The organism is Natronococcus jeotgali DSM 18795 (genome assembly GCF_000337695.1).
GTDB classification, from domain to species: Archaea; Halobacteriota; Halobacteria; order Halobacteriales; family Natrialbaceae; genus Natronococcus; species Natronococcus jeotgali.
This window is the reverse complement of record NZ_AOIA01000114.1, coordinates 1-110,398: the sequence shown is the minus strand read 5'-3', so window position 1 is coordinate 110,398 and position 110,398 is coordinate 1. Positions and strand designations below refer to the sequence as shown.

The window sequence follows — 110,398 nt, the reverse complement described above, 5'->3', positions numbered from 1 at the left end:
GATCGCCTCGACCTCGAGGGCGGCCCCCTTCGGCACCTCGCCGACCTCGAGGGCGCTCCGGGCCGGGGGCTCCTCGTCGAAGAACTCGCCGTAGGCCTCGTTGAATTCCTCGAAGTCGTCGATGTCGTTCAGGAAGATCGTCATCTTGAGGACGTCCGCCATCGAGGCGTCCTCGGCCTCGAGGATCGCTTCGACGTTCTCGAGACACCGCCTGGTCTGGTCGGCGACGGACGCGTCGTCGAGCAGTTCCCCGTCGGCGGTCATCGGGAGCTGTCCCGCCGTAAAGAGGACGTCTCCGTCGGTCGTCGCCTGGCTGTACGCCCCGACGGCTTCGGGCGCGTCGTCCGTGTGGATCGTGCGTTTCACACCCCCGTATAGCGCCGGGGATCTCTTAAAACTCGGTTCCGGGCCGCCGACCAAAGCTACAAGCCGCGGGGCTGGTTCCATCGGGTATGGAACACGAGAGCGTTTCCCATTCCGTCGCGGAGCGAGCGCTCGCGCGGCTCCCGTCGGGATCCGAGGTCTCGGTAACCGTCCACCGCTACGAGGGCGGAGCGGGGCCGACGGCGTACCTCCAGGCCGCACAGCACGGGATCGAGCTCAACGGCGCCGCGGCGCTGCGCCGACTCCACGACTCCCTGCTCGAGGCCGAACTCGCGGGGACCGTGGTCGCCGTCCCGGTGGTCAACAGCCTCGCGTTCGACCACGACTCCTACGTGACCCCGCAGGCGGTCGACGCGGTCAACCCGAACTTCAACAGGGTGTGGCCCGGCGACGGGGACGGCACCCTCCAGGAACGGGCGGTCGCCAGCCTCTGGGAGCTGATCGCGACCGCCGACGTCGTCGTCGACCTCCACAGCGGCACCGCCGACATGCTCGAGCACGTCCGGTTTCAGGGCGGCGAGCGCGACTCGCGCCGGCTCGCGTCGGTGTTCGGCGCCGACTACCTCATGACCGATCCCGGGCCGGAGCGCCCCCTCGAGGAGTATACGGGAACGCTCCGGGCGGCCGCGCGGCTGGCCGGGACGACGGCGATCGTCCCCGAACTCTCGAACAGCCGCCAGGTCGATCTCGAGGCGGCCCGGCGGGGCGCCGACGGGATCCGGAACGTGTTGGGCGAGCTCGGGATGCTCCGCGCGGAGCCGCCCGATCCCCCCTCGCAGACGGTGCTGTACGACGACGGGGGACGCGTCGGGGCCGACCGCTCGGGGCTGTTCGAACCCGCGCCCGGCGTGGCCGTCGGCGACCGCGTCGCCGAGGGGGACGAACTGGGAACGGTGTACTCGCCCGACACCTTCGAGCGCCGCCAGTCGGTCGCCGCGACCGCTTCGGGCGTGATCTACTCGCTGACCCGCGAATCCGCGGTCACCGCCGGCGAGAAGCTGGCCGGGATCGCCGGCCTCGAGTGAGGACGACGTCCTCGGTGGGAATCGTTACGTAGGCGAGCGTACGTAACGCGAATACTTCCATCAAGCAAGCGAGATGTTGATACCGCCGGGGTGCATACACAGCGTGTTTCGGTCACGACGCTCACCCGAGGACGCTGACGGAGACACATCGTGCCCTCAGGGTGATATCGTCGCCACTGCACCGAGTAGCCGTTGATCAATCTGGCTTTTCACTGTCATCCATCAGGGACGAAACGATGAGTCGTTTGATCCCACGACGAAGGAGCCTACTGGCTGCAGGTTGAGAGATATCCAGATTAGCGGCGACTTCGCTGAGAGTTGCGTTCAGTGGGTCTTCAAAATACCCTGTGTCGAGTGCGACGAGGAGTGCCTCTCGTTGGCTAGCGGTCAATCCTGCGTCCGTATTCCCTAAAATAGCGTACTCCTCATGTGTTCAATGAACGAGTCGATCTGTCGGGCGATGACAAATACACTCAATTCTGAGTTCATCCCACGACTTCAGTTGTGGGCTTTCTCCTTGAACCACTGTAATCCGCTGAGTCCATCACAACTTGTCTTCGGAGAAACGACTCTCAATCGTCTATATCATCCCTGGCGTGAATTTTGGCCTGTTCACGGGCGCTGGGATTGACCGACTCTTTGAACGGAACTTTCGCCAGCGTCGCATATACGGGTTTGCCAGGCACCTCAGCGTACTCGTCCGGGAGGTGGACTGCAAACTCCACATCGAGGTCCGCGTCGTATATCGAGTCGTCGAGCGGAACGTCGGTCGCAGCCTGCAGTTTCGCCGCTGGAACGAATCCGAGGCCGATATTGGTCTCGAGGTCCGGATTCCACCCCGCCGACGTCAGGTAGCCACATTCATCGCCCGTCTCCGGGTCCGAGATGAGCCAGTAGTCCGAGGGCCATTCCAGAATCGGTTCGCCTGCCATTTTCAGACCGACCAGTTTGTGAGTGAACGGAAACGCACCGTTTTCGATGGCGTCCTTCTGACGCTCCAGTTCGGCTTTGCCGACGTAGTCCACGTCCTTGTCGTCGGGGACCTGATAGCCGAGGTTGACCTGGAACGGCGACGTCTCGTAGTCCATGTCCTGCCCCAACGACAGGATTCCGGCAGCGATACGTCGACGACCGTTTACTGGCGTCGCGGCACCGCCGTGGTCTTTGACCGTTTCGAGGACTGGATTCCACACTGCCTCGGCGTTCTTCGTCGCTTCACGGACGTATATTTCGAACCCTGCCTCTCCGGAGAAGCCCGTCTGGCTCACCAGCACCGGGACGTCGTTGATAGTCGCTTCCATCAGTCCGTAGTACGGAACGTCTTCGACCGCATCACCGATGAGCGACTCCATCACATCGGGCGATTTCGGCCCCTGAATCTGCATCGGCGAGACGTCGATCTCGTCGATGTCGACCTCGAAGTCATTGCCGACTGTGACCCCTTGCAACCACTGCAGCAGGTCGGAGTCAGCGATGGAGAACCAGAACTCGTCGTCGTCAGGCCGCAACAGGACAAAGTCATTGAGGATACCGCCGTCCTGGTTGCAGCAGATGGCGTACTTGCCACGCATCGTCTCGATGTCGGTCGCCTCTCGCGTAATGACGAAGTTGACGAACGCCTCGGCATCGGGTCCCGCGACACGAATCTGGCGCTCGACCGCGACGTCCCATAGCGCTACGTGGTTGACCAGCAGCTCGTACTCGGCTTCCGCACCTCCGTCATCGGGGTCGATGTACGCGCGGGGGTGATACATGTGGTTGTAAACCGTCGCCTGATGACACCCCTCCTCGACGGAGAGATGCCAGAACGGTGACTTCCGAACCCGGGTAGAGGTCACGAGGTCAACGTCTGCGTCACCTGTTTGACGAAGATTTCTGGGAACAGTACGATCCGATTGGTCGACATTGGGGTGGTTCGGGTGGTGGTTTCTCGACATTGGTAATCTATTCCGGTGATTCGACGGTATGGTTGGATAGCGACGCCCAGAGACGCCCGATGCGACTGGTATCGAACGGCGGGGTAACTCCCGTAGGGAGGTAGAATTTTGGTTCAGTGTCGGTGCCTCGGTCATCGGCATGGTATCTCTGTGTCATACAAGTGAATACTCGGCCATCGTCATGGTATCCTGTACCACGCAAGTGAATAACGGCCTGTAACTGCATTGCCCTCTCTCTTAATCGAATAATGCATTTATATCGGGTCTGGAATATTTCATGCATTCGCGAGCGATTCACCGCCGGACCGGGGTGAAACCCCGCGACGGCGGCCTTTTTTCATCGAAGTTTTTGCCAGGGGTTGAGGCTGACGCCGAAGGCATCAACCGATGTCCCCGGTAAAAAAGTTCGCTGAGGCGGAGAGAGCGTGGTGCTAGCTACCGTTGACCCGGTAGCTACCGTCAGTCTTCGTTGGCCTCGGCTTCCTTACGCGCGCCGAGCTTGGCCTGTTCGCGGGCGCTGGGGTTGACCGACTCCGTGAACGGCACCTCGGCGACGGTCGCGAACACCGGCTCGCCGGGCTCCTCGGCGTACTCGTCGGGCAGGTGCACCCGGAACTCCAGATCCAGCTCCTCGTCGTAAATCCGATCGTCGAGCGGCGTATCGGTCGCCTCCTCGAGGGTCTCGGCCGGGACGAAGCCCAGGCCGATGTTGGTCTCGAGGTCGGGGTTGTACCACGGCGACGTGAGGTAGCCACACGTCTCCTCGGTGTCGGGATCCGAGACGAGCCAGAAATCGGGCGCGTAGTCCCGGACGGGCTCCCCGGCGAACTTCAGCCCGATCAGCTTGTACGCGAAGGGGTACTCGCCGTTTTCGATCTGCTCCCGCTGGCGCTCGAGGGCCTCCTTGCCGACGTAGTCGCCGTCCTTGTCGTCGGGCACCTGGTAGCCGAGGTTGACCTGGAACGGCGACGTCTCGTGGTCCATGTCCTGGCCCCACGAGAGGATGCCCGCGGCGATCCGTCGGTGGTGGCCGGGGGCGATCTGGCGACCGCCGTGATCTTTGACCGTCTCGAGGACGGGATCCCAGACGGCCTCGGCGTTCTCGGTCGCGTCCCGGACGTAGATCTCGAATCCCTTCTCGCCGGAGAAGCCCGTCTGGCTCACCAGCACGTCGCAGCCGTCGATCTCGGCCTCCATCAGCCCGTAGTAGGGGATGTCGCTGACCGCCTCGCCGACGACGTCGATCATCACGTCCTCGGAGCGGGGACCCTGGATCTGCATCGGCGCGACGTCGATCTCGTCGATCTCGACGTCGAAGTCCCTCCCCACGTTGACTCCCTGGAGCCACTGCATCAGCGTCGAATCGGAGATCGAGAACCAGAACTCGTCCTCCGCGAGCCGAAGGAGGACGGGGTCGTTCAGGATCCCGCCGTCCTCGTTACAGAGGATGGCGTACTTCCCGCGCATCGGTTCGATCTCGGTCGCGTCCCGCGTGATGACGTAGTCCGTCAGCGCCTCGGCGTCGGGGCCTTTCACGCGGATCTGTCGCTCGACTGCGACGTCCCAGAGGGTGACGGCCTCGGTCAGCGCCTCGTACTCGGCCATTGCGCCGCCGTCCTCGGGTTCGACGAGCCCTCGCGGGTGATAGAGCCTATTGTACACCGTCGCGCGCCAGGCGCCCTCCTCGTTGAACGACTTGTGAAAGAACGGGGACTTCCGAACCCGCGTCGAGACCAGCATCTCGATGCCCGGGTCGCCGGTCTGTCTGAGGTTCCGCGGAACCGTCCGGTCGGGCTGCTCGAGCTCCGGTTGTTTGTTACTATCTACCATGAAAGAGGTGACGGTACACACCTCAATAAAAGATCCTGTTCATAACTCCCCCCGTTTATCCGCGGTCGATCTCGAGTTCCGCTCGCCTCGAACGCGGATCGTCGGACGCCGCCGCGAGCGTCGTGCCGAGAGGAAAGACACTTCCGCGGACGACGCCTCCCGACGGACGTGAGCGCCGACGCTACCCGCCGCGTCGAGGTCTACCCCGGTCGGGAGGTCGTCGTCGAGTTCGACCCCGAGCTGACCTTCGAGTGCGTCGAGGACTGCACCTGGTGCTGTCAGCACGGGGTCTTGCTGTACGACGACGACCTGCTCGAGCTCGCCCGGCGGGCGAACCTCGCCGAGACGACGACGGACTTCCGCGGCGAGAAGTTCGTCACTCGCGAGCGGAAAGACCGCGACGAGCACGTCGCCGACGACGGCTGCGCCTGTGCCTTTCTTCGCGAGGACGGTCTGTGTTCGCTCCACCTCGAGGAGGACTGGAAGCCGACCCGGTGTTCGGTGTTTCCCCTCGGCGTCTGGCGGGAGGACGGCGACCTCCACGTCGACATCCGCGATTCCGCCCACGACCACTGCGAGGGGCTGAACGTCAGCGATCGGGTCGTGATCGACAACCTCGACGCCTTCCTCCCCGAACTGCTGTGGGAGCTCGAGAATCCCGACTCCGAACGGGAACTATGAGACGGAGTGCCACGATACCAGTTCTCGCCAATCATTTAAACGTGTGGCCGCCGTAGGTAACCTGTGACAGAAAACTCCGGGCGACGGAACCTCCGTATGCCCAACAGCGATGAAGTATTCGCCGTCGTGACCGAACACCTCGGGGGCAACCACGTTCAGCTCCAGTGTGCGGACGGCGAAGAACGGCTCGGCCGCATCCCGGGACGGATGAAGTACCGGACCTGGATCGAGCAAGACGACGTCGTCGTCGCCGAGCCCTGGGACTGGCAGGACGAGAAGGCCACGATCGAGTGGCGCTACACCAGTCAGGACGCCGACCAGCTCCGCCGCGAAGGTCACATCGACTGAGTTTTACTGCGGGTTTCTCGACGCCGACCGCCGAGCGGCCGCCAGTTCGTTTCTAGGCTCGCCTGTGCAACGAAATCCGTTGGAACGGTCGGCGGGAAACGGAACGCCGTGGTCGCCCGAGACGGGAGCGCGAGCGACGTTCGACGAGCACAGCGAGCACGCCGACGACGGTCGGGAGTAGCTCACCGCGTCGCTCGCTTCCACTCCCGGAGACCGAGGACGGCGCCGTCGAGCTCGTCGGCCGGGGCGTCGGTCGCCGCCCAGACGAACATCGGCGCGATCTCGTCGGGATCCCGGCCCCCCGCACCCGAGAGTCGGGTCGCGACCCGCCCCGGATCGAGACAGCCCACGACGTACTCCGTGTCGGCCGCGAACCCGCGCGCGACGGCCTCGGCGGTCGCCTTCGAGATCGCGTACGAGCCGTAGCCGGGCTTCCCGTTCCGCGCGACCGCCCCCGTCGGGACGAGGACGCGGGCCCCGTCGTTGAGGTGGGGACGCGCCTCCCGGATCGTCGCGAACACGCCTCGCCCGTTGGTCCGCCAGTGGTCGTCGAACGCCGAGTACGACTCCCGATCGGTCGGCGTCTCCCCCGGGTCGCCGTGGTAGACCCCGGCCGCGGCGACGACGCAGTCGATCCCGCCGTTCGATCCCGCCCGCGAGGCCGTCTCGAGGAGGCGCTCGACGTCTAACTCGTCGCGGACGTCCGTTCGAACGCCCGCGGCCGTCGCGCCCGCGTCCTCGAGAGCCGCGACCGTCTCCTCGACCGCGTCGCCGTCTCGAGCGCCGACGACCACCGTCGCACCCGCGTTCGCGAACGCCGCGGCGACGGCGCGGCCGATCCCGCGGGTTCCGCCGGTTACGACCGCCGTCTGTCCGTCCATACGGTACGTACGGGCGACGCCTACAGAAATTCGTCGAAAGCGGAGGCGGGCGCTACCCGAACAGGCGCTTGAGGAGCGGTCGATCGCTCGGCCGCTCGGCGAGGATCACCGAGCAGTCGACCTCGTTGATCACGTCGAAGTGGAGCGAGCCGGTGACGAGCCGGGAGAGCAGTCCCCGCTCGGTCGCGCCGAGTAACAACAGCGTGCTCTCTCGGGACTCCCGACAGATCGCTTGCTCGACGTCGCCGGAGTCGTCGACGACGAGTTCGGCGTCCTGGAGGCCGTGATCCGCGGCCCAGTCCGAGAGGAACTGCTCGCCGGCCTGGCGCTCGTCGGGGTCGTCGACGACGTGAAGCAGCGTCACCTCGGCGTCGACCGTCGACTGGAAGGTCTGGGCGATCTCCGCGCTCAGATCGGAGTCCGGGCCGCCGGCCGTCGGCAGCAGGATCCGCGACGGATCGAAACCGCGATCCCGAAGGACGACGAAGTCGCAGGGAAGCTGCCGAGTCAGTTCGCTGAGCGGCCGTTCGGCCCGCGCGGCGCCCCAGAGTTCGTTGACGCCCCAGCCGATCACGACGAGGTCGCTCTGTTTGCTCTCGGCCAGGTTGAATATCTCCTCGAACGAACGGTGGGTGACGATCGTCGAGTACTCGAACTCGACGTCGTACTCGTCGGCGTCGGGACTGATATTCCGGAGCAACGCTTCGGACTCCGAGACGATCTGGTCGCGCTGTCTCGCGCTGGCGGACTGGCCGGGCGTCTGAACGACGTGGACGACCTGAACGATCGCCGACTCGTGGTGCTCGGTCAGCTGTGCCGCGAGGTCGATGAGCTGAGACTCCGTGCGGGGGTTCGCGATCGGGACGACGACCCGGTAGGCGTCCTCCCGTTCGGCCGCCTCTATCCGCTCGGCCGTGTCGATCAGGGGGACGTACGAGCGACCGACGAAGCCGCCGAACAGCCACTCCCTGATCGAGAGTCGTCGCTTGATCCCCTCGAAGCGGGCGGATTCGAGACGCTTCTCGCTGGTCTGGAAGTAGTTGACGACGGTGACCAGCAGGATGCCGCCGATGGTGTTGCCGAGCAACACCGGGAGGACGAACTGGGTCAGGCCGACGAAAAAGGAGAGGTCGCCGGCGAAAACCGCGTAGGACATCTCGGTGAAGGAGGTGACGACGTGGAAGAGGTTGCCGATCGGAATCGCCAGGAACGCGAGGTAGACGACGGCGAGCCTCGAGATCGTGTCCCGAGAGGCGAAGGTGACCCAGACGACGCCGGCGACGATCAGTCCGGCGAAGGCGGCCTTGAAGAACAGGTCGGACCAGGCCGTCTCGACCCCGTGGGTCCCGAGGTACATCGCCGCGTCGGCCGCGTCCTCGGAGAAGACGCCGCCCCACGCCAGCACCGCCGCACCGATGGTGGCGCCGACGAAGTTCCCGATGAGGACGATCGTCCAGTGGCGAAACAGCGCCGGCACGCTCGCGAGCCGTTCGAGGGTGAGCGCGACCGGGGGCAGCGTGTTCTCGGTGTAGAGCTGGTAGCCGCCGATGATGATGTAGATAAATCCCAGCGGGTACAGCAGGGCGCTCAGAACGGGGTGGCCGTCGGTCGAGCCGTACATCGAGGCGTACAGCAGGAACGTGATCGTGATCGCGAACCCGGCCGCGATCCCGCTGAACAGCAGCTCGCGGCTGCCGGAGGTGACCTCCTCGTCGGCGGCCGCGACGATCCGCTGAAAGACCTCGTCCGCGGAGAAGCGATCGCGGACGACCGACCCGACCGCCGGCGCCCCGCTCGCCGAGCGCTCGAAGGCGCCCCGGACGGCGTCCTGCTGTCGTTCCCGATTCCGGCGCTCCTCGAGCTCTTCGGCGGGCCCGCGGGCTCGCGGCGACTCGCCCGGCGGGGTCGAGTCGCCGTCCGCCTCCGGATCGGGAGCGGACGTGTGCTCGTGTTCGGACGTATCCATTACTAGGTGGAATCTCGCAGACGAACTAAGACGTTGGTATTTCGGCTCGACGGGTTCGGAGCGTACATTCATCACCCTGCTTCCGCTACGATTCGAGTATGCACTCCCTGAACGGAACGTCCGTCGCCGTGATCGGTGCCGGCGTCGGCGGGCTCTCGACGGCCTGTTACCTCGCCGACGCGGGTGCGGACGTGCGCGTGATCGAGAAGAACGAACAGCTCGGCGGCCGAGCGAGCCGCCTCGAGCGCGACAGGTTCCGGTTCGACATGGGCCCCTCGTGGTACCTGATGCCCGACGTCTTCGAGCGGTTTTTCGGCCACTTCGATCGAACGCCGACCGACTACTACGGGCTGACCCACCTCGACCCCCACTACCGAATCTTCTTCAAAGACGGGGACGAGGTCGACGTCACGCCCGACCTCGAGCGCACCAAGCGGGTCTTCGAGTCCTACGAGGACGGCGCCGGCGAGGCCCTCGAGCGCTACCTCGAGAAATCGCGGGAAAACTACGAGGTGGGGATGGAACACTTCGTCTACGAGGACCGCTCCCGCCTGCGGGACTACCTCGACCTCGACGTCGCGCGACAGGCCCGGGGACTCTCGCTGCTGGGCTCGATGCAGGACCACGTCGAGAACTACTTCGACCACCCCAAGCTCCAGCAGATCATGCAGTACACGCTGGTCTTTCTGGGAGGGTCGCCGAAGAACACCCCCGCCCTCTACAATCTGATGAGCCACGTCGATTTCAACCTCGGCGTCTGGTACCCCGAGGACGGGCTCGGCGGCGTCATCGACGGGATCGCCGAGCTGGGTCGGGAGCTAGGCGTCGAGTACGAGACGAACCGCCCCGCGACCGAGATCAAGGGCCGGGAGGGGGCCTTCCTCGTCGAGACGCCGACGGGACCGCTGCGGCCGGATCTGGTCGTCAGCAACGCCGACTACCCCCACACCGACCAGGAGCTGCTACCGGCCGAACGGCAGGGGTACGACGCCGACTACTGGGAGTCCCGAACGTACGCCCCCTCCGCGTTCCTGCTGTACCTGGGCGTCGAGGGCGACGTCGACGAACTGGCCCACCACACCCTCGTCCTCCCGACCGACTGGGAGGAGCACTTCGGGCAGATCTTCGAGGACCCTGCCTGGCCCGACGATCCCGCCTACTACTGCTGTGTGCCCTCCGAGACCGACGACGACGTCGCCCCCGATGGCCACAGCACCCTGTTCGTGCTCGTCCCCATCGCGCCCGGCCTCGAGGACACGCCCGAGCAACGCGAGCGCTATCGGGAGGTGATCCTCGACGACCTGGCCGACCACACCGGGACGGAGCTGCGGGACCGGATCGTCCTCGAGGAACGGTTCTGTATCGAGGACTTCGCCGACCGGTACAACAGCTACGACGGGACGGCGCTGGGCCTGGCCCACACGCTCCGCCAGACCGCGCTGTTCCGACCGCCCCACCGTGCCAAGCGGGTCGACGGGCTCTACATGACCGGCGGGGACACGACGCCGGGGATCGGCGTTCCGATGTGTCTGATAAGCGGCGAACTGACCGCCGAGAAAGTCTTCGAGGATCACGGGTGAGCCGGATGGCGGACGCCGACGGAGGGCCGGCCCAGCGATGACCGACGACTCGGACTCCGTCGCATCGAGCCAGTCAGCGAGCGACCGCGCCGTCGACGGGCTGTCGTACCTGCTCGTCCTCTCGCGGCCCCGGTTCTGGCTCTACCTGGCCGGGCCTGTACTCGTCGGGGTCGCCTACGGGGCGTCGACGATCGGGGAGCTGTTCGAGCCCGCCGCGGCCGCCCTGTTCGCGTACTTCCTGGTGCCGGCGAACGTCTTCCTCTACGGCGTCAACGACATTTTCGACCGCGACATCGACGCGGCGAACCCCAAGAAGGACGACCGCGAGGCGCGCTATCGGGGCCAGCGAACGGTCCCGCCCGCGGTCGCGCTGACGGGCGGGCTCGGCCTCGCGCTGTTCCCGTTCGTCCCGCGAGCGGCCTGGCCCTGGATCGCGGGCTTTCTCGTCCTCGGCGCGGCCTACAGCGCCCCGCCGGTGCGGTTCAAGACGACCCCGTTGCTGGACTCGGTCTCGAACGGGCTGTACATCATGCCGGGAGCAGCGGCCTACGCTGCGGTCGCCGGCTCGCAGCCGCCCGCCCTCGCCGTCGTCGGCGGCTGGCTGTGGGCGATGGGAATGCACACCTTCTCGGCGATCCCCGACATCGAACCCGACCGGGAGACGGGGATCCGGACGACGGCGACGGCCCTCGGCGAAGACCGCACCTACGCCTACTGCGGCGCGTGCTGGCTCGCGAGCGCGGTCGCCTTCGGCGCGCTCGATCCCCGCCTCGGCGCGGCGATGGCGGTCTACCCGCTGGGGGTCGTCGCGATCGCGACCTCGAGCGTGGCCGTCGATCGGGCCTACTGGTGGTTCCCGGCGATCAACACGGTCGTCGGCGCGGCGCTGACGATGGGCGGACTGTGGGTGATCCTGTATGGCTAACGACGGAGGTGTCCGAACGTGGACGGCGTGACGACGGATCGAACCGAGGAGCGGACCCGTGCCGCCCTCCAGCGACGGCTCGAGGACGTCGTCCGCGAGAACCGGTTTACGATCGCGGTGGTGTTTCCCGCGATCGGCGCGCTCACGCTGCTGGCCAGCGCCGAGGGGCTGTTGCCCGAGCCGCTGTCGTACAACCCGCTGTTGATCCTCTTCGGAACGGCGGTGATGCGCTCGCCGCTGGTCGTCGGCCTCCTGCCGCGGATCGACCGACGGGCAGCCGCCTGTCTCGCCGTTCTGACCGCGTACACGTACGCGATCGAGACCGTCGGCGTGCGGACCGACTGGCCCTACGGCGCCTTCGAGTACACGATCCAGCTCGGGCCGATGCTGCTCGGCGAGGTTCCCGTCGCGCTGCCGCTGTTTTTCATCCCGCTGGTGCTCAACGCCTACCTGCTGACGCTGCTGGTGCTCGGGGAGCGGGCCGACGCCGCGCTCGTCCGGCTGCCCGCGGCGGTCGCCGCCGTCGTGGCGATCGACCTCGTGCTCGACCCCGCGGCCGTCGCGATCGGCTTTTGGGCGTTCGAGTCGGGCGCCTACTACGGCGTCCCCGTCTCGAACTACGTCGGCTGGGCGATCTCCGGCGTCGTCGCCGTCGTCCTCGTCGATCTCGCCTTCGACCGGGCGGCGCTGCTCGAGCGCGTCCGCACCTGCGTGTTCGTCCTCGACGACCTGGTCAGCTTCGTCCTGCTGTGGGGGACGGTCAACCTCCTCTACGGCAACTGGATCGCCGCGGGGGTCGCCGGACTGTTCTGTCTGGGGCTGTTCCGGACCGACCGGTACGACCTCGAGATGGTGAAAACGGCGCTCCCGGGCGGGAGCTAATCGGATCGGCGCGAGAACGCGAGTCGATTTTCGGCGCGGCTCAGACGAAGAGTCCGCTGATCGCGGGCCCGAACTGGAGCAACAGGACGATCGCCAGGACCGTCAGGGTAAGCCAGGCGGCCAACCCGGTCGCAGCGAGGCGGGCGTTCTCTCGGTCGAACTCGAGTGGGTCGTGTTGGACGCTCATACCTCGTCGTTCGAGGCCTCGGACAACGAACTCACAGCCTCGATATCGGGGGCGTTTAAGGTATCGGCAGCTGGTAATACGGGTTCGTTGTTCAGAGTAGGGCATGAACCTCGCGTTCAGTACAGGTAAAAGACTGTACAGAGAAAATTGCTGTCACTCAGATAATCACATAATGTATTTCATCGAGTAGATGGTTCAGTAGCACATGCCTGAGGGAGAGAGTGAAAGAACAATGGCTCAGTGTACCTCTTGTGGGTCGGCCTATGCTGCCAAAATATGGTCGGATAGGACGATAAAACCTATTGGAACAAAAGATTGTTGTCAGTGTGGTTCAGCAGATTTTCAAGTTATCGAAGATTCGGTTGACATCGGTTCACAAGCTAAGACCACTGATTGACGACTATTACTGCTCAGTTCGCACACGTAGTTACCAGACAATCCGGCTGATTTCCGGGAGGCGCTGAATAATGAAACCGTACTGCTATCGCGTCGGAACGCCGTCGCCGTGTTCCGGACCGCGCCGATCCGGCTCGAGGGAGGGGACCGCCGACACCCTGTCGAAGACCGCCTCGGGATCGCGGTTCCAGTGCCAGTGCCAGCGGGTCTTCGCGAGGCATTTGAGTTTCCGTACCGTCGACAGCGACGGCTCCGCCGAGAGGACGTCGTACTCCCGGTTGCGGATCACCGTGTGGTGTTCGGCGTACAGCACCGCCGCGAGCAACACCGGCAGCTGGCAGTCCTCGGGCAGGTAGCGGATGCCGGCGACGCCCTCCCGGTAGAGCGTCTCGGTCCGCCGGAGTTCCTCGGCCATCGCGTCGCGGAACGACTCGGAGTACTCGAGGCGCTCGATCTGACGCTCCGGAACGTCGTGGGCTCGAAGCGTCTCCAGCGGGAGGTAGATCCGATCGCGCTCGAGGACGTCCTCGCGGACGTCCCGCAGGAAGTTCGTCATCTGGAACGCCTCGCCGAGCTTGATGGCGTGGGGGAGGGCGGTTTCGGGGTCGTCGGGCTCCATGATCGCGGTCATCATCACGCCGACGGAGGCCGCGGAGCCGCGCATGTACCCCTCGAGGTCCGCGTAGGTTTCGTAGCGGTCGGTGTCGACGTCGGACTCCATCGCGTCGAGGAAGGTCTCGATCTCCGCGTCCTCGATCCCGTAGCGGTCACAGAGCTCGCGAAACGCCTCGAGCACCGGGTCCTCGGGCTCGGCGCGGCCGAGCGCCTGCCGGCGAAGCGACTCGAGTTCGGCGCGCTGCTCGGCCGGCGGAACGTCGGCCGCGTCGTCGACGATCTCGTCCGCGATGCGGAAGAACGCGTACAGGACGTGGGTCGCGTTGCGAACGCGTTTCGGAAGGAACCGCGTCGCGAGATAGAACGTCTTCCCGGTTCGCTTCTGAATCGCCTTGCCCGCGTCGATGTGTTCCTGTTGCATTTGCGACTCCAGCCGTCCGACAGTCGCCCGACCGGGGGCGCCGCCCGACGGCGATCGGGAATAGCTCATACGACAGATACATATAAAACTACTAGCCCTCACAGAGATGAATTCGTTACCGAATTCCGACAAGAGGGGCCGAAAGTGGACGGTGCTGCCGACTCGAGCGGGCTACGTCTCGTAGCTCTCCGCGAGCAGTTCGTCGGCGAGCATCGGGATGAACGCCCCGATGTCGGTGACCATCCCGATCGCCTGGGCGCTGCCCCGGTCCAGTAGCTGGGTGACGGTCGCGGGGTTGATGTCGACGCAGACGGTCTTCGTGGTCGAGGGGAGGCAGTTGCCGACGGCCACGGAGTGAAGCAGCGTCGAGAGCATGAGCACGAGGTCGGCCTCCTGGGCCTGCTCGCGGATCGCGTTCTGGGCCTCGATCGAGTCGGTGATCGTGTCGGGCAGCGGGCCGTCGTCGCGGATCGACCCCGCGAGCACGAAGGGGACGTCGTTAGTGACGCACTCGTACATCACGCCCTCGTCGACGACGCCCTCCGCGACCGCTTCCTCGATTCCGCCCAGACGGGCGATCTCGCTGATCGTGTAGATGTGGTGTTTGTGGCCCTTCCGGGGGTGTTCGAGGCTCTCCGTGTCGACGCCCAGCGAGGTGCCGTACAGGTCCCGCTCGAGGTCGTGGACGGCGAAGCCGTTGCCCGCGCTGACCGCGTCGACGTAGCCCGCCCGGACGAGGGCCGCCAGCGCGTCCCGCCCGCCCGAGTGGACGATCGCCGGGCCACAGACCGCGAGGACGGTGCCATCGTTCTCGTTGACCTCGCGCATCTCGTCGGCGATCTCCTCGATCAGCGACGCCGAGGGCCGCTCGCTCGAGACCCCGCCCTGCATGAACCCGAACGAGCCGCCCCCGCCGTTGCGCGGGCGTTCGGGCGGATCGACCCGGATCCCGGTCTCGCCGGTGACGACCAGGTCGCCCTCCTCGATCGCGTTGAGCACCTTCGTCCGGACCCGGACCTCGTCGCCGCGGTCGACGACGAGCGCGCAGTCCATCTCGACGTCCTCGACGTCGTGCCACTCGCCGTCGACGCGGACGGCCGTCGGGTGGTTCGTCGTCGAGTAGAAATCGACCGGGACGATCCCGTCCCCCGGCGCCGCCTCGAGGGTCGCGTCCCGGGGATCGGCCACGGTCGCCCCCTGCTGGTTGAGTTCGTGGAGGATCGCCCGTAGCTCCTCCTCGGTGTCGGCCATCACCCGCAGCCGGCAGTAGGTCTCGGCGTGTTTGTGTCGGCCGACCTCGAACTCCTCGACCTCGAACTCCCCGCCCATGTCCATCACGGCGCCGAAACAGGCGCCCATCGTCCCCGAGTCGATGATGTGTCCCTCGAGCTCCACGGTTCGCGCGACTGTCATTGTCCCCTCGTTGGCGAGCGGGGACCGTCAATCTGTGCGTCTCGACTCGCGGATGCGGACGGATCGTCCCGGAATCAAGCTATATAGGCCTCCAGGACGTACGGTACCGTATGGCATCCACACTCGGCCAGTCGCGGTGTCGACGCTGCGGGTTCGAGGCGCCGGGCGGCGACGACGCCTGGGTTCGACTCGAGGTTCCGAAGCTCGGTCGGATGACCCAGTGCCCGGACTGTGGCAGCACCGACGTCATGACCCACCGGTAGGGGAGACAGACTCTTGCCCGTCAGGATCCTATCGGGTTCCATGAGCAACGAACCCGACGTGCCGACCGACGACCAGGAGTGGCGCGAGGAACTCACCGACGAGCAGTACCGCATCCTCCGGGAGGCCGGCACCGAGGCGCCGTTCAGCGGCGAGTACGTCGACCACAAGGACGACGGCAGCTACGCCTGCGTCGGCTGCGGGACCACCCTGTTCGACTCCGAGACGAAGTTCGACTCCGGCTGCGGCTGGCCGAGCTTCTCGGACGTCGACGACGACCGCGTCGAGACCCGCCTCGACACCAGCCACGGGATGCGCCGCACCGAGGTCCTGTGTGCGAACTGCGGTGGTCACCTCGGGCACGTCTTCGACGACGGCCCCGAGCCGACGGGGAAACGGTACTGCATCAACTCGGCGGTGCTCGAGTTCGACGGCGAGTAACCCGATCGGCCCGCTTCGGGGCTCGGCCGACGCCGCGACGCGAATGCAGGCACTATCCTTTTCGAACGCACGCGCCCACCTCCGTCCATGTCGAGCGAACGCCCGACCGCCGAGGAGCTGCGACAGGGACTGACCGTCGAGATCGTACAGGAGGATCAGGACGTTCACTCCGAGGACACCGAGCCGCTGCTCGGCGAGGTCGGCACCGTCTACGAGGACACCCCCGACGGGCCCCGCGTCGAGCTGAAAAACGGCGTCGTCGGCCACGTCCAGTCGGTCGTCCACGACGAGTAACTCTCGACGCTATTTTACCCCGGGCCGCTCGAGTGCGTCTCGAGTAGTCGATGAGAGGATCACGCTGGCTCGAGGTCGGCCGTCGCGTCGTCGCCGTCGCCAGGGAACGACAGATCAGCGTCAAGTCGGCGGGACTGGCCTACCACGCGTTCAACACGCTGATTCCGCTCGTTATTCTCGTGCTCGTCGGCGCGGCGCTCGTCGACGCCCTCGAGCCGATCCTCACGGGGGTCGCCGAGACGTTCGGCCTCGGGAGCGTGCTGGCCGACGCGGCGATCGAGGAGATCGCGGGGGGACGCGGCGATCGGCGCCGAGCGGCGCTGCTCGCGCTCGCGATCCTGTTGTGGAGCGCGGCCCGTTCGTTTCAGGCGATAAACAGCGCGTTTACCGGGATTTACGGCTCCCGAGATCGCCAGTCGTACGTGGGAAGCGTCGCGACCGTGACCCTCGTGACCGCGCTCAACGCGTCGCTCGCGACGGTCACGATCGCGCTGGGGGTCGTGCTCGTCGGGGTCGTCGGGATCAGCCTCCCGATCCAAGCGGGCGGACTGCTCGCGGCGGTCGGGAGTGCGGTCGGGCTCCTCGTCGCGCTCCCGTTGGTCTTTCTCCCGATGTACTACCTCTTCCCCCAGACCGACGTCTCGGTGCGGGAGGTGGTTCCGGGAACGGCGTTCGCCGCCCTCGCCTGGGCGGCGCTGGCGGTCGGCTTCCGGCTCTACGTCGCGAGTTCGGAGAGCGTCGCGCTGTTCGGGATCGCCGGCGCCGTCCTGTTGATCCTGAGCTGGGTCTACCTGGGCGCGCTCTGCCTGCTGCTCGGGGCCGTCCTCAACGCGGTGCTGGCCGACCGCGTCGCCGCCGACGAGGAGTGGCTCCCGCCGGCGGAGCTCGAGGTCACCGACGACTGATCCCCTTCTCGACCGACAGCGTCCCGCGCTCGCGGCGGTCGCCGACGGCGACCGTCCACCCGTGGTCGCCCGGGCCGAACCGGTCGCTCGCGTAGCTCGCGTAGGCGTCGACTTCCTCGCCGGGCGCCAGTTCCAGGGGCTCGAGTTCGTCGACCAGGCAGGCGATCTCGAGGACGATCGGCGCTGACGCCGTTCCGTCGCCGTAGTTCCGGACGGTGAGCAGGAACTCGACGCGCCCGTCCGTCGCCGAGACCGAGCTCGGCGCCGAGACGGACAGCTCGAGGGCGGACGCGGCGGTATCGTCTCCGCCGGTTTCGTCGTCAGCCTCGTCAGTTCGCTCTCCGTCGGCCGCCCCTTCGACGTCCGCGACGCTACCGCTCGAGTCCGCGTCGACTCCCTCGCCGGGGCCGACGGCGCCGACCACGCCGCCGATCGACGCGAGCCCGGCCGCGATCACGCCCCGTCGATACGGCTCTATCATACACAGCACATCTCAACTACTGTACATCAGTATCAAGGTAATACAGACAATTACGACTGATAGAACAATTCACAGGGGTTCGGTACTGGACTGCTACTCGGTTTCGGCACGCCGAACCGGATGAAACGTCGTAAAACGGACAAAACGCCGCGAAACGAGCGACCCGTTCCGAACCGCTGTTGCGCTATCGGTCGGTGCCGCGCACCGCCCCGTAGATCGCCCGCGCTCGCCGCTCGCCGACCCCCTCGAGCGCCTCGAGGTCGGCGACGCTGGCCTCGAGCAGGTCGGCCATCGAGGGGTAGGCGTCGTACAGCGTCGCCGCGAGTTCGGGTCCGATCCCCTCGATGCAGCCGTACATCCGCTTGGTGGTCGGTTCGTTGCGGCTCGGCACCGAGCCGACGGGAAGCGCGCGACTCGACGGGCCCTCGGTGTGTTTTCGCCCGAGCCGGACCGCGAAGTCGACGAGCCGTCGGCGGTCGGTACACGGGATCACCGGGACGCCATAACGGGCCGTGATCGAGGCCATCGAGCCCCGGATCGCCGTCGGATCGACGCTCGTCCGCAGCGACTCGAACGCCGAGACGTCCCCCTCGAGGAGGACGTAGGCGTGGTCGTAGCGCTCGGCCAGACGCTCGAGCTGATCGTACAGATCCGTCCCCGAACGGCTCATGACGCCGTTGACGTAGTCTCGCGGGGTCTTTCGCTCGAGGCCGACCGGGCCGACGACGAGATCGCCCGCGGGAAGGCGTTCGACGGCGGTCTCGGCGACGTCGGCGTGGCCGCGAACGGCCTCGACGACGACGGCGGGCTCCCGGTCGTCGACGGTAACCGCGACGCGCATGGACGCCCGTACGGGCTCGGTCCGTGAACGATTGTCGGTTCGCCGCGCGGTCGATCGATACGTTCTCACGGGACGGGAATGAAGGGACGGCGAATGGATTCCGCACGGATCCGCGACGATCGCCGACTGCTCGTCGTCGAGGCCGAGGCCGCGAGCCGGCTCGCGGCCGCCGTCCGCGACCTCGAGTCGGCCGAGAGTCGCGCTGTCGCGAGCGTCGACGCCGCGCTCGAGGCGCTCTCGGAGACCGGGATCGACTGCGTCGTCGCCGCCCGGGAGCTCGAGAACGGAACCGGACTCGAGCTGCTCGAGCGAATCCGGGAGGAGGAGCCGGCGTTACCGGTCGTCCTCGCTCCCGAGACGGGCGACGAGCTCCTCGCGAGCGACGCGGTCGCCGCGGGGGTCACCGAGTACCTCCCCCACGAGCGGCTAGCCGGGCTCGCGGACGCGGTCGACCGCGCGATCGCGTCGGAGGCGGCCGGGCGAGCCGACCGGGAGCGAGCCCGGCAGTTCGAGTCGATCTTCGCGGACCCGGACGCCTACTCGTGGGTCCTCGCGCCCGACGGGCGGATCCGACGAACCAACCAGGTCGCGTGCGAGGCCCTCGAGGCGACCGCGGGTGCGCTCGAGGGACGCTCGTTCTCGAGGCTTTCTTGGTGGGACGGAGCCGACGCCGATCCGATCCGCGAGGCGGTCGACCGGGCCGCGGCGGGAACGATCGCCCACCGGGAGCTCGAGGTCGTCATCGACCCGGAGCGGGACTCGGAACCGCGAACGCTCGACGTGACGGTCCGGCCCGTCCGGGACGAGGACGGCGCCGTCGTCGCGCTGCTGGCCCGCGCGGTCGACGTCACCGAGCGGGTCCGCCTCGAGACCGAGCTCCGCGAGTCCGAGCAGCTCCACCGGGTGACGCTCAACAACATGACCGACACCGTCCTCATCACCGACGACGAGGGCGCGTTCACCTACGTCTGTCCGAACGTCCACTTCATCTTCGGCTACACCGACGACGAGATCCGCGAGATGGGGACGATCGACGAACTGCTGGGGCCGGAGCTGTTCGATCGCGAGGAGCTCGCCGCCGAGGGCGTGCTGACCAACATCGAGCGCACCGCCACCGACAAGGCGGGGCGGGAACACACCCTGCTGGTCAACGTCCGCGAGGTGTCGATCCAGGGCGGGACCGTCCTCTACAGCTGTCGGGACGTCACCGCGCGCAAGCGCCGCGAGGAGGCGCTGACGGCGCTGCACGGCACCGCCCGCGAGCTGCTCTACGCCGAGACCGACCGCGAGATCGCCGACCGCATCGTCGCGGACGCCACCGACGTCCTCGGCCTCGAGGCCAGCGCGGCGCTGCGGTTCGACACCGACGAGAACGTGTTACGGCCCGTCGCGTCCTCGCCCGGGATGGATCGGATACACGGCCCGCTCCCGGCCAGGCGCGCCAACGACGACACGATCTCCGGGCAGGTCTTCCTCGCGGGCGAACCCCGCTTTTTCGCCGACGTCCGCGAGTCGCCGACGCTGTCGGACCCGACCACGGCGGTGCGGACCGCCGGGTTCGTGCCGCTTGGCGACCACGGCGTCTTCCTCGTCGGCTCGCCCGAGGTCGACGCCGTCGACGAGGTGACCAGGGAGGTGACCGAGTTGCTCGCGGCGACCGCCGAGGCCGCGCTCGATCGGGTCGAGCGCGAGCGGCGCCTGCGCGACCGCGACCGCGAGCTCAAGCGCCGGAACCGCCAACTCACGCGCCTCAACCGGATGAACGAGATCATCCGCGAGATCGACGCCGCCCTGGTTCGGGCCGAAACCCGCGAGGAGATCGAGCGTGCAGTCTGCGAGCGACTCACCGCGGCCGAGCGGTTCGCGTTCGCCTGGATCGGCACCGTCGACGCTGCCGGCGACGCCCTCGAGTCGGCCGCCCACGACGGCAGCGCGCGGGGGCGGGAGTACCTCGACAGCGTCTCGCTGTCGCTGGCCGAGGCGACCGAGCCCGCGGCGCGGACGGCGGCGACCCGCGAGGTAACGGTCGTTTCGAACGTCGTCGACGACCTCCGCGACGAGCCCTGGCGGCGAGCCGCGCTCTCGCGGGACTACCAGTCGGCGATCGCGGTCCCGCTGTCCTACGACGAGTTCGCCTACGGCGTGCTGGCGGTCTACGCCGACCGACCGGACGCCTTCGACGACACCACCCGCGCGGTGCTGGCGGAGCTGGGCGAGACGATCGCCTCCGCGATCGCCGCCGTCGAGCGCAAGCGGGCGCTGCTGTCGGACTCGCGGACCCGCCTCGAGTTCGACGTCGCCGACGAGGAGTTCGCCTTCGCGCGGCTCGCCCGCCGTCTCGACTGCGTGCTGTCGTTCGACGGCGGCGTCCGCCAACACGAGGGGACGGTGGCGGTGTTCGTCACCGTCGACGGCGCTCCCGCGGCCGCCGTCGCGGCCGCCGCAGCCGAACTCGTCGCGGTCGAGAACGCTCGGCTCATCGGCGACGAGGACGGGTCGACGGTGCTGCTCGAGTTCTCGCGACCGTTCCTGGCGCCGCGGCTCGCGGATCACGGGATGACCCTGCGCCGACTCGAGGCCACCCCCGAGACCACCCGCTTGGTCGTCGACGTTCCCAGCAGCGTCGACCCCGCCGCGGGCACCGACGTCGTCGAGAGCGCCTTCGCGGACGTCGAGCTCCGCTCGAAGCGACGCGTCGAGCGGACGGCGCCGCGGGACCTGCGGGCCGACCTGCTCGAGCGACTGACCGACCGCCAGCTCGAGGTCGTCCAGATGGCCTACTACGGGGGCTACTTCGAGTCGCCCCGCGAGCGCTCCGGCGAGGAGATCGCCGACGCGCTGGGGATCTCGCCCGCGGCGTTCTACCGCCACGTGCGACGCGTCCAGCGGACCCTCTTCTCGGTGATTCTCGAGGAGATCGGACTCCCGTCGGCGTCCGGGGTTGAATAGTGAACCCCCGTTCGAGGGCGGGGCTAGTTATCTGACGGACACGTTGAACCTAGTATCCCTATTATTGTTCATACACGGCGACAGCTTCCCCGAACCGCTCGTCGTCCCCACCATGAAAGACGTCAAACTCGACCCGAGCGAGGAATCGACATACGAGTGTTTCGACTGCGGGACCGTCGTCGTCAGCGCGACGGCGCCCGGCAGCTGTCCCAACTGCGGCGCGGACATGCGAAACCGCTCCACGCCGCTCGAGTAACTCCGCCCGCGACCGAAGTCGCGACCTTCCCTCGTTGCGGGTAACCCCGGCCGAATCCGTCCGCGCCGGTGGCTACTCTTCGCGGCCCTCGAGGTACGCGACCGCTTCCTCGTCGGCGACCTGCCCGAACTCCCGGTAGAACTGTCCGACCGCCCGGAAGGTCTCGGGGGCGAGCAGCGCGATCACCGCGTCGGCCTCCGACTCGAGGGCGGCGACGGCGTCGGGCGCGCCGACCGGCACCGCGAGGACGACCCGTTCGGCGCCGGCCTCGCGGACCTGCCGGAGGCAGGCGGTCGCGGTCGCCCCGGTCGCGACGCCGTCGTCGACGACGACGACCCGTTTTCCCGCGAGGTCGGGCACGGCGTCGCCCGATCGGTACCGGTCGGCCTTCTCGCGGGCGTTCTCGCTCTCCCGTCGACGGACGTCCTCGAGGTACGACTCCGAGACGCCCAGCCGATCGACGAGGTCGTCGTTCAGCCAGACGCTGCCGTCGCTCGCGACGGCGCCGATCGCCAGTTCGGGGTTCGACGGCGCACCCAGCTTTCGGGCCACGACGACGTCCAGGTCGGCCTCGAGCGCGTCCGCGACGGGCCGGGCCACCGGTAACGCGCCGCGGGGGATCCCGAGGACCACGTCGGCGTCGATCCCCCGATCCGCGAGTTCGGCTGCGAGTCGATCGCCCGCGTCGGTTCGGTTCGCGAACATGGGCGTCGTACGACGCCCACCTACTACGTTGTTACCGCCGCGCCGACCGGAGAGCGCTTGCCGAACGGCTACCCCGACCGCCGGCGAAGCGGTACGTATGGGACGACTCCAGCGAACGCTCTCGAACGTCAGCGAGGAGTCCGGGACCGACAGCGGCCGCGTCGGCGTCGTCGGCGGGGGCGTCGAGTACCCGAACCAGCCCGCGCTCGTCGGGCGGGCCGCGCTCCGAACCGGGTCCGACCACGTCCGGGCCGTCGTCACCGAGGAGATCTACGAGATCGTCGCGGGCCACGACCCGAACCTGCTCGCCAGCAAGTACGAGGGCGAGCGTTTCGACGCGGTCGCCGTCGAGCGCGCCGTCGAGGTCGCCGAGTGGGCCGACGCGATGGTGATCGGTCCGGGACTCGCCGACGCCGAACCCGGCGCGATCCGCGAGGCGGTCGATCGGTTCGAGGTCCCGACCGTCGTCGACGCCATCGCGATCGAGCCCTCGATCGAGGCCGACCTCTCGAGAGCGGTGCTGACGCCGAACGAGGCGGAGGAGGAGCGGATCTACCGGGAGTACGACTCGCTTGGCGAGTTCACGGACGAGACCGACGCGGTGATCACGCTCACCGGCGGCACCGACGAGATCGTCGCCAGGGGCGATCGAATGGAAAACGACACCGGAACGTCGGCGCTGACCGTCGCCGGAACGGGCGACACGCTGGCGGGGATCACCGCCTCGCTGCTGGGCCAGGGGATGGACCGCGAGGACGCCGCCGAACTCGCCGCGTGGATCCTCGGCAAGAGCGGCGAACTCGCGACCGCGAAGATGGGACCCGGGGTCCTCGCGACCGACGTCATCGACGAGATCCCGGCCACCATCCGCTGACCGATTCGCCCCGGAAGCAGCTTTTTGTCGCCCCGCGTTCGACTCGAAGGCGTATGCTCGACTCGAGCCCGCAACGGGAACTCGGGGGGGTCGACCACCCGTTCGTCGCGGCCGTCTACGATACCGTCGTTCCGGATCGGCTGCTGTTCGGGACCCACCGGGAGTACCTGACCGCGGACCTCTCGGGTCGCGTGCTCGACGTCGGGGCCGGGACGGGGGCGAACTTCCCGTACGTCGCCGACGGAAGCGACGGCATCGACTACCGCGCGATCGAGCCCGATCCCCACATGCGCCGCCAGGCGGACGAGAAGGCCCGCGAGGTCGGCTGCGAAGTCTCCCTGCGGGACGCGCAGGCGGAGTCGCTGCCGTACGCCGACGACAGCGTCGACGTCGTCATCTCGAGTCTGGTCTTCTGTACCATCGCCGACCCCGACCGCGCCCTCGAGGAGGTCGCCCGCGTGTTGAAACCGGGCGGCGAGTTGCGCTTCCTCGAGCACGTCCGCGCCGACGGCTGGCGGGCGACGGGCCAGGAGCTGTTGAACCCCCTCTGGAGCCGCGCCGCGGGCGGCTGCCAGCTCACTCGAGACACCGTCGAGCGGTTCGTCTGTCACGACGCCTTCGCCGTCGAGGAGATCGAGCGCACCGCGGTCGGGATCTTTCCCGCGACGCCGATCGTCCGCGGGCGGCTCCGACGGCGTCGCGACGGGAGCCGCGGCTGAGGCCGGGCCAGCTTTATTGGGACGGAACCCCCCGGTCAAGCTATGTTCGACGACAGGCTGCGGATGACGCCGGGGCCCACCGAGGTACCCGAGTCCGTCCGACAGGCGATGGGGGAGCCGACGCCGAACCCGGACCTCGAGCCCGAGTTCTTCGAGTTCTACCGCGGGCTGACCGACAAGCTCGAGCGGATCTACCGGGCCGGCGACGGGACGGACGGCGACAGGGACGTCGTGGTCCTCGGCGGGGAGGGGATCCTCGGGCTCGAGGCCGCGGTCGCCTCGCTGGTCGGCCCCGGGGATCGGGTGCTCTGTCTCTCGAACGGGATCTACGGCGACGGGTTCACCGACTTCGTCGAGAACTACGGCGGCGAGGCGGTCGTCAGCGAGGTTCCCTGGCGGGAACCGCTCGACGGCAACGTCGTCGCGGACGTTCTCGACAGGCGCGGCGAGTTCGACGTCGCGACGATGGTCCACTGCGAGACGCCGACCGGGTCGCTGAACGATCTCGAGGGGATCCTCGACGTTCTCAGGGATCACGACGTGCTCTCGATCGTCGACGCGGTGTCCTCGCTGGGCGGGACCCCGGTGCCGACCGGGAAGATCGACGTCTGTCTCGGCGCGAGCCAGAAGTGTCTCAGCGCGCCGCCGGGGCTGGCTACCTGCGCCGTCAGCGACCGCGCCTGGAAGCGCATGGATGCGGTCGACAACCCCTCGCTGTACGCCGACCTCGGCCCCTGGCGGACGGCCGCCGACGAGGAGTGGTTCCCCTACACGCACCTCTCGTCGAACCTCTACGGACTCGACGCCGCCGTCGACCTGCTGCTCGAGGAGGGTCTCGAGGACGTCTTCGCGCGCCACGAGGCGGCCGCGAGGCGGTGTCGCGAGCGCGCCGCGGAGCTGGGCCTCGAGCCGTACCCGACCGACGAGGCCGCCTGCTCGCCGACCGTCACCGCCCTCGCAGTCGAGGGACGGGCGACCGAGCTCCAGCGGGCGGTCCTCGAAGAACAGGACGTCCTGCTGGCGACGGGGCTGGGCGAGCTTGAGGACGACATCCTTCGGGTCGGCCACATGGGGCACAACGCTCGGGTCGACCGCGTCGACCGGGCGATGGACGCCCTCGAGGCGGTGCTGTCCTGACGGCGGTCCCGGGTTCGAGGCCACCCGGAGCCTGCAGGTGGAACCGTTTCTTGTGCGTCGACGCTACACCGACGCATGGACGAACCCGACAGGGAGCCAACCGAGAAGACGACCGACGACAGGCGAGAAGCCGAGCGGGAGACGAAGTGGATGGCCCGCAACTGGATCGGCATCGCCGTCGTGTCGATCCTCGCCTTGCTCGTGCTCGTCGTCGGGATGATGCAGGCGACGGGACTGGTCGACGTCCTCGCGCCGATCGCCGACTCCGGAACCGGACAGTGGGCCGCCTTCGGCGTGCTCGCGCTCGCCGTGCTCGCGCTGGCCGGCTGGAGTTGGCGCGCGATCGTGAGCTGACGTCCCCGCTCGAGCCCCCTCGCTTCGCCGTGCCGTGCCGTAACACGCCGACGGCGGACAGAAACCCGTTTAGGCGTCGGCGCACCAGACAGCCCAATGAGTTATCGGATCGGACTGGTCGGCAAACCCTCCGTCGGCAAGTCCAGCTTTTTCAACGCGGCGACGATGAACGACGTCCCCGAGGGGGCCTACCCGTTCACGACCATCGACCCCAGCGTCGGCGAGGCGTACGTCCGCGTCGACTGCGCCGCCCCGGAGTTCGACGAGGAGTGTACGCCGTCGGTCGGCTACTGCGACGACGGGACGCGGTTCGTCCCGACGAAACTCGTCGACGTCGCCGGGCTGATCCCCGGCGCCCACGAGGGCGCGGGGCTTGGCAACCAGTTCCTGACCGACCTCAACGAGACCGACGTGCTCGTCCACGTCGTCGACTTCTCCGGCGAGACCGACCTCGAGGGCGAACCCACCGAGGGCCACGATCCCCGAAAGGACATCGACTTCCTCGAGACGGAACTCGACCAGTGGTACCTCGGGATCTTAGAGAAGGGGATCAACAGGTACGAGTCCGGATATACGACCGAGGACGACGCCGTCGAGGAAGAGCTCGCCGAACAGATGAGCGCGTTCAAGACGAACGAGGACGAGATCAAGCGGCTGATCCGCAGGGTCGGTATCGGCTTCGAGCCCGCCGAGTGGGACGCCGACGACAGGCTCGCGCTCGCCCGCGAGATCCGCACCGAGACCAAGCCGATGCTGATCGCGGCGAACAAGATGGACACGCCGGAAGCGCAAGCGAACTACGCGGAGATCACCAGCGACCCCGACTACGACCACCTGACGATCGTCCCCTGCAGCGCCCACGCCGAGAAGGCGCTCAAATCCGCGGACAAAGCCGGCGTCGTCGACTACCGGCCCGGCGACGACGACTTCACCATCACGGGCGACGTCTCGAGCGAACAGGAGCAGGGCCTCGAGGAGATCCGCGAGTTCCTCGAGCGCTACGGCGCGACGGGCGTCCAGGCCGCCCTCGAGTCGGCGCTGTTCGACGTCCTCGGAGTCGTCCCCGTCTTCCCGGGCGGCGCGAACGGCCTCGGCAACGAGCGCGGTGAGGTCCTGCCCGACTGCTATCTGATCCCGCCCGAGTCGACCGCCGAGGACTTCGCCTACAGCCTCCACTCCGACATCGGCGACGGCTTCCTCCACGCCATCGACTGTCGGTCGAACCGCCAGCTGGCCAAGTCCTACGAGGTCGAGGCCAGGGACGTCCTCGAGGTTATCACGACGAACTGACGGGAACGACTAGCGACGGCCCCAGGCGATCCGATCGCCGACCGAGCCGATCCGCTCGGCGATCCCCGAGAGCCAGGCGCCCGGCGAGAGTCGCCTGAGTTCGCGTTCGTCGACCTCGATTCGGCCCTCGCCGTACGGATCGCGCTCGGCCCGCTCCCCGTCGTCGCGGTCGGCGTTCGCCGCCTCGACGGCGACCGAGACTCCGCAGCGACCGCAGGACTCCCGTTCCGTGGCCATACGCGGTACACGTCCCCGAACGACTAAAGCGTACCCGCCGACGCGTGCCGACGAGTTTTTGGCCCCGCCGTGGCATCTCCACCCATGGACGTCGATAGCCCGCCGGAGTCCGACCGCGGGGAGCCGTCGGGCGACGGTCCCGCGAACGTCCCCGACTGGGACGACGAGTACGTCGATCGGGTGAGCGATCGGCTCATGCACAACTACGACCTCGAGAAGGCGTACCGGGTCGACGGCGAGCGCTTCTCGCTGTACGGTCGGATGGAACTGCACAGCCAGAAGCACTTCCTCCACCCCTCGATCTCGATCGGCGAGCACGGCTCGACCGAGCACCTGTTCGTGCGACGGGTCGACCGCGTCGACGAGCGGACGCTCGACCGGTTCGTCGAGCTGGGCGAGCGCCTGGCCGACGAGTGGATCGACACCGACGAGGACCACTTCTCGACGGATTTTACGTTCGTCGCCGTCGCGCCCACGATCCCCGGTTCGATCCGCGAGCGCGTCGCCGGCTTCGACGGCCGAACCCTCCTGAAGTACGGCTACAACGGCCACTACGAGATCAACCTGATCGTCGTCGCGCCCGACGAGGAGGAGTTGGTCGCCAGCGAGAACGCCGACGTCGGGGCCGCCTTCCGACTCTGGGAGCCGATCGAGCGCGAGGAGCCGGGCCTGCTCGACCTGCTCGCGAGACGGCTCCAGCTGTAGGCGAGACGCGAACCCGTCGGTTTCGTCTAGATGCCCGACTCGGACGCGTCTCGAGCCCGTCTCGGACTGGTGGCGAAAAGGCGTCGTCGCCGCGGTCGAAACCGCGAGTTCCGGCCGCGATCAGTCGTCGTCGGAACCGACGTCGGTCGTGAGTCCGTCGCCCGTTCTCCGGGCCGTCGTCATGTTGTCGTAGCCGATCTTGAACAGCGAGAGCGCCAGTCCGATCAGGACGGCGATGATGACCAGCTGGACGACCGCCGAGGCCTGACCGAGCAGCCCGGTCTCGGCGTCAGCGGTGATTCCGAGCAGTCGACCGCCGAGGATCTGGTAGAGCCCGGTCCAGAGGAGGCCGATCGTCGTGATAAAGCCCATCAGCGCCATCGGTCCGCCGGTCGAGATCAGCTGTTTGGACTGGTCCCAGTTCGCCAGCCAGATGGTGCCCGTAAGCAGCGCCAGCGACGCCAGCAGCTGGTTCGCACCGCCGAACAGCGTCCAGAGGTCCTCCCACCGACCGCTGGCCAGCAGGAAGAACGCGACGACGGCGATGACCGACGTGTTAACGTAGCGGTTCGCCGCGTACGACTCGACCTGCGTCTCCGGCGTGCCGACGATCTCCTCGAGCATGTACCGACCCAGTCGGACGGCCGTGTCCATGCTCGTCAGCAGGAAGCTCGCGAGCACGAGCGCCATGAAGGGCGCGGCGTACTCGAAGGGGATCCCGAGGGCGGTGAGGATCGCCCCGCCGCCGGTCGCGAAGTTCGGCAGCGCGAGCCCGATACCGCCCGTGGCCGCCGGGATGGCGACGACCGTCACCGCACAGAGCGCGACCGCGGCCAGCAGCCCCTCCGCGAGCATGCCGCCGTAGCCGATCAGCTTGGCGTCGGTTTCCTTGTTCAGCTGCTTGGCCGTCGTTCCCGAGGACACCAGCGAGTGGAAGCCGCTGATGGTCCCGCAGGCGATGGTCAGGAACAACAGCGGGAACAGCGGCATGAGCGGGAGGTCACCCGCGAGGGGACCGCTCGCTCCGAAGAAGCCGTACCAGGCCCCGGTCGTCATATCGAAGCTCAGTTGCGCGCCGGTTTCGGGGTGGACCGCGTCGGTACCCATTCCGGTGACGAACGTGCCGACGATAACCGCGAGCAGACTCCCGCCGACTCCGGTGTACAGGAGGAACGACGAGAGGTAGTCACGCGGCTGCAACAGCATCCAGACGGGGAGGATACTGGCTGCGGCGCCGTAGACGAGCATCACCAGCACCCACGCGCCGATGTTCGCGCTCTCGAGCAGTTCCGGGAAGAACAGCGCCGAGTCGAACAGCACGATCGTTCCGGCGGGATAGTCGCCGGGGACGATCGCGAGCGGGTACTGGATGCCGACCCAGACCGAGGCGAACACGCCCGCGACGAAGACGACCGTTCCGACCGAGAACGGGAGCCCGAGTTGGTAGAGCCAGACTCCGAAGACGAACGCGAGCGTGACGTACAGCAGGCTCGCGGTCGCCGCCGACGGGTACGCGTTCAACACGACCCCGATGACCAGCGCGAACACCGCGACGACGAGGATCGTCAGCAAGAACGCGAACCACAGCAGCATGTTCTTCCCGCGCTCGCCGACGTACTCGCCGATGATGTACCCGATCGACTTCCCCTCGTGTCGCAGGCTGCTCGACAGCGAGACGAAGTCGTGAACCGCACCCAGCAGCGGGTTGCCGATCGCGACCCACAGCACCGCCGGAACCCACCCCCAGACCAGCGCGGCGGTGATCGGTCCGACGACGGGCGCGCCGCCCGCAATACTCGAGTAGTGATGCCCCAACAGCACCGGCTTCTTCGCCGGCACGTACTCCTGTCCGTCTTGATACTTGTGCGCCGGCGTCTCCCGACTGTCGTCGAGCCCCACGAACTGCGACAGGTACCGCCCGTACCCGACGTACGCGACGGTAAACGTCGCCAGCACCAGCGCCACGATCCAGATTACACCTACCATGATATCCTCTCTCGAGCGGGTGGTCGTACGGAGCGACTATAAATATAATTCATTGCGTTCAGAGAGCACGGATCGTAGACAAATTTCGGCGCGGTTATTGAGGATTTTTGCCGTAGATGGTGTGGAATCCGACACGTGGACACCGAACCCCCCTCAACCCGGCCCCGGCGAGCCGCGGACCGCCTTTAGTCGGTCCGCGCGCGCCCGCCCGCCCCCGACTCGAGTTCGAGGGCGCTCGCGACGTCCTCGAGCAGGCTCCCCCGGACCTCCTCGACGCGGGTCTCGATGGTCGCCGACACGGGCGCGTCGAGTTCGCGTTCGATGCGCTCGAGGCGCTCGTGCTCGGTCGCCACCCGCTGGCGCAGATAGCGGGCACCCCGTCCCTCCTCGTCGGGGTCGGGCCCGGGCGTCAGTCGGTTGACCACCAGTCCGCGGACCGGCAGCTCCGCCTCGGCGAGGGTCTCGAGCGAGCGCTCGGTCTCCCGGATCGAGAGCTCGTCGGGGTTCATCACCAGGTAGAACGCGGCGTTCTCGCGCAGCGTTTCACCCGCGAACTCGAAGCGTTCCTTGCGCTCGCGCAGGCGGGCGAGGATCGGATCGCCGTCCATCACGCGGCGGGGCTCGCGGTTGCCGATCGCGGCCTTCTCGTAGCGATCGATGCTGCGCTCGCGTTTGTCCACCAGCCGCGCGATCCAGCCCTCGAGTAGCTCCGGCAGCGCGAGCAGCCGTAGCGTCGACCCCGTCGGCGAGGTGTCGAAGACCACGCGGTCGTAGGGTTCGGCCGACCGCATCACGTCGACAAAGCGATCGAACAGCGCGGCCTCGTAGGCGCCGGGGGTCTGGTGGGCCATCTCGAGTTGCACGTCGACCTCGTTGACCATCGCGGCCGACAGCTGGGCGTTCAGCTGGCGTTTCAGCCCCTGGAGGTGGTCCTGGACCTCCGCTTCGGGGTCGATCTCGAGCGCCGAGAGCCCGTCGTACCCCTCGACCGGGCGGGGCTCGTCGCCGAACTCCTGGTCGAAGACGTCGGCCGTGCTGTGGGCCGGGTCCGTCGAGACGACCAGCGTCTCGAGCCCGTCCTCGACGCAGTTCAGGGCGTACGCGCTCGAGACGGTCGTCTTGCCGACCCCGCCTTTCCCGCCGAAGAAGACGAACTCGGTCATCAGAAGTGGTACTGGTGGCCCTTCCGTTCGACCACCGACCCCCGGTCCCACAGGCGTCGCTGCCAGGCCTCGTACTCGTCCTCGAGGTAGGGCAGCAACTCGGCCGTGTAGTACGACACCGGGCTCGGGATCCCGAAGGCGTCGGGGAAACACGCCAGCATGAACGCGTCCTCGAGGTCCTCGGCCTCGGCCTCGATCTTCTCGTAGGCCGGGTGGCTGATCATCCCGTGGTAGAGCCCCCGGAGCCACTCCTCGAGAGTTTCCCGAAACCGCTCGATCCGCTCGGCGAGTGTCATTATCGATGACCCTCGGCGCTCGAGCCTAAAAGGTGTCGTGCTCCCGTCCTCGAGCCGACGCACCTTAGTCGTCGAGTTCCAACACACCCATATGTCCGCGATTCCCGTCACCGTCCTCTCGGGCGGGCTCGGCGCCGGCAAGACGACGCTGCTCAACCACCTGCTTCGCACCGCCGGCGACCGCGAGCTCGCGGTCCTGGTCAACGACATGGGGCAGGTCAACGTCGACGCCGAGCTCGTCGCCGAGGGGTCGGATCTCGACGCCGGCGGCGTCGCCGAGCTCTCGAACGGCTGCATCTGCTGTGAGCTGCAGGACGACCTCGAGACGGCGGTCGTCCGCCTGGCCCGCGAGCGGGAGTTCGACCACCTGCTCGTCGAGTCCTCGGGAATCTCCGAGCCCGAACCCGTCGCCCGGCTCTTTACGACCAGCTCGCGGGTCGCGGCCCGTTACGACCTCGACGCGCTGGTGACGGTGCTCGACACCCGACGCTTCCTCGACGCCTTCGCGGGCGAGGACGTCCCCGAACGGCGCACCGACCCCGACGAGGCCGACCGCCCGCTCTCGGACCTGTTGATCGAACAGCTCGAGGTCGCGAACCTCGTCCTCCTCAACAAGGTCGATCTCTGCGAGCCCGACGAGCTCGAGGAGGCCGAGGCGCTGGTTCGGGCGCTCCGTCCCGACGCCGAGGTGCGCAGAACGGAGTTCAGCGCGATCGATCCCGACGAACTCCTCGGGATCGACCTGTTCGATCCCGGCCAGCTCGGGGAAGGCGCGGGGTGGCAGCGCGCGCTCGAGGGCGTCGAGGGCGAGAGCGAGACGTCCGAAACCGACGACCGCGACCGTAGTCACGACGGCCACGGCGACCACGACCACCGCCACCCCGACGAGGTCTACGGCGTCGACTCGATCACCGTCCGGGAACGGCGCCCGGTCCACCCCGAGCGATTCGCCGCGTTCCTCCGGGAGCTGCCCGACGACGTCGTCCGCTCGAAGGGCGTCGCGTGGCTCCCCGGGCGGGACGCGAAGGTCGATATCTCCCAGGCCGGCCCCTCCGTTCGGGCGACGAGCGAGGGACCCTGGATCGCCGCGCTCCCCGACGTACAGCGCGACCTCTACCGGTCGAACCGCCCCGACCTCGCGTGGCACGACGAGCACGGCGACCGCCGGACCGAACTCGTGTTCATCGGGACCGACCTCGAGGACGAACCGCTGCGCTCGCGGCTTCGGGACTGTCTGGTCACCGACGACGAGTGGGAGCGGGCGGAAGCGCTCGAGGATCCCTTCCCCGGCGAGGACGACGAGGCCGTCGTTCTTCGCGGACCGTAGCACACGTCAGCCTTCGCCTCGAGGAGTCTGGAACGCGTCGGCCATCGCCTCGAGCGCCCGCTCGAGCTCGCCCTTTCGCTTCCAGGCGGCGATCCGGTCGCCGAAGGGCAGCGGGGCCGCGAGCGAGACCGACGACCGGAACCGGACCTCGGTGCCGTCCTCGCGCTCGTCGAACTCGAGCCACGTCTCCATGTACTCGAACGGTCCCTGCTCGCCCTCCTGGGTGTAGTACAGTGCATCCTCGCGGTACTCGAACCGGAGCGGGAGCGACATACCGGGCCCGCTGGCGACGACGACCGTCGCGTCGCCGTCCTCGCGGACGTCCGCGACGGTGAAACTCCCCTCGGCCTCGACGATCGCCGGCGGATCGAACCGCGAGGAGAGCTCGACCGCCGTCGCGTCGATCCGTCGAGAGACCGTGACTTCCCGCATACCCCGTCGTTCGTCGGCAACGGCATAAGTGTCGGCCCCGGCGGCCGACGGAAACGGCTAAGTGAGCCACGTTCCCGTACTCCGGTATGGCCGACCCCGACGCCGACCGGGACGGGTTCCGCGAGGGCCTCGAGTCCTCCGGCGGAGACCCGCGCGTGCTGCTCGTTCTCAACGCGGTGCTGTCGCTGCTGTTCGGCTGGACGATCGTCGCGGGCGCGGCGGTCGTCGGCCTGGTCGAGGTCGGGCCCGCGACCGTTCTCGCGGTCGCGGCCGGACTGTTCGTGCTCGCGCTCGTGATGACGCGGCCGTAGCCGGCTCGAGGCGGGACGGGATCGAGCCGACAGGTACTCACGGTCCCGGCTACACTGTGGTGACAACGAATGCGGAACGCGCTCGCGTCCTACCGGCCGACGAAGCCCGAACTGGCCGTCTTCGTCTCGGGAATCACCAGCATGGGGCTCGAGATCCTCGCAGTGCGGATCGTCGCGCCGCAGTTCGGCAGCCACATCTACACCGTCGGCGGCATCCTGACGGTCCTGCTCGCCGCGTTGAGCCTCGGCTACTGGCAGGGCGGCAAGCGGGCGGCGCGGGCGACCGTCCGGGAGATGGTCTGGCTCATGCTCGCGACTGCGGTGTACGTCGCAGTGGTGGTCTACGCCGACGAGTTGCTGTTGTCGTACACGTCGACGCTCGCGCTCCCGCCCAGGTACGCCTCGCTGCCGGCCGTCGTCATCCTCTTCGGGCCGCCGACGTACCTGCTGGGGTTCATCAGCCCCTACGCGGCCGAGCTCTCCCGGAAGCGCGGGGTCGGCGAGGCCTCCGGACACGTCTACGCGCTCGGGACGATCGGGAGCATCCTCGGTTCGGGCGCGACGACGTTCGTGCTCATCCCCGCTCTGAGCATCGCCCAGATCGGGGTGGCGTTCGGACTGATACTGGTCGCGACGGCGGTCGCGCTCACGCTGCCGTCGCCACCCCGCAGGCCGACCGTCGCCAGCGTCGCCGTCGTCGCGTTGCTCGTCGTCGCCGCCAGCGGGACCCCCGCCGCGCTCGACCACCGCGGCGACGTCGTCTACGAGACCGAGACCGCCGTCCAGCAGCTCGAGGTGGTCGACGACGGCGACGTCCGGACGATGTACCTCGACGGCGCCCGCCACAGCGCGACGGACCTCGAGGACCCCGATCGCCACGTCTTCGCCTACACGGAGTACTTCCACCTGCCGATGCTGATGGCCGACGATCCCGACGAGGTCGAGGACGTCCTCTTCATCGGCGGGGGCGGGTACACCGGCCCGCAGGACTTCCAGCGCCACTACGACGTCGACGTCGACGTCGTCGAGATCGACCCCGAGGTCACCGCAGCGGCCGAGGCGTACTTCGGGCTCGAGCACGGCGAGCACATGACCAGCCACGCCGAGGACGGTCGGCAGTTCCTGCAAAACGCCGACGAGGAGTACGACGTGATCGTCCTCGACGCCTACAAGAAGGATCAGGTGCCGTTTCACCTGACCACCGAGGAGTTCATGCAGTTGGCCGCGGATCGGCTGAGCGACGACGGCGTGTTGCTCGCGAACGTCATCGCGGCGCCCGAGGGCTCGGGCTCGGAGTTCTACCGCGCCGAGCACGCGACCGCCGAGCAGGTGTTTCCGCAGGTCTACGGCTTCCGGACCTCGGACTCCGACGCCGTCCAGAACGTCCAGCTCGTCGCGACGAAAGACGACGAACGGCTCACTCGCGAGGAGCTCGAGCGGCGCACCGACGAGCGCGACCTCGGGGTCAACCTGAGCGACGAGCTCCGGAATCGGATGGACGACCCCGAGACCGACGACGTCCCCGTCCTGCGCGACGACCGGGCGCCGGTCGACACCCTGCTGGATCCGATGTTCGGCCAGCGCTACGTCATCGAGGAGACCGAGGACTCGGAGCCGACGGCGGCGAATCCGGCGATCGTCGCGAGAGCGGGGTAGACGTCGACCCCGGGAACGCGGTGGAAGAACGATAGGGCTCGAGCCCGTCGGTCCGCTATGGACGCCGAAACGACGGAGGTCGAGTTCCTCGTCATCGGTTCGGGATCCGGACTGGACGTGGCCAACGCCGCCGCCAACCGGGGCCAGTCGGTCGCGGTCGTCGAGAAGGGGCCGCTCGGTGGCACGTGCCTCAACCGCGGCTGCATCCCCTCGAAGCAGCTGTTGTACCGCGCCGAGGTGATGGAGACCGTCGAGCGCGCCGACGAGTTCGGCATCCGCGCCGACGTGACCGACGTCGACTTCGCCGGTATCGTCCGCGAGGTCACCGAGGACGTCTCGGAGAGCGCCGACTCGATCCGCAACGGGCTCGGCGCCTCCGACCAGCACGCGCTGCTCGAGGGGGAGGGTCGGTTCGTCGACGATCGCACGGTCGAGGTCGTCGACGGCCCCGACGCGGGCAGGCGCGTGCGGGCCGACACGGTCCTGATCGCGGCCGGAACGCGGCCCTGGATCCCGCCGATCGACGGCATCGAGGACGTCGACTACCTCACCAGCACGGAGGCGCTGCAGCTCGAGACGCCGCCCGAGCGCCTGGTCGTCGTCGGCGGGGGCTACATCGCGGCCGAGCTCGCCCACTTCTTCGGCACCTTCGGGAGCGACGTCTCGATCGTCGGCCGTCGTCGGCACCTGCTGCCGGACGCCGACGGGGAGATCGCGGCCGCGTTCACCGAGCGCTACGCCGACCGGTTCGACGTCTACGCGGGGTACGAAGCCGTCGCCGCGTCGCAAGCCGACGGCGAGGTGACCGTCGAGGCCCGACCGTACCCCCCGGCGCGGGACGACGCGTCCGATCGCGAACCCGTCTCCGTCACCGGCGACGCCCTGCTCGTCGCCGCGGGTCGGCGACCGAACACGGACCTGCTGAACCTCGAGGCGACGGGCGTCGAGACCGACGACGCGGAGTTCGTCGAGACCGACGAGTACCTGCGGACGACCGCGGACGGAATCTGGGCGCTCGGCGACGTCGTCGGCGAGTACCTGCTGAAACACAACGCGAACCACGAGGCTCGGACCGTCGCCCGGAACCTGTTCGGCGACGAACTCGAGCCCGTCGACTACACGGCGATGCCGTTCGCCGTGTTCGGCTCGCCGGAAGTGGCCGGCGTCGGCGCTCGGGAGGGCGAACTCCGGGACGCCGGGCGGGAGTACGCGACGCGAACGTACCGGTACGAGGACACCGCCCGCGGGAAGGCGATGAAGGTCGAGGGGTTCGTCAAGGTGCTGATCGAACCCGACGGGACGATCCTCGGCTGTCACGTCGTCGGCCCGGAGGCGTCGAACCTGATCGAGGAGGTCGTCGTCGCGATGAAAGCGGGCACCGGGACGGTGTGGGACATCCGCGAGTCGGTCCACGTCCATCCCGCGCTCTCGGAGGTCGTCGACCGGGCGTTCGCCGGGCAGTTCACCCACCGCGGCGGAGGGGACGACGACGGTCAGCATCACCACCACGGCCACCACGAGCACGATCACGACCGCGACTGACCGGTCGAGACGCCGGGGCGTCGCCCCTCGAGTGCCACAAACGATATACGGACCGTTCCCGTTGACGTGACCGATGGCGACGAACTCGGAGACGGCGTCGCGACGGGCGAAGCTCGGACTGGCCGGACTGGCGAGTCTCTGCTGTCTCGGCCCCGGAGCGACCGCGGTCTCAGGCGGCGCCCTCGCGTACGGGCTGGCCGCCGGCGGCGCCCAGCTGCTCGTCACCGCGCTCGCGCTCGGCGGTATCGGACTCGTCGTTCGGCGTCGGAACTGTTCGACCTGTAGCGACTAGCGGTTCTGTCGCGCAAGCTCGAGGCCCCTCGAGCGGCGCGATCGACTCGGCGACTCGGAGGTCGGCGACGCCCGCGTCCGCAGCGTCGAGGGACGACTGGATGTGATGCTCGTCGTGGGCGAACGAGAGGCGGTGACGTCTGTAGGGGGTTCGACGCGGAAGGATCGCCCGCGCATCCCCGCCGCGAACGCACGGGAGCGCTCCATCTCGAGGACGTCCGCCTCGGTTCGCGCCTCGCCGCGTTCCGAACGACACGCTACCGTCCCAGCACGGTCGAGTTCACTCGCACACGAGGACGTCGTTTTCGATCGGTTCGACGGCGCCGATCCGACCGTCCGGATCCACTTCGACGAGATCCCGAACGGCGACGATCGGCCCGTCGTACTCCCGTGCGATCAGTTCCATCTCCCGCTCGATCTCCGTCTCGTCGGTCTGACTGAGGTGGGAGAGCACGAGCGTCCTGACGTCGGCGGCGCTCGCGGTCGCGCCGATCTCCGCCGCGTAGGCGTGCAGATCCGTCTTTGGCTCGTCGGGATCGACGTGGGCGTCCACGACGCGGTTGTGGACGAGCACGTCCGTCCCGTCCGCGAGCCGCCGGAGGTTGTCGGTCACCAGGGACGTGTCGCCGCTGAACGTGATCGACCGTCCTCGACAGGTGAATCGGTAGGCGAGCGCCGGAATCGCCCCGTGTGTCTGGGGGATCGCCTCGACGGTGACGTCCTCGTCGCGCACGCAGGCGATCCCGTCGTCCTCGCCGACCGTCGCGTCGATCTCGGTCGGTTCGAGTTCCAGCTTGCCGTCGGTGTAGCGCTCGACGAACGGCTCGAGGTAGTTGTACGCGCCCGTTTCGGGATCGAACAGCCGCGAGAGGAAGGCCGCGGTGCCGGGGACGTCGTCGGTTCCGGTCGGACCGTAGACCGGGAGGGGGCGGTCGCGACCCCGCTGGTAGGCGGCCTTGACGACCGCCGGGAGAGCCGCGGTGTGGTCGATGTGGAGGTGTCCGAGGAAGACCCCGTCGAGGGCGGTGAGATCGACGCCGGCCTCGCCGAGTCGCGCCCCGACGCCGCCGCCGGCGTCGAGCAGGAACGTCGGCTCGCCGTCGACGTGAACGACGTGGCCGGCGTTCGCGCGGCCGTTCTCGAACGAGGACGCCCCGGAGCCGAGGACGGTGACCGAAATCCCGTCCGATCGACCCCGTTCCCACGAGGTCGAACGTTCCGCGGTCGACGACTCCGTTCCGCTCGCTACTCCCGCGATCGCGCCGGTTCCGGACGCGAGCCCGGTCAGTTTCACGACCGTTCGGCGTTCTAGGTTCATCGGTTCGACGTCCGACCCGCCGTTCAATAAAAACCCGAGCCGATACTCCGAATCAGAACCCGAACACGTCTCGGTTTACCGATCCCGTCATCCGTCCGCTCCCGGCGCGATTGCACACCGCTCGGGGTGTCCCGCCCGTCCCAGAAAGAACACCAGGAGGACGAGCCCGCCGAGCTGTAGCAACGTCCCGTCGTAGGGCAGCAGCGTCAGCGCGCCAGCGAATCCCAGAAAGCCGAGTAGCCCGGCGCCACAGCTCGCACAGCCCGACGCGAGGAGACCGGGAAGCACGCCGGAGAGGTCGGTCAGGCTCGAGAGTCCGACCAAGCGGAGCTGCGCGGCGGCGTTGACGACCGCGATACCCGTCAACAGGGCGTAGAGGACGATGATCGCGATCCCCGAGAGGCCGTCGGTCCGGTAGATCGTCTCGGTCAGCGAGACGAGGACGTAGTCGAACCAGTGGAACCCGTCGACGAGCATCTGAACTGTAAACTCCGGCATCGTGCTGACGACGAGCAGAATGTACGTGGCGAACCCGACGAGGACCAGCTCGGCAGTTCCCCGCCAGCTCTCGAAGGGGTAGGTCATCGATTCGGTGAGATTTCGGGCGAAGCCGGCGACACGGCTGCGCGGGCTCACCGTTCGTTCACCCCGTTTCCGGCTCGGGCGGCCGTGGAGACACACCCCGGGACCGACGATCGAATCTCGCTCGAGTGCACGGACGAACCGAGGGGCGCCGTCGGCAAATCACCGACCCCGTTTTGCAGGCTCAGCAAATCGGCGGATCCGTTACGGCCCGGCGGTTCGAACGTCGGCCGTACCGAATGAGCCTCGATCAGCCGTCCCGTCGCGCCCTGCTGGCCGGTACCGTCGTCGCCGCCGGCGGCGGAGCCTATTATCTCGCGCGCGACGACGGAAGCGACGACGACCACGACCGTTCGTTGACTCTCCACGCGAGCGACGAGACGACGTCGTTCGGCATCGACCTGACCGGAAAACCGATCGTCGGGTCGCCGGACGCGGCGCTGGATATCTACTACTGGACCGACTTCCAGTGCCCGTTCTGCGAAGAGTTCGAACGGAAGACGCTTCCCGAACTCGTCAGGAACCACGTCGAACCCGGGCGGGTTCGAATCGTCTTTATCCCGCTGCCGTACTTCGGCTCGGATTCGATGACCGCCACGGTCGCCTCGCGGTGTGCGTGGGCACAGGTCTGCGACGACGACTCGTCGGCCTACTGGAACTGGCACGCAGCCATCTTCGACGAACAGGGCGAGAAGGAGTCAGGGTGGGCCGACGCCGACGCGCTCCTCGAGTACACGCGCTCGGTCGATTCCGTCGACGCGGACGACCTCGAGACCTGCCTCGAGGAGCGAGGCGACGAGTTCGAGTCCTCGATCGAGGACGACGCCGAGCAGGCTCGCTCGTTCGGAATCTCGGGGACGCCGACGTTCGCCGTCTTCGATCCCGAGGCCGAGAGAGCCGGAACGCTCGTCGGAGCCCAGCCGCCCGAGCGCTTCGACGAAGCCATCGAGCGAATCCAATCGACGGACGGATGACAGTCCCTTGCGCCTAGGTCCCGTCTCGTATCGACCCCGATCTCCCGCATCCAAAAGACCTTGTACTACTGGTTCGAATTCGTGACTGAATGGAACGGAGACAGGTACTCGCCGGAGCGGGAACGGTCGGACTCGCGAGTCTCGCGGGCTGTCTCGGGACCGTCGGGCTCGACAGCCACGAGGCCACGCCCGCCGGGATCGATCCAGCGGTCCGCGAGGAGGCCGGCTACGAACGAACCGCCGTCGACGAGCTCCGCCTCGAGGAGACGGTCAGCGCCTGGATCGTCTCCGAGGAGGTCGTCCTGATCAATGCGCTCACCGAGTACGAGAAGACGGTCGACATGGGACTGCTCGGCGAGCACAAGGGCGCGGAGTTCGCCGTGCTCTCGAGCCCGCAGGTCGGGGTGCTCGGCCGGGAGTTCAACCCGCTCGCCGAGCGGTCGACGAGCGGGCTCGTCGACCTCGTCGCGAGCGTCCACGGCGGGCTCGGCGACGTCGAACACGAGGCCGACGAGGAGCTGACCGCCCTCGGGCAGTCGGCGACCGTGTCGACGTTCGCCGGGGAGGCGACCTTCGGCGGGCGAACCGTCGACGTCGACGTCCTGGTCAGCGAGACGGTCGACGCCGGCGACGACCTGGTCGCGACGCTGGGGGTCTATCCGACCGCCTTCGAGGACGAGGGTGCGAACGTCCGTTCGCTCATGGAGGGCGTCCGCGAGGAGCTGCCCGACTGACTCAGCGCCCGGCGCCCGTCGGGGCGTCCGGCAGCTCGTACGTCTCGCTGTCGATCCCCAGCTCCTCGAGGGCCGCCTCGAGGTGGCGCTCCTCGGCGAAGTCGGCACCGTCCTCGACGCGCAGGCGCTGGGCGGTCGCCAGCACCTCGCCGCGGCGGTCGTCCGGGATATCGAACTTGTCGGTCGCGAGCTCGATCGTCAGTCCGTTGTGATCGCGGGTGTACAGCGAGTGGAAGATACCCCGATCGAACTCGTTGTAGCCCCGACCCGCGTCCTCGAGGGCCTCCCTGGTCTCGACGAACCGCTCGGGTTCGACCGAGAAGGAGAGGTGGTGGACCGAGCCGACCTGGTGGCGAAGCGGCTGTTCGCTGGACTGTCGGTCGTCGTTCACGAAGAAGGTGAGGATCCGCCCGTCGCCCGTATCGAAGAAGAGGTGCGTCGACTCCGGATCGTCGAGATTGGGCTGTCTGAGCACCAGCGGCATCCCCAGCAGGTCGCGGTAGAACTCGATCGTGTCGTCCTCGTTGCTGCCGATAAGGGTGATGTGGTCCGTGCCGGCGAGCTGGATCGGGCTGTCGGGTCGGTCGGCCGTGATCTCGGGATCGTCCGTCATCACCGTCGGATAGGGGCTCCGTGACGTAAACGGTTCCCACGCTCGGGGCGACGATCCGACCGACGAGCGATCGAACGATCCGAGGTCGCCGTCTCCGGGGCCCGAACGATTATCAGCGGAGTCGGGAACGTATACACTATGCAAACGGCAGTCATCGTCGACGCGGTACGGACGCCGTTCGGTAAGCGAGGCGGGTCGTTCCGAGACACCCACCCCCAGGACCTCGCGGCCGCGCCCCTCGAGGCCCTCGAGGAGCGCAACGGGTTCGACCCGGAGACGATCGAGGACGTGATCTACGGCTGCGTCACCCCAGTCGACGAGCAGGGGCTCAATATCGGTCGCATCGCGCCGATGGTCGCGGGCTGGGGCGACGGCGTGCCGGGCGTCCAGCTCAACCGGATGTGCGGCTCGGGCCAGCAGGCGGTCAACTTCGCAGCGACGAACGTGATGGCGGGCCAGCACGACGTGCTGGTCGCCGGGGGCGTCGAGCACATGACCCGCGTTCCGCTGGGCTCGGACGGCGTCGACGGCGTCGACGGGGAGAGCGCCGTCACCGACACGTACTTCGAGCACTTCGAGGAGCTGACCCACCAGGGCGAGGGCGCCGAGCGCATCGCCGAGAACTACGGGTTCGCGCGCGAGGAACTCGACGAGCTCGCGGTCGACTCCCAGCGGCGCTGGGGCGAGGCCTGGGACGAGGGACGGTACGACGACCAGGTCGTCCCCGTCGAGACCGAACTCGAGGGAGAGGAACGCGAGTCGCAGCGCGACTCGAACGGTCGAGCGGGGAGCGAAGCGACCCGCGAGACGGTCGTCGTCGACCGGGACGAACACCCCCGCCCCGAGACCGACCGCGAGACCCTTTCCGAGCTGCCGCTGTCCTTCCGCGAGGAGGGCGAGGGCGTCCACCACCCCGGTAACGCCTCGGGGATCGTCGACGGCGCCTCGGCGCTGCTGATCGCGAGCGAGGAGGAAGCCGCGGCCCGCGGCTGGGAGCCGATGGCCCGGATTCGACAAACGGAGGTCGTCGGCGTCGACCCCGTAACGATGCTCACGGGTCCGATCCCGGCGACCGAACGGATCCTCGAGCAGTCCGAGTACGAACTCGCAGACGTCGACCTGTTCGAGGTCAACGAGGCCTTCGCCGCGGTCGTCGCCGCCTGGCTCGAGGAGACGGGCGCCCCCTGGGAGCGAACCAACGTCAACGGCGGTGCGATCGCCCACGGCCACCCGCTGGGGGCGACGGGTGCGGCCCTGGTGACGAAGCTGGTCCACGAACTCGAGCGGACCGGGCAGGACGTCGGGCTCTCGACGATGTGTATCGGGTTCGGCCAGGGGATCGCGACGATCGTCGAGCGGGCGTAGCGCGAGCCCGGGGCAACGACCGCGCTCGAAGGTACTGTAAAGTATCGCTACCGAGACGCCTCCGGTATGCGACTCGACGGCGTTCGAATCCTCGATCTCTCGAGGCTGTTGCCCGGCCCGTACGCGACCCAGCTGCTGGCGGATTCGGGAGCGGAGGTAGTGAAAGTCGAAGACGCCGGCGCGGGCGACTACGCCCGGTCGATGGAGCCGCTCACGGATCGCGGGACCGGCGCGATCTTCGAGATGGTCAATCGGGGCAAGCGAAGCGTGGCGATCGACCTCAAAAGCGAGGACGGGCGAGCGGCGTTCTACCGGCTCGTCGCCGAGAGCGACGTCGTCCTCGAGAGCTTCCGTCCGGGCGTCGTCGAGCGACTGGGCGTCGACTACGAGACGCTGTCCGAGCACAACGCGGAGCTGATCTACTGCTCGCTCACGGGGTACGGCCAGAACGGTCCCTGGGCCGATCGGGCGGGCCACGACCTCAACTACGTCGCGATCGCGGGTCTGCTCGACATGACCAGGGAGTCCCCCGACGCGACGCCCCAGGTCCCCGGCTACCCGATCGGCGACATGGCCGGCGGGCTCTTCGCGGCGTTCGCGATCGTCGAAGCCGTCCTCGCGCGGGAGCTGGGCAACGCGGACGGCGAGTATATCGACGTCGCGCTGGCCGACGTCGTCGCCTCCTTCTCGCAGGCGGTCGCCTACCAGGCGCTCACCGGGGACCCCGCCGAGCCCAGACCGGGCGAGACGCCGCTGACGGGCGGGCTGCCGTGGTACGACAGCTACGAGACCGCCGACGGGAACTGGGTGACCCTGGCCGCCCTCGAGCCGAAGTTCTGGCGGGCGTTCTGCGAGGCCGTCGGTCGAGAGGATCTGGTCGCGGAGCACGGCTCGGACGACCCCGACGTGCGAGCGGCCCTGCGGGCCGAGCTCGAGGAGCTGTTCTGCCAGCGAACGCGCGACGAGTGGGAGGCGGCGCTGGCGGACGTCGACGGCGCCGTCACCGGAGTCTACGCGCCCGCGGAGTTAGACGAGCATCCGCAGTTTCGGGCCCGCGATCTCGTCGAGCGTCACGGGGACGCACCGCCGAGGATCGGGTTTCCGGCCCGTCACCGCGAGACGCCGACGGAAACGAGCGAGGCCGTCCCCGAACAGGGCGAACACACGCGGCGGTACCTCGCCGAGGTCGGCTACGACGAGGCGGCGATCGACCGTTTGCTCGAGTCGGGTGCCGTCCGCTGACCGCGCTGTCGGTACCTACTCGAACAGCTCCCCGTGTCGGTTCGCCAGATCCGTGTACGCCCCCGAGGAGAACTCCTCGAAGATCGCCTCGGGGTCGATCCCGGTCTCCGCCAGCGGCGTGACCTCGGCGGGGACGCCGCGGACGAACGACTCCGGCGGGATCGCGTACTCGTCGGGCACGACGGTCCCGGCGGCGACGATGCTGCCGGCCCCGACCGTCGCGCCGGTGTTGAGCGTGGCGTTGAACCCGACCAGCGCGCCCGTCTCGACGACCGCCTCGTTGAGGACGGCGCCGTGTCCGACCATCACCCGGTCCTCGAGGGTCGCCGCGTGCAGCGTGGCGTTGTCGCCGACGTGGGTCCCCCGTCCGACTCGAACGGGACCGACGTCGCCCCGCAGGACGACTCCGGGCCAGACGCTCGCCTCGGCCGCGACCGCGACGTCGCCGACGAGGACGGCGTCCCCGCTCACGCGGGCCTCGGCGTCGATCGACGGGCTGGCGCCCTCGAACTCGTAGGTTCGGCTGTCGACCATACCGAGAGGATCCACGACGGGGCGTATAACCGTTCGTCAGGCGATCCGTGACGGTCACCGCTCCCGACGGATCCACTCGCGGCCGACGGTATTTCCGGCTCCGACCCCTGGCTTCGGGTATGCTCGTCCTCGGTGACGCCCACGCTTCGGATCCGGATCGACGGGAGACGCTTCTCGAGCACTACCGACGGCTCGAGCCCGACGCCGTCCTCCAGGTCGGCGACCTCGAGCGCTACGAGCTGCCGGCGCCGACGTGGTTTATCGCGGGCAACAACGAGGACTTCGAGACGATCGAGGCCCTGCGGGAGGGGAAGACGGCGGGAACCCGGAACGTCCACCTCCTGGCGAGTTCGGCGGCGACCGTCGAGGGTGTCCGTGTGGCGGGGCTGTCGGGCAACTACGCGCCGACGAAGTACGACCTGCCACGGTCCGAGCTCTCCGGGCAACGGCGCCGACACTTCACTCACGAGGACGTCGAGCGGGCGGCCGAGCTCTCGGACGTCGACGTCCTGCTCGTCCACGAGGCGCCGACGGGACTGCTGTCGTACGGCTACGACCCCGGCTGCGAGCGCGTCGACGAGCTGCTCGAGGCGCTCTCGCCGGAACTCTGTCTGGTCGGCCACCACCACCGCCACCGCGAGGCCGAGCTCGAGGGGACCCGCGTCGTGAGCCTCGCACCGGTCTGGGAGCGCTACTACGAACTCGAGCCCGAGACGCTGGCGCTCGAGAGCCACGGGATCGACGCGGGCGAGTGAGGTCGAAGCGCCGTCACCGTCGAGGCGCGACGCGCTGGCGCACGAAGTTCCGGATCCGCGCAGTGTACGTCTCCGGTCGGTGGAGGTTGCAGATGTGGCCGACGCCCTCGAGCACCTCGATGCGTGCGTCCTGGGCGGCGGCCGCGTGGGCGCGCTCGCCCCGGCGCATGATCTTGTCGTTCTCGCCGTTGATGATCAGCGTCGGTCCCGGGTACGTCGAGAGCTTCTCCCGGAAGTCCACGCCCGCGACGTCCGGTCCCGCGTCGCCGAACTGCTTCGGGTAAAAGCCCGCCTCGATGATCGCCCGCTCGACGTCCGGTTCCAGATCGCGGTTGCGGACCCACCGCGTCGCCAGCCGTTCGACGGCGCGTTTCCCGACGTCGGGACGGGTGAGCAGGCGGGTGAGCGCGCCGTTGGCCCGCGTCGCCAGCTCCATGCCGCGGACGGGGTTCGCGCTGGATCCCGTGAGCACGAGTCCGTCGACCGCCTCCGGGTGGCGGGAGGCGTACTCGGTCGCCACGTAGCCCCCCAGCGAGAGCCCGACCAGCACCGCGCTGCCGTCGGTCGTGGTCTCGATCGTCTCCGCGAGGCGGTCGATCGCCGGCTCCATCCGGAAGCTCTCGTCGGCGTAGACCCCGTGACCCGGGAGGTCGAACGCGGCGACCCGAAACTCGTCGGCCAGCGCCCGCCGCTGGGGAAGCCACATCGTCCGGGTGAACATCGCGCCGTGGACGAACACGATCGCCTGTGCGTCCGCGGGTCCGTCGACGTCGACACCATCTCGTTCGCGGCTGTCACCGAATAGCGGCATCGGCGACGGTACGACGAGAAGCGACTTAGTTCGCGGCCCGGCAGCGGCTCCCGAACGTCGTCCCTGCGACCGATCGTCCCGAAGACTCGACCGATACGCCCGGAGACCCAGAGATCGGCCGTCGGACCGGCGCGCCGAACCCGGAGCGACGACCACCCGCGCGCCGAGGTCGACGCGGCAGCCGCATCCCTCTTCCATTCGTAAATCCTGGCATGCTATACAGAACCGGATACGGTCCGGTGACCGACGAAACGATCGAACGGGAGCACCGCTCGCGAACGGCCGTCGCGTCGCTCCCGGCGACGCGGCGTCGGTCGCCGTCAGGACGTCTCAGGGTCGTCCGGATCGACCGCCGCGTCCGTTCGGCGCGGCTCGTTCTCGTTCGTGATCTCGGCGTCGGCCCGAGGTCTCGTCCGGATCGCTGTCGGCGACCGCGGACGGCTCCGCGTCGACGCCGCGGCGCTGCGAGTCGACGTCCTCGAGGGTCTCGGCGGCGTCCCCGGTCGACGTCTCCCGACCGGGATCGTCGGCAGCCGACGACTCGAACCCGAGCGAGCGACCGTCCTCGAGGACGAGCCGTCCGTGCGCTCGCGGACGGCCGCCGGTTCGAGCGACCGCGTCTCGTCGGCGCCGGTGGCCATGGTGGTCGCCGACGAGCCTACCGTCGGCGGTTTCGACGCGAGTCGTCCTCCGCGAACGGCGATATGCGCCGACGGTATCGCGGTCGAGAAAAGTGCGTGGTACCTACGACGGTCGGTTTTCGTGGGACGGCTCGAGCGGATTCGGCGTCGGCTCTTACTCGGTCGCGGCCGTGGCGCCGTCGGTCCCGGACGCCGCCCCGCCCGTGGGACGGACGAACTCGCGCTCGAGGTGGATCCGGTTGGCGCTGATCTCGTCGACGTCGCCCTCCTCGAGGACGAAGGCGTCGCCGACCTCCGCGCGGCCGAGTCGAACCAGGAGCTGGTCCAGCGCGTCCGGGCGCGGTTCGACGCGGGCTCGATCGCCGCCGACCTCGGCGACGGTGCCGATAACCTTGCCGTCGGCGCGCTCGACGAGCTTCCCCAGTTCGTCGTCGGTGAACGTCCCCTCCGTGACGCTGCCGGCGCCTCCGGCGAGGGCGTCGTCGGAGGCGGCGCCGTCGGCTGACTCCGCGCCCGCCGTTCCGGACGGGGCGGTCGGCTCCTCGGCCTCGGCGGTGTCGTCCCGGGACGCGGCCGCCCGGTCGTCCTGGGGAGCGGCCGTGGCCGTCCGGTCCTCGCGGGTATCGGAGGCGGTCGCTCGGCCGTCCGCGGGAGCCACCGCGGCGACGCCGTCAGTTCCGAGCCGGTCGCTCCACGTCGAGGAGACGACGGGCGCGACGGCGAAAAACACCATGGCGAGCATGAACAACGCCAGCATGGCGGTCGCGACGATCGTGACGCCGTACGTGGGATCGAACGGGACGATACTCGCTGCGATGCCACCGGTAGTGACGAGACTCATTGACGTTAGTCCGGGTATTTCGTTCCGGCTCCTATGAGGATTTCTCTTCGCGGTCGGGACGATCACTCGATCGGGAACCGAAGGATCGCGCCGATCCCGTCGAAGGCGTCGGCAAAGCGGTCGCCGTTCGGAAAGTCGTCGGGGACGAGCAGCGTCTCGCCGCCCTGCTCTTCGGCGCGTTCGCCAAGCTCCTGGACGGTCGTCCCCTCGAGGGTCGTCGAGAGCAACAGCGTGTCGACGGCCTCGTACTCGAGGGCGTCGTCGACGTCGCTTTCTCCGTAGGCGACCTCGTCGGAGCCGACCTCGGCGAGGAACTCGTCGAGCGCGTCCCGGACCGCCTCGCGGTCGCGCTCCTCGATCGCCTCCTGGCCCCTCTCGGCGAGCTGCTCGAGGCCCTGTGCGGTGGCGTACTCGACGGCGAACTCGCCGGCGATGAGGTCCTCGAGCTCGTGGTCGAGGTCGGCCTCCTCCCGAAACCGTTCGACGGTCACCGTGGTGCCGCCGAGTAGCAGGCCGTCGATCCCGTCGTCCTCGAGGAACGTGACGGCGGCTCGGTCGGCGACGTCGTCGAAGAACTCGCGTTTCTGACGCTCGCGGTCGCGCTCGAAGCGCTCTGCCGACTGGCCGCCCGCGCTGGATTTGTCAGGGACGTCGCTGTCGAAGACGTCGATCTCCTCGACGCCCTCGTCGTCGAGTCGGCCAAGCGCCGCGCCGCCTCGCTCGACGACGAGCAGCCCGTAGGTCGCCGAGGGCTCGGTGACGGCCTCGAGCGGGGAGAGGTCGAACTCGTTGCCGTGCTCGTAGATCGACTCCTCGATCGCGACGGGGAGGTCGTCGAACGTCGCGGTCACGAGGTCGCCGTCGGGGACGCCGGCGTAGACGGCGAGTCCGTTTTCGGGCACCGCCTCGTAGTCGGTTAGTCGATCCCTGACCGCCTCGAGGGCGTCGACCAGCGGCTGTGAGAGCGACTGCTCGTCGAGCTGGGTCGCCTCGGCGTAGTCGGCCTCGACGGGCTGGCGGGCCTCGCCGATCGATTCGTCCGGGGGAACCGCCAGGGAGACCAGAACGTCGCGATCGGTAGCGGCGTTCGAGAGTCGATCGAGTCGTTCGTGGAGGTCGTAGTTCGAGAGTGACATAGGTACGACAGTCGATCCGGAGCGTCGCGGCGCGTCGGCCCCGAATCGGAACTACCCCGCCCTACGCGGGGCGGGCGATTAGGAATCGGGCCGGCGCTCTCAAGCACGCCCGCTCAGTCGGACCGGGAGGGACGGGAATCGCTTCGCACCGACGGTCGATCGGCCGATTCCGCGGCGTTCGACCGCGATCGTTCGAAGGGAAGCCACGCGCGTAGCCGCGGGCGGACGGCGATCGATTCGCTGCCGAGTACCGCAAAGCCCGCGAAGATCGTCAGGAAGCCGACGATCGCGAGCGGGGCGATCCGTTCGCCGAGGATCGCCCACCCGCCAAGCGTCGAGACGACGGGGACGACGTAGAATACCAGGTTCGCCTCGATCGCGCCCGTCTCGTCGAGCAGGGCGAAGTACGCGAGGTAGGCGAACACGCCGGCGAAGACGCTGACGTACCCGAGCGCGGCGACCGCGCCGGGAGCCCAGGTGATCGCGGACGCCGACTCGCCGGAAGCCAGCGACAGCGTGTGGGACAACCCCGCGGCGAGGGGCAGTCCCCAGGCGATCCGGACCGGACTCGAGAGGGTCGCGTCGACCCGCCGGATGAGGACGGCCCCGAGGGCGGCGCTCGAGGCGCCGGCGAACAGGATCGCGTACCCGAGGGCGTCGCCCCCGACCAGCAACTCGGGATCCGGACCGACGACGAGCGCGACGCCGACCAGACCCAGTCCCAGCCCGGTCGCGCCACGCCTCGAGATGCGCTCGCTCGAGAGCAAGACGGCGGCGAACACCGGCGTCAGGATGGGGTTGAGGCTGAAGACGATCGCGCCGACGGCGCTGGTCGCGTACTGCTGGCCGACGAACAGCAGCGAGTTCGCCAGCCCGATCACCAGCCCCCCGGTCGCGAGGACGCCGATGACGTCGCCGGCGGTCGTCGGAGTCAGCTCCGCCCGCGAGAACCGCACCGTTGCGTACGCGACCATGACGACGGCCGCGACGTCGAACCGCAGCGCCACGAACAGCAGGGGCGGGAAGTACTCGAGGCCGGCCTTCGCGGCGACGAACGTGCCGCCGAAGAAGAGGCTCGCGAGCGCGAACAGCGCGACCGTTCGTCGATCGGTCACCGATCGAACACCTCGGTCGGTTCGTCCGTAGAGAGTTGAAATTCCGGAAGCATCGTCGTACTACTCTGTAGGAGTCGTGGGGATATAATTTCGTTCGTAAAAAATTTCATAGTAAGAAAGGTGCGGCAGGGGCGACCGAGTTTCGTACCACGAAACTGTTTCACGGTACGAAAGCGATTTCCGACGGGACCGACGAGACGGAGTATGGAATCGGCACTCGAGGAGATCGAGTTCCTCGCGCTCTCGGAGAACCGGGTCGATGCGCTGGCGTTGCTCGCCGAGGGGCGGCGCACCCGCGGCGAGCTGGCCGAGGCGACGGGCGCCTCGCAGGCGACGCTCGGGCGCATCCTCCGGGACTTCGAGGAACGGTCCTGGATCGGACGCGACGGGGACGCTTACGCGGCGACCGCGACGGGCCGACTCGTCGCGGCGGGGGTGACCGATCTCCGGGAGATCCTCGAGGCGGAGCTGCGGCTCCGGGAGGTCGTCGACTACCTTCCAACCCAGGCGATGGACGTCGACCTGCGGCGGCTGGCCGACGCGACGATCACCCAACCCACCCAGATGCGGCCGAACGCACCGCTGTCGCGCCTGCTCGAGTTGCTGCGCGAGGGCGAGGACGTTCGGACGTTCTCCCACGCGTTCAACGAGCAGACGCTGACCGTCGTCGAGAACCGGACGGCCGCGGGCGAACAGCGGTTCGAAGGGGTCTTCTCCCGGCGCGCGATCGACGCCCTCGCCGGCGAGTCGGCGCTTCGCGATCGATTGCGATCGCTCGTCGCGTCCGATCGGGCCGAGCTCAGGGTCCGAGACGAGGGCGTTCCGATCGCGGTCATGATCGTCGACGACGTCGTGTGCCTGCTGCTTCGAGACGACAGCGGCGTGCTCAGGGCGGCGATCGACACCGACGACCCGGCCGTGCGCTCGTGGGCACGGGACACCTACGAGGACTACTGGCAGGCGGCCGACCCGCTCGAGGCCGACGCGTTCGACTCCGAGTCCGATAGTACCAACTGAAACTGTTTGCACACCGATCGCACAGTAGTCGTGCGATCGGGTGCGCACTGACTTTCAGTGGCTACTATAGCCGTCGCCAGCGGGGCCCGCGGAACCGATCGCCTCAGTCGACTCCGTCGTCCTTCCACTCGCCGGCCTTCTCGTCCTCCCGGAACTCGCCTTTCGCCTTGCGCTCGCGGGGCCACAGCGTGATCGCGACGACTGCGGCGTAGAACGCGCCGACGACCGCGAGGACGACGGCGCCGGACAGGGCGCCGACGCTCGCGGCCTCGAGGGGCGATTCGCTCGCGGCGAACGCGGTAATCCGGAAGAGCCAGGCGAGCAACAGGACGACCAGCAGCGCGAAGTAGATGCGCCGAAGGCGGTTCGCCACCGCCTCGCCGAGCGTGATCTTCATCGTCGGCGTTCGGTAGTCCTCGCCCAGCTCGGTCCGCCAGTTCCGTCGCTCGACCGATCCCGACGGATCGATCGCTTCCGCGAGCAGGTTCTCCTGGATCAACCGCACGCGCGATCGGTAGACGTCGTAGTCGCGGTACCGTCGGGACTCGATCAACAGGAACAGTCCGACGGCCAGCACGCCGACGAGGACGATGTAGTGTGGGTTGTCCGGACTCGAGAACGCCCACGTGAGGATGGCCGCCATCACCGTTACCGCCCAGGAGGTCGTCTGGTCGAGCCGTCCGCGCCAGGTCGTCTCCCGGTCGAGCTCGCCCCGGTAGGTGTCGCCGAGGATCGACGTCATATCGGTCACGTCGCCTTCGATCTCCGCGCCGATGTCCGGGGACGACCCCTCCGTGCGTTCGCTCATGGTACGCGGTATCGTTCGACGCCGAGGACGAAGTAGTTCGCTCCGCTTCGCGGACTCCCGAGGACTCAGTCGTCGCTCGGACCGGGTCGGGTGACGGACTCGAGCGCCGCCTCGTCGAACAGCGGACTCTGCTCGCCGGGGACGGCGGTGTTGAGCGCGAGCGCGGAGAGCGCCGTCAGGATGACGGGTTCGCCGAAGAACGTCCGCGCGGCCGGGGGAAGGCCCCGGATCGCCTCCGGCGTCGTCGCGATGCCGAGCCCGAGTCCGAGCGAGACGGCGACGATCACCATGTTCCGGCGATCGAGCTCGGTGTGCAGGACGATCAGCCGAACCCCGCTGGCGGCGACCATCCCGACCATCAGCAGCACCGCGCCGCCGAAGACGGCGCTCGGAATCGTCGTGACGACGGCGCCGATCTTCGGGCTCAGTCCCAGCAGGGCGAGGATACCCCCGCTGACGGCGACGACGTGGCGGCTCATCACGCCCGTGAAGCTGACGATCCCGACGTTCTGGGAGAACGTCGTGACCGGAAAGACCGCGAAGATCGAGCCCAGCGAGCTCACGACCCCGTCGGTGAGGAGGGCGCCGCGGACCTCCTCCCCGTCAGGTGAGCGACCCTCGACGGCCGTCATGCCGGACATGTCGCCGACGGTCTCCATCGCCGAGACCAGAAAGAGGAAGGCGAAGGTGACGATCGCGATCGGCTCGAACTCGAAGCCGTACCGGGTCGGCGAGGGGACGGCGATCCAGGACGCCTCGGCGATCGGCGAGAAGTCGACCATCCCGAGGGGGACGGCGACGGCGTAGCCGGCGACGATCGCCGCGAGAATCGAGAGCAAGCGGGCGACGCCGCGGGTAAAGAGGTTGAGTACGACCGCGATCGCGAGCACGAGCGCGGCCAGCCCGACGTTGTGCGCGGCGCCGAAATCGGCGGCGCCAGCACCGCCCGCGGCGTACTCCATGCCCGTCGGGATCAGGTAGAGGCCGATGACGACGACGACCAGGCCGGTAACGAGCGGCGGGAAGAAGGGTTTGACGCGGTCGAACTGCCAGCCGATGGCGCCCTCGACGGCGAACCCGCTGACGAGGACGGCGCCGAAGACCGCGGCCAGCCCGAACTCGGCGCCGACCGTGGTGATCGCCCCGACGAACGTGAAGCTGGTCCCCATCACGAGCGGGAGCTTCGCGCCGACGGGACCGATCGTGTACGCCTGGATCACCGTCGCCAGCCCCGAAAAGAGCAGGATCATCTGGACGATGTAGGCCGTATCCCCCGGTGCGAGTCCGACGCCGTCGGCGACGATGTACGCCACCGCGGTCGCCGGGACGATCATCACCGCGACGTGCTGGAGCCCGAGCAGGACCGACTTCGGCCACGGCGGTCGGTCGTCGAGGCCGTACTCGAGGTCCATCTCTCCGTCCCGTTCGGTCGACATCTGTGGCCGCCAGGTTGCGAACCGCCGTACAAAAGCGTTCGCAATGACGATCATCTCTTGCCTATTACAGCCGCTATCTATCCACTATCGTGGACAGAATCGGAGATCGCGCCCGCGTCGATCGACTCCGGCACGTCGTGGACGATCACCTCGCCGTCCTCGACGGTGATGTCGAGGAGGCTGGTCGCCTCGTAGGGCGTCTCGTCGAGCGCGGAGTCTCCGACCTTGCGCATCACGACGACGACGTCGACGATCTCGGCGCCGATCTCGTCGAGGGATTCACAGATCGCGGCCAGGGTCCCGCCCGTCGAGAGCATGTCGTCGAGGACCACCACGCGGTCGCCCTCCTCGACGTCGTTGATGTACATTTCCGACTCGGAGTAGCCCGTCTCCTGGTGGAGCGACACCTCCCCCTCGAGCCCGTAGGGGCGCTTGCGGATCACCACGAGCGGGATGTCGGTCTGTAAGGAGACCGCGGTCGCGAGGTGGATCCCCATCGCCTCGGGGGCGACGATCGTGTCGACCTCGAGGTCGGCGGTTCGCATCACCTCGACGACCACCTCCCGCAACAGCGCGGGCTCGAGCTGGGGGACGCCGTTGCTGATCGGGTGGACGAGGTACTCGTAGCCGTCCTTGTCGATGATCGGTGCGTCGTCGAGCGAGGCGAGCAGACGCTCCATGGCGTGGGTTCGACCAATCCGAGTAAAAGCGGTTCGTTCTCCGCGGGCGACTCAGTCGTCCGCGCGACGCCGCGCGCCCAGGTCGTCGGCCGCCACCAGCGCGTCGCGGACCTCCTCGACGCTCGCGTCGAAGGCGTTGTGGATCGTCTCGCCCTCGTCGACGGTCGCCCGCGCGACCCGCTCGAGGTCGTCCTCGGAGGGATCGTCGACGCCGACCTCCTCGAGCGTGACGGGCAGTCCGAGCGCGATCGAAAACTCGATCACGTCGTCGACGAACGCGTCGTCCCGTCCCTCGAGGACGAGCTGGGCGATCGTTCCGACGTTGACCTTCTCGCCGTGGGTCGCGCCGTGGGCGGCCTCGAGCTGCGTGAGCCCGTTGTGGATCGAGTGGGCGGCGGCGATCCCGCCGTTTTCGAACCCCAGTCCGCTCAGGAGCGTGTTCGCCTCGGTCACCGCCTCGACGCTCTCGGTGACGGTCCCCTGCTCGACGGCTCGGACCGCCGAGCGGCCGTGCTCCCGCAGGAGGTCGTAACAGAGTCTCGAGAGCGAGTGGGCGGCGCGAGTCGGCCCCTCGCCGAAGAAGTTCTCCCCGTCGGCGCGGCGAACCGCGTCGGCCTCGAACCAGGTCGCCATCGCGTCGGCGATCCCCGATCTGAAAAACCGCGCGGGGGCTCCCGCGACGATCGCGGTGTCGACCAACACCAGGTCGGGATGGGCCTCGTAGAACCAGTAGCGCTCGAACTCGCCCTCGTCCGAGTAGATCACCGACAGCGCCGACGTCGGGGCATCCGTCGAGGCGATCGTCGGCAGCGAGACCATCGCCCCGCCCGCGTTCTCCCGGACGGCCTTGGCCGTGTCGAGGGCCTTCCCGCCGCCCGCGCCGACGATCGCGTCCGCACCGGTCTCGCGTGCGATTCCAGTGAGGCGATCGATCTCGGCCTCCGAGGCCTCGCCGTTGAACTCCTCGAGGGTCGGCTCGACGTCGGCGTCCCGAAGACTCGCCTCGGCCCGGTCGCCGACGATCTCGAGGACGTCCGCGTCGGCGAGCACCAGCGCCGACTCCGCGACGGGCTCGAGCCGATCGCCGAGCTGGTCGAGCGCGTCGCGGCCCTGTACGTACGCTGCCGGTGATTTGAACGATCGAATCATGCGAATACCTCCCACCACACAGGGACAAATAGGCGTTTCCTCGGAAACCGACAGGTCCGGAATGGACGATCGGGGAACCACTGTTAGGCCTGCCCGTTAGGTGCGTCGTCGGTCTAGTCGCTGTAATGACCAAGGTTTCCGTAGTCGGCGGCGGGATCGGCGGGCTCACCGCAGCGCAGGAACTCGCCGAGCGGGGGTTCGACGTGGCCGTCTACGAGGCCAACGATCGGTTCGGCGGGAAGGCCCGTTCGATGCCGATCGACGGCGACCCGGACGGGCTACAGGGCGAACACGGGTTTCGCTTCTTCCCGGCGTTCTACCGCCACGTGATCGACACGATGGAGCGGATCCCCGACGGAACGGGCAGCGTCGCCGACAACCTCGTCGAGACCGAGGCGACGCTGATCGCGAGTACGCACCGTCCGGATCGGGTCGCGGAGACGCGGAGTCCGGACTCGCTGCGGGGCTGGCTCGAGGCGCTCCGGCCGGCGTTCGCCGAGGACCTGCCGCCCGGGGACGTCCGGTTCCTGCTCGAGCGGCTGGCGTACCTGCTGACGGCCTGCGAGGAGCGCCGCGAGGAGGAGCTCGACGACGTCTCCTGGTGGGAGTTCATCGACGCCGAGAACCGCTCGCAGGAGTTCCAGGATCGGCTCGCCTTCGCCACGCAGTCGCTGGTCGCGCTCCGGCCGGAGGTCGGCAGCGCCCGGACGATCGGGACGATCTACCTGCAGCTGCTGCTCGGCCAGCTCGACCCGACCAGGCCGACCGAACGGATCCTGAACGGGCCGACCAACGAGGTCTGGATCGATCCCTGGGTCGCGTCCCTCGAGGATCTCGGCGTCGAGCTCCACCCCGAGACGCCGGCCCGCGGACTCGCGTTCGACGGGCGGCGAATCGCGGGCCTCGAGCTGACCGACGGGCGTCGAGCGAGTGCCGACGAGTACGTCCTCGCGGTACCCGTCGAGGTGGCCCCGGAGTTCGTTACGCCGGGGATGGCCCGCGTTGCGCCCGAACTCGGACGGATCGAGCGCCTCGAGACGGCCTGGATGAACGGCATCCAGTTCTATCTCAGCGAGGACCTCGAGCTGACCCGCGGCCACCAGGTGTACGCCGACGCCCCCTGGGCGCTGACGTCGATCTCCCAGCGGCAGTTCTGGACAGGGTACGACCTCGAGGAGCGCGGTCCCGACGAGGTCGAGGGCGTCCTCTCGGTGATCGCCTCCGACTGGGACACACCCGGAATCGTCTACGACAAGCCCGCCCGGCGGTGTTCCCGCGAGGAGATCGCGACGGAGATCTGGGAGCAACTCAAACGGCACCTCGACGGTCCCGGAACCGAGCTCGACGACGGTCTGCTGGTCGACTGGTTTCTCGATCCCGCGCTCGTCGAGGTCGGCGGTGCGTCGGAGACGCACCGGGGAGACGGGGACGCCGCCGGCGGCGTCGAGAACCGCTCCCCGCTGTTGGTCAACACGGTCGGCTCGCTGCGGAGCCGTCCCCCGGCCGACGTCGGGATCGAGAACCTGACGCTGGCGAGCGACTACGTCCGGACCAACAGCGATCTGGCCTCGATGGAGTCGGCCAACGAGGCGGGCCGCCGGGCGGCGAACGCCGTCTGTCGGCGCTGCGGTGTCGGCGATGCGGCGCGGATCTGGGAACTCGAGGAGCCGGGGGCGCTCGAGCCGTTCAAGCGCCAGGATCGAATCCGGTACCGGCTCGGGCTGGCACATCCCGCCGAGGTAACCCAGTCGCTGCGGACCGTCGCCAGCCGAGTCGGGATCCGTCGCTGACCCGCGAGTCCGGGGACTCGTTCCCGAACTCGAGAAACTCTCCCGCAGTACTTTGCCGTCTCTCGCCGTCCTCCTGGTCCTGCCGATCCTGCTGATGCTCTTCGCCTGGCCGATGATGGGCGTGTGGAGTGGAGAGCACATGTGGGGCTGGAACGGATCGACCGGCGTCGGGGGGACGATGATCGTCTCCTGGCTGGTTCCGCTGGCGGTCGTCCTCGGCCCCGGGTATCTGCTCTACCGCGGAGTGGCAGCCTCCTCGACCCGACGCTCGGACCGGGCACTCGAGGAGCGACGCGTGGCCTACGCCCGCGGCGAACTCTCCGAGAGGAGTTCGAGCACCGACGGGAGCGGCTCCGACGCGACGAACGGTGAACGCTCAGAACAGACGTCTCTACGGCTCCCTCGGTCGGACGCGAACGCGACTCCGCTCCGGGTTCGACGACGGACCGGACGGGCCGTTACTCGGACGGCGAGGTTACGCGGAGTTCGGTATCGACCTCGTAGAGGTACCCGCGCTCGAGCAGCCGCGCGAGCGCGTGCTCGGCGTCCGCACACTCGAGGGCGAGTTCCTCGTCGGCGCGCAGGATCGCCACCGCTCGGTCGCGATCGACCGCGGGCACTTCGCCGCCCGCGGTCGAATCGACGATCCGGGCCGAGAGCACGGCGTACGCGTCCGTGATCCAGTCCGGAAGCGGCGGTCGCGGATCGTGGGTCAGGGACATCTATCAGCTCACCCGTATCTATTCTCTTCGTGATAGTATTAGTTAACTGTATTCCTCGGTGACACCAACGGAGAATCGACGTCACACCGGCCTCGTCTCGGGAGCTTACGGCCTTTTAGTGTCGATTTCGGCGTCCTCGTGCTCGCTCTCGCCGTGGTCCTCGAGCGCTTGCTGGGACTCGAACGTCGCGTCGCAGACCGGACAGACGAACGGGTCGGACTCGTCGACGTCCTCCTCGTCGCGCGGATCCATTGGCATGAGAACACACAACAATATCCGCAGTATTAATTGTGTGGGTTGCACGCGATGGGTGCGGCCGCGAGCGACGAACCGGCGCTGACGGTGCGCGCAGCGAGCTTTTCAGTGTGACCGCGGTACGTACGCGTGTGGTTCGACTCTCGACGGTCGTCATCGCGGTCGGAATCGCCAGAGGAGTACCCCTCCCGCCGCCGCTGGGGATCGTCTCCGGTGTCCTGCTGACGCTGCTCGGCGTCGCCCTCAGGACCGTCACCGAGTACTAGCCTCGCGGGTAGCCAGCTCCGGACGCGACGCCCGGACGAGCCGGCGGCGGTATCGGCTCGCCCGTCGCGTGTCGGGACTCGAGGCGAACCGCACGGCGGTAGACCTTTGAGCGCTCGCGACGAGCATCGGTATGGCGATCGAGGCCTCGTTCAGTGCGACGAAAGGTGAGTTTCCGCTCGCCGAGGTGTTCTCGAAGTTCCCCGACGCCCAAATCGAGCTCGATCGGGTCGTGCCCACGAACGACGTGTTGATCCCGTACTTCTGGCTCGAGGGGGACGACTCCACGGAACTCAATCTGGAGGGGATCGACCACCCCGGGATCGACGACCTCCGCGTCGTCGACGACGTCGACGGGGAGCTGTTCGTCCGCATCGACTGGGACTTCGAGTACGAGAGCGTGCTGACCGCGATCCTCGAGACCGACGTCGCGCTCGTCTCGGCGGTCGGTCGGGAGGGCGAGTGGACGTTCGAGGTCCGGGCCGAGGAACAGCGGGCGGTCTCGGAGTTTCAGTCGTACTGTACGGACCACGAGATCCCGATCGAACTCACGGAGCTGCACGCGCTCTCGCCGCTGCAGTCGGGCCAGGAGTACGATCTCACCGAGGCCCAGCGCGAGGCGCTGACGCTCGCGTACGCCCGCGGCTTCTACGACTCGCCGCGGCGGGCCACCCAGGCGGAGGTCGCCGAGGACCTCGGGATCTCCCGGCAGGCGCTGGCCTCCCGACTCCAGCGGGGCACCAGACGCCTGATCGCGAGCACGCTGATCGGTACCGCCGAATGAGCTTATAAAGAGGTTACGTACGTAAAAGTCACCCTCACGTGCCGGCCGTTCGATGTTTCAAGCATGATCCACCGTAATCGATCTACCGCGTCGTCGGGTTCCGGTTCGAGATCCCGGGACGACGACGAACTCGAGGGGGGAGCGCTCGATCTCGTGCCGTCGGCGACCGCCCTCGACCGCCGCGCCGACGGGCGACGGTACGAACTCGAGTACGATCCGTCGGCGGACCCGGCGAGCCAGGCGGTCGTGGCCGCCGTCGCGGCGTTTACCGAAACCGACCCGGCGGCGCTCGAGCCGCTGCACGCGGCGGTCGACACGGACGCGCTCGACGCGCTGTTTCGTCCGCCGACCGACGCCAGCCGTCGCGTCGCCTTCCGGTACGGTCGCCTCGAGATCACCGTCGGGAGCCCGGGGACAGTGACGGTAACCGAGACGACCGTCGAGACCGATGGGTGACGAGGACGAACTGCCGAGCGCCGGCGCCGACCGAGTGATCGAGCGGGGGGATTCGTACGACCACGAGCGGTACGGCCGGGTCGAAGTCACGGGGATCTGGAAGGGAATCGACGGCGTGGACACGACCCGCGAGGCCGACGAGAAGGACGTCTACATCGTCCGCTACGCGGCCGAAGAGGACGGCGAACGGGTCGACGAGCTCACCGATACGCTCGAGGAGTTTCTGGACGCGATCGAGTGAGGCGTTTCTCGCCCGCTCGAAGGCGATTCCTTGCGACGCCCGGATAGCGATCGGAACGTACACCCCGCGTGCGACGACTCCGCCGAGGACGAGAACCTATCGCGGGACGATCGAGAGTGTCACATCCACGCGAGAGAACGCTCACGACTGACGTCGTGCTGGGGACGGTGACGCCGTCCGCGAGGCGGTCTCCGGCGGTCACCGACGGTCGTCACCAGTCGGGACTGTCATACTCTGGACGAAGTTTTACGGGCGTTCGCGACGGTGCATCCGTTACATGGCCGACCTCATCCAACGAACCGCAGACGGCATCGACGATCTCTCGCGAGCGGTCTGGGACGACTCGAGTCAGCTCGAGAAGGCGATCGTCGCCGTCTTCCTCATCGTCACGGGGTTGGCGATCCCGGTCGTTCCGATCGTCATGGTGGCCCGGTACGTCGCCAACTGAGTTCGGCGACTACCCGCTCGAACGCGAGTATCGAAGAGGCCGTCGGCACCCCTCGCCTCCCCTGGCGGCCTCAGCGGCGAATCGCCGGTAGTTCCGCCGAGTACGTTCCCGAGCGTTGTCACGATATTCGACCGGTGAATATATTCACTAGATACCTACACTTCCCTCGGGACCGTGGGTAGAAGTACCAGGGGACGGCCCGCGTAGCCGAGTCGTGCGGGGGCGAATCCGTCTTCTGGATTCAGGTGTCCAAAATGAGACAACACAAACGAGACGTGCCGGTGAGGGTCGACACGCCGGCCGCCGTCGCTCGCCAGCAGACGGAGTTCGGGGACGCAAGCCAGTACGGGGAACTCAGCGGAGAGTACTTCACGCTGGCCGCCGGAACGGATATCTCGGCGCTGCTGGAGGGGCTCGAGGACGACCTCTGCCAGTGTCCCCACTGGGGGTACGTTCTGGAGGGGACGCTCACCGCCAGCTACGCGGACGGGAGCGAGGAAGTGACCGAAGCCGGCGAACTGTTCCACTGGCCTCCCGGCCACACGGTTCGAGCGCAGGCCGATTCGGAGATCGTCATGTTCAGTCCGCAGGACGAACACGCCGAGGTCATCGATCACATGTTGGGACGACTGGACGAGAGTACGCGATGAGGTCCGCGCCGGCGCCGACGGATCCGGATCCGGTCGCGGAGGTCGCCTGTCCGGAGTGTGATGCCCCGGTGGCGGTATCGGTGCCCGACCGCGAAGCCGAGCCGACGGTGCGCCCGTACGTCGCGGCCTTCGGAGACCACAGCGTCGCCCGCTGTTCGGCCGGCCACGAGTTCTGGGTGTACTACTGCTGAGGGCGGACCCGGATACTCGTGGTCCGCACGAAACGTATTATACTCGGAGTGGTACTAGATAGCATGGATCCGGCAGTTCGGGACATCGCGTTCCTGGCGCGGTCGGAACACCGCGTCGAGGCCCTCGAGACGCTGTTCGACGAGCGGTGCGATCGGCGCGAACTCCGCGCCGCGACGGGGGCGTCCGATCCCACGATCGGGCGCGTCCTTCGGGCCCTCGAGGACCGGTCCTGGATCGTCCGCGACGGCCCCCGCTACGAACTCACGCCGCTGGGTGAGTACGTGACCGACCGCTTCCTGGAGTTGCGCGAGGGGATGAAAACGGGGCGGACGCTCCGCGAGATCTGGCGCTGGCTGCCCCGGGAGATGGAGGGGTTCGCCGTCGAACACTTCGAGGACGCCGTCGTCGCGTACCCCGGGCCGAACTACCCCTACGAGCCCGTCGATCGGGTCACCCGTCTACTGGAGTCGACCGACTCCATCCGGGGACTCGGAACGACGATCTACAAGTCGGGCAACCTCGAGACGTTTTGCCGACGCGTGATCGACGGCATGGAGACGGAGTACGTCTACTCGCCCCCGATCCTCCGGGCGATCGTGAACTGGGACCCCGATCGGACCGCTCGGGCCCTCGAGTGCGACAACTGTACCGTCTTCGTACACGACGCGCTTCCGGACGACGACCGCTGCGGACTCAACATCATGGACGACCGCATCGGCATCTGCGGCCACGATCCCGACTCCGCCCAGCTCGAGGCCGTGATCGACACGGCCTCCCCCGAAGCCCGCGAGTGGGCCGAAACCGTCTACGAGCGGTGCCGAGAGGAGGCGCGCCCGCTCGAACCCGAGGAGCTACGCGTCGACGAGCGGGAGGTGCCGCTGTACGTCGAATCGGGGTAGTACGGTCGGTGGCGGTACTGAGAGGGAGTTTCGGCTCCATCGCACGTCCGTCCAGCAGACGGACGCCGCGTTCCACGACCGCCCCGGTCACAGCCGCCTCGAGTCGACGGTCGCCTCACCGTCAGGTCGCCGCGATCAGGACGGTGGAGACGGCGACGAGGGCGACGTGGAACGCGGCGTGTGCGATCATCGCGGTCTCGAGGGACCGTCGCCAGAACAGCCAGCCGAGGACGACCCCGACGAGCGCGTTCAGCAGGACGGTGCGGACGATCAGGGGGGTCGTGAGCCCGATCGTCGAGGCGAGCGCGGGCAGGTGACCGAGACCGAACGCGACGGCGCTCACCGCGATGGCGACCCACACGATCGTCCCGGACGGCGCCTCGGTCGCGTCGCCGACCCTGTTTCGTCCCCACCAGAGGACGTACGCGAGGGGTGCCATGAACCCCCAGCGCAACAGGAGCTCCTCGGTGATCCCGCCGTAGAGCAGTCGCATCGGAACCGACGCGAAGAGCTCGCGCAGGGCTTCCCCGTCCGTCGGACTGGCGTCGGCGGGGAGCCGCGTGAACTGTGCGAACGCGATGTCGAGGACCGTGACGACGACGAACAGGCCCGCGCCCAGCGCCGCCGCGAGCGGAAGCGAGTCTCGCACCTCGCCCCAGTCCGGGGTCCCGCCGGCCGCCCACGCGAACGTCTGGGAGTCGAACTCGAGGCGCGGGGCCGTGACCGCGCCGAGGACGACGGCCACCGCCAGCAGGAGCGCCGAGTTCGCCGACGCGATCGCCACCAGCGTCGGATACGAGACCGTCGACAGTTCGGGGAGGTCCCGCAGCGCCGGAACCGAGTAGACGGCCAGGGCGATCACGCCGACCATCCCGAGTGCGAACAGCGCGATCGCACCGCGGGCGGAGCCGGTCCAGTTTCGGGTATCGGTCATTGCGGAGAATTGATCTCACACTCGTCAAGAAGGTACTGATGGACAATGACTGTCGATCCGAGCGCGTCTCGCTTTCTCCGTCGGCACTTCGAGAGGATTGCCCGTCTCTGTCTCTTAGCTGGCGTTCCTGGTGCTTCTCGAGTGAATAGTTGTCATATAGCAGGCTATTCCGAAAAGTCGACGTGAGATTCGTAGCCGGCACCCGGATCACGAAAAATGATTATTAGTCGATAGTGTCAGGGCTGATAGTATCAGGAGTGATCACTCGAGACCGTATTGAGCAGCCGTACCCCGTTAGGAAGTCTGGCTGGTCGGTGGTAGTTGGGTACCCTACCGTTCGGGAACGGCCCCATCAGGAAGATACTGCAGATCGCGAGCATCTCACGGATCGGACTGCGAGCGGGTCGGCCGATCGCGTTTACCACTCTCCGAAGCAGTTCTGAATACGCTCCAAGTCGTCGTACGCCTCGAGTGCCAGCAACAGCTTGATTCGCGCCTTGTGGGCTGGGAGGTCGTCACCGCTTATGGCGCCGTGGCTCCGAAGCGTCTCACCGCCGCCGTTGCCGTAGATTGCGCTCAACGGTCCGGCGTGGGATCGCGAGGTTACGACGACGGGGATCCCGCCGTCGATCGCGTCTCGTACGGCGTGGCTCAGCGTCTCGTTCGTGTTCCCGAGACCGAACCCATTGAGGACGATCCCGTCGTCGCCTTCCTCGATCGCGAACCGGAGCTGTCGGTCGCTCATCCCCTGTCCGGAGGAAATGATCGAGACGGTTTTGTCGGTACGGAGAGCGTCGATCGACTTGGAGTAGCTCCCCGGCTCCCGGTACAGCCGAACGTCGTCGCGGGTGAACTGGGCGATCGGTCCCTTATCCGGCGACTCGAACGTCTCGAGCTTACGCGTGTGAGATTTCGTCACGTCGCGGGCCGCGTGCAACTCCTCGTTGAACGCAACGTAGACGCCGCTACGGATCTCGTCGTGGGCCGCGGCGCGAAATGACGTCACGAGGTTCGCTGGCCCGTCGGCACTGACCTCATCGGGGCGGCGCTGGGCGCCGGTGAAGACGATCGGGATATCGAGTTCGAGCGCCAGATCGAGGTGGTAGGCCGACTCCTCCATCGTGTCGGTGCCGTGGGTGACGACAATCCCGTCGACGACGTTTTCGGTCTCCTGGGCCTTCTCGCCAAGTTCGGCGACGTGCTCCTGCTCGATGTTGAAGCTTCCGAGCTGGGTGACTTGATCGACCAGGATCTCGTCAGCGTACTCGTTGAGCTCAGGCACCGATTCGATCAACGCCTCGCCGCTTTCGGACGGTGAGGCGCCGCCGTCGCCTGGCGTGCTCGCGATCGTGCCGCCCATACTCAGTACCTGGACGACTGTGCCGCCGTATACCGGTTGCTCGTCGGCTTCGTTCGACTCCTCCGCCTCGTCAGTGTCTGCGGCAGCGCTGCTCGTGAGGGCTGTTCCGCCGGTAATTCCTGCCAATTGCATGAACGACCGTCTGTTAGCACCGTACTTAGCCATCGTGTGACACGTAAACAGATAACAAAATAAGAGTACGCTTCTCTGCAAAATAAGATTCAGAGCGAGGAGGGGGTAGTGCTATTTGTAGATGCCAGTAACAGGACGGAGCATATGTCGGTACCCGGAAGGGGAGCTTACGCTGCATCCCCATTCGTTTCCCAGCGACGATACCAGGGTCGTAGCACAAAGTGATATACGGCGACAACGAGGGACACTATTGTTACGGTGACTCGTCGGCGACTCCAGTTCGGCCGGCTTCGATTTTCGGCTTCAGTGCTGGAGTTCATCGATTCTTGTTTCGCCCTCGCCTCCGCGTCTGCCTTGATACGCTCGAGCGCCCGTGACATCAGATAGCCCGCGAAAGGACCGATGAGCCGCCAATACCGTTGGAAATTCCGGTTTACGCGATCATCCGTTGTTGCCGTGCGCGCCTCGTAAGACAGCAGCGTCCGCTGCTCGCCGTACGGTCGGACGGATAGACTGATTGCGAGCTTCGCGTAGCCAGGCTCGTCGAACTCCGGGAAGGCTTCCGATTCGATCTGTCGCCACTCGATTTCCGGTTGCCAGAACTTCCCGACCGCACCGAAGACGAACTCCGCACCCGGCACCTCATCGAGATGTGTCCACTCCGTCGTGTCCGTCACATCGGCGAATCGCATCCGCTCGGGTGGCGGTGTTCTGGGAGTTCCCCGGATCCGATGTGAGAGTACCCGTGGAACGTCTCGCAGTCGTCCGAGGCTACGAACGATCGGCCCTAGCTTCATCAGGTCGGCCGTGAGCATCGCGTCGTAAGTCGTCCCGGAATCGGCATCCACGACCACGTGCCGGCTCGTCGTAACGTCGTACCTGGGTAGGTACTGATCGATCAGCATCGCCGAGTCGGCGTCGCTCGGCTCAGCGTTTGTGAACATCTTTCGTAACATTGCTTCACACCCACTTCCAACCGCGAGTGTAATAGAACGCACAGTGGCTTCACCCATCGATCGGATCGTGACGTCCAGTAGCCCGTTACACTCGAGTATCCGACCGTGACAATCGTCCGCTCCGTATGCTGTGTAGAAGGGCGACCTCTCGCCGAATATCCCTCTGTTAGGTTAGCAGTCCGTTATCTCGATCACTCGCCGCGCAGGAAGGACAGCGAGCAGTACGACACTGAGTTCGGAAGTTCTCAGGCCGAGCAGATAGCGCGAGTCTCACCGACAGTCGTTATTGCGACGAGTAAGCGAGGACGCCATAGATACGAGATCTGTTGGATGTGAATTGATGGCCTCGGCACTCCACTGGCGAGAAACTGTTATCAGTTGACATGTTCGCGGTGAATCGGCACAAGGCTGGACCATCACCACACCTATGGTAGATCACTATCATGGCAGTACGTCGTACAGCTGATATAAGATCTACCCGCGCTAAGTAGCATATGATGACCGATCGACCGCAATGGGAAGAATCGATGGGATTGGCCGAGGACTCAACGCAGATCACGTTCACATGCAGTAAGAAGGAACGCGAGATTTGGAGTGAAGAAGCTCTCGAGGAAGGGTTCTCCAGCCGGTCTAAGTACCTGTATGTCTTGATTCAGGAAGCCCGGGTCTACCGGAAGCACGGTACGCTTGCAGACCGCAGCAGTGAGGAACGCATCGAAGAGTTGGAAGCGCAGGTTGAATCGATGAAGCGGCGGCTTGAGAACGAGCAGGGAGAGCCGCGTTTCCGACGGGAATTGAGCGATCCGGGTTATCTGGAGTTGGTTCTGGAGGAGACGTACAAGACGTTACCTGAGGTTTTGGAGGAGGTTGTGGAGTGCGGTGTACTGGATAATCGGGTGCGGAAAGAGATTGAAAGCGGATTGTACGTTATGGCCGGTAAGAACCAGGTAGAGTATGAACCCGGCTGGGGCTGGCGGCTAACTGACGATACTTGTTAGGCGAGAATACATCTGTCTGGTTTTTACTTTCACTTCGGTAGGAGGACGCTTTTACCAGTCGCGCTCTTGATTGGTTTGTATGGGGGACAATCCAGACAGTTCATCTTTCAACAGTAGTACCAGCTCAAAGGGACCAGGAGATCGATCAAATTCTGAGGAGCTTGCTGCGTCAAAGGTGCCAACGTACGTATTCAACTTTTGTAACCTGTACATTCCAGAGGGAGAGGTATATCAGAACGATGAGTTTGGAATCTTGATTAAGCCGCTAGAATTAGCGGAAGAGTTTGAAGAAAAACGACGGAATCAGGAGAGTAAGTTTAGATCTGGATACTGGCCGACTGCAGAGTGCTATATCGAGGCGAATGAGGGCCGAGCAAAGGAATTGGCTGAGTGGCTGTCCTTCATTTACTCGTTTGCTCAGAATCGTGATGTCACTTGGGGAACGTACTACCAGGCGGATGAATCTTCTGAGTCAGCACGAGGTGGGATGAGCTATACGTTTTCGATAGATAATACAGGTCTTCAGTTGATCAAAATACCTCATCCAGAGTCTAGTTTGTACTCTATCGATGGATTTGTTGATATAGCATTGACAACACTTGATACTGCGTCAGCGAACGAGCGTTCTCGTATTTTACGGGATCTGTGTCTCTTTCTTGAAGCTGAAACTGATACGTTCTGGGCGGTAAAATTCCTCCTGCACTGGATTATACTTGAGTCGAACGCAAACTACAATTATGACGATTATCTCCAGGGCCCGGGTGAGGAGATTATTGGCAAAGATGAAAGGAACGAGGTTCGGAAAGTGGCTGTTGAGCATTTTCGTGAGACATGGGACGAAGATCAAGTAGAGCATCTCAAGTACGTATTGGACCAGGACCACATTTATGAAGCCAGTTCCAAGACGAAGATAAAAATCTATCTTGAATATCTCGATATTGATTTCGATACTCAGGAGATGATGGATATTATAGAGTTAGCTCGCAACGCTCGTAATCCACTTCTCCACCGGAATACCGATGAAAGATTGATAAATAATAAAGATGTAGTAACAGATATTAGGAAGGTGTCATTTTATATCCTTCTTGATCGACTGGGAGTAGACAAGGAATTCCGAAAGCGTATATATACGCCTAAGATCTTCGGCCCGGATATCAAATAAGTCTAGATCAGGATCTATGGAACTTATATAGGTCGGGAAACCGCTGCGGGCGTTTTCCCTCTGAAGTAAGGAAGAAGGTAGGTTGTTCGTGTGTCGTGAACGCCGAACGTTCGGGCACTCCATCACTCAAAATTACTATTAGTAATTTATTTAAAGTTTAGAACACAGTAGTTGTTCAGAGGTTTGATTGTCATGGGTGCAACTAAAGTACGTATTTTTGACAAAGCAGATGCTGAAACTGGCCGCGTGAAATGCGGTCAGTGTGGATTCAACGTTGAGAAAACATACGTAATCGCCGCCAGTGAGAAAGAGGTTGAAGTCCGAGAACGCGGATTGTGCAACGGCTGTATCGTCGATACGCTTGTTGATGACTATGCCGTGAATCGTCTCGGAGGTGCCGCATAATGGCAAATATCAATGCCGTAACTACCTCGAACAAGGCTGAACTCTCTGATACCGAGGGAATGGAGTTTCTTCTGGACGAGTACGATGTGCGGCCGCAGGCCGAGATCACGGAGGACGGCGAGATCGTTATTTGGGGGCTCTCACCGTTCCAGGTATTCAGCGACGACATGAGCATGGACGAGCGCACCAGCGAGTTCCTGAAAGAACTGACTGGCGTACTTGATGAGGAACTCGTGATCCAGTCTATCGGCGCTGAAAAGTACCGGTATCCGGTGATGGCAGTCCAGTACCGCGTCAATCCCGAGAACGGCAGTGTCAACGTACGGAATCTGGACCGAGATGAGCGTCCATTGGGGGAAGGATAGAATGCGAGTGAGATGCCGTGAGTGCGGTCATGTCCAGCAGCAAGATGATCGGCACGATGATGAATCGTGTGATGAGTGCGGTAGAGAGTATATCTTTGCAACCGCTGGAACAGAGGATTGTGACCACGAGAATCGGACGTTCAAAAGCGCGGATACGGAAGAAGCGCCAGAAGTCATATATCGGGAGTGGCGGTGTGACGACTGTGATGCGCTTGTCTCTGATGTCTATGAGTCTGCTGGACGCCGGATTGTCCAACCTGCTTACGGAAATGCGTATACTGAGGAGGTGAGCGCATGAAATGCCACAATTGCGAGTCAAGGAATGTCTCTCGCAATGAACCTGTGTTTGAAGATCGGACAATGCTCCGCACCATCTCTTGCAACGAATGCGGTGAAACCGCTGTTGAGACATGGGAACTGGTCCAAACCGAACGGGCTGACGAGGAGGTGAGCGCATGAAGTGTGACCTCTGCAAGACCGGGAAACTCGCCACTCATGAGGATGACACCGGACGGAAATTGTGTGGCACTCACGCAGAGAAGGTCGAATCCGGTGAGTGGGACGGCACCGCCGTAGACGTGGAAAAGATCGACAACCCGGTGGTTGACCAGCACAGCGTGACGTGCCCGTTTTGCGGTGGCCTCGCAGATGAACGCGAAACCATTGACCTCTACGAACAAGACGAGATAAAGCGCGAAGGTGAAGCCCATCGAGAGTGCTGGCAAGAGTTTCAGGACCACAGATGCGCGGCGAATTTTGATTCAGACTACGACCGGGCCAGCATCGTGCTACGGGATGGCTACATCACGGTTGAAGGCGAATGCGGTGTCTGCAACCGGGAACTCGAGGAACACTACGACTACCGCTGTCTCGTGGACCGCGAGACAATGAAGGAGGTACCGGGTTCGTAGCCCGAACCTCCACTTTTAGAGGAGATGTTGATGGATGAGATACACATAGACGATATCGAACTTGAGGTCATTGAGATCGAGTGGACGTGTAAATGCGGCCACGGAAATGGGGACAGTATCAGCGGCGGCTTCACAGAGAAGGTGGTCTGCGAGGACTGCCGCAGGGAGTACGAACTGATACCGGACAACAACACGCATATCGAGGTGAATCCACAGTGAACCACCAGCTTCCGCTTACCTTGGTCGGCCAACTCGCTGAACTACTTGAAGCCGCTGACGAGGTGACGGTACGTTGTTTCGGAGACAATGAGGAGTGTCAATACCAGTTATGGATCGACAAGTCTCTGAACCAGTACGATCTCCACGAGTTGATCAAGAATCCGTACTGCGAGAAACACGGGAAACCGCTGTACCTGTCCACCGAGGGTGAGCACACTGACTGAACATACAACTACTGTTCAAGAACTGAAAGCAGAGTTGGATGAACGGATCAAAGGCGACATCCGTCACGGCCAACCCTGTCTTATTCGGCGCAAAGATCGAGACGAAAGCAGAAAGGAACTCACCTACTTTTACACCCCGCGGAGCTACGGGATGTTCGCAGGATGGCTCCAGCGTGGATACATGCGGAAAGACGAGGCAATCGCTGTGGGGACTGCTCTGTGCCCTCCTGACGAAGTTGAACAGATAATCCCGCTTGCACCGGTTCCCGATGCCGCCACGTCACAGACGGGACCTACCCACATAGATGGGCGAAAGGATCGCGCACAACGGACATTGGAGCGGAACGTTCAGGACTTGATTACCGAACATCTGGACGAGATCCGGCGAACTGCCGAGCGCTCCACGTTCACCTACAAGCAGGTCCTCGAACAGTATCTGGAAACGCTGGACGACCGCACACAGTACCATCTAGCGGCAGGTGATCCAGAGTGACCCGCACCTGTCCCAAGTGTGAGGACCAACCGCTCGACATCCAGGAGCCGAACACGGGCGAACCGGCGATCTACTATTGCACAAACTGCGGTGCCGAATACTACGGCCACCCACGTTCCTCAGACTCCTCCGTGGTTGCACCCGCGTTGGAGGAGGAACAACGAACACGAGGTGACTAAGATGGCAACAACGAGCTATGAAAACGCACTCCGTGAACGGTTCGAACAGTTTTGCGATGAACACGGGTTCAGCTACAAGTACGTGGCAACCCGTGGAATAGAGCTGTTCATGGACCAGTACGAAGAACAGTCACAGATGTGACCAGGTTCTCACTGGAAGTTCAAGTTAATGAGAAAGTTAGGCAATAGCCGCGGTTCAGATATTAGTAACATTATGTGATAGTACCAGTAGTTTGTAGATGATTCTGATTCGAACGGTTATCTGCTAGGATAATACTTATCATGAGAGATTACCATATACCTAGTAATGAGCCCGGAGTCTGGCGAATATACGTATGAGCGTGTGCGAGATCTGACTGATACTATCCTTGACGATTCGGAATTCGCAAGACGAGTCATCCAGCAGGCAGCCAGTCCACAAGTCCTTGATTACCTTGTTGACGACCAAGAAATCGATATTCACCACGATGGCGAGCAAGGTCTTGGCGACGTTCGTCAGGCAATTCTCCAATCGAACCATGCATCATTTAAACTCAAACAAAAAGTCGCAACTCGAGGAGACTATACAACTGAACTAGACATCCTCGTCCCTGACTCAGTGCGGAAAACTGCACTGGGAGCGATTGAAGCAGGTAAACCCGTCGTCCTCTATGGTCCAACTGGAACCGGGAAAACCACCTTCGCAAAACAGCTTGCGCTCAAAACCTGCGTCGGATACACACTCGACACTGCTTCCCCATCCTGGACCAGCCAAGATATCGTCGGCCGTGTGGCACCAGACTATTCTCAAAACTCGATTAGCTACCGAAAAGAACTCGGCTGTGTCTCAAAAGCCGTTGTCCGTTCCCGTGAATATGGCGAAAAATACGCTGTCATTATCGACGAACTGACCCGGGCCGATATCTCTCAGATCTTCGGCCAACTCTACACAGCAATCGAGAACCCACATCAAACGATTTTCCGGACAGAGGACCAGACCATCGAACTTGAGGATAACGTCAATATCATCTGCACGATGAATATGTCTGACCGAACCGTGAACCAGCTCGATAATGCGATTACACGACGGTTCGCGATGATCAAGGTCAGTGACTACGAGGAAGAACAACTCGAGAAACTCTTCTCGCGCTGGACTACCGATCATCTTTCGGAAAGCACTGTGAATACAGAGGAGATTAAGGAGCTCTTCCGCCAGGACTACCGCCGACTAAACCACGGCGATGGAAGCGAGAACAGTGGCGTGATGCAGTTCGGTCCGATGCACTACCGGGACGTCGCTATCTTCCTGGGATCGACTACTGTGAACGGCGGTGTCTATGAAGATGATCCCGGACGTGCAGTTGGTGAAGCATTCCGTACCTACATCCTTCCAAGATTGCTGAATTCGGCTACCTATACGCAGGTCGATGATCTTGTAACTCACTACAGCGAGCTTGACGACGACTTCGAGATGTTCGACCTGCTACCCGCAACCGAACTTGCAAAGAGTGAACAGCAAACTCAGCAACAGCGGATGGGAATGGACAACTAACAGGCCATGAGTGCCACTCAGCTCCCATCACAGGTCTCGATCAGAGAGCACGGGGAGCGTAGCATAAAATGCCCACCTGGAATTGAAGAGCAACTCGAAAAGGCGGCGTTCGAGCAAGAAAGTGCCAACGTCTTCGTCAAAAGACGCCGATCGGTAGAAGACAATACCGAGTACAAAGTTGTTGAAGCACGGATTGAGGGTGACGAATTAACGCTCTCTGTAGAGGATATCGTTGGAATCGTTAATCTCACTCCAACCTCTCGCCTCCAGATTGAACCGAAGATCGGATGGAGCGAGATTCTCGACATGTTTCTCACGGTCCAGCGGTATAATCGATCACTTGACTACCACGGTATCCCTATCAAGGATTTCCTCTCTGAGGATATTCAACTGGAAGACATCTTCATCGTTATCGCAGTCAACTATCTGAACAGTCTTGAACCGCTTCAGCGGCATGGCTTCATCCGACAGTTCCAAACCAAACGAGTGGATGCCATCGACAGCAGAGGACGAATCGATGTCGAGCGTAGCCTCCTCAATATCGAAACGGGCGTTCCGAAGCAGCACTACGTACAGAAGGTTATTGACTACAATACGCCGATTAACGCTTTGATCCATTGTGCTGGAAAGCAGTTACTGCAGCTCTTCCAGACGCGATCTGATCAACATACTCAAGAAGAATACTACCGGATTTTCTCCGATCTCCATAATGCAGTCAACGAGCTCGAATCAATGGGTATCAATGGAAATACGGGTAATCCGGCAGTCTACCGCGAAATCACGAGTGATCAGTTACCACGTCAACGCGGATACTACAACCGGATTGTTGACGTCTCAAAGATGATTCTTTCCTCTACAACAGGCCAGTCACTAGAATCCGGCGATGAAGAGCTGACAATGGACTATCTCTTCGATATGGAGAACCTGTTCGAAGAGTTCACCCAGATTGTTTTAGAGGAAGAGATTCACGACCTGCGATCTAACCCTCTCTACAGCGGTCTTGACGATGTTCGTGTCAAAAGCAAGGACGTGATCTATCCTTACGAAGATACTAACCAGGCGCGCCATCAGCCGGATCACGTTCTCTACAAGGGGAATTCGCCAATTGCGGTTCTTGACAGTAAATACTACGAGAAGGACCGCGACCCAAGTATGATTCGTCCGATCCGTTCTCAGATGTTCAGCTACGCATTTTTACTGGATGTGGACCAGATGGCCCTTCTATGTCCTGAAGGCCATCAAAACGTCCGATCGCTCCGGGGACGGTCTGGCGAAATATCAGTGGTCTCCTCCGACAGGACGTTTACGACTGATCGATACCGGAAAGCGATTCGGGAGTACCTTCTCACAGTGCTAGACGATGCATTTGTGGAGTCGCAAGTGGTTGCAGATATACGGGATGAGACGATCTGCCATGCAGATATTGAGACGAACTCTGTTGAGGAAGTACTGGAATCAGATACTCTCGCCTTAGACAATGTTGTAGGACTTTCCCGAAGTATATTCAATCAAGCTGTTTCAGAATCACGTAAGATTCGAGCTCTACGAGAGTTAGATCGTGGTCCGAGGCGAAACATCCAGATTGGATTAAGAGAAAAACTGGAGGAGTTCGAGGAGTTTGATCGGTGTATCCCTATTTTCATCGATAGAGCGGAGACGATAGTTGGTTCTGATTTGGAAAGGGGAAATGAAGTCCCTGAAGATGAGGAGTCAGAATGGGATGGAGAGATTCTTCGTCTTCATTTTGTTAAGACCGGTAAGACAGAGCTGATCAAGACAATAGAGACCATTGACTGTTTCCCCTTAGACTGGGAAGGAGATCTGGATTAAGATAGACTTCTGTTAGAGCATCTATAGCCCAATATTATCATATAGAATGTTTTAGCTGGTTGTATGCCAGTATGCAGTAGAACATGAACTGGCTATATGGTCGACAATAGTTGTGGAATCAGTCTATCCGGTAGTATTTTTGTGATGGGCGTGTTATTGAATGGCATACAACGTTGCGAGTAGCAGTTAGTAATCAAGCATGACGTACAGGCAATCCGGCATAACCAATGTTAGATTCGTGTCCTATGGTGGCATAGAACTCGAAACTAGCGGAAACTCCGAGCCGTCACACAATGACAACCGCTCTCAACCGTTGGAATAACACAAACGGGCACGAAATAGGTGATTTTCACCGTATTTTGGTCGAATCGGCGTTTATTGCGAAAAATCTAATCTTAAATTTACGGCCTCGGCACTCATAGGGCTCGTCACGACCGGGTGCCGAGTCCGGCTCGGAGCGAGTGGGTCGTCATCGGCCGTGCGGGCCTACGCTCGAGAGCCAAAAGACGGTTTGGATCCTACCGAACGGTTCTCACTCGCCGCTCGCGCCGTCCGCGAAGGCGGTGTTCCACTCGTCGATGAGGTTCTGCAGGCGGTCGGTGTGGCCGTTCGAGAACGTCGCCGGGGCGCGTTCGCTGGCCGTCGGTCGCGTCGTTCGGGTCGTCGGTTGGCTGGGCGTCGGTTCGGTCGGGGTGGTGTGGGGTCGGGTGCTCATTGTCGGTCGGAAGGTCGCGTCGTCGGCGGACGGTGCTGTCGTCGGAGAATCAGGCGAGCGTGCGTACGGGTACGACCGACATCTGTACGCCACCCTACTGGCCGGACCATAATAAACGTTCATGATCTACCGAGTATCGCCGCGATCGGTAGCCCCGACAGTCGGCACCTGCCCGCCCGAAGGTTATACTCGAGGGCAGCGGACTCGAGCGCACGGATGTCTCCCCCGGTGCCGGACGTGAGTTTCGTCGTCCCCGCCAGAAACGAGGCCGACTACCTCCCCGACTGCCTCGAGAGCATCGCGGCCCTCGAGACCGACTACGTCGACGAGGTTATGGTCGTCGACGGCGCCTCGAGCGACGGGACCGCCGATATCGCCCGGGCACACGGCGCGACCGTCCTCGAGGGAACGGGCTCGAGCATCGCCGCGGGCCGAAACCTGGGCGGCGAAGCCGCGAGGGGAGAGTGGCTGGCCTTTATCGACGCCGACACGCGCGTTCGCCCGAACTACCTGACCGCGATGCTCGGGTTCGTCGAGCGCGAGACCCTCGCGGCCGCCAGCTCGGCCTGTCGGATGACCGGACCCCTGCGGGCGAAGCTGATGGAGGGGACGATCAACCACGTCTTCCCGCGCCTCGAGCGCCCCGTTCTCCCCGGGTTCAACTTCTTCGTCCACCGGCGGGCCTTCCTCGAGACCGGGGGGTTCCCCGAGGTGCCCAACGAGGACACCGCGTTCAGCCGACGGCTCGCCCGCCAGTTTCCCACGGGCTACCACGACGCGGTACTCGTCGAGAGCTCCGGCCGGCGGATCGCCGACAGCGGGCTGACGGGGACGCTGTTTCACTACGTCACCCTCGACGCGGGTCGGCTCCGTGCGTCGGTCTGATACGGATTGCCGTACCGATGTCCCACACGACCGCCGCCCGGGTCGCGGTTGCGCCGGAACTGACGGAGGGGAAACCGGACGCGTCGGCAGTCGCGGGGCGGCCGCTTTTGCGGGCTCGGCCCCCATCTCCGGCCGTGACGACGGTTCCACCAGAAGCCGAACGACTGCTCGAGAACGAACCGGTGATGGCTCACTTCGGCACCTGCGTCGACGGGCGCCCCCACGTCGCGCCCGTCTGGTTCCGCTACGAGGACGACACCGTCGAGGTCGTCACGACGGGGCGCAAACTCGAGAACGTCCGCGAGAACCCGAAGGTGTCGCTGTCGATTCAAAACGACGACGACGGCCGCACGCGGTGGATGGTGACGCTGCTGGGCACCGCGACGGTAGTAGAGGACGAGGCCGAGACCGACGCGGCCAGACGCCGGATCAACGAGAAGTACGACGCGCCCAGCGACGCCTACGAGGAGAACCGGCTCGTTCGGATCGACGTCGGCACGGCGAGCTACCGGACCTACTGAACCCGCCCGAGCGCCGACTCGCTCGCTACTCGAGGCGTTCCCGCGCGGCGGCGACCACCAGCGGGAGCGTGATCGTCGCGTCGGCGTACACCGAGACGTTCTCGGCGTCCTTCTCGAGTTTCCCCCACGAGCGGGCCTCCTCGAGGGTCGCCCCCGAGAGCCCCCCCGTCTGTTTGGGATCCATGGTCAGCTGCACCGCGTAGTCGTAGGCGCTGGGCGCGACCAGCATCGTCTGGAGGGTGAAGTTCTTCGGGACGCCGCCGCCGACGACGAAGGCGCCGGCCTCGTCGGCCTCGAACGCGAGGTCGGTCAGGTCGGTCATGTCCGCCAGCGCGTCGAGCGAGAACGGTGAGGTCTGGGAGTACATCCAGGCCTGCAGCCCGAGGACGGAGTCCTGGACCGCGGGACAGTAGATCGGGACGTCGTTCTCGTAGGCTGCCGCGGCGATGCCGGGGCCCTCGTCGACGCCCTCGCGCTCGTTGACCGCGGCGTTGGCCCGCCCGAGCTCGCGGGTGAGCCGTTCGATCGAGACGGGACCCGACTCCTCGGCCTCCTCCTCGAGCACCGGAAACACCTCCTCGCGGAGGTGCGATTCGAAGGTCGCGAAGTACTCCTGGGGGAGGTAGACGTTGTAGATCCGATCCACTCCCTCGTCGCGCAGCGTCTCGTCGTGTTCGCGCTCCGTTTTCCCCTCGGCCTGCACGCAGCCGTGGTGGTGTTTCCCGCCGATGGCTTCGATCGAGTCGTGAGTGAGGTTCGCGCCGGTCGTGATCAGGGCGTCGACGTAGCCGTCCCGGATCAGATCGGCGACGATCCGGCGCATTCCCGTCGGCACCATCGCGCCCGCCAGGCCGAAGAAGACGGTCACGTCGTCGTCGAACATCGCCTCGGTGACGTCGACGGCCTCGTGGAGGTTCGCCGCGCCGACGCCCGCGTTGCCGTACTCGTCGGCGAGTTCGCCGACGGTCATCCCCGCGCGGGCCTCGGCGTGGCCCACCGGATCGTGTTCGAACGTCTCGCGCTCGGGTTCGTCGTGTGCGTCCTCGCCGCCGTGCTCGTCGGTCATGTCCTCGAGTCGGCGGTCCAGCGCTTTCAACGCCGCGGTCTCGCCGAACCCGACGACGGTTCACTCCCCGGTTCGTCGGTCGTCGACGAACGCCTCCGGCGGCTCGACGACCTCCCCGCTGTCGGCCGAAACCGACCGCGGGCACGCCACGTCGGCGGCGCTGGTCCGCTCGACGAGCAGGTTCCCCTCCCGGAAGAGCTGGACGGCGACCGGGCCGTCGGGGGCGTCGACGGCGAAGCAGGTCGTCTCCCCCGCGGGTACCGTCAGCGACTCGAGCTCGTCGGCGTCGGGCTCCCCCCCGCGCGGTTCGCGTTCCTCTTCCCCGTCGGAATCGCTCGTCGAGTCCGCGCCGTCAGTGCCGTCGCCGACGAGGACCTCGCCGAAGGCCGCCTCCTGGCAGGCGTCGAACTCGGGGTTCGAGCCCGTGAGGTCGCCGGCGCCCGGGACGACGGGGCCGTCCCGGAACGCTTCTGCGGTGCCGACGATCGCGTCGTCGGGAATCGACTCGAGTTCGCTGACGTCGAACGTGCGAACCCCGTCGACGCCGCCGACCGGTTCGATGACGTTGCCGATCTCGCCGCCCGAGAGGAACGTCGCCTCGAGGATCACGTCCTCGAACTCGCCGACGACCCGCACCGTCCGGCAGTCGACGAACTCGATGCGCTCCGCGGGCGGGGCGAGGGCTCGCCACTCGAGGGAAACCGGACGAGAACCGTCGTTGCTCGCACAGAAGACCGCCGTTCCGTCGTCGACGCAGGCGGGGACGAGCCGGACGTCGACGGCTCCGGACTCCGGGTCCGTACACGCCGGTTCGTCGCCGCCGTCGGGTACCGCGGCGTTCGGTCGCCCGCCGCCGGCGACCGAGCCCGATGCGCCGCCGATCACCGTCGCGGTAACGGTGACCGTCCGCAACCACTCTCGTCTGGAAGGGATCTCTCGTGTCATACCTATCTCTCCGGGAACGACCCCGAGATTGCGAGTAGGTTCCCGCGCGACGACCATTGTTATCGGCAGGCTGCAGGCGGGTTCACGGGGGCCAACAGCGCGCCGGGGCGAGACGGGGACGGAAGGTTCGGCGGCGCGGTCGCGAACGATCCCGCGAATACGAGACCGCGACCGACGGCGCGGTCGAACGCGCTACGCGGACGCCCGCTCCGTCCGATCCGTTCAGTACGACGACGTTACGCGCCCGCTCGACGGTGTACGCGTCCCCATCCGCCGTCAACGAGGGCCTACAGCCCCGTCGGCGCCTCGAGGTAGGTCGTCTCGAGGCCCCACCCCTCGACGAGCGCTTGGAGGGCGCGGACGCCGAACGTCTCGGTGGCGTAGTGGCCCGCCAGCGCGACGTGGATCCCCGCCTCCTTCGCCTCGTGGTAGACCTGCTGTTTGCCCTCGCCCGTGACGAGCGCGTCCGCGCCGACCGCGACCGCCTCCTCGAGCCAGTCGACGCCGCTGCCGGTGACGATCGCGACGTCCTCGATCTCGTCGGGGCCGAACTCGAGGAGCCGAACGGGGCGGCCGTCGGTCTCGAGTTCGGACTCGAGGCGATCGGCGAGCTCGGCGGGCGCGTACGGCTCGCTCGCGACGCCGCGCTGGCCGACGTGCTCGGGGCCGAGTTCGCCGAACGGCGCTCGATCCTCGAGATCGAGGACGTCGGCGACGCCCGCGGCGTTACCGAGCTCCCGGTGGCCGTCGAGCGGGAGGTGGGAGACGTACAGCGCGAGGTCGTGTTCGAACAGCGGCTCGAGGCGGTCGTAGGTCCGCCCCGTCACCTGATCGAACCCGCCCCAGGAGAGCCCGTGGTGGACGACGAGCGCGTCCGCGTCGGCCGCGGCCGCGCGCTCGAACGTTTCCGCGACGCCGTCGACGGCGAAGGCGACCCGTTCGACGACGCCCTCGTCGGGGCCGACCTGCAGCCCGTTCGCGCTGGCGTCGAGGTCGGCGTAGTCGTCGGTGCGAAGCCGCTCGTCGAGTCGATCCGCGAACGTCGAGAGCTCGAGGGACATGGCCGATCGTTGCGCCGCCGTCGGCTTGTAAGCTTCCGATCGGGGCGAGGTGAGGAGCCGCCCCGCCCTCACAGCAGGTAAAACAGCGGGAAGAGCAACACCCAGACGATGTCGACGAAGTGCCAGTAGAGCCCGAAGAACTCCACCGGCCGGTGGTCCTCGAGATAGGCGTCGATCGACCAGACGCGGTAGAGCATAAAGCCCGCGATCAACAGCCCGAAGATGACGTGTAGCGCGTGCATCCCCGTCGTGACGTAGTAGATCGAGTACTCGAGGCCGTACCACCAGTACTCGCCGTCGGCGAACTTCACGCTGTACTCGTAGCCCTTGACGCCCATGAACGCCAGCCCGAGCAGAAGCGTCGCGCCGAGCGACGCGAGCAGTCCCCGCTTGTTCCGCCGTTCGGCCATCGCGAGCGCGAGGACGACGGTGAAACTCGAGGTTATCAGGATGTACGTGTTCAGCAGACCGGGCCAGGTAGCGAACGGGACGGTCGTCCAGTCGTTCCAGCCCGCGTGGATGCGCATGAAGACGTACGCGCCGATGACCCCCCCGAAGACGACGACATCGGAGGCCAGAAACACCCAGACGCCGAACTTCGTGGTACCGACCCCCTCGAACGGCCACCGCTCGGCGACGGCCATCTCGGGGACGATGAACCGCTCGCGGCCGAGCTCGAACAGCGCGTACCCCGCGATCGCCGCGCCCAGAACGGTGAGAATCGGATAGACGACGGTCGGCTCGGCGGCGGTACCGGTGAGGTTCTCCGGGGCGACGCCGGTTCCCTGTGCGAACTCGATCGCGTACGGCGTCACTCCCGAAAGCCCGAGGAAGAAGACGGCGATCCCGGCACCGACGCCCAGCGGCCAGACGCTCGCGTGGTCGGCGTGTGCGTCCTCGGCGGCGACCGCGGAGGAGGGTCCCTCGTGGGCGACACCGCCGTCGGCCGCGGCCGAGGAGTCATCGACGAACTCGAGGCGACCGCTGGCGTAGGAGGGGCGGCCGTCCCAGTTTTCGAGCGGCGGCGGGGAGGGGATCGCCCACTCGGCCGTGCGGGAGAACTCCCAGGGGTTTTCGGGCGCTCGCGGGCCGGCGAGGAAGCTGTGAGCGAGCGTCGCGAACACCAACAGCACGCCCGCCCCGAGGACGAACGCACCGACGGTCGCGAGCTGGTGGTAGATCTGCAGGTCCTCACCGAAGTGGAAGACCCGTCGCGGCGTCTCCCAGGCCAGGAACATCGGGAAGTACAGCAGGTTGAACCCGACGAAGTACACGGCGAAGCTGAGCTTGCCCAGCGTCTCCGAGTACATCTTCCCGGAGATCTTCGGCCACCAGTAGTACAGTCCGCCGATCAGCGCCGTCACGCCCGAGACCATCACGTAGTGGAAGTGCGCGACGACCCAGTAGGTCCCCCGGAACTCGTAGTCCAGCACGACAGCCCCGAGGAAGACCCCCGTGATCCCGCCCAGAATGAACAGCACGAGTGCGCCCAGGCTGAACAGGAACGGCGTGGTAAACCGCACCCGACCTTTGACCATCGTGTAGATCAGCGCGAAGACCATCAGGTCGAAGGGTAGCGAGATCCCGATGGTCGTCGCCATCATCAGCGTCTTGATCTCGAGGTTGATGGTGGTCAGGAACATGTGGTGCATCCAGACGAGGAACGACTGCACCGCGACAAGCACCATCGCGATGATGACCCACTTCCGGCCGACGAGCCGTCGTCCGGTGAACGTCTGGAACGTCTCGAACATGATCCCCAGCGCGGGGAAGAAGACGATGTACACCTCCGGGTGACCGAAGAACCAGAAGAGGTGTCCCCACAGCAGTCCCGATCCCTGATCGGTCGCGAAGTACTGCGTCAGGAAGATTCTATCGACGGACAACAGCAGGAGCGCGGCCAGCAGCGCCGCGAACGCGAACAGCATCATCCAGACGGTCAACAGCCACGACCAGCTGAACAGCGGCATGTTCCACAGGCCGAGCCCCTCCGCCCGCGAGCGGTGCATGGTCACGAGGAAGTTGATCGTCCCGATCGTGATCGAAAAGACGAACAGCAACAATGCGAGAACCGCCGCGTTGCTGCCGGTGGTCGCCTCGAGAGCGGGCGTGTACGTGGGGACGTTCAGCGGGGCGTACATCGTCCAGCCGCCCTCCCAGGAGCCGCCCTGGAAGAACGAGAGCGCGAACAGGATCCCCGAGAACAGGTAGAACCAGTAGCTCAGCGCGTTCAGTCGCGGNGTACATCGTCCAGCCGCCCTCCCAGGAGCCGCCCTGGAAGAACGAGAGCGCGAACAGGATCCCCGAGAACAGGTAGAACCAGTAGCTCAGCGCGTTCAGTCGCGGGAAGGCGAGGTCTTTCGCCCCGATCTGGAGGGGGACGAAGTAGTTCGCGAACCCGGACGCGATCGGCGAGAGGAACCAGAACACCATGATCAGGCCGTGGGTCGACACGGCCTGGTTGAACTGGCTGTTCGTGAGCAGCCCGGTTCCGCCGTTCTGCCAGAGGTGGGCCCGGAACAGCAGCGCCATCACGCCGCCCATCACCAGGAAGAACAGGGCGGTTGCGATGTAGAGGATGCCGACGTCCTTGTGATTGGTCGTCACCAGCCAGCGCTTGGCCGACTTCATCGGCGGGAGGTCACTCATCAGGCGTCACCTCCGTTCGATTCGTTGCTAGCGTTCGCTTCGGTACCGTTCTCGCTGTCGGTGGCGTTGCCGTCGTCGCTGGCGTTACCGCCGTCAGTGGCGTTACCGCCGTCGCTGGTGTTCCCACCATCACTGGCGTTGCCGCCGTCGCTGGCGTTTTCACCCTCAGAGCTGTTTCCTTCATCTTCCGGTGCTTCCTCCTCGAGGAACTGATCGAACTCCTCCTGCTCGACGACTTCGACGGTACCGGTCATCTGCGTGTGTCCCGGACCGCAGAGTTCGAAGCACTCGATCTCGTATGTTTCACCCGCTTCTCCGGACATGAACCACGTCTCGTCGGTTTCGCCGGGGATAGCGTCGGCTTTTACGCGTTGCTCGGATATGCCGAACGTGTGCCAAACGTCACCACCTGTGACGTTGACCCACACCGGCGTGTTTTCGGGAACGGTCATGGTGCTCGTACTCGAAGCGCCGTTCTCGTAGTCGAAGAACCACGCGAACCCTTCCCCGGTGACGTCGACCTCGATGGCGTCCTCCTGCGGGATATCGTTGCCGGGATCCTCGACGTACAACAGCATTCCGTACGTCCAGACCACGAGCGAGATAACGATAATCGCGCTCAGGCCGAACGACAGGAACAGTTTCTTACCGCCCTCTCCTCCAGTCGGTAACTCCCCAAGTGTCGGCGTATCCGCGTCGGATGTCCGTCCGCTATCGTCTCGATACTTGTACGCGTTGTACAAGGTGTACGTGACGACGACGATGCCGACGAGCGTCCCGAGTCCGAGAAAGACCAGGAAGATCTGCTCGAAGACATCGACGCGCGATTGCGCCTGCATGGGGATCATAGTTTCGCTGAAGATTGTGTTCACCTCGTTTGAAGACCGCTTATATGTCGGTCGATGGTTGCCGCGGGCACTTATCTATTTGGAAACGTCCCCGTCGAATTCGCGTCGCTGCGCGCTGTCGGGCGAATATCTTCGATCTCGACCGACGCTCTCGAGCGCTCGCGTGTCGCTCCATCAGGAGCCAGTTAGAGTGTGGGGCCTTTTTTCTGTCGCTTGTGATCTCCTCACATGACGGTCTCCGTACCGGTCCTCGCCGAGCCGACCGAAGACGCGAACCGGTTCGGTCCGAAGAACTGAGTCTGCGTCGGCGGGGACGGACCTCGCGCTCGCTCCTCGAGGAGACCCGCTGCCCTCGGAGCGCTCGTCGGCGTCGTCGACGCGTCGTCGGCCGCCCTCGTCCCCGGACGTCGGTCGAGGTGTGCGTCGCCGTCGGTTTCCGCTGTTCGTCGCGCGCGAAAGCAAAAGACAGGGGTCCGCACGACCGAAACGGCAGCGAAGCGAGAACTACCGCTCCGATTGCGAACGATTTCGTTCCTCCGAGTCGCCCTCCACCGTCGGCGTCGACGGGTTCGTCGTGACGCCCGTTTCCGAGTGGGCGTCCCGCTCGCGGGAACCGATGAATCTATCGAGGAGACCTCGGTCGTGCTTTTTCTCCGCGAGCAGCACCGAACAGTCGACTCGGTTGAGCACCTCGAGCACCAGCGATCCGCGGACCAGTCGCGAGAGCAGCCCCTTCTCGGTCGCGCCGATGATCAACAGCGTCGCGTCCTCCGCGGCGCGTTCGATGCGCTCCTCGACGTCGCCGCTTTCGACTCGCAACTCCGCGTCGGAGAGACCGTGCTCCGCGGCCCACTCGGAGAGGAACGTCCGGCCCGCGTCCACGTCGTCGGCGACGTGTAGCAGGGTGACCCGAGCGTCGAACTCGGCCTCGAGCATCCGAGCGACCGCGGCCGAAAGGTCCGAGTCCGGACCCCCGGCGGTCGGAACCAGAATTCTGGACGGATCGAACCCGCGGTCCCGAAAGACGAGGAAGTCACACGGCAACGACTGTGCGAGTTCGTCGATCGCCGACTCGGCTCGGCCGGGCGCGCCGTGTGAGTCTGGCCCCCATCCCATGACGGTGATGTCGGCGCCGTAGGTGTTCGCGGCGGCGAACACCTCCTCGAACGCGCGGTGTGAGAGGACGACGTGGGTTTCCACGTCGACGCCGAACGTCTCGGCGTCGTTCTGCGCCCGCTCGAGCAGATCCCGGGCCGCGTCGTGGGCGCCGCGGTCTCGAGCGGCCTCCAGCGACGTCTGGTCCGGCACGTTCGCGACGTTGACCGCGACGACCGTCCCGTTTCGCTGGTTGGCGATGGCCGACGCGAGCGTGATGAGGTGTTTCTCGGTGGCCGGGTTCGCCAGCGGAACCATCACGCGGTAGTCGTCGCCCTCCGGCTGGACGGACGTCACGGCCGACACCGCGGACTGGGGAAGCTCCTCGGAGCGGTCGAGCACCCAGTTCGCGAGCACCCCGCGGTTCTCCACGCGCGAGCGGGCGTACAAAAAGTACCAGATGCCGGCAAAGACGACGAACGCGACCGAGAGCTGGATGACGAACGGTTCGATGTACGCGATCAGCGCGAACGACGTGATGGCGCCGACGATCGGGACCATCGGGTACAGCGGGACTTCGAAGTCCGGATCGTACCCCTCCGGTTCCGTCTCGCGCATCACGATCAGCGCGACGTTCAGGAGGCCGTACACGATGAGGTGGAGTACCGAGCCGGCCGTCGACAGTAACTCGAGGTTCCCGGCGAGCAGGAAGACGACGATGAGACCGCCCGTGATGGCGATCGATTTGTACGGCGTGCCGAACTGGGGGTGAATCTCGTTGAGCGCCGGCGTAACGATCTTCTCGCGTCCCATCGCGAAGTTGATCCGCGACGACGACAGGATCGAGGCGTTGGCCGAGGAGGCGGTCGCCAGTAGTCCGCCGAACAGCAGCAGGATCCAGCCGACGAACCCCAGCCCCACGCCGGCGATACTGTACTCGCCGAACAGCAGTACCGCCGCGTCGACGACCGCGGTTTCGTTGTTGGCGACCAGCTCCGTCGGTACTGACGCGAGGAGGACGACGAGAAAGAGCGCGTAGACCGACGTGACGATGAGTACGGAGCCGATAACAGCTCTCGGAAGGTTTTTCCCTGGCTCCTTAATCTCCTCGGCGACCGAGGTGATCTGGACGAAGCCGAGGTAAGAGACGAAGATGATTCCGGTCACCGGAAGGATCTCCCCCGTGGAACCCGGCGGAACGCCGGACGTGAGCGTCGCGAAATCGGCGTTAAACAGGCCCACGAGCGTAAAGAGCGCGAGAATTCCCATCAGGAGGAGGACGATGACGATCTGCAGGCCGCCGGTTTCCTTGGCCCCGAAGTAGTTGATGCCGATAAACAGGAGCGCCCCGACCAACCCGATGAGCTGTGCCGCTTCCAACGTCACCGGTCCGAGCGCGACCGCCGGAACGCCGGCGAGCGTGTTGACGTACTCGCCGAGCCCGTACATATAAAAGGCGGAGGCGAACGCGAGCCCGATCCAGTTCGCCCAGCCGCTGATCGAGCCGAACAGCGGCCCGAGCGCGTGATTGATGTAGAAGTACGCGCCGCCGGATTTCGGCATCGCCGTCCCGAGCTCCGACGCCGAAAGCGCCGTGAACAGCGCGATGACGCCGCCGAGGACGAACGTGACCGCCGCGAACGGCCCGGTGTCCGCCACCGCGGTTCCGGGAAGCACGAAGATGCCGGCTCCGATCATCGTTCCGATCCCGATCGTCAGCGCGGCCAGCGGGCCGAGATCCTTCGCGAGCTCCTCGTCGCTCATCGTTCACGCTCCTCGCGCGGGTCGTCGATCTCGAGGCCGGCTCGACATCGATCGGTGGCGGCGATCGTCGACGGCGGCATTCAGGATCCCTCGATCGACTGTCGGGTCTTCGTCGTCCCTGGTTCACTCGAGGGGGACCGCTCTGTCGCGACGAATAACAACCACATACATATCCAACGCCAGCAGAGAGCCATAAATGGGGCGAATCCCCGTTCCGGGCGGCCGCGTCGAGAGACCCCGAATCCGGGATCGGACTCGCACGGATGCGGCGGCTACAGTCCCTCGAGAACCTGATCGAGCACCGCCGCGTCGACGAAGAGGACGACGTGATCGCCCGGTTCGACGACGGTCGTCCCCCGCGGCGTGATCAGCTCGCCGCCGCGAGAGATCGCGCCGATAACGACGCATTCGGGGAGGTCGGCGGTCGCCTCGGCGATCGATCGGTTCGTGAGAACGCTGTCCTCGCCGACCTCGATCTCGATGACCTCCGCGCGGTCGTGTTCGACCATCGCGATCTTTTCGGTGTGGTCGGCGTGGGTGAAGCGAATGATCTCCTCGGCGGTCTCCTCTCGAGGGTTGATCGCGACGTCGACGCCGACCTGCTCGAAGAGGTCGGCGTACTGGTGGTTCTCGATAACCCCGATCGTTCGATCGACGCCGAGACGCTTGGCCAGCAGCGAGGCGAGGAGGTTCTTTTCGTCGCCGTCAAGCGTCGCCACGACGAGGTCTGCCTCGTCGACGTGCTCCCTGACGAGGAACTCGGTGTCGGTGGCGTCGCTTTCCATCACTATCGTGTTCGGCAGCGCCTCGGCGACCTCGCGGGCGCGTTCGTGATCCCGTTCGATCAGGCGCGGCTTGTAGCCGTGGTCCTCGAACTCTCGGGCGGTCTGGAACCCGATCTCGCTGGCACCGATGATTACGATCTCCTTGTCCTCGTCCTGACCCGGGGACGTGATGTCCGAGGCGAACCCCTTCACCGAGTCGGGGCTGCCGATGACGACGACCCGATCGCCGGGGCGGATGATCGACTCCCCGCTCGCGACGATCATCTCGTCGTCGCGAAAGATCGCCGCGAACGTCATCGAGTCGTAACAGTCGGCCTCCTGGACCGATCGGTCGGCGACCGGGCTGTCCCCGCCGATCTCGAACTCGGCCATGCGAACGAGCCCGCCCGCGAACATATTGACGTCCTGGGCCGCGGGGAGCCCGGAGATCCGAAAGATCGTCTGGGCGGTTAACAGGTCGGTACAGACCATGAAATCGACCCCGAACGCCCCCTGGCTTCCCTGCCAGGTCTCGAGCAACGTCCGGCGTCGCACGCGGGCGATCGTGAACGCGTCGCTTTTGGTCTTGGCGGCGCCGCAGATCACGACGTTCGATTCGTCGTTGTCGGTGGAGGCGATCACGAGGTCGGCGTCTTCGATGCCGGCCTCCCGGAGGGTGCCGATCTCGGTCCCGTTACCGCGGATCGCGAGGACGTCCATCGAGTAGGTGAGGTCCTCGACGATCTCCTCGTCCCGGTCGACGACGACGACCTCGTGTGACGCCTGAAGGTTCTGTGCGATCGATCGGCCGACCTCGCCGGCGCCGACAATTATTACGCGCACGGCGGCCACCTCGCGGCGGTCGGCGCCACGTCGGTCTCTGATCGGAACGGCGGTCGAGCGAGCGAAGATCTGGGGAGCGTCATGCGTAGTGAGAGGTGAACGGTCGAGTCGGTTCCGCGGCGACGGATCGTTCCTCGGCCCGGAGCCGATTCGACGCGGCGCGCCGATCGCGTTCGGGACTCGAATCGAGCGGGCGTACGTATCCTGTTGTCTCTGTCCGGGGGCGATAAATGCAACGGCTGACAACCGACGTTCGCCGCTCGTTCTCGCCGTTTCGAATTCGACGATAGACTTTATAACTGCCGGATCTTTTCTTCGCGTATGCCAGAGGAAGTACTCTTCAAGTTCGAGCGTTCGATGGAGCGTCCCGAGATCGCGGATTACCTTCGGTCGGTCGCCGACTCGATCGACGACGGCGAGTTCACTCTCGAGGCCGGCGGCGAGTCGGTTTCGATGGCCCCGCCGATGCGGCCGACGTTCGAGATCAAAGCCGAGCGCGAGACCTCGAGTTCGGGCGGCCCCGCCGAGCTCAGCGTCGAGTTCGAACTCGAGTGGAACGAAGGGGAAGATGGCGACGGCAGTTCCGGCGGCGACCTTCGCATCGAGTAGGTCAGAGGTCGACGAGCCAGACGCGGACGTCCTCGGGGAGGCCGTAGACGCGGGCGAAGACGGCGTCGACGAACTGGGCGATCCGGTTCGGGTCGGCTTTCGCGCTGATCCGAACGTTGACCCCCTCGGCCTCCTCCGAACGGTTGATTTCGTCGATCTTGAACACCGGAAACTCCGAGAGCAGCCCCTTGAGCGACTCGAGCTCCTCGTCGGTGCAGTCGAGGTTGATCGTCCCGTCGGCGAACTGCACCCACGGCGTCCCCAGCTCGGGATCGAGGTCCGCGGTCTCCGAGAGGGAGTCCTCGTCGACCTCGAAGGTGACGAACCCTGCCCCGCGCTCGCGGTGGGCCTGGATCCCCGCAGCGTACAGTTTCCGTCGCTCCGCCGGCTCGGCGGCGTCGAATCGAGTCATACCCGTAGCGACGTGCCCGATTCTTTAAGCCTTTATGCGACGCCGCTGAACGGGGGAACATGGCACGACCACACATCCTGATCCTGGGAGCGCCCGGAGCGGGGAAGGGAACACAGAGCGCGAACATCGCCGAGGAGTTCGACGTCGAGCACGTCACCACCGGCGACGCGCTCCGCGCGAACAAGCAGATGGACATCTCCGAGATGGACACGGAGTACGATACGCCCGCGGAGTACATGGATCGAGGCGAACTCGTCCCCGACGAGGTCGTCAACGCCATCGTCGACGAGGCCCTCTCCCAGGCCGACGGCTACGTGCTCGACGGCTACCCGCGAAACCTCGAGCAGGCCGAGGAACTCGCCGAGATGACCGACCTCGACGTCGTCCTGTATCTCGATGTCGACGAGGACGAACTCGTCCACCGACTCACGGGCCGTCGACTGGATCCCGAGACCGGCGACATCTACCACGTCGAGTACAACCCGCCGGAGGACCCCGAGGTCGAGGGCCGACTCGAGCAACGCGAGGACGACACCGAGGAGACCGTCAAGGAGCGGCTCCGGGTCTACCGCGAGAACACCGAGCCCGTCGTCGAGTACTACGACGACGAGGGCGTCCTCGAGCGCATCGACGGCGGCCAGGCGCCCGACGAGGTCTGGGAAGACGTGAGGGCGACGATCGAAGACGCCGCCTGAGCCGGACCGATTCCGGCTCGAGTCCGATCGCTGCTCGGGCACGCGAAGAAAAACACTTGTATATCGGACGTACCCTAGCCTCTGGCAGATGACGCGTACAGCCGAGAAGATCAACGCCCTCGTCCGGGAGGATTCCTCGATGGCGGAGGCTCTGGAGTCGATCCGCGAGGAGGCCGACAGAAACGGCGGCGAGGTCCAGTGGGGGGACGTCAACGACGACCTGACGAGCGGACAGTGGGGTCGACTGATCGAGAAGGGAGTGTTGGTCGACGGCGACGAGGGGTTCGAGATCGCCGATCGCGAGGCCTACGACGAGGCCCTCGACGGTGACGGGGACGCCGGCGGAGCCTCGGACGTGGATATCGACGAGGACGCCGCGAGCTGGTCGCAGTGGGACAAGATGGCCGGCGTCGGCGCCCTGCTGTTGATGTTTGGCTACTGGTTCGATCCGGTACAGAACACGGTCGGGAGCACGCTCAATATCGTCCTCGGGCCACTCGACACCACGCTTCCGTTTTACGCCGTGATCCTCTCGGTCGCGCTGCTGACGGGGCTGTACTCGACGCTCCTCCAGGCGAACCTGATGAACCCCGAGCGGATGGGCAAGTATCAGGAGCGGATGAAGGCGATGCAGGAAAAACAGAAGGACGTCCGCGAGCGCAAACAGGCGGCCGAGGAACGCGGCGCGAGCGACGCCGAGATCGAACGCCTCGAAACGGAGATGGAGGAGGTCCGCGAGGAACAGATGGAAGCGATGACGGACAACATCGGGATGTTCAAAGAGCAGTTCCGACCGATGGTCTGGATCATGCTGCTGACGATCCCGCTGTTCCTCTGGATGTACTGGAAGATCCGCGGCGGGCACCTCTCCGAGACCGACCGGATGATGATCATGCCCATCGTCGGCGAGGTCGCGCTCGACGAGGGGCTTCTCGGTCCGATGTGGGCCTGGATCGTCTGGTACTTCCTGTGCTCGATGGGCTTTACGCAGCTGTTGCGAAAGGCGCTGAACATCGACATGAGCCCCGGCACCTGAGCCGTCTCGAGCCCGCGTCCTCGCTCCGTTTGGAATCTCGGTGGCGATCCCGTCGAACGATTCAAAACCCATTTTACCCGCCCCGCCGCAGTTCGGATATGTTACTCACCGTCTCCGGCCCGCCGGGAAGCGGGAAGAGCACGACTGCGGAGTTGCTCGCCGAGGCCTTCGATCTCGACCACGTCAGCGGCGGGGACATCTTCCGCGAACTGGCCGACGAACGCGGCTACACCCCTCTCGAGTTCAACAAGTTGGCCGAGGAGAACGATCAGATCGACCGCGACCTCGACCGGCGGCTCCGGGAGATCGCCACCGAGGAAGACGACCTCGTCCTCGAGTCGCGGCTGGCGGGGTGGCTCGCGGGCGACCACGCCGACTTCCGGTTCTGGCTCGACGCCCCCGCGGCGGTCCGAGGCGAGCGGATCGCCGAGCGCGAGGGGAAAGATCCCGAGCGGGCGACCGAGGAGACCGAAGCCCGGGAGGCGAGCGAGGCCCAGCGCTACCAGGAGTACTACGGGATCGACATCCGCGATCTGACGATCTACGACCTCTCGGTGAACACGGCCCGCTGGGAGCCCGACGCCGTCCTCGACATGCTGGTTACCGCCGTCGAGGAGTACGACGCCGACGGCGACGAGGGAAAGACTCCGGTCACCGGCGTCGACTACCAGTTCTGATGGCGCTTCGTGGCCCACCCGAGGAGCGCTCGCCGGCCGAACTGCTGGCGTTCGGCGTCGTCAACCTCGACAAACCGCCCGGCCCCTCCTCCCACCAGGTCAGCGGCTGGCTTCGGGACGCGGTCGCCGACGCCCTCGCCGAACGGGGCGCGGAGCCGATCGACCGCGCCGCCCACGCCGGAACGCTCGACCCGAAGGTGACGGGCTGTCTTCCGGTGATGCTCGGCGACGCGACCCGGCTCGCCCAGACCTTCCTCGAGGGCGAAAAGGAGTACGTCACCGTCCTCGAGTGTCACGGCTCGGTACCGGGAGACGCCGCCGACGTCGTCGCCGAGTTCGAGGGGCCGATCTACCAGAAGCCGCCCCGAAAGAGCGCCGTCTCCCGGCGGCTTCGCACCCGCGAGATCTACGACCTCGAGGTACTCGAGGCCGAGGACCGTCGTCTCCTCCTGCGGATCGGCTGCGAGAGCGGGACCTACGTCCGCAAGCTCTGTCACGACCTCGGACTCGCACTCGGCACGGGCGCCCACATGGGACACCTCCGGCGGACGGCGACGACGCCGTTCGACGATACGACGCTGCACACCGCCCGGGACTTCTACGACGCGCTGGCGTTCTGGCTCGAGGACGACGACCCCGACCCGCTGTTCGAGGTCGTCGATCCCGCCGAACGGATCCTCGAGGGGATCCCGCGGGTGGTGATCGCCGAGAGCGCGGCCGAACAGGTCGCGACGGGGGCGCCGGTCTACGCGCCGGGCGTCCTCGAGGCCGACGACGTCGAACGGGGCTCGCTCGTCGCCTGTACCACGCCCGACGGCGCGGCCGTCTGTCTGGGCGAACTGGTCGGCGATTCCGACGCCGAATCGGGTACCGTCGTCGACCTCGAGCGCGTGCTGGTTTGAGTACCGTGTACACACCCGAACCGAAACGACACGCTTAAACGACCGACGACCATCCGTCTAAACGCACGGGACCGTGGGGTAGTGGTATCCTCTGCGGATGGGGTCCGTAGGACCCGAGTTCAATTCTCGGCGGTCCCACTTCTGTTGCGAACGAAATCGTGAGCGGCGGAACCGTGGAAAAGCCGAGAATTGAGCACGCAAGTCGCAGCGTCCGAGCGAAGCGAGGACGACCGTCTTGCATCTGTTCAATTCTCGGCGGTCCGGTTTTCACGACGCGACGAACGAGGGAGCGAAGCGACCGCTGAGACCGAGGCGTGAAAACGAGACCTGAGAGCAGTTTCGCCGCGACTGCGGTCCCACGTTCTGTTGCGAACGAAAACGCGAGTACCAGCGGGGTTCGGGAGAACGTGCCGAAAGACGGGATAATCCCGGTAAACGATCAGTAACTCGAACGGACGATCACCGCGTTCAATATTCCGGTTCGGCGTAGCGATCGGTACCGGGAGAGACGGCGCCGACCGCGTACCGCTCTCCCGAAGCAAGAATGACAGCAGAAAACCGAGAGAAGCGAGCCGCGGTGTGCGATCGCTGTCGCGCGGTCTGTGCCGTGTGGCTCCGTCCCGACGGCGAGATCGTTCCGATCAGCGCGACGACGGGGTGTGACTGTCCCGACGGGACGCTTCGCGTCGTCGACGCGCTCGGGTCGCCCCCCGAGGAGCCGTAGTCGGACGCCGTCCTCGAGAAACCGACACTCCGTCTTCGTTACAGCGCGGGCGCGTCCCGTCGTTTCGGAATCGGGGCGGCGCCGCCTGCCGGCCGGACGACCTCACTGGTAGCGTATTCGACGAGTTCACGCCCCGGAACGGTACGGTTCGAGGGGCGAGTACGCCGATCCCAGCGACGATGGTATCCGCGGGGTCGAAGCGCCGGAGTACACCGGCGACCTTATCGCCACCCCGCCGAAACGAACGGCTATGACGGTCGTCCTCGCGGGCGTCGGCGCCGACAGCACTAACCTCGGGGCGCTGGGACCGCTGTACGACGACGGACGCTTCGAGTACGTACCGATCCCGGAGAAGACTCGAGCGACCGACGAGGCGGAGACGCTCGGCTCGTGGCCGCTTCGGGGCGACGACGGCGTCGCGGCCGACCTGACCACGCGAATCGAACCCCAGCCCGTCCGCGGCGGCCGCGAGGCGGTTACCGGCGACGAACTCGAGTCCTGGCCGCTGCATCGCGATCCGAACTTCGAGGCGCTGACCTACGGGGAACACCGCACGAGCGGGTACGTCTCTCGGCTGCGCGCCCTCGAGCCCGGGGACGTCGTCGGCTTCTACGCGGGGCTCCGACGCCCCGGCGGGGACCGGGCCCACCGGTACCTGATCGGCTACGTCACGGTCGACTCGGTCGCGGTCGTCTCCCCGGAGACGCCCCCCGAGACGCGGCGGGCCGTCCTCGAGGCCCACCCCGAAAACGCCCACGCCAAGCGGGCGCGGGACGGCGAACTCTACCTCGAGAAACCGGTCGCGATCGTCGACGGTCGAGAGCCCGGAGGGCTGTTCGATCGCCACCCGATTCGGCTCAGCGACTACTACGTCCGCGAGGGCAACGTCCGGGCCCAGTACTACCTGCGCGAGGAGATCGAAACGGCCTGGAACGTGCGGGCCGGCGGCGCGAACATGATGTACAAGCCCGCCTACCGCTGCGAGCTCTCCGGCGAGGCGTTTCGCGAACTGATCGGCGTTCCCGGCGAACGGACGGCCGACGCCGCGGTCGTCGACGGCTGACTCGCGGCGGTCGGATCGATCGGTTTCATGTGCCGACGGTCCCTACGCCCCTCGCAGTGACCGACGATACGTCCTCCCGACACGACCGCGTTCGCCGCCACGCGACCCGCGGCCCGCGCAACTCGCTCGCTCACTGGCCCGACGCGCGGAACCCGCTCCGGGTCGCGATCAACTACGTCGTCGTCTGGCTCGTTCGGATCTCGCCGAGCCTGCGGTTCAAGCGCTGGCTGTTGCGTCGGCTCGGCGCCGCGGTTGGCGACGGCGTCTCCTGGGGGCTCGAGGCGACCCCGGACGTGTTCTGGCCGGAGCTGGTCACCGTCGAGGACCACGCCATCGTCGGCTACGACGCGACCCTGCTCTGTCACGAGTTCCTTCAGGAGGAGTACCGCACCGGCGAGGTCGTCGTCGGCGAGCGGGCGATGATCGGGGCGGGCGCGATCGTCCTGCCGGGCGTCGAGATCGGCGCCGGAGCGAGCGTCGCGGCGAACTCGCTGGTCACGCGGGACGTCGAACCGGGCGAAACCGTCGCGGGCGTGCCGGCCCGGCCGATGGACGGCGACTCGCTCGCCGAAGACTGATCGAACCGCGAGCGACTACAGGGACGGCCAGGCCTTCCGGGCGCGGTTCATCGACGAGACGTCGGCGATCCAGCGGGCGGCGATGGCCTTCTTCAGGTGTTTCGCGGGAACGCCGCCGAACGTGTCGACGGGAAGCGCGAGGCCGAACGCGGGCTTGACGCCGTGGGCGACGGCCTTGTCGCCGACGGAGACGACCGTCCCCTTGTCCTCGTGCTCCCAGGTCTTCAGCGGGCGGTTCTGGATGGCGCGGGTGATGTTCTCGGCGGCGACGTCCGCGGCCTGCCAGGCGGCCTGGGCCGTCGGCGGCGCGGGACGGTCGCCCTGGTCGACGATCGCCGAGTCGCCGATCGCGAAGACCCGCTCGTCGGAGGTCTGGAAGTTCGCGCCGGTGTTGACGCGGTTGTGCTCCTTCTCGAGGTCGGCCGTTTCGAGGGCGTCCCGTCCGGTGATCCCGCCCGTCCAGACGAGGACGTCGTGGGAAAGCGGCTCGCCCTCGTCGAAGTGGATCACGTCGTCGTCGGCCTCGGTGATCGGGTCGTCGGTGTGGATCTGGACGCCCGCGTCCTGGAGCAGGTCGCGAAGCGCCTGCTGGATCTCGGGGTCGTTGCCGGGGAAGATCTCCTCGAGGGCCTCGACGAGGTGGATCTCGAGGGGAGCGCGGTGGCGGTCGCGAAACTCCGCGATCTCGCCGGCGGTCTGGATGCCCGAGAGGCCGGCGCCGCCGATGACGATCTGGGCGGGGTCGCCCCGCGTGGCCTCGCGGCTGGCCTCCGTGACGGCCTCGTGGATCTCGAGGGCGTCGTCTAAGCTCTTCAGGGTCAGGGAGTGGTCCTCGAGGCCGGGAATGCCGTAGTAGGCGGTCTGACTGCCCAGCGCGACGAGGACGTAGTCGTAGTCGACGTCCTCGCCGTCGGCGAGCTCGACGACCTGCTCGTCGGTGTCGAGCCCGGTGACCTCGTCCTCGACGAACCGGGTCGAGGGCGCCGCGATCTCTTCGACCGGGATGGTGATGTCGGACTGGACGTCCGGATCCCGGATCACGCGGTGGGACTCGTGGAGCACGAGGTGGTAGTCGACGTCGGCGATCCAGGTCAGCCGCGCGTCGTCATCGAGTTCGGATTGGAGCGTGTTGACCGCACCGGCCCCGGCGTAGCCGGCGCCGAGCACGACGACGTTTTCTGTCATACCTGTCACTCCGAAACACTCCGATACAAAGGTGTTGAAACTGAAACCGCCCCGAGTACTGTTCACACGCACCGAGGTGTAGTCGGCTCAGAGGATCCGCTTGCCGAACGCGCTCGCCGTGAGGTCGGCAGCGAGCGTCGCCGTCTCGTTTCGTTCGTCGAGGATCGGGTTCACCTCGACGACGTCCATCGAGCGAACGACGTCCTCGCGCTGGTCGCGGGTCGAGACCCGCTCGAGCGCCGAGTGGGCCTCCCGGTAGGTAACCCCGCCCCGAACCGGCGTCCCGACGCCGGGGGCCGCCTTCGGGTCGAGCCAGTCCAGATCGAGGCTGACGTGGATCCCGTCGGTGCCGGCCGTCGCGATATCGAGGGCGTCCTCGACCACGGCGGTGATGCCGCGCTCGTCGATGTCGGCCATCGTGAAGGCGGTCATCTCGCTGTCGCGAACCCACTCGCGCTCGCGCTCGTCGATGCTGCGCAGGCCGACGTACGCGATCGACTCCTCGCGGAGGTTCGGCGCGTGCGCCCACTCCATTTCGGCGAACGCGCCCCGACCCAGCGCCGCGGCGAGGGGCATCCCGTGGACGTTGCCGCTCGGCGAGGATTCGGGGGTGTTGAGATCGGCGTGAGCGTCGAACCAGACCGCGCCCAGCGTCGCCGACCGCGAGGCCCCGCCCATCGACCCGACCGCGACCGAGTGGTCCCCGCCGAGGACCAGCGGAAACGCCCCCTCATCGATCGCCGCCGCGACTTCCTCGGAGAGTCGCGAACAGACGTCGCCGACCTCCCGGAGGAACTTGGCGTTTCCCTCTCGTGGCTGTGCGGCGTCCGGGTCGCGCTCCTCGGCGCGGGGGATGTGCAGGTCGCCGGCGTCGATCGGTTCGACCCCGGCGTCCTCGAGCCCGTCGGCCAGTCCCGCGTACCTGATCGCCGACGGTCCCATGTCCACGCCGCGACGGTTCGCTCCGTAGTCCATCGGCGCACCGATAATTCGAACGGTCCGTCCCATACGACGACATTCGCGGGCACGGTTTTGTTCGTGCCGGTTTACCCGGAATATCGGTGCCGATAGGTTTAGGGTTAGACGGCTCGAAACTCGAGCGAAATGATGCTGAGCGACGTGATGGAAGACTACCTCAAGGTCATCTACCAGCTCCAGCAGGGGACCGACGCCCGGATCAAGACGTCGGCGATCGCCGAGGAGTTAGACGTTACGTCGCCGACGGTCACGAGCATGCTCGAGAAACTCGAGGAGCGGGGCCTGATCGACCGCGAGAAGTACCGCGGGGTCACGCTCACTGACGAGGGCGAGACCGTCGCGCTCGAGGTCGTTCGCCACCACCGACTGCTGGAGTCGTACCTGACCGAACACCTCGATTACGACTGGTCGGAGGTCCACGAGGAGGCCGACCGCCTCGAGCACCACATCAGCGAGGACTTCGAGGCCCGCGTCGCGGCAGCACTCGAGGAGCCGACGGTCGACCCCCACGGGTCGCCGATCCCGGGCGCCGACCTCGAACCGCCGGAGCGTCCGGACGGGGAGTCGGTAACCGAGTTCGAAGAGGGCGAGGTCGTCGTCGTCGAGGAGGTCGCCGACCGCGATCCCGAGATCCTCTCGTATCTGGCCGAGCACGGGATCGAGCCCGGCGTCGAACTCGAGATCCTCGAGGTCGCACCGTTCGGGATGGTGACGGCGCGCTCGAGCGGGCGCGAGGACGCCGTGTCCCTGCCCGAATCCGTCGCCCACCACGTCCGCGTCGCACGACCGATCGACGCCGAGCAGTGAGCGACCGGTATCGAACGTCGAAGCGTCGTCGCTCAGCATCGACGTTCGATTCGCTTCACTCGAGCGCTGCGTGAGAAAGGCATATAGTTAGACACGTCTAATAGTGTTCCAATGAGACAGCGAAACGACCAGATCGAGGTGTCGTCCGATGGATGACGGGTTACCCATCCACGAACGAGTGCCACACTGGGTTCTCGCTATCGCTCCGCTCGGCGTTCTGGCCTTCGTCGTCGGTTTACTCGTCGTTACGTCTCCGTTCGGCGACATCGAGTCGATGGCGGGAGCCAGCACCGCCGACATCCTCCGGATGCTCACGATCGTCGGCTTTCTGGCGGGGGTCGTCCCCGTCGCGATCGGCATGCTCTGGTTCCCGTTCATCCGTGCGCTGGATTACCGACTCGTCCACGGGTTTCTCGCCCTCTCGGGCGGCGTGCTCGCCTTTATCGCCTTCGAGATGATCGGGGAGGTCCTCGGTTACGGCGCCGAACTCGAGAGCGCGTCGCTCGCGTCGCTCGCCGGGATCGGGGGCGTGGCCGCGACGTTCGGCATCATGTACGCGCTCAGCAAGTGGCGCCAGCGAACGGCGGCGGGCACCGAGAAGAGCGGCCTCCACGTCGCGTACCTGATCGCCGTCGCGCTCGGTCTCCACAGCATCGGCGAGGGACTGGCCATCGGGACGGCGTTCGTCCTCGGACGGGGCGAACTCGTCACGCTCCTGGTGATCGGGTTCGTCATGCACAACATCATGGAGGGGCCGACCGTCGTGGCGGCGGTCGCCCGCGACAGGACGAGCCCGCCGATTCACCACTTTGCGATCATGGGCGTGCTCGCCGGCGGCCCGGTCATCCTGGGCGGCTGGCTCGGGAGCCTCGCGGACTCGGCGCTGCTCGCGATGGTCTTCTACGCGATCGCGATCGGCGCGATCCTGCAGGTGCTGGTCGAACTCGCCGAACTCATCCGGTTCGACGCCGAAACGATCGTGACGCGTCTCAACGCTACGACGTTCGTCGTCGGCGTCGCGCTGATGTTCCTCCTGGAGGACGTCGTCGTCGAGGGATGGGTTCTGCCGGGCTAGCCCGTCGCGCCGGCACCGGGGCGCCGAATCTCGGGGACGGCGGAATGAAAACTGATTACTGCGTTGGGGACCCACCTCCAATCGAGCGAACTCCCCGGCCTACCCGTCGGGTTTAAGGAAATCAATCACGAAGATTACACCATGTCATCGATCGAACTCACTCCCAGTCAGAAGAAGATTCTCCGCGCGCTGACGAACCTGCACAAGGAATCCGAGGACGCGATCAAAGGCGAGGACATCGCCGAACAGGTAGATCGGAATCCGGGAACCATCCGCAATCAGATGCAGAGTCTGAAGGCCCTCCAGCTAGTCGAAGGTGTTCCGGGGCCGAAGGGCGGCTACAAACCGACCGCCGCCGCCTTCGAGGCGCTGGAGATCCAGCAGATGGACGATCCCGCCTCGGTTCCGATCGAACACGAAGGTGAACCGCTCGAGGACGTCATCGTCGAGGAGATCGACCTCTCGAGCGTCCACCACCCCGAGCTCTGCCGGGCCGAGATCCACATGCAGGGAACCTCCGGCGGTATCGAGGAGGGCGATTCGGTCGTCGTCGGGCCGACGCCGCTTTCGAAGCTCGTCATCGAGGGGACCCTCGACGGGCGCGACGACACGAACAACATCCTCATCCTGCGCATCGACGACATGGTCGCGCCGGCCGAGGAGCCGAACCACTGACTGACTGGGATCACCACTCAGTTCCGTTCTTAGCGCCTCTCTCGATTTCGAAGCCGAAAACGCGGCGGCCTCAGTTCTGGCTAGCGCGCTCGTTTTCGTCGGCCACGGATGCGGCCGGTAGCACGTCGACGCTCGCGACGGCGTCGCCGTCCTCGACGTCCATGACGATCACGCCCATCGTGTTCCGGCCGACGGTCGAGACCTCGTCGACCCGGGTGCGGACGATCTGACCGCGCTCGCTCATCATCACGAGGTGGTCGTCGTCGTCGACGGCCTTGACGGTCGCGACGGGACCGTTCCGGTCGTCGGTCTTGATGTCGATCAGTCCCTTCCCGTATCGCGACTGGGTGCGGTACTCCGAGAGGGACGTGCGCTTCCCGTACCCGTTCCGGGTGACGGTCAGCAGGGCTCGCTCGTCGGTCTCGTCGGTCGCAACCAGGCCGGCGACGGCGTCGCCGTCGGTGAGCTTGATCCCGTTTACTCCGCGGGCGTTCCGGCCCATCGCGCGAACCTCGTCCTCGTCGAACCGGATCGTCATCCCGCCCTCGGTCGCGATCACCAGGTCCGTCGAGCCGTCGGTGACCTCGACGTCGACCAGTTCGTCCCCCTCCTCGAGATCGGCGGCGATGATTCCCGTCGAACGGATGTTGTCGAACTCCTCGCCGGCGGTCCGTTTGACGTAGCCGTTCCGGGTGACCATCGTCACGTACTCGCCGTCGCCGAAGGCGTCGGTGTCGACGATCGCCGTGATGTCCTCGCCGGGATCGAGGTCGAGGATGTTGACCGCGGACTTCCCGCGGGCGGTGCGGCCCATCTCGGGGATCTCGTAGGTCTTGAGCTGGTACACTTTCCCCCGGTTCGTGAAACACAGCAGGTAGTCGTGGGTGTTCGCCCGGAACACCGTCGAGACGCGGTCGCCCTCCTTGACGTCCGCGCCGATGATACCCTTGCCGCCCCGACCCTGGGGATCGAACTCGTCGATCGGCATCCGCTTGACGTAGTCGTCCTCGGTCATCACGACGACGACCTCCTCCTCCGGGATGAGGTCCTCGTGAGTGACCGTCCCCTCGTCCTCGATGATCGAGGTTCGGCGCTCGTCACCGTACTCGTCTTTGATCTCGCGGAGTTCGTCTTTGATGACCGCGAGCAGTTCGGACTCGCTCTCGAGAATCTCCGTGAGCCGTTCGATCTCGGCCTGGACCTCCTCGTACTCGGACTCGATCTCGGCGGCCTCCATCGAGGTGAGACTGCCGAGTTGCATCCGGACGATGTGCTGGGCCTGCTCCTCGGAGAACCCGTAGGTCTCCTGGAGTCGCGCCTTCGCCGCGGAGCGGTCCTCGCTGTCGCGGATCAGTTCGACGACGTCCTCGGCGTTCTCGACGGCTTTCAGCCGCCCCTCGAGGATGTGGGCCCGGTCCTCGGCCTCGGCGAGGTCGTACTCGCTGCGCCGTCGCACCACTTCGCGGCGGTGGTCCACGTACTCCTCCAGGGTCTCCTTGAGCGAGAGCACCTGGGGCTGACCGTCGACCAGCGCGAGGTTGATGATGCCGAAGGTCTTCTCGAGGTGGCTCTCGAGCAGTTTGTTCTTGACGACCTCGACGTTCGCGCCGCGTTTGAGTTCGACGACGATCCGAACGCCGTCGCGGTCGGACTCGTCGCGCAGGTCGGTGATCCCCTCGAGGTCGCCCTCGTTGACGTCCTCCGCGATGCGCTCGACGATGCGGGCCTTGTTCTCCTGGAAGGGTAACTCGGTGATGACGATCCGCTCGCGGCCGCTCTTCCACTCCTCGACTTCGAACTCGGCGCGAACCCGAACCCGGCCGCGGCCGGTCTTGTACGCCGAGTAGATGGCGTCGCGGCCGACGATGTTCGCCCCCGTCGGAAAGTCCGGTCCCTTGACGTGGTCCATCAGATCCTCGACGGTCGCGTCGGGGTTCTCGATCAGTTCGACGGTCGCGTCGATCACCTCGCCTAAGTTGTGCGGCGGGATGTTCGTCGACATCCCGACGGCGATCCCCGAGGATCCGTTGACCAGCAGGTTCGGAAACGCCGCCGGCAACACGTCCGGCTCCTGGAGGCGGTCGTCGTAGTTCGCCGAGAAGTCGACGGTGTCCTTCTCGATGTCCTCGAGCAACTCCTCGGCGACGGGGGCCATCCGGGCCTCGGTGTACCGGGGTGCTGCGGCCGGATCGCCGTCCATCGAACCGAAGTTCCCCTGGCCGTCCACGAGGGGATACCGCATCGAGAAGTCCTGGGCCATCCGGACCAGGGTGTCGTAGATCGCGCTGTCGCCGTGGGGGTGGTAGTCGCCCATCGTCTCCCCGACGATCGAGGACGACTTCCGGTGGCTCGAGCCCGATGAGACGCCCAGCTCGTGCATCGCGTAGAGGATGCGCCGGTGGACGGGCTTGAGACCGTCCCTGACGTCGGGAAGGGCCCGGCCCGCGATGACGCTCATCGCGTAGTCGATGTAGCTCTGCTCCATTTCGTTCTCGATCCGGACGGAATCGACCGATGCCGCCTCGATGTCCGTCGGATCGGGTACTTCCGAACTCATGCGTGTATAGTCACCAGTAGTGTCTGCGTCGGTATCTGCGTGCGCGCGGTCGTTCGTCTCAGATGTCGATCCACTCGGCTTCCGGTGCGTGGTCCTTGATGAACTGCTTGCGCGGTTCGACCGCGTCGCCCATCAGCACGGAGAACATCTTGTCCGCCGCGGCCGCGTCCTCGACGGTGATCTGCTTTAAGATGCGATTCTCGGGGTTCATCGTCGTCTCCCAGAGCTGCTCGGGGTTCATCTCGCCCAGTCCCTTGAACCGCTGCACCTGGGAGGGGTTGCCGTCGCAGACCTCCTCGACGATCTCGTCGCGCTCGGCGTCGGTCATCGCGTCGTAGGTCTCGCCGCGGTACCGGATGCGGTACAGCGGCGGCTGGGTCGCATAGACGTACCCGCCCTCGAGCAGCGGCCGCATATGCCGGTAGAAGAAGGTCAACAGGAGCGTGCGGATGTGCGCACCGTCGACGTCGGCGTCGGTCGCCATGATGATCTTCTTGTACCGGACGTCGTCGATGTCGAACTCGTCGCCGATCCCCGCGCCGATCGCGGTGATCATGTTGCGGATCTCGTCGTTCTCGAGGATGCGGTCGAGTCGGTGCTTCTCGACGTTCAGGATCTTCCCCTTGATGGGGAGGATAGCCTGGAACTCCGGGTTCCGGGCCTGCTTGGCGCTGCCGCCGGCGGAGTCGCCCTCCGCGATGAACAGTTCGGCCTCGTCGGGATCTCGCGTCTGGCAGTCCGCCAGCTTCCCCGGCAGGGACGTCGACTCCAGGGCGGACTTCCGGCGCGTGAGTTCCTCGGCCTTCTGGGCGGCCTTGCGGGCCTTGGCGGCCTCGACGGCCTTGGCGACGATCGCCTCGGCGGTGTCGGGGTGTTCCTCGAAGTAGGTCCCCAGTTGCTCGTGCATCGCGCCCTCGACGACGCCTCGCACCTCGGAGTTACCGAGTTTCGTCTTCGTCTGGCCCTCGAACTGGGGGTCGGGGTGTTTGACCGAGATCACCGCGGTCAGTCCCTCGCGGATGTCTTCGCCCTTGAGGTTGCCGTCGACGTCGCCAAGCAGGTTCCGCTCGTTGCCGTAGTCGTTGACGACCCGCGTCAGCGCGGTCTTGAACCCGGTGAGGTGGGTACCACCCTCGCGGGTGTTGATGTTGTTCGCGAAGGCGTGAATCGAGCCCTGGAGGTCCTCGGTCGCCTGCATCGCGACCTCGACCTGGACGTTCTCGTCCTCGCCCTCGAAGTAGATGACGTCGTCGTGCATCACCGCGCGCGTCTCGTTCAAGTACTCGACGAATTCGCGGATGCCGCCCTCGTACTCGTAGGTCTCCTCGACGGCGGCGCCGTCGTCGGTCTCCTCGCGTTCGTCGCGGAGGGTGATGCGAACCCCCGAGTTGAGGAAGGCGAGCTCGCGCAGCCGGCTCGACAGCGTCGAGAAGGAGAACTCGCCGGTCTCGAAGATGTCGCCGTCGGGCCAGAACCGGATTTCGGTTCCGGTTTCCTCGTCGGGCTCCATATCGCGAACCCGTTCCATGTCGCCGACGGGTTCGCCGCCCTCGAACGCGTGGCGGAAGACGCCGCCGTCGCGTTTGACCTCGGCCTCGAGGCGCTCCGAGAGGGCGTTCACCACGGAGACGCCGACGCCGTGGAGACCGCCCGAAACCTGGTAGGACTTGTTGTCGAACTTCCCGCCGGCGTGGAGGACCGTCAGAATGACCTCGAGCGCGGGGCGGTCGTACTCGTCGTGGGTGTCGACGGGGATCCCGCGGCCGTCGTCCGCGACGAGTACCGACCCGTCCGCCTCGATGGTGACAGTGATGTCGTCGCAGTGGCCGGCGAGGGCCTCGTCGATCGAGTTGTCGACCACCTCGTAGACGAGGTGGTGAAGCCCCCGCGCGTCGGTAGAGCCGATATACATCGCTGGCCGCTTTCGTACAGCTTCCAGGCCCTCGAGGACCTGGATCTGTCCGGCGCCGTACTCGCTTTCCTGGGACATGAGAAACCTGTTTTCGGGTAGCGCCTGGCTGGGTATAAAACTTCGCGTACGCGCGCGAGCGCGACCGCCTTCGCCTGCCGGCCGGCGACTCTCCACGCTTCGGATCGGCGTGACGAATGAGGAACCGTGATCGATACGCCGTTGGCATCCGAGACGATCCCTCCGTACTCACGCTCGAACAGCTAGACACTACCGCCGGTTTCCAGTATGCAAGGCACACCTACGCGCACGGACGAGTCGACGCTCGAGGAAACCCCGTCCGGACGGTCGAACTCCGGGCACGACCGATCGGCACTGACGTCGCCGAACGCGGGACGGCCGACCGGAGTCGACGGTCGTCCCGGCGACGAACCCCTCCGTCGGCCCGGTTCTCGAGGTGGTCGCGCGTGAGTTCGGCGACGGCGTCCGACGTCGTGAAGGCGATTCCGGGGGGCGAAACGATTCACAGCGCGCTCTACCGGTACGGACTCGGCGTGTTGTTCGCCGCGAACGTCTTCGGCGCGGGGTCGGTCTACATCCTCGCCGACGCCGGCGCGAACTTCGCGTTCTCCCTGCTGTGGGTGCTCCCGCTGGCCTTCCTCATCGATATCGCGCTCCACGATATGAGCGCCAGGCTCGCGGTGACCGACGAACCCCTCGCCGACTACATCGTCGATACGCTGCCGATCGGGGGCTCCGCGCTCGTCGTCACGATATCGCTGATGTCCGCGCTGTGGGCGGTCTCGAACTACGCCGTCGCCGGCGCGGCGCTCGCGTGGCTCGTCCCGGGCCTGGACAACGTCCTCGTGGGAATCTCGCTCGCAGCCGGGTTCGGCATCGGGCTCGTTCAGCTGAAGGTCTACGATCGGATCGAGGCGGCTATCGCGGTGATGGTGTTCGCCGTCTTCGGCTCGTACGGCCTGCTTCTGGCGGGACTCGACGTTCCCTGGCAGTCGGTCGCTGCCGGCCTCCAGCCGGTGCTCGAGAGCGACATCGGCTACCTGACGACGGTCATCGCTCTCCTGGGGACGACCGTCTACTGGCCGAACTTCTTCATCCAGTCGAGCATCCAGCCGACCAAGGAGTGGACCGATCTCCGACGGTACCGCCAGGACAACGCCGTCGGGATCGCGACGACGCTGCTCATCGGGAGTTTCGTGATGATCGTCTCGGCGGTCACCCTCAGCGGGGGCGAGATGACCCTGACCGGGCCGGGCGTTCCGCTGGCGGGGATCCTCGGCCAGGGCGCGCTGATCGTATTCATGGTCGCGGTGTTTCTCGCGACGATCTCCTCGGCGACGGGAACGCTGTTCGGCGCCGGGTTCATGATCCCCCAGTCGCTCGGCCGCCGCACCGTCTTCGGCGACGTCGCCTTCCGACGGACGGTCATCGGCCTGATCGTGCTCTCGGCGAGCGTCGCGTTGCCGCTGCTCGCGTACACGGGCTTCGGCCCCGTCCAGCTGGCGATCGTCATGCCCGCCGTCAACGGCGCGATCGGACTCCCGGTGACCGTCTTCGCGCTCATCGGCGCCGTCAACGAGTTCTCCGACGTCGAGTGGTACGAGAACGCGGCGTTTCTCGCCGCGGGGATCGTCCTGTTGCTCGGCAGCGCGACGACCGTGCAGTCGCTCTACGAGACGATCGTGAACATCCTGTAAGTTACCCACGACTACAGTCGTGGGCTTCCTCCTCGAATCCTATGAGCGACCGACGGCGATAACGCCGTCCGAGAATCGATCCGTTTCGCTACCGGAAGAATCACATCCGCCGAGCTAATCGACCCGATACCGTCATGCTCGGGCTCCCGTTCGACCTCTCGCTGGTGCTGTTGCTCGTCTGTATCGCGTTCTTCTCGGGCATCGGCATCACCACCATCGGTCCGGGCGGGATCTTCGTGACAATCGCGCTGTACTCGCTGACGCCGCTTCCCGCGAGCCAGGTCGCCGGCACCGCCCACGCGACGTTCGTCGTCACCGGGCTGGTCGGCAGCGTCGCCTACCTCCACTCCGGCGAGATGAAAACCGGCGAGAGCCGGGCGATCGCGATCGTGCTCAGCCTCTCGAGCGTCCTCGGGGCGCTGCTGGGCTCCCAGATCAACCCGTTGGTCTCGCGGTCGCTGTTCGGGATCCTGCTGGGCGGCGTCGCGACGACCGTCGGCGGGGTCATCCTCTACCGCGAGCGCCGGGGGTTCACGCCGATCGTCGACGTCGATCCGCTGACTCGAGAGGGACAGGCCGCGCTCGCCGGGCTGGGGCTCGTCCTCGGCGTCGCTAGCGGTCTGCTCGGAATCGGCGGCCCCGTCCTCGCGGTGCCCGCGCTCGTGCTGGTCGGCGTCCCGATGTTGCTCGCCGTCGCGGTCGCGCAGGTGCAGTCGATCTTCATCGCGGCGTTCGCGACCGCCGGCTACGCCGTCCAGGGCGACGTCCTCCTCCCGCTGGCCGTCGTCGTCGGGACGCCGCTGCTTCTCGGGGTCGTCGTCGGCTGGAGGGTCGCCCACGTCGTCGATCCCGCGCGGCTGAAGGTCGCGCTGGGGGCCGTCCTGCTCGGCGTCGGCCCCTACCTCGCGCTGTGATCGCTCGAGCCCCGGGGTTCGAACCGGCGAGATCGCCGTCGCGGGCGGTCGTTCAGGTGGCAGACTCAAGAGCGTCCTTCCCTAGGCTCTCGATAGCATGCCACCCCGAATCCTCGTCCCGTTCGACGGCTCGGAGCCCGCGCGGGAGGCTCTCGAGTACGCGATCGGGCTGTTTCCGGACGGCGAGTTCCTCGCGTTGACGGTCGTCGACACCGACAGCGTCCCGCTGATTCCGAACGCCGCCGGCGATTCCGATCCCGGCGAGGAGATCGGAGACCTGCTCGAGGAGGCCGACGACCAGCTACAGGGCGCCGAGCGGATCGCGGCCGAACGCGAGGTTTCCCTCGAGAAACGGAGCCGGATCGGCCCGCCGGCCCGGGAGATCATCGACTGCGCCGAGGAAGGGGAGTTCGACCACGTCGTGATGGGGAGTCGCGGGCGATCGGGCGTCACGCGGCTCCTGCTCGGCAGCGTCGCGGAGGTCGTCGTCAGGCACTCGCCGGTTCCCGTCACCGTCGTCCGCTGACCCGCGGGGCCGGCGACGCGTTGGCCATTGCCGGGCCAACCCACTTCGGGGTCGCTCAGAAACCACCGGGCGAATGCTTCCGTACGTCGCGCTTGTCGGTGCGATACTCGTGGCAGCGGTCGCTCTCGAGCGCGTCTCCTACCGGGCGCTCGAGCGAAACCCCTCCGTCGCGACCGAGGAGTTTCCCGGGATCGACCGCGAACTGCTGGGGAAGTTCAGCAGCTTCGACGCCGAACTCGGCTGGGTTCCCCAGCCCAACCGGGAGAAACAGAAGGATACGGGCGACCACCTCCCCGGCGAGGAGGTCCGCAGCGTCGTCACCTACTCGACCGACGAGTACGGCAGCCGGGTCTGTCGCGCGAAAGAGCGAAACGAGGACGCCGAGGTAACGGTCTCGACGTACGGCGACTCCTACTGTTTCTGCCGGGAGGTCGACGACGACGAGACGTTCCAGCACTACCTGGCCGAGGAACTCGATACCCACGTCGCCAACTACGGCGGCGGGAACTACGGGCTCGACCAGGCGCTGATGCGACTGAAACGCCAGTACCCAGAGGAGGAAACCGACTACGTCTTCGTGGTCGTCACCGCCTCCTCGATCGCCCGGATCCTCTCGGTGTGGAAACACTACCAGGAGTTCGGCAACATCCTGGCGGTCAAACCCCGGTACACCCTCGAGGACGGCGCGCTGAAACGCATCGAGAGCCCGATCGAGGAGAAGGAGGACCTGCTCGACCTCGAGTCGAAGGCCGACGTCCTGCGGGAACACGACTTCCACTACGATCACTGGTTCGAACCGCACCACGCCTCGCGGCCCTACACCGCGGATCTGCTCGACGATACCGAGAACGTCCGCCACGCCCTCTACGAGGCGGGGATCGAACTCGAGAAACGAACCGGGCGATCCGTTCCGGGGATCGACCTCGACGACGCCAAAACCCGCACCGAGCTGCGGATGGAACGGCCCCGCGTTCGCTACCACGAGCGACTGTTCGACACCCACGAGGATCTGTTCGACGCCCTGATCGAGGAGTTCGTCGACTACGCCGACGAGCAGGGGTTCACGCCGGTGTTCGTGATGGTCCAGCAGCTCCGGTACGCGAAGTACGAGGCCGAGCACGGCCCGATCTACGGCGACCTGATGGAACGGCTCGACACCGAGTACGACGACCTCGAGACGGTCGACATGGCGACCCACCTCTCGGGCGGCGGGGACGTCGAGTCGCTGTACGTCGAGCGCGGGGAGGGCGGCCACTACAGCCCCCAGACGAACAGGAAGATCGCGCAGGTGCTGGCCGACGTCGTCGAGGACGACCGGTAACGACGGGTCCGGACCCGCCCCCCGACCGTGCAGTAACCGGGGTGTCGTTGACGGTCCTCGAGACGGTAGCCTCCGGAAATGCAACCGCTGTACCTCGCGGTCGGAACCGTCGTGCTGATCGCGGTCATCGTCGACATCATCTGGACGGCGCTGTGGGTCGACGGCGGCTCGGGCCCGCTCTCCGGACGGCTGACGACGGCCGTCTGGCGCGGCCTTCGGATACTGACGAGGGATCACCCCCGGGCGCTGAGCATCGCCGGCCCGCTGATTCTCACGCTGACGCTCTCGATGTGGATCGCGCTGCTGTGGCTCGGCTGGACGTTCCTGTTCGCTGGCGGCGACGTCGCCCTCGTCGATTCCCAGACGGGAGCGCCCGCCGACTGGACGGGGCGGCTCTACTACGTCGCCTACACCATGTTCACGAACGGGAACGGGGATTACTCGCCGACCACGGGCGTCTGGGAGATCGCGAGCTCGTTCACGACGGCGACGGGGATGGCCTTCGTCACGCTCGGCGTCTCCTACATCCTCACCGTGATCGGCGCCGTCTCCGAGAAGCGGGCGTTCGCCAACAGCGTCACCGGGCTCGGCGAGCGCAGCGAGGAGTTCGTCCGCGCTGGCTGGACCGACGAGGGGTTCGACGGGCTGGATCTCCCCGTCGAGTCGCTGGCTGCCGACCTCTCGGAGCTCGCCGATCAGCACAAGGCCTACCCGATCCTCCACTACTACCACAGCGAGAAGGGCGAACGGGCCTCGGCGATGGCCGTCCCCGTCTTCGACGAGGCCATGACGCTGTTTCGCTACGGCGTCGACGACGACGTCCAGCTCGACCCCGCCCTCGTCGAGAACGCCCGCTCGAGCACGGACAGCTACCTCGACACGCTCGAGACGGCGTTCATCGAGCCCGCCGACGAGGTGCCCCCGCGGCCCGACTTAGACCGGCTCCGGGAGGACGACATTCCGACCGTCGACGACGAGGCGTTCGAGGACGCCCTCGAGGAGCTGACCGACCGCCGACGGAACCTGCTGGGGGTCGTCCAGGCGGACGCGTGGCACTGGCCGCCGATCGACGACGGCGACTCGGTTCCCCGACCCGACGACGCGGCCGAGGAGAACGACTCGCGGTAGTCCACTTTCACTCCGGTAGCGTGCGGCTTTTACCCCCGCCGTTAGTACAGGGAGACGATGACGTCGTTCCAGTCGACGCTCGGCGAGGAGTCGGGGATCGCCGAGGAGCTGGCCGAGAGCCAGCAAGCGATCTCCATCGCCGAGTTCTTCGAGAAGAACAAGCACATGCTCGGCTTCGACAGCGGCGCTCGGGGCCTGGTCACGGCCGTCAAGGAGGCCGTCGACAACGCCCTCGACGCCGCCGAGGAGGCCGGTATTCTGCCGGACATCTACGTCGAGATCCAGGAGTCGGGCGACTACTACACGCTGATCGTCGAGGACAACGGCCCCGGGCTCACGAAGGAGTCGCTTCCGAAGGTCTTCGGCAAGCTGCTCTACGGCTCTCGCTTTCACGCCCGCGAACAGTCCCGCGGCCAGCAGGGGATCGGCATCTCCGCGGCCGTGCTGTACTCCCAGCTGACCAGCGGGAAACCCGCGAAGATCACCAGCCGAACCCAGGGCTCGAGCGAGGCGGAGTACTTCGAACTCATCGTCGACACCGACGAGAACGAACCCGAGATCAGCGTCGAGGAGACCACCAGCTGGGACCGCCCCCACGGCACCCGCATCGAACTCGAGATGGAGGGGAACATGCGCGCCCGCCAGCAGCTCCACGACTACGTCAAGCACACGGCGGTCGTCAACCCCCACGCCCGCCTCGAACTCGAGGAGCCCAACGCTCACTTCAAGTTCGAGCGCGGGACCGACCAGCTCCCCGAGGAGACCGAGGAGATCCGACCTCACCCCCACGGGGTCGAGCTCGGAACGGTCATCAAGATGCTCTCGGCGACGGACTCGCAGACGATTTCGGGCTTTCTCCAGGAGGAGTTCACCCGCGTCGGCAAGAAGACCGCCGACTCGGTGATCGACGCGTTCCGGGACCGTCACTACGGCCGTGAGATGCGCTGGACGCCGCCCGCGGCCGACGAGGGGATCGACCTGCAGGCGGCGGTATCGGACGCCACCGCGAACAAGGGTCCCGACGCGACGGCCGCGTTCGCCGACGCCATCGCCGACGCCGTCGCGGACCGCGAGCGGATCGCCCACCACGAACTGCTCGCACTCGTCGCCGAGGCGGCCGACGACGTCGCGGGCGAGCACGGGACCGTCTTCGGCGAGACGGTCCGGGAAAACGCCGCGGACGCGGTCTGGAACGCGCTGACGGACGCGCCCGAGGAGGCCGTCGACCCCGACGAGGACGCCGTCGCGGAGTCCCGGCTCGTCGCGGACTGTTACGAACTCGCCGACGCCGCGACGAGCACCCGCAAGGACGACGACGTGATCCACGGCTTCGCGAGCCGGCTCGCAGCCAAGTTCGAGGACGAGGACGACGACCGCCACCGCCTCACCCGTCGGCGGCTCCGCGAGCACGTCGACCGCGCGGCCGACCTCACCGAGGAGTACGACGAGGTCTCCTTCGGCGACACCGCCCGCGAGAACGTCACCGACGCCGTCTGGGACGTGATGGTGACCGTCCCCGACGACCCGCCGCTGGTGCGGGAACTCGCGGGCGACCGCGACGCGACCAGCGACCTCGTCGACGCGATGCGAGCGACCGACATCATGGCGCCGCCGACGCGGTGTCTCTCGCCGATCACCGACGACCTCATCCGCGCGGGCCTCGAGAAGGAGTTCGACGCCGACTTCTACGCTGCGGCGACCCGGGACGCCGAGGTCCACTCCGGCGATCCGTTCATCGTCGAGGCCGGGATCGCCTACGGCGGCGAGATCCCCGCCGAGGGCGGCGCCGACGTCCTTCGGTTTGCCAACCGCGTCCCGCTGGTCTACCAGCGCGGCGCCTGCGCGACCACCGACGTCGTCAAGTCCATCGGCTGGCGCAACTACGGGCTCGACCAGCCCGGCGGTTCGGGGCTGCCCAACGGCCCCGCCGTCATCATGGTCCACGTCGCCTCGACGAACGTTCCCTTTACCAGCGAGTCGAAAGACGCCATCGCCAACGTGCCCGCGATCGAGGACGAGATCGAGCTGGCGATCCGGGAGGCGGCTCGCGAACTCAAGAGCTTCCTGAACAAGCGCCGCTCGATGGAAAAGCGCCGGAAGAAACAGAACGTCCTCGGGAAGATCCTGCCGGAGATGGCCGAAAAGGTCGCGGAGGTCACCGACCGCGAGGAACCCGAGATCGACGACGCGGTCGCCCGCATCATGAACAACGTCCTCGTCGAACGCCGTTGCGAGGCCAACGGCGACGGCCAGTCCGTCTCCCTGGTCGTCGAGAACCACTCGAGCACGAACGAGAGCCTCGAGATCACCGACATCGTCTCCGCGGAACCGCGCAACCTCTCCGAGGGCGCGACCGCCGTCGAGATGGACGGCGAGTGGTTCGTCAAGTGGGAACCCGAAGTATCGAGCGAGGACGAGGCCGTCCTCGAGTACGAGATCGCCGACGACGCCGCGTTCGACCTCGACGTGAAAGGCGTCGAAGGCGCGAAACTCACCGTCAACCAATGAGCGCAGACACCGACCAGCAGGCGAAAGAACAGCTGCTCGATCTCGCCGCGCAGTTCTACGACCAGTTCGAGCTGGGCGAGATCCCACACATGTCCGTCCCGACGCGGACCAAGAGCAACATCGAGTACGACGAACAGAAGGACGTCTGGGTGTACGGCGACCGGGAGTCG

General features: G+C 66.0%; 114 protein-coding genes, 1 tRNA gene and 4 pseudogenes (1 of these 119 cut by a window edge). 70 read left to right on the top strand and 49 right to left on the bottom strand.

The window, feature by feature from the left end:
- On the bottom strand, positions 1-366 hold the 5' portion of the coding sequence (locus C492_RS11700; RefSeq protein ID WP_008423786.1) for a RidA family protein. It extends 15 nt beyond the left edge of the window; 366 of the gene's 381 nt are visible here — the first part of the coding sequence; it begins with the start codon at positions 364-366; the stop codon falls past the left edge of the window.
- Between the two features lie 86 nt (positions 367-452).
- Between C492_RS11700 and C492_RS11695 the strand changes: the two genes are divergently transcribed.
- The gene (locus C492_RS11695; RefSeq protein ID WP_008423784.1) at positions 453-1,409 is read left to right on the top strand and encodes a succinylglutamate desuccinylase/aspartoacylase family protein; all 957 of its coding nucleotides are present in this window, start codon (positions 453-455) and stop codon (positions 1,407-1,409) included.
- Between the two features lie 196 nt (positions 1,410-1,605).
- On the opposite strand, the pseudogene C492_RS23010 reads toward C492_RS11695, so the two are convergent.
- The 3 genes and pseudogenes from C492_RS23010 to C492_RS11685 all read right to left on the bottom strand — a co-directional run.
- A pseudogene (locus C492_RS23010) lies at positions 1,606-1,833 on the bottom strand (helix-turn-helix domain-containing protein); the annotation flags it as partial.
- A gap of 148 nt (positions 1,834-1,981) precedes the next feature.
- Complete coding sequence (locus C492_RS11690) at positions 1,982-3,346, bottom strand: glycine cleavage T C-terminal barrel domain-containing protein (RefSeq protein ID WP_049893027.1); 1,365 nt, start codon at positions 3,344-3,346, stop codon at positions 1,982-1,984.
- A gap of 459 nt (positions 3,347-3,805) precedes the next feature.
- Entirely contained in the window at positions 3,806-5,176 is a 1,371-nt protein-coding gene (locus tag C492_RS11685; RefSeq protein ID WP_008423781.1) for an aminomethyltransferase family protein, read from the bottom strand.
- 168 nt (positions 5,177-5,344) lie between these two features.
- Here C492_RS11685 and C492_RS11680 point away from each other — a divergent pair, with 168 nt between their 5' ends.
- Both C492_RS11680 and C492_RS11675 read left to right on the top strand, forming a co-directional pair.
- Positions 5,345-5,857, top strand: coding sequence for a hypothetical protein (locus tag C492_RS11680; protein ID WP_008423779.1), 513 nt, complete (start codon positions 5,345-5,347; stop codon positions 5,855-5,857).
- Positions 5,858-5,920: 63 nt separating this feature from the next.
- The gene (locus C492_RS11675) at positions 5,921-6,205 is read left to right on the top strand and encodes a translation initiation factor eIF-1A (protein WP_083866577.1); all 285 of its coding nucleotides are present in this window, start codon (positions 5,921-5,923) and stop codon (positions 6,203-6,205) included.
- Positions 6,206-6,387: 182 nt separating this feature from the next.
- On the opposite strand, the gene C492_RS11670 is transcribed toward C492_RS11675, so the two are convergent.
- Together C492_RS11670 and C492_RS11665 are read right to left on the bottom strand one after the other, a co-directional pair.
- Positions 6,388-7,086: an SDR family NAD(P)-dependent oxidoreductase gene (locus C492_RS11670; protein WP_008423774.1), complete on the bottom strand. Its 699-nt coding sequence runs from the start codon at positions 7,084-7,086 to the stop codon at positions 6,388-6,390.
- A gap of 52 nt (positions 7,087-7,138) precedes the next feature.
- Positions 7,139-9,052 (bottom strand): formate/nitrite transporter family protein, encoded by a 1,914-nt coding sequence (locus tag C492_RS11665; RefSeq protein WP_008423773.1) that lies wholly within the window; start codon positions 9,050-9,052, stop codon positions 7,139-7,141.
- A 98-nt stretch (positions 9,053-9,150) separates the two neighbouring features.
- Between C492_RS11665 and C492_RS11660 the strand changes: the two genes are divergently transcribed.
- From C492_RS11660 to cruF, 3 genes are read left to right on the top strand one after another with little or no spacing between them, the layout of a single operon-like run.
- Positions 9,151-10,632 (top strand): phytoene desaturase family protein, encoded by a 1,482-nt coding sequence (locus C492_RS11660; RefSeq protein ID WP_008423771.1) that lies wholly within the window; start codon positions 9,151-9,153, stop codon positions 10,630-10,632.
- 37 nt (positions 10,633-10,669) lie between these two features.
- Entirely contained in the window at positions 10,670-11,557 is an 888-nt protein-coding gene (locus tag C492_RS11655; RefSeq protein ID WP_008423769.1) for a prenyltransferase, read from the top strand.
- 18 nt (positions 11,558-11,575) lie between these two features.
- Positions 11,576-12,439 carry a bisanhydrobacterioruberin hydratase gene (cruF, locus tag C492_RS11650; protein WP_008423766.1) on the top strand — a complete coding sequence of 288 codons (864 nt, stop codon included), beginning with the start codon at positions 11,576-11,578 and terminating at the stop codon, positions 12,437-12,439.
- 40 nt (positions 12,440-12,479) lie between these two features.
- On the opposite strand, the gene C492_RS24635 is transcribed toward cruF, so the two are convergent.
- The 3 genes from C492_RS24635 to C492_RS11640 form a co-directional block, all read right to left on the bottom strand.
- A complete protein-coding gene (locus C492_RS24635) occupies positions 12,480-12,626 on the bottom strand; it encodes a hypothetical protein (RefSeq protein ID WP_008423765.1) in 147 nt (48 codons plus the stop codon).
- 481 nt (positions 12,627-13,107) lie between these two features.
- Positions 13,108-14,058 (bottom strand): phytoene/squalene synthase family protein, encoded by a 951-nt coding sequence (locus C492_RS11645; protein WP_008423762.1) that lies wholly within the window; start codon positions 14,056-14,058, stop codon positions 13,108-13,110.
- Between the two features lie 171 nt (positions 14,059-14,229).
- Complete coding sequence (locus C492_RS11640) at positions 14,230-15,471, bottom strand: ornithine cyclodeaminase (RefSeq protein WP_008423760.1); 1,242 nt, start codon at positions 15,469-15,471, stop codon at positions 14,230-14,232.
- A gap of 110 nt (positions 15,472-15,581) precedes the next feature.
- Here C492_RS11640 and C492_RS24630 point away from each other — a divergent pair, with 110 nt between their 5' ends.
- The 4 genes from C492_RS24630 (at position 15,582) to C492_RS11625 (ending at position 17,372) form a co-directional block, all read left to right on the top strand.
- Positions 15,582-15,734 (top strand): hypothetical protein, encoded by a 153-nt coding sequence (locus C492_RS24630; RefSeq protein WP_008423759.1) that lies wholly within the window; start codon positions 15,582-15,584, stop codon positions 15,732-15,734.
- Positions 15,735-15,774: 40 nt separating this feature from the next.
- Positions 15,775-16,173 (top strand): peptide-methionine (R)-S-oxide reductase MsrB, encoded by a 399-nt coding sequence (gene msrB, locus C492_RS11635; RefSeq protein WP_008423757.1) that lies wholly within the window; start codon positions 15,775-15,777, stop codon positions 16,171-16,173.
- Positions 16,174-16,260: 87 nt separating this feature from the next.
- A complete protein-coding gene (locus C492_RS11630) occupies positions 16,261-16,467 on the top strand; it encodes a DUF2196 domain-containing protein (RefSeq protein ID WP_008423755.1) in 207 nt (68 codons plus the stop codon).
- Positions 16,468-16,517: 50 nt separating this feature from the next.
- Positions 16,518-17,372 carry a YhjD/YihY/BrkB family envelope integrity protein gene (locus tag C492_RS11625; RefSeq protein ID WP_008423753.1) on the top strand — a complete coding sequence of 285 codons (855 nt, stop codon included), beginning with the start codon at positions 16,518-16,520 and terminating at the stop codon, positions 17,370-17,372.
- Here the strand turns inward: C492_RS11625 and C492_RS11620 are convergent.
- The gene (locus C492_RS11620; protein ID WP_152424908.1) at positions 17,359-17,853 is read right to left on the bottom strand and encodes a hypothetical protein; all 495 of its coding nucleotides are present in this window, start codon (positions 17,851-17,853) and stop codon (positions 17,359-17,361) included. The genes C492_RS11625 and C492_RS11620 overlap by 14 nt on opposite strands.
- Positions 17,854-18,037: 184 nt before the next feature.
- Complete coding sequence (locus tag C492_RS11615) at positions 18,038-18,694, bottom strand: ERCC4 domain-containing protein (protein WP_008423750.1); 657 nt, start codon at positions 18,692-18,694, stop codon at positions 18,038-18,040.
- A gap of 93 nt (positions 18,695-18,787) precedes the next feature.
- Between C492_RS11615 and C492_RS11610 the strand changes: the two genes are divergently transcribed.
- Both C492_RS11610 and C492_RS11605 read left to right on the top strand, forming a co-directional pair.
- On the top strand, positions 18,788-21,643 hold the full coding sequence (locus C492_RS11610; RefSeq protein ID WP_049893024.1) for a bacterio-opsin activator domain-containing protein: 2,856 nt from the start codon (positions 18,788-18,790) through the stop codon (positions 21,641-21,643).
- Between the two features lie 112 nt (positions 21,644-21,755).
- Positions 21,756-21,899: a rubrerythrin-like domain-containing protein gene (locus C492_RS11605; protein WP_152424907.1), complete on the top strand. Its 144-nt coding sequence runs from the start codon at positions 21,756-21,758 to the stop codon at positions 21,897-21,899.
- A gap of 72 nt (positions 21,900-21,971) precedes the next feature.
- On the opposite strand, the gene C492_RS11600 is transcribed toward C492_RS11605, so the two are convergent.
- Positions 21,972-22,604 carry a phosphoribosyltransferase gene (locus tag C492_RS11600; protein ID WP_008423743.1) on the bottom strand — a complete coding sequence of 211 codons (633 nt, stop codon included), beginning with the start codon at positions 22,602-22,604 and terminating at the stop codon, positions 21,972-21,974.
- 97 nt (positions 22,605-22,701) lie between these two features.
- Here C492_RS11600 and C492_RS11595 point away from each other — a divergent pair, with 97 nt between their 5' ends.
- The 5 genes from C492_RS11595 (at position 22,702) to C492_RS11575 (ending at position 26,978) form a co-directional block, all read left to right on the top strand.
- Positions 22,702-23,478 carry an NAD(P)H-hydrate dehydratase gene (locus tag C492_RS11595; protein WP_008423741.1) on the top strand — a complete coding sequence of 259 codons (777 nt, stop codon included), beginning with the start codon at positions 22,702-22,704 and terminating at the stop codon, positions 23,476-23,478.
- 53 nt (positions 23,479-23,531) lie between these two features.
- Positions 23,532-24,197 carry a class I SAM-dependent methyltransferase gene (locus tag C492_RS11590; protein ID WP_008423739.1) on the top strand — a complete coding sequence of 222 codons (666 nt, stop codon included), beginning with the start codon at positions 23,532-23,534 and terminating at the stop codon, positions 24,195-24,197.
- A 42-nt stretch (positions 24,198-24,239) separates the two neighbouring features.
- Positions 24,240-25,334: a pyridoxal-phosphate-dependent aminotransferase family protein gene (locus tag C492_RS11585; RefSeq protein WP_008423738.1), complete on the top strand. Its 1,095-nt coding sequence runs from the start codon at positions 24,240-24,242 to the stop codon at positions 25,332-25,334.
- 75 nt (positions 25,335-25,409) lie between these two features.
- Positions 25,410-25,688: a hypothetical protein gene (locus tag C492_RS11580; RefSeq protein WP_008423736.1), complete on the top strand. Its 279-nt coding sequence runs from the start codon at positions 25,410-25,412 to the stop codon at positions 25,686-25,688.
- 96 nt (positions 25,689-25,784) lie between these two features.
- The gene (locus C492_RS11575; protein WP_008423733.1) at positions 25,785-26,978 is read left to right on the top strand and encodes a redox-regulated ATPase YchF; all 1,194 of its coding nucleotides are present in this window, start codon (positions 25,785-25,787) and stop codon (positions 26,976-26,978) included.
- 9 nt (positions 26,979-26,987) lie between these two features.
- On the opposite strand, the gene C492_RS11570 is transcribed toward C492_RS11575, so the two are convergent.
- Entirely contained in the window at positions 26,988-27,215 is a 228-nt protein-coding gene (locus tag C492_RS11570; protein ID WP_008423732.1) for a hypothetical protein, read from the bottom strand.
- Positions 27,216-27,299: 84 nt separating this feature from the next.
- On the opposite strand from C492_RS11570, the gene C492_RS11565 reads away from it, so the two are divergent.
- A complete protein-coding gene (locus C492_RS11565; protein ID WP_008423730.1) occupies positions 27,300-27,920 on the top strand; it encodes a hypothetical protein in 621 nt (206 codons plus the stop codon).
- Positions 27,921-28,040: 120 nt separating this feature from the next.
- Here the strand turns inward: C492_RS11565 and C492_RS11560 are convergent, their stop codons facing one another.
- From C492_RS11560 to C492_RS11550, 3 genes are all read right to left on the bottom strand, one after another.
- A complete protein-coding gene (locus tag C492_RS11560) occupies positions 28,041-29,906 on the bottom strand; it encodes a carbon starvation CstA family protein (RefSeq protein ID WP_008423728.1) in 1,866 nt (621 codons plus the stop codon).
- Positions 29,907-30,091: 185 nt separating this feature from the next.
- Positions 30,092-31,069 (bottom strand): ArsA family ATPase, encoded by a 978-nt coding sequence (locus C492_RS11555; protein ID WP_008423726.1) that lies wholly within the window; start codon positions 31,067-31,069, stop codon positions 30,092-30,094.
- Positions 31,069-31,365, bottom strand: a complete 297-nt coding sequence (locus tag C492_RS11550; protein ID WP_008423725.1) for a hypothetical protein — start codon at positions 31,363-31,365, stop codon at positions 31,069-31,071. Before C492_RS11550 ends, C492_RS11555 begins: the two co-directional genes overlap by 1 nt.
- A 91-nt stretch (positions 31,366-31,456) precedes the next feature.
- Here C492_RS11550 and C492_RS11545 point away from each other — a divergent pair, with 91 nt between their 5' ends.
- Complete coding sequence (locus C492_RS11545; protein ID WP_008423723.1) at positions 31,457-32,692, top strand: CobW family GTP-binding protein; 1,236 nt, start codon at positions 31,457-31,459, stop codon at positions 32,690-32,692.
- Between the two features lie 6 nt (positions 32,693-32,698).
- On the opposite strand, the gene C492_RS11540 is transcribed toward C492_RS11545, so the two are convergent.
- Positions 32,699-33,124 carry an SRPBCC family protein gene (locus tag C492_RS11540; protein WP_008423721.1) on the bottom strand — a complete coding sequence of 142 codons (426 nt, stop codon included), beginning with the start codon at positions 33,122-33,124 and terminating at the stop codon, positions 32,699-32,701.
- An 86-nt stretch (positions 33,125-33,210) separates the two neighbouring features.
- Between C492_RS11540 and C492_RS11535 the strand changes: the two genes are divergently transcribed.
- The 4 genes from C492_RS11535 (at position 33,211) to C492_RS11520 (ending at position 36,925) form a co-directional block, all read left to right on the top strand.
- Positions 33,211-33,435 carry a hypothetical protein gene (locus C492_RS11535; protein WP_008423719.1) on the top strand — a complete coding sequence of 75 codons (225 nt, stop codon included), beginning with the start codon at positions 33,211-33,213 and terminating at the stop codon, positions 33,433-33,435.
- 69 nt (positions 33,436-33,504) lie between these two features.
- Positions 33,505-35,091 carry a spermidine synthase gene (locus tag C492_RS11530; RefSeq protein WP_008423718.1) on the top strand — a complete coding sequence of 529 codons (1,587 nt, stop codon included), beginning with the start codon at positions 33,505-33,507 and terminating at the stop codon, positions 35,089-35,091.
- 57 nt (positions 35,092-35,148) lie between these two features.
- Positions 35,149-36,633, top strand: a complete 1,485-nt coding sequence (locus C492_RS11525; RefSeq protein ID WP_008423716.1) for a dihydrolipoyl dehydrogenase — start codon at positions 35,149-35,151, stop codon at positions 36,631-36,633.
- A 73-nt stretch (positions 36,634-36,706) separates the two neighbouring features.
- Positions 36,707-36,925: a hypothetical protein gene (locus tag C492_RS11520; protein ID WP_008423714.1), complete on the top strand. Its 219-nt coding sequence runs from the start codon at positions 36,707-36,709 to the stop codon at positions 36,923-36,925.
- 279 nt (positions 36,926-37,204) lie between these two features.
- Here the strand turns inward: C492_RS11520 and C492_RS11515 are convergent, their stop codons facing one another.
- Both C492_RS11515 and C492_RS11510 read right to left on the bottom strand, forming a co-directional pair.
- Positions 37,205-38,242 (bottom strand): MBL fold metallo-hydrolase, encoded by a 1,038-nt coding sequence (locus C492_RS11515; RefSeq protein WP_152424906.1) that lies wholly within the window; start codon positions 38,240-38,242, stop codon positions 37,205-37,207.
- Positions 38,243-38,329: 87 nt separating this feature from the next.
- Entirely contained in the window at positions 38,330-38,827 is a 498-nt protein-coding gene (locus tag C492_RS11510) for a hypothetical protein (RefSeq protein WP_049893023.1), read from the bottom strand.
- A gap of 236 nt (positions 38,828-39,063) precedes the next feature.
- Between C492_RS11510 and C492_RS11505 the strand changes: the two genes are divergently transcribed.
- A complete protein-coding gene (locus tag C492_RS11505; RefSeq protein ID WP_008423708.1) occupies positions 39,064-39,798 on the top strand; it encodes a DsbA family protein in 735 nt (244 codons plus the stop codon).
- A gap of 89 nt (positions 39,799-39,887) precedes the next feature.
- Positions 39,888-40,532, top strand: coding sequence for a DUF6517 family protein (locus C492_RS11500; RefSeq protein ID WP_008423706.1), 645 nt, complete (start codon positions 39,888-39,890; stop codon positions 40,530-40,532).
- A 1-nt stretch (position 40,533) separates the two neighbouring features.
- Here the strand turns inward: C492_RS11500 and C492_RS11495 are convergent, their stop codons facing one another.
- Entirely contained in the window at positions 40,534-41,145 is a 612-nt protein-coding gene (locus C492_RS11495; protein ID WP_008423704.1) for a VOC family protein, read from the bottom strand.
- A 138-nt stretch (positions 41,146-41,283) separates the two neighbouring features.
- Here C492_RS11495 and C492_RS11490 point away from each other — a divergent pair, with 138 nt between their 5' ends.
- Positions 41,284-42,510, top strand: a complete 1,227-nt coding sequence (locus C492_RS11490) for a thiolase family protein (protein ID WP_008423702.1) — start codon at positions 41,284-41,286, stop codon at positions 42,508-42,510.
- Between the two features lie 66 nt (positions 42,511-42,576).
- On the top strand, positions 42,577-43,752 hold the full coding sequence (locus tag C492_RS11485) for a CaiB/BaiF CoA transferase family protein (RefSeq protein ID WP_008423700.1): 1,176 nt from the start codon (positions 42,577-42,579) through the stop codon (positions 43,750-43,752).
- A 15-nt stretch (positions 43,753-43,767) separates the two neighbouring features.
- On the opposite strand, the gene C492_RS11480 is transcribed toward C492_RS11485, so the two are convergent.
- Entirely contained in the window at positions 43,768-44,286 is a 519-nt protein-coding gene (locus C492_RS11480) for a gamma carbonic anhydrase family protein (protein WP_008423698.1), read from the bottom strand.
- Positions 44,287-44,405: 119 nt separating this feature from the next.
- Between C492_RS11480 and C492_RS11475 the strand changes: the two genes are divergently transcribed.
- On the top strand, positions 44,406-45,041 hold the full coding sequence (locus tag C492_RS11475; RefSeq protein ID WP_008423697.1) for a metallophosphoesterase family protein: 636 nt from the start codon (positions 44,406-44,408) through the stop codon (positions 45,039-45,041).
- A gap of 13 nt (positions 45,042-45,054) precedes the next feature.
- On the opposite strand, the gene C492_RS11470 is transcribed toward C492_RS11475, so the two are convergent.
- The 5 genes from C492_RS11470 to C492_RS11450 form a co-directional block, all read right to left on the bottom strand.
- Complete coding sequence (locus C492_RS11470) at positions 45,055-45,852, bottom strand: alpha/beta fold hydrolase (protein WP_008423695.1); 798 nt, start codon at positions 45,850-45,852, stop codon at positions 45,055-45,057.
- Positions 45,853-46,172: 320 nt separating this feature from the next.
- Positions 46,173-46,493 carry a hypothetical protein gene (locus C492_RS11465; RefSeq protein ID WP_008423693.1) on the bottom strand — a complete coding sequence of 107 codons (321 nt, stop codon included), beginning with the start codon at positions 46,491-46,493 and terminating at the stop codon, positions 46,173-46,175.
- 154 nt (positions 46,494-46,647) lie between these two features.
- Positions 46,648-47,334: a hypothetical protein gene (locus tag C492_RS11460; RefSeq protein ID WP_008423691.1), complete on the bottom strand. Its 687-nt coding sequence runs from the start codon at positions 47,332-47,334 to the stop codon at positions 46,648-46,650.
- Positions 47,335-47,396: 62 nt separating this feature from the next.
- Complete coding sequence (locus C492_RS11455) at positions 47,397-48,470, bottom strand: Vms1/Ankzf1 family peptidyl-tRNA hydrolase (protein WP_008423689.1); 1,074 nt, start codon at positions 48,468-48,470, stop codon at positions 47,397-47,399.
- Positions 48,471-48,583: 113 nt separating this feature from the next.
- Positions 48,584-49,585 carry a DMT family transporter gene (locus tag C492_RS11450; protein WP_008423686.1) on the bottom strand — a complete coding sequence of 334 codons (1,002 nt, stop codon included), beginning with the start codon at positions 49,583-49,585 and terminating at the stop codon, positions 48,584-48,586.
- Between the two features lie 204 nt (positions 49,586-49,789).
- Between C492_RS11450 and C492_RS11445 the strand changes: the two genes are divergently transcribed.
- Positions 49,790-50,602 carry a helix-turn-helix transcriptional regulator gene (locus C492_RS11445; RefSeq protein ID WP_008423684.1) on the top strand — a complete coding sequence of 271 codons (813 nt, stop codon included), beginning with the start codon at positions 49,790-49,792 and terminating at the stop codon, positions 50,600-50,602.
- Between the two features lie 103 nt (positions 50,603-50,705).
- Here C492_RS11445 and C492_RS11440 read toward each other — a convergent pair whose 3' ends face one another.
- From C492_RS11440 to C492_RS11425, 4 genes are all read right to left on the bottom strand, one after another.
- Positions 50,706-51,410, bottom strand: coding sequence for a DUF2270 domain-containing protein (locus C492_RS11440; RefSeq protein ID WP_008423683.1), 705 nt, complete (start codon positions 51,408-51,410; stop codon positions 50,706-50,708).
- Between the two features lie 65 nt (positions 51,411-51,475).
- Entirely contained in the window at positions 51,476-52,846 is a 1,371-nt protein-coding gene (locus tag C492_RS11435; RefSeq protein ID WP_008423681.1) for a uracil-xanthine permease family protein, read from the bottom strand.
- Between the two features lie 77 nt (positions 52,847-52,923).
- Positions 52,924-53,526 carry a hypoxanthine/guanine phosphoribosyltransferase gene (hpt, locus tag C492_RS11430; protein WP_008423680.1) on the bottom strand — a complete coding sequence of 201 codons (603 nt, stop codon included), beginning with the start codon at positions 53,524-53,526 and terminating at the stop codon, positions 52,924-52,926.
- Between the two features lie 51 nt (positions 53,527-53,577).
- A complete protein-coding gene (locus C492_RS11425; protein WP_008423678.1) occupies positions 53,578-54,675 on the bottom strand; it encodes a glycerol dehydrogenase in 1,098 nt (365 codons plus the stop codon).
- 125 nt (positions 54,676-54,800) lie between these two features.
- On the opposite strand from C492_RS11425, the gene C492_RS11420 reads away from it, so the two are divergent.
- A complete protein-coding gene (locus C492_RS11420) occupies positions 54,801-56,465 on the top strand; it encodes a hydroxysqualene dehydroxylase (protein WP_008423676.1) in 1,665 nt (554 codons plus the stop codon).
- A 458-nt stretch (positions 56,466-56,923) separates the two neighbouring features.
- Here the strand turns inward: C492_RS11420 and C492_RS11415 are convergent, their stop codons facing one another.
- Both C492_RS11415 and C492_RS22995 read right to left on the bottom strand, forming a co-directional pair.
- Positions 56,924-57,187, bottom strand: a complete 264-nt coding sequence (locus C492_RS11415) for a hypothetical protein (protein ID WP_008423674.1) — start codon at positions 57,185-57,187, stop codon at positions 56,924-56,926.
- A 105-nt stretch (positions 57,188-57,292) separates the two neighbouring features.
- Complete coding sequence (locus tag C492_RS22995) at positions 57,293-57,445, bottom strand: C2H2-type zinc finger protein (protein ID WP_083898846.1); 153 nt, start codon at positions 57,443-57,445, stop codon at positions 57,293-57,295.
- 128 nt (positions 57,446-57,573) lie between these two features.
- On the opposite strand from C492_RS22995, the gene C492_RS24885 reads away from it, so the two are divergent.
- The 8 genes from C492_RS24885 (at position 57,574) to C492_RS11385 (ending at position 61,376) form a co-directional block, all read left to right on the top strand.
- The gene (locus tag C492_RS24885; RefSeq protein ID WP_008423670.1) at positions 57,574-57,708 is read left to right on the top strand and encodes a hypothetical protein; all 135 of its coding nucleotides are present in this window, start codon (positions 57,574-57,576) and stop codon (positions 57,706-57,708) included.
- Positions 57,709-57,839: 131 nt separating this feature from the next.
- Complete coding sequence (locus C492_RS11410; protein ID WP_008423668.1) at positions 57,840-58,490, top strand: helix-turn-helix domain-containing protein; 651 nt, start codon at positions 57,840-57,842, stop codon at positions 58,488-58,490.
- Between the two features lie 63 nt (positions 58,491-58,553).
- Positions 58,554-58,946, top strand: a complete 393-nt coding sequence (locus tag C492_RS11405; RefSeq protein WP_008423667.1) for a HalOD1 output domain-containing protein — start codon at positions 58,554-58,556, stop codon at positions 58,944-58,946.
- The gene (locus C492_RS11400) at positions 58,939-59,187 is read left to right on the top strand and encodes a hypothetical protein (RefSeq protein ID WP_008423665.1); all 249 of its coding nucleotides are present in this window, start codon (positions 58,939-58,941) and stop codon (positions 59,185-59,187) included. Before C492_RS11405 ends, C492_RS11400 begins: the two co-directional genes overlap by 8 nt.
- Positions 59,188-59,464: 277 nt before the next feature.
- Complete coding sequence (locus tag C492_RS24620; protein ID WP_008423663.1) at positions 59,465-59,635, top strand: hypothetical protein; 171 nt, start codon at positions 59,465-59,467, stop codon at positions 59,633-59,635.
- A 281-nt stretch (positions 59,636-59,916) separates the two neighbouring features.
- Positions 59,917-60,285, top strand: a complete 369-nt coding sequence (locus tag C492_RS11395) for a cupin domain-containing protein (RefSeq protein WP_239643435.1) — start codon at positions 59,917-59,919, stop codon at positions 60,283-60,285.
- Complete coding sequence (locus C492_RS11390) at positions 60,282-60,476, top strand: hypothetical protein (RefSeq protein ID WP_008423659.1); 195 nt, start codon at positions 60,282-60,284, stop codon at positions 60,474-60,476. Before C492_RS11395 ends, C492_RS11390 begins: the two co-directional genes overlap by 4 nt.
- Positions 60,477-60,539: 63 nt before the next feature.
- Positions 60,540-61,376, top strand: coding sequence for a helix-turn-helix transcriptional regulator (locus C492_RS11385; protein ID WP_008423657.1), 837 nt, complete (start codon positions 60,540-60,542; stop codon positions 61,374-61,376).
- A 121-nt stretch (positions 61,377-61,497) separates the two neighbouring features.
- Here C492_RS11385 and C492_RS11380 read toward each other — a convergent pair whose 3' ends face one another.
- The 3 genes from C492_RS11380 to C492_RS11370 form a co-directional block, all read right to left on the bottom strand.
- Positions 61,498-62,310 (bottom strand): CPBP family intramembrane glutamic endopeptidase, encoded by an 813-nt coding sequence (locus C492_RS11380; RefSeq protein WP_008423655.1) that lies wholly within the window; start codon positions 62,308-62,310, stop codon positions 61,498-61,500.
- A gap of 418 nt (positions 62,311-62,728) precedes the next feature.
- The gene (locus C492_RS11375) at positions 62,729-63,835 is read right to left on the bottom strand and encodes an asparaginase (RefSeq protein ID WP_083898845.1); all 1,107 of its coding nucleotides are present in this window, start codon (positions 63,833-63,835) and stop codon (positions 62,729-62,731) included.
- Between the two features lie 134 nt (positions 63,836-63,969).
- Positions 63,970-64,758 (bottom strand): hypothetical protein, encoded by a 789-nt coding sequence (locus tag C492_RS11370; RefSeq protein WP_193364858.1) that lies wholly within the window; start codon positions 64,756-64,758, stop codon positions 63,970-63,972.
- A 494-nt stretch (positions 64,759-65,252) separates the two neighbouring features.
- Here C492_RS11370 and C492_RS11365 point away from each other — a divergent pair, with 494 nt between their 5' ends.
- From C492_RS11365 to C492_RS11320, 11 genes are all read left to right on the top strand, one after another.
- On the top strand, positions 65,253-65,756 hold the full coding sequence (locus C492_RS11365) for a hypothetical protein (protein WP_152424904.1): 504 nt from the start codon (positions 65,253-65,255) through the stop codon (positions 65,754-65,756).
- 79 nt (positions 65,757-65,835) lie between these two features.
- Positions 65,836-66,918 (top strand): hypothetical protein, encoded by a 1,083-nt coding sequence (locus C492_RS11360; RefSeq protein WP_152424903.1) that lies wholly within the window; start codon positions 65,836-65,838, stop codon positions 66,916-66,918.
- Between the two features lie 192 nt (positions 66,919-67,110).
- On the top strand, positions 67,111-67,323 hold the full coding sequence (locus C492_RS23765) for a hypothetical protein (RefSeq protein WP_152424902.1): 213 nt from the start codon (positions 67,111-67,113) through the stop codon (positions 67,321-67,323).
- The gene (locus C492_RS11355) at positions 67,323-67,688 is read left to right on the top strand and encodes a hypothetical protein (RefSeq protein WP_008423646.1); all 366 of its coding nucleotides are present in this window, start codon (positions 67,323-67,325) and stop codon (positions 67,686-67,688) included. Before C492_RS23765 ends, C492_RS11355 begins: the two co-directional genes overlap by 1 nt.
- A 455-nt stretch (positions 67,689-68,143) precedes the next feature.
- Positions 68,144-68,599, top strand: a complete 456-nt coding sequence (locus C492_RS11345; protein WP_008423642.1) for a hypothetical protein — start codon at positions 68,144-68,146, stop codon at positions 68,597-68,599.
- Positions 68,600-68,629: 30 nt separating this feature from the next.
- Positions 68,630-68,818 carry a hypothetical protein gene (locus C492_RS11340; protein ID WP_152424901.1) on the top strand — a complete coding sequence of 63 codons (189 nt, stop codon included), beginning with the start codon at positions 68,630-68,632 and terminating at the stop codon, positions 68,816-68,818.
- The gene (locus tag C492_RS11335; RefSeq protein WP_008423638.1) at positions 68,815-69,042 is read left to right on the top strand and encodes a hypothetical protein; all 228 of its coding nucleotides are present in this window, start codon (positions 68,815-68,817) and stop codon (positions 69,040-69,042) included. The genes C492_RS11340 and C492_RS11335 overlap by 4 nt, the downstream gene beginning before the upstream one ends.
- A gap of 34 nt (positions 69,043-69,076) precedes the next feature.
- Positions 69,077-69,535 (top strand): hypothetical protein, encoded by a 459-nt coding sequence (locus C492_RS11330; protein WP_152424900.1) that lies wholly within the window; start codon positions 69,077-69,079, stop codon positions 69,533-69,535.
- A 180-nt stretch (positions 69,536-69,715) separates the two neighbouring features.
- Positions 69,716-69,856 carry a hypothetical protein gene (locus tag C492_RS24225; RefSeq protein ID WP_160166993.1) on the top strand — a complete coding sequence of 47 codons (141 nt, stop codon included), beginning with the start codon at positions 69,716-69,718 and terminating at the stop codon, positions 69,854-69,856.
- Between the two features lie 165 nt (positions 69,857-70,021).
- Entirely contained in the window at positions 70,022-71,245 is a 1,224-nt protein-coding gene (locus C492_RS11325) for an AAA family ATPase (RefSeq protein WP_049893018.1), read from the top strand.
- 6 nt (positions 71,246-71,251) lie between these two features.
- Positions 71,252-73,075: a 5-methylcytosine restriction system specificity protein McrC gene (locus C492_RS11320; RefSeq protein ID WP_008423631.1), complete on the top strand. Its 1,824-nt coding sequence runs from the start codon at positions 71,252-71,254 to the stop codon at positions 73,073-73,075.
- Between the two features lie 532 nt (positions 73,076-73,607).
- Here C492_RS11320 and C492_RS11315 read toward each other — a convergent pair.
- A complete protein-coding gene (locus C492_RS11315; protein ID WP_008423629.1) occupies positions 73,608-73,790 on the bottom strand; it encodes a hypothetical protein in 183 nt (60 codons plus the stop codon).
- A gap of 216 nt (positions 73,791-74,006) precedes the next feature.
- Between C492_RS11315 and C492_RS11310 the strand changes: the two genes are divergently transcribed.
- Positions 74,007-74,675, top strand: coding sequence for a glycosyltransferase (locus C492_RS11310; protein ID WP_049893017.1), 669 nt, complete (start codon positions 74,007-74,009; stop codon positions 74,673-74,675).
- A 134-nt stretch (positions 74,676-74,809) separates the two neighbouring features.
- Positions 74,810-75,196, top strand: coding sequence for a pyridoxamine 5'-phosphate oxidase family protein (locus tag C492_RS11305; protein ID WP_008423624.1), 387 nt, complete (start codon positions 74,810-74,812; stop codon positions 75,194-75,196).
- Between the two features lie 25 nt (positions 75,197-75,221).
- Here C492_RS11305 and C492_RS11300 read toward each other — a convergent pair whose 3' ends face one another.
- The 8 genes and pseudogenes from C492_RS11300 to trkA form a co-directional block, all read right to left on the bottom strand.
- Positions 75,222-76,262: a deoxyhypusine synthase gene (locus C492_RS11300; protein ID WP_008423623.1), complete on the bottom strand. Its 1,041-nt coding sequence runs from the start codon at positions 76,260-76,262 to the stop codon at positions 75,222-75,224.
- 60 nt (positions 76,263-76,322) lie between these two features.
- Entirely contained in the window at positions 76,323-77,207 is an 885-nt protein-coding gene (locus C492_RS11295) for a hypothetical protein (RefSeq protein ID WP_049893016.1), read from the bottom strand.
- 287 nt (positions 77,208-77,494) lie between these two features.
- Positions 77,495-78,268 carry a Nif3-like dinuclear metal center hexameric protein gene (locus C492_RS11290; protein ID WP_008423619.1) on the bottom strand — a complete coding sequence of 258 codons (774 nt, stop codon included), beginning with the start codon at positions 78,266-78,268 and terminating at the stop codon, positions 77,495-77,497.
- Positions 78,269-78,336: 68 nt separating this feature from the next.
- A pseudogene (locus C492_RS25590) lies at positions 78,337-80,454 on the bottom strand (cbb3-type cytochrome c oxidase subunit I); the annotation flags it as partial.
- Between the two features lie 76 nt (positions 80,455-80,530).
- Positions 80,531-80,917: pseudogene (locus tag C492_RS25585) on the bottom strand (cbb3-type cytochrome c oxidase subunit I); the annotation flags it as partial.
- The gene (gene coxB / locus C492_RS11280) at positions 80,917-81,756 is read right to left on the bottom strand and encodes a cytochrome c oxidase subunit II (RefSeq protein WP_008423616.1); all 840 of its coding nucleotides are present in this window, start codon (positions 81,754-81,756) and stop codon (positions 80,917-80,919) included. The gene coxB and the pseudogene C492_RS25585, both read right to left, overlap by 1 nt.
- A 513-nt stretch (positions 81,757-82,269) precedes the next feature.
- Entirely contained in the window at positions 82,270-84,624 is a 2,355-nt protein-coding gene (locus C492_RS11270; protein ID WP_008423614.1) for an amino acid permease, read from the bottom strand.
- A gap of 272 nt (positions 84,625-84,896) precedes the next feature.
- Positions 84,897-86,231: a Trk system potassium transporter TrkA gene (gene trkA / locus C492_RS11265; RefSeq protein WP_008423612.1), complete on the bottom strand. Its 1,335-nt coding sequence runs from the start codon at positions 86,229-86,231 to the stop codon at positions 84,897-84,899.
- A 321-nt stretch (positions 86,232-86,552) separates the two neighbouring features.
- On the opposite strand from trkA, the gene C492_RS11260 reads away from it, so the two are divergent.
- Positions 86,553-86,840, top strand: coding sequence for an amphi-Trp domain-containing protein (locus C492_RS11260; protein ID WP_008423610.1), 288 nt, complete (start codon positions 86,553-86,555; stop codon positions 86,838-86,840).
- Between the two features lies 1 nt (position 86,841).
- Here C492_RS11260 and C492_RS11255 read toward each other — a convergent pair whose 3' ends face one another.
- Complete coding sequence (locus C492_RS11255) at positions 86,842-87,252, bottom strand: hypothetical protein (protein ID WP_008423608.1); 411 nt, start codon at positions 87,250-87,252, stop codon at positions 86,842-86,844.
- A 59-nt stretch (positions 87,253-87,311) separates the two neighbouring features.
- Between C492_RS11255 and C492_RS11250 the strand changes: the two genes are divergently transcribed.
- The 8 genes from C492_RS11250 to C492_RS11215 all read left to right on the top strand — a co-directional run bounded on the left by C492_RS11250 (position 87,312) and on the right by C492_RS11215 (position 92,927).
- Positions 87,312-87,947, top strand: a complete 636-nt coding sequence (locus C492_RS11250; RefSeq protein WP_008423606.1) for an adenylate kinase — start codon at positions 87,312-87,314, stop codon at positions 87,945-87,947.
- Between the two features lie 88 nt (positions 87,948-88,035).
- On the top strand, positions 88,036-88,983 hold the full coding sequence (locus C492_RS11245; RefSeq protein ID WP_008423604.1) for a DUF106 domain-containing protein: 948 nt from the start codon (positions 88,036-88,038) through the stop codon (positions 88,981-88,983).
- Between the two features lie 98 nt (positions 88,984-89,081).
- Complete coding sequence (gene cmk, locus C492_RS11240) at positions 89,082-89,660, top strand: (d)CMP kinase (protein ID WP_008423602.1); 579 nt, start codon at positions 89,082-89,084, stop codon at positions 89,658-89,660.
- Positions 89,660-90,562, top strand: coding sequence for an RNA-guided pseudouridylation complex pseudouridine synthase subunit Cbf5 (locus C492_RS11235; RefSeq protein ID WP_008423600.1), 903 nt, complete (start codon positions 89,660-89,662; stop codon positions 90,560-90,562). The genes cmk and C492_RS11235 overlap by 1 nt, the downstream gene beginning before the upstream one ends.
- A gap of 67 nt (positions 90,563-90,629) precedes the next feature.
- Positions 90,630-90,700: transfer RNA gene (locus C492_RS11230), tRNA-Pro, on the top strand.
- 406 nt (positions 90,701-91,106) lie between these two features.
- On the top strand, positions 91,107-91,286 hold the full coding sequence (locus C492_RS11225) for a hypothetical protein (RefSeq protein ID WP_049893013.1): 180 nt from the start codon (positions 91,107-91,109) through the stop codon (positions 91,284-91,286).
- A 250-nt stretch (positions 91,287-91,536) separates the two neighbouring features.
- Positions 91,537-92,349 carry an Nmad3 family putative nucleotide modification protein gene (locus tag C492_RS11220; protein WP_008423598.1) on the top strand — a complete coding sequence of 271 codons (813 nt, stop codon included), beginning with the start codon at positions 91,537-91,539 and terminating at the stop codon, positions 92,347-92,349.
- A 56-nt stretch (positions 92,350-92,405) separates the two neighbouring features.
- Positions 92,406-92,927, top strand: a complete 522-nt coding sequence (locus tag C492_RS11215; RefSeq protein WP_008423597.1) for an acyltransferase — start codon at positions 92,406-92,408, stop codon at positions 92,925-92,927.
- Positions 92,928-92,942: 15 nt separating this feature from the next.
- On the opposite strand, the gene C492_RS11210 is transcribed toward C492_RS11215, so the two are convergent.
- Together C492_RS11210 and rocF are read right to left on the bottom strand one after the other, a co-directional pair.
- The gene (locus tag C492_RS11210; RefSeq protein ID WP_008423595.1) at positions 92,943-94,112 is read right to left on the bottom strand and encodes an NAD(P)/FAD-dependent oxidoreductase; all 1,170 of its coding nucleotides are present in this window, start codon (positions 94,110-94,112) and stop codon (positions 92,943-92,945) included.
- 87 nt (positions 94,113-94,199) lie between these two features.
- Positions 94,200-95,120, bottom strand: coding sequence for an arginase (gene rocF, locus C492_RS11205; RefSeq protein WP_049893011.1), 921 nt, complete (start codon positions 95,118-95,120; stop codon positions 94,200-94,202).
- Positions 95,121-95,216: 96 nt separating this feature from the next.
- Here rocF and C492_RS11200 point away from each other — a divergent pair, with 96 nt between their 5' ends.
- The 3 genes from C492_RS11200 to C492_RS11190 all read left to right on the top strand — a co-directional run bounded on the left by C492_RS11200 (position 95,217) and on the right by C492_RS11190 (position 97,647).
- The gene (locus C492_RS11200) at positions 95,217-95,897 is read left to right on the top strand and encodes a metal-dependent transcriptional regulator (protein WP_008423591.1); all 681 of its coding nucleotides are present in this window, start codon (positions 95,217-95,219) and stop codon (positions 95,895-95,897) included.
- Between the two features lie 148 nt (positions 95,898-96,045).
- Positions 96,046-96,972: a ZIP family metal transporter gene (locus tag C492_RS11195; RefSeq protein WP_008423589.1), complete on the top strand. Its 927-nt coding sequence runs from the start codon at positions 96,046-96,048 to the stop codon at positions 96,970-96,972.
- A 141-nt stretch (positions 96,973-97,113) separates the two neighbouring features.
- Positions 97,114-97,647: an Rrf2 family transcriptional regulator gene (locus tag C492_RS11190; protein WP_008423588.1), complete on the top strand. Its 534-nt coding sequence runs from the start codon at positions 97,114-97,116 to the stop codon at positions 97,645-97,647.
- A 70-nt stretch (positions 97,648-97,717) separates the two neighbouring features.
- Here C492_RS11190 and gyrA read toward each other — a convergent pair whose 3' ends face one another.
- Entirely contained in the window at positions 97,718-100,204 is a 2,487-nt protein-coding gene (gene gyrA, locus C492_RS11185; protein ID WP_008423586.1) for a DNA gyrase subunit A, read from the bottom strand.
- Positions 100,205-100,262: 58 nt separating this feature from the next.
- Complete coding sequence (gene gyrB, locus C492_RS11180; RefSeq protein ID WP_008423584.1) at positions 100,263-102,194, bottom strand: DNA topoisomerase (ATP-hydrolyzing) subunit B; 1,932 nt, start codon at positions 102,192-102,194, stop codon at positions 100,263-100,265.
- Between the two features lie 386 nt (positions 102,195-102,580).
- Here gyrB and C492_RS11175 point away from each other — a divergent pair, with 386 nt between their 5' ends.
- From C492_RS11175 to C492_RS23755, 7 genes and pseudogenes are all read left to right on the top strand, one after another.
- Complete coding sequence (locus C492_RS11175; protein ID WP_008423582.1) at positions 102,581-103,831, top strand: NRAMP family divalent metal transporter; 1,251 nt, start codon at positions 102,581-102,583, stop codon at positions 103,829-103,831.
- A gap of 134 nt (positions 103,832-103,965) precedes the next feature.
- Complete coding sequence (locus C492_RS11170; protein ID WP_008423581.1) at positions 103,966-104,745, top strand: sulfite exporter TauE/SafE family protein; 780 nt, start codon at positions 103,966-103,968, stop codon at positions 104,743-104,745.
- Positions 104,746-104,842: 97 nt separating this feature from the next.
- A complete protein-coding gene (locus C492_RS11165; RefSeq protein WP_008423579.1) occupies positions 104,843-105,271 on the top strand; it encodes a universal stress protein in 429 nt (142 codons plus the stop codon).
- Positions 105,272-105,344: 73 nt separating this feature from the next.
- Complete coding sequence (locus C492_RS11160; protein ID WP_008423576.1) at positions 105,345-106,592, top strand: hypothetical protein; 1,248 nt, start codon at positions 105,345-105,347, stop codon at positions 106,590-106,592.
- Positions 106,593-106,670: 78 nt separating this feature from the next.
- Positions 106,671-107,720 carry a potassium channel family protein gene (locus tag C492_RS11155; RefSeq protein WP_008423573.1) on the top strand — a complete coding sequence of 350 codons (1,050 nt, stop codon included), beginning with the start codon at positions 106,671-106,673 and terminating at the stop codon, positions 107,718-107,720.
- A 57-nt stretch (positions 107,721-107,777) separates the two neighbouring features.
- A complete protein-coding gene (locus C492_RS11150; protein WP_008423571.1) occupies positions 107,778-110,228 on the top strand; it encodes a DNA topoisomerase VI subunit B in 2,451 nt (816 codons plus the stop codon).
- Positions 110,225-110,398: pseudogene (locus C492_RS23755) on the top strand (DNA topoisomerase IV subunit A); the annotation flags it as partial. The gene C492_RS11150 and the pseudogene C492_RS23755, both read left to right, overlap by 4 nt.

What these genes read in the sequence shown, in the direction of transcription:
- C492_RS11695 (WP_008423784.1), top strand. Translation starts at nt 453, where the DNA reads ATGGAACACGAGAGCGTTTCCCATTCCGTCGCGGAGCGAGCGCTCGCG.
- C492_RS11690 (WP_049893027.1), bottom strand. Translation starts at nt 3,346, where the DNA reads ATGTCGAGAAACCACCACCCGAACCACCCCAATGTCGACCAATCGGAT.
- C492_RS11685 (WP_008423781.1), bottom strand. Translation starts at nt 5,176, where the DNA reads ATGGTAGATAGTAACAAACAACCGGAGCTCGAGCAGCCCGACCGGACG.
- C492_RS11670 (WP_008423774.1), bottom strand. Translation starts at nt 7,086, where the DNA reads ATGGACGGACAGACGGCGGTCGTAACCGGCGGAACCCGCGGGATCGGC.
- C492_RS11665 (WP_008423773.1), bottom strand. Translation starts at nt 9,052, where the DNA reads ATGGATACGTCCGAACACGAGCACACGTCCGCTCCCGATCCGGAGGCG.
- C492_RS11660 (WP_008423771.1), top strand. Translation starts at nt 9,151, where the DNA reads ATGCACTCCCTGAACGGAACGTCCGTCGCCGTGATCGGTGCCGGCGTC.
- C492_RS11655 (WP_008423769.1), top strand. Translation starts at nt 10,670, where the DNA reads ATGACCGACGACTCGGACTCCGTCGCATCGAGCCAGTCAGCGAGCGAC.
- C492_RS24635 (WP_008423765.1), bottom strand. Translation starts at nt 12,626, where the DNA reads ATGAGCGTCCAACACGACCCACTCGAGTTCGACCGAGAGAACGCCCGC.
- C492_RS11645 (WP_008423762.1), bottom strand. Translation starts at nt 14,058, where the DNA reads ATGCAACAGGAACACATCGACGCGGGCAAGGCGATTCAGAAGCGAACC.
- C492_RS11640 (WP_008423760.1), bottom strand. Translation starts at nt 15,471, where the DNA reads ATGACAGTCGCGCGAACCGTGGAGCTCGAGGGACACATCATCGACTCG.
- C492_RS24630 (WP_008423759.1), top strand. Translation starts at nt 15,582, where the DNA reads ATGGCATCCACACTCGGCCAGTCGCGGTGTCGACGCTGCGGGTTCGAG.
- msrB (WP_008423757.1), top strand. Translation starts at nt 15,775, where the DNA reads ATGAGCAACGAACCCGACGTGCCGACCGACGACCAGGAGTGGCGCGAG.
- C492_RS11630 (WP_008423755.1), top strand. Translation starts at nt 16,261, where the DNA reads ATGTCGAGCGAACGCCCGACCGCCGAGGAGCTGCGACAGGGACTGACC.
- C492_RS11625 (WP_008423753.1), top strand. Translation starts at nt 16,518, where the DNA reads ATGAGAGGATCACGCTGGCTCGAGGTCGGCCGTCGCGTCGTCGCCGTC.
- C492_RS11620 (WP_152424908.1), bottom strand. Translation starts at nt 17,853, where the DNA reads ATGATAGAGCCGTATCGACGGGGCGTGATCGCGGCCGGGCTCGCGTCG.
- C492_RS11615 (WP_008423750.1), bottom strand. Translation starts at nt 18,694, where the DNA reads ATGCGCGTCGCGGTTACCGTCGACGACCGGGAGCCCGCCGTCGTCGTC.
- C492_RS11610 (WP_049893024.1), top strand. Translation starts at nt 18,788, where the DNA reads ATGGATTCCGCACGGATCCGCGACGATCGCCGACTGCTCGTCGTCGAG.
- C492_RS11605 (WP_152424907.1), top strand. Translation starts at nt 21,756, where the DNA reads ATGAAAGACGTCAAACTCGACCCGAGCGAGGAATCGACATACGAGTGT.
- C492_RS11600 (WP_008423743.1), bottom strand. Translation starts at nt 22,604, where the DNA reads ATGTTCGCGAACCGAACCGACGCGGGCGATCGACTCGCAGCCGAACTC.
- C492_RS11595 (WP_008423741.1), top strand. Translation starts at nt 22,702, where the DNA reads ATGGGACGACTCCAGCGAACGCTCTCGAACGTCAGCGAGGAGTCCGGG.
- C492_RS11590 (WP_008423739.1), top strand. Translation starts at nt 23,532, where the DNA reads ATGCTCGACTCGAGCCCGCAACGGGAACTCGGGGGGGTCGACCACCCG.
- C492_RS11585 (WP_008423738.1), top strand. Translation starts at nt 24,240, where the DNA reads ATGTTCGACGACAGGCTGCGGATGACGCCGGGGCCCACCGAGGTACCC.
- C492_RS11580 (WP_008423736.1), top strand. Translation starts at nt 25,410, where the DNA reads ATGGACGAACCCGACAGGGAGCCAACCGAGAAGACGACCGACGACAGG.
- C492_RS11575 (WP_008423733.1), top strand. Translation starts at nt 25,785, where the DNA reads ATGAGTTATCGGATCGGACTGGTCGGCAAACCCTCCGTCGGCAAGTCC.
- C492_RS11570 (WP_008423732.1), bottom strand. Translation starts at nt 27,215, where the DNA reads ATGGCCACGGAACGGGAGTCCTGCGGTCGCTGCGGAGTCTCGGTCGCC.
- C492_RS11565 (WP_008423730.1), top strand. Translation starts at nt 27,300, where the DNA reads ATGGACGTCGATAGCCCGCCGGAGTCCGACCGCGGGGAGCCGTCGGGC.
- C492_RS11560 (WP_008423728.1), bottom strand. Translation starts at nt 29,906, where the DNA reads ATGGTAGGTGTAATCTGGATCGTGGCGCTGGTGCTGGCGACGTTTACC.
- C492_RS11555 (WP_008423726.1), bottom strand. Translation starts at nt 31,069, where the DNA reads ATGACCGAGTTCGTCTTCTTCGGCGGGAAAGGCGGGGTCGGCAAGACG.
- C492_RS11550 (WP_008423725.1), bottom strand. Translation starts at nt 31,365, where the DNA reads ATGACACTCGCCGAGCGGATCGAGCGGTTTCGGGAAACTCTCGAGGAG.
- C492_RS11545 (WP_008423723.1), top strand. Translation starts at nt 31,457, where the DNA reads ATGTCCGCGATTCCCGTCACCGTCCTCTCGGGCGGGCTCGGCGCCGGC.
- C492_RS11540 (WP_008423721.1), bottom strand. Translation starts at nt 33,124, where the DNA reads ATGCGGGAAGTCACGGTCTCTCGACGGATCGACGCGACGGCGGTCGAG.
- C492_RS11535 (WP_008423719.1), top strand. Translation starts at nt 33,211, where the DNA reads ATGGCCGACCCCGACGCCGACCGGGACGGGTTCCGCGAGGGCCTCGAG.
- C492_RS11530 (WP_008423718.1), top strand. Translation starts at nt 33,505, where the DNA reads ATGCGGAACGCGCTCGCGTCCTACCGGCCGACGAAGCCCGAACTGGCC.
- C492_RS11525 (WP_008423716.1), top strand. Translation starts at nt 35,149, where the DNA reads ATGGACGCCGAAACGACGGAGGTCGAGTTCCTCGTCATCGGTTCGGGA.
- C492_RS11520 (WP_008423714.1), top strand. Translation starts at nt 36,707, where the DNA reads ATGGCGACGAACTCGGAGACGGCGTCGCGACGGGCGAAGCTCGGACTG.
- C492_RS11515 (WP_152424906.1), bottom strand. Translation starts at nt 38,242, where the DNA reads ATGAACCTAGAACGCCGAACGGTCGTGAAACTGACCGGGCTCGCGTCC.
- C492_RS11510 (WP_049893023.1), bottom strand. Translation starts at nt 38,827, where the DNA reads ATGACCTACCCCTTCGAGAGCTGGCGGGGAACTGCCGAGCTGGTCCTC.
- C492_RS11505 (WP_008423708.1), top strand. Translation starts at nt 39,064, where the DNA reads ATGAGCCTCGATCAGCCGTCCCGTCGCGCCCTGCTGGCCGGTACCGTC.
- C492_RS11500 (WP_008423706.1), top strand. Translation starts at nt 39,888, where the DNA reads ATGGAACGGAGACAGGTACTCGCCGGAGCGGGAACGGTCGGACTCGCG.
- C492_RS11495 (WP_008423704.1), bottom strand. Translation starts at nt 41,145, where the DNA reads ATGACGGACGATCCCGAGATCACGGCCGACCGACCCGACAGCCCGATC.
- C492_RS11490 (WP_008423702.1), top strand. Translation starts at nt 41,284, where the DNA reads ATGCAAACGGCAGTCATCGTCGACGCGGTACGGACGCCGTTCGGTAAG.
- C492_RS11485 (WP_008423700.1), top strand. Translation starts at nt 42,577, where the DNA reads ATGCGACTCGACGGCGTTCGAATCCTCGATCTCTCGAGGCTGTTGCCC.
- C492_RS11480 (WP_008423698.1), bottom strand. Translation starts at nt 44,286, where the DNA reads ATGGTCGACAGCCGAACCTACGAGTTCGAGGGCGCCAGCCCGTCGATC.
- C492_RS11475 (WP_008423697.1), top strand. Translation starts at nt 44,406, where the DNA reads ATGCTCGTCCTCGGTGACGCCCACGCTTCGGATCCGGATCGACGGGAG.
- C492_RS11470 (WP_008423695.1), bottom strand. Translation starts at nt 45,852, where the DNA reads ATGCCGCTATTCGGTGACAGCCGCGAACGAGATGGTGTCGACGTCGAC.
- C492_RS11465 (WP_008423693.1), bottom strand. Translation starts at nt 46,493, where the DNA reads ATGGCCACCGGCGCCGACGAGACGCGGTCGCTCGAACCGGCGGCCGTC.
- C492_RS11460 (WP_008423691.1), bottom strand. Translation starts at nt 47,334, where the DNA reads ATGAGTCTCGTCACTACCGGTGGCATCGCAGCGAGTATCGTCCCGTTC.
- C492_RS11455 (WP_008423689.1), bottom strand. Translation starts at nt 48,470, where the DNA reads ATGTCACTCTCGAACTACGACCTCCACGAACGACTCGATCGACTCTCG.
- C492_RS11445 (WP_008423684.1), top strand. Translation starts at nt 49,790, where the DNA reads ATGGAATCGGCACTCGAGGAGATCGAGTTCCTCGCGCTCTCGGAGAAC.
- C492_RS11440 (WP_008423683.1), bottom strand. Translation starts at nt 51,410, where the DNA reads ATGAGCGAACGCACGGAGGGGTCGTCCCCGGACATCGGCGCGGAGATC.
- C492_RS11435 (WP_008423681.1), bottom strand. Translation starts at nt 52,846, where the DNA reads ATGTCGACCGAACGGGACGGAGAGATGGACCTCGAGTACGGCCTCGAC.
- hpt (WP_008423680.1), bottom strand. Translation starts at nt 53,526, where the DNA reads ATGGAGCGTCTGCTCGCCTCGCTCGACGACGCACCGATCATCGACAAG.
- C492_RS11425 (WP_008423678.1), bottom strand. Translation starts at nt 54,675, where the DNA reads ATGATTCGATCGTTCAAATCACCGGCAGCGTACGTACAGGGCCGCGAC.
- C492_RS11420 (WP_008423676.1), top strand. Translation starts at nt 54,801, where the DNA reads ATGACCAAGGTTTCCGTAGTCGGCGGCGGGATCGGCGGGCTCACCGCA.
- C492_RS11415 (WP_008423674.1), bottom strand. Translation starts at nt 57,187, where the DNA reads ATGTCCCTGACCCACGATCCGCGACCGCCGCTTCCGGACTGGATCACG.
- C492_RS22995 (WP_083898846.1), bottom strand. Translation starts at nt 57,445, where the DNA reads ATGCCAATGGATCCGCGCGACGAGGAGGACGTCGACGAGTCCGACCCG.
- C492_RS11410 (WP_008423668.1), top strand. Translation starts at nt 57,840, where the DNA reads ATGGCGATCGAGGCCTCGTTCAGTGCGACGAAAGGTGAGTTTCCGCTC.
- C492_RS11405 (WP_008423667.1), top strand. Translation starts at nt 58,554, where the DNA reads ATGATCCACCGTAATCGATCTACCGCGTCGTCGGGTTCCGGTTCGAGA.
- C492_RS11400 (WP_008423665.1), top strand. Translation starts at nt 58,939, where the DNA reads ATGGGTGACGAGGACGAACTGCCGAGCGCCGGCGCCGACCGAGTGATC.
- C492_RS24620 (WP_008423663.1), top strand. Translation starts at nt 59,465, where the DNA reads ATGGCCGACCTCATCCAACGAACCGCAGACGGCATCGACGATCTCTCG.
- C492_RS11390 (WP_008423659.1), top strand. Translation starts at nt 60,282, where the DNA reads ATGAGGTCCGCGCCGGCGCCGACGGATCCGGATCCGGTCGCGGAGGTC.
- C492_RS11385 (WP_008423657.1), top strand. Translation starts at nt 60,540, where the DNA reads ATGGATCCGGCAGTTCGGGACATCGCGTTCCTGGCGCGGTCGGAACAC.
- C492_RS11380 (WP_008423655.1), bottom strand. Translation starts at nt 62,310, where the DNA reads ATGACCGATACCCGAAACTGGACCGGCTCCGCCCGCGGTGCGATCGCG.
- C492_RS11375 (WP_083898845.1), bottom strand. Translation starts at nt 63,835, where the DNA reads ATGGCTAAGTACGGTGCTAACAGACGGTCGTTCATGCAATTGGCAGGA.
- C492_RS11370 (WP_193364858.1), bottom strand. Translation starts at nt 64,758, where the DNA reads ATGTTACGAAAGATGTTCACAAACGCTGAGCCGAGCGACGCCGACTCG.
- C492_RS11365 (WP_152424904.1), top strand. Translation starts at nt 65,253, where the DNA reads ATGATGACCGATCGACCGCAATGGGAAGAATCGATGGGATTGGCCGAG.
- C492_RS11360 (WP_152424903.1), top strand. Translation starts at nt 65,836, where the DNA reads ATGGGGGACAATCCAGACAGTTCATCTTTCAACAGTAGTACCAGCTCA.
- C492_RS23765 (WP_152424902.1), top strand. Translation starts at nt 67,111, where the DNA reads ATGGGTGCAACTAAAGTACGTATTTTTGACAAAGCAGATGCTGAAACT.
- C492_RS11355 (WP_008423646.1), top strand. Translation starts at nt 67,323, where the DNA reads ATGGCAAATATCAATGCCGTAACTACCTCGAACAAGGCTGAACTCTCT.
- C492_RS11345 (WP_008423642.1), top strand. Translation starts at nt 68,144, where the DNA reads ATGAAGTGTGACCTCTGCAAGACCGGGAAACTCGCCACTCATGAGGAT.
- C492_RS11340 (WP_152424901.1), top strand. Translation starts at nt 68,630, where the DNA reads ATGGATGAGATACACATAGACGATATCGAACTTGAGGTCATTGAGATC.
- C492_RS24225 (WP_160166993.1), top strand. Translation starts at nt 69,716, where the DNA reads ATGGCAACAACGAGCTATGAAAACGCACTCCGTGAACGGTTCGAACAG.
- C492_RS11325 (WP_049893018.1), top strand. Translation starts at nt 70,022, where the DNA reads ATGAGCCCGGAGTCTGGCGAATATACGTATGAGCGTGTGCGAGATCTG.
- C492_RS11320 (WP_008423631.1), top strand. Translation starts at nt 71,252, where the DNA reads ATGAGTGCCACTCAGCTCCCATCACAGGTCTCGATCAGAGAGCACGGG.
- C492_RS11315 (WP_008423629.1), bottom strand. Translation starts at nt 73,790, where the DNA reads ATGAGCACCCGACCCCACACCACCCCGACCGAACCGACGCCCAGCCAA.
- C492_RS11310 (WP_049893017.1), top strand. Translation starts at nt 74,007, where the DNA reads ATGTCTCCCCCGGTGCCGGACGTGAGTTTCGTCGTCCCCGCCAGAAAC.
- C492_RS11300 (WP_008423623.1), bottom strand. Translation starts at nt 76,262, where the DNA reads ATGACCGACGAGCACGGCGGCGAGGACGCACACGACGAACCCGAGCGC.
- C492_RS11295 (WP_049893016.1), bottom strand. Translation starts at nt 77,207, where the DNA reads ATGACACGAGAGATCCCTTCCAGACGAGAGTGGTTGCGGACGGTCACC.
- C492_RS11290 (WP_008423619.1), bottom strand. Translation starts at nt 78,268, where the DNA reads ATGTCCCTCGAGCTCTCGACGTTCGCGGATCGACTCGACGAGCGGCTT.
- coxB (WP_008423616.1), bottom strand. Translation starts at nt 81,756, where the DNA reads ATGCAGGCGCAATCGCGCGTCGATGTCTTCGAGCAGATCTTCCTGGTC.
- C492_RS11270 (WP_008423614.1), bottom strand. Translation starts at nt 84,624, where the DNA reads ATGAGCGACGAGGAGCTCGCGAAGGATCTCGGCCCGCTGGCCGCGCTG.
- C492_RS11260 (WP_008423610.1), top strand. Translation starts at nt 86,553, where the DNA reads ATGCCAGAGGAAGTACTCTTCAAGTTCGAGCGTTCGATGGAGCGTCCC.
- C492_RS11255 (WP_008423608.1), bottom strand. Translation starts at nt 87,252, where the DNA reads ATGACTCGATTCGACGCCGCCGAGCCGGCGGAGCGACGGAAACTGTAC.
- C492_RS11250 (WP_008423606.1), top strand. Translation starts at nt 87,312, where the DNA reads ATGGCACGACCACACATCCTGATCCTGGGAGCGCCCGGAGCGGGGAAG.
- C492_RS11245 (WP_008423604.1), top strand. Translation starts at nt 88,036, where the DNA reads ATGACGCGTACAGCCGAGAAGATCAACGCCCTCGTCCGGGAGGATTCC.
- cmk (WP_008423602.1), top strand. Translation starts at nt 89,082, where the DNA reads ATGTTACTCACCGTCTCCGGCCCGCCGGGAAGCGGGAAGAGCACGACT.
- C492_RS11235 (WP_008423600.1), top strand. Translation starts at nt 89,660, where the DNA reads ATGGCGCTTCGTGGCCCACCCGAGGAGCGCTCGCCGGCCGAACTGCTG.
- C492_RS11225 (WP_049893013.1), top strand. Translation starts at nt 91,107, where the DNA reads ATGACAGCAGAAAACCGAGAGAAGCGAGCCGCGGTGTGCGATCGCTGT.
- C492_RS11220 (WP_008423598.1), top strand. Translation starts at nt 91,537, where the DNA reads ATGACGGTCGTCCTCGCGGGCGTCGGCGCCGACAGCACTAACCTCGGG.
- C492_RS11210 (WP_008423595.1), bottom strand. Translation starts at nt 94,112, where the DNA reads ATGACAGAAAACGTCGTCGTGCTCGGCGCCGGCTACGCCGGGGCCGGT.
- rocF (WP_049893011.1), bottom strand. Translation starts at nt 95,120, where the DNA reads ATGGGACGGACCGTTCGAATTATCGGTGCGCCGATGGACTACGGAGCG.
- C492_RS11200 (WP_008423591.1), top strand. Translation starts at nt 95,217, where the DNA reads ATGATGCTGAGCGACGTGATGGAAGACTACCTCAAGGTCATCTACCAG.
- C492_RS11195 (WP_008423589.1), top strand. Translation starts at nt 96,046, where the DNA reads ATGGATGACGGGTTACCCATCCACGAACGAGTGCCACACTGGGTTCTC.
- C492_RS11190 (WP_008423588.1), top strand. Translation starts at nt 97,114, where the DNA reads ATGTCATCGATCGAACTCACTCCCAGTCAGAAGAAGATTCTCCGCGCG.
- gyrA (WP_008423586.1), bottom strand. Translation starts at nt 100,204, where the DNA reads ATGAGTTCGGAAGTACCCGATCCGACGGACATCGAGGCGGCATCGGTC.
- gyrB (WP_008423584.1), bottom strand. Translation starts at nt 102,194, where the DNA reads ATGTCCCAGGAAAGCGAGTACGGCGCCGGACAGATCCAGGTCCTCGAG.
- C492_RS11170 (WP_008423581.1), top strand. Translation starts at nt 103,966, where the DNA reads ATGCTCGGGCTCCCGTTCGACCTCTCGCTGGTGCTGTTGCTCGTCTGT.
- C492_RS11165 (WP_008423579.1), top strand. Translation starts at nt 104,843, where the DNA reads ATGCCACCCCGAATCCTCGTCCCGTTCGACGGCTCGGAGCCCGCGCGG.
- C492_RS11160 (WP_008423576.1), top strand. Translation starts at nt 105,345, where the DNA reads ATGCTTCCGTACGTCGCGCTTGTCGGTGCGATACTCGTGGCAGCGGTC.
- C492_RS11155 (WP_008423573.1), top strand. Translation starts at nt 106,671, where the DNA reads ATGCAACCGCTGTACCTCGCGGTCGGAACCGTCGTGCTGATCGCGGTC.
- C492_RS11150 (WP_008423571.1), top strand. Translation starts at nt 107,778, where the DNA reads ATGACGTCGTTCCAGTCGACGCTCGGCGAGGAGTCGGGGATCGCCGAG.